108 protein-coding genes, 1 other RNA gene and 1 other annotated feature (2 of these 110 cut by a window edge) are annotated in these 115343 nt (G+C 60.3%); of the genes, 52 read left to right on the plus strand and 57 right to left on the minus strand.

The window, feature by feature from the left end:
- A protein-coding gene (gene hutI, locus CPH57_RS06895; RefSeq protein ID WP_046686929.1) for an imidazolonepropionase crosses the window boundary here: on the minus strand, nt 1–703 show its 5' portion. Its footprint begins 521 nt before the window's first position; 703 of the gene's 1224 nt are visible here — the first part of the coding sequence; its start codon is at nt 701–703; the stop codon falls past the left edge of the window.
- A gap of 157 nt (nt 704–860) precedes the next feature.
- Entirely contained in the window at nt 861–1616 is a 756-nt protein-coding gene (hutC, locus tag CPH57_RS06900) for a histidine utilization repressor (protein ID WP_033652097.1), read from the minus strand.
- A 180-nt stretch (nt 1617–1796) separates the two neighbouring features.
- On the opposite strand from hutC, the gene CPH57_RS06905 reads away from it, so the two are divergent.
- The 3 genes from CPH57_RS06905 (at nt 1797) to CPH57_RS06915 (ending at nt 4801) form a co-directional block, all read left to right on the plus strand.
- On the plus strand, nt 1797–3167 hold the full coding sequence (locus CPH57_RS06905) for a formimidoylglutamate deiminase (protein WP_096242176.1): 1371 nt from the start codon (nt 1797–1799) through the stop codon (nt 3165–3167).
- Entirely contained in the window at nt 3167–3730 is a 564-nt protein-coding gene (locus CPH57_RS06910) for a HutD family protein (RefSeq protein WP_033652099.1), read from the plus strand. The genes CPH57_RS06905 and CPH57_RS06910 overlap by 1 nt, the downstream gene beginning before the upstream one ends.
- 69 nt (nt 3731–3799) lie before the next feature.
- Nucleotides 3800–4801, plus strand: coding sequence for a LacI family DNA-binding transcriptional regulator (locus CPH57_RS06915; protein ID WP_096242177.1), 1002 nt, complete (start codon nt 3800–3802; stop codon nt 4799–4801).
- 41 nt (nt 4802–4842) lie between these two features.
- On the opposite strand, the gene CPH57_RS06920 is transcribed toward CPH57_RS06915, so the two are convergent.
- From CPH57_RS06920 to CPH57_RS06940, 5 genes are all read right to left on the minus strand, one after another.
- Complete coding sequence (locus CPH57_RS06920) at nt 4843–6285, minus strand: glycoside hydrolase family 32 protein (RefSeq protein WP_060660805.1); 1443 nt, start codon at nt 6283–6285, stop codon at nt 4843–4845.
- Nucleotides 6282–7541, minus strand: coding sequence for an MFS transporter (locus tag CPH57_RS06925; protein ID WP_047576088.1), 1260 nt, complete (start codon nt 7539–7541; stop codon nt 6282–6284). The genes CPH57_RS06920 and CPH57_RS06925 overlap by 4 nt, the downstream gene beginning before the upstream one ends.
- A gap of 168 nt (nt 7542–7709) precedes the next feature.
- Nucleotides 7710–9014 (minus strand): MFS transporter, encoded by a 1305-nt coding sequence (locus tag CPH57_RS06930; RefSeq protein WP_042784313.1) that lies wholly within the window; start codon nt 9012–9014, stop codon nt 7710–7712.
- 90 nt (nt 9015–9104) lie between these two features.
- The gene (locus CPH57_RS06935; protein ID WP_096242178.1) at nt 9105–9491 is read right to left on the minus strand and encodes a GFA family protein; all 387 of its coding nucleotides are present in this window, start codon (nt 9489–9491) and stop codon (nt 9105–9107) included.
- 84 nt (nt 9492–9575) lie between these two features.
- Nucleotides 9576–10274, minus strand: a complete 699-nt coding sequence (locus CPH57_RS06940; protein WP_025302572.1) for a DAPG hydrolase family protein — start codon at nt 10272–10274, stop codon at nt 9576–9578.
- Between the two features lie 93 nt (nt 10275–10367).
- Between CPH57_RS06940 and CPH57_RS06945 the strand changes: the two genes are divergently transcribed.
- A complete protein-coding gene (locus tag CPH57_RS06945; protein WP_046686933.1) occupies nt 10368–11012 on the plus strand; it encodes a TetR/AcrR family transcriptional regulator in 645 nt (214 codons plus the stop codon).
- 56 nt (nt 11013–11068) lie between these two features.
- On the opposite strand, the gene pckA is transcribed toward CPH57_RS06945, so the two are convergent.
- A complete protein-coding gene (gene pckA / locus CPH57_RS06950) occupies nt 11069–12688 on the minus strand; it encodes a phosphoenolpyruvate carboxykinase (ATP) (protein ID WP_033642831.1) in 1620 nt (539 codons plus the stop codon).
- Nucleotides 12689–13120: 432 nt separating this feature from the next.
- On the opposite strand from pckA, the gene CPH57_RS06955 reads away from it, so the two are divergent.
- The gene (locus CPH57_RS06955; protein WP_033642832.1) at nt 13121–14464 is read left to right on the plus strand and encodes a 2-hydroxycarboxylate transporter family protein; all 1344 of its coding nucleotides are present in this window, start codon (nt 13121–13123) and stop codon (nt 14462–14464) included.
- A gap of 328 nt (nt 14465–14792) precedes the next feature.
- Complete coding sequence (locus CPH57_RS06965; RefSeq protein ID WP_033642833.1) at nt 14793–16211, plus strand: serralysin family metalloprotease; 1419 nt, start codon at nt 14793–14795, stop codon at nt 16209–16211.
- Between the two features lie 146 nt (nt 16212–16357).
- Here the strand turns inward: CPH57_RS06965 and CPH57_RS06970 are convergent, their stop codons facing one another.
- Nucleotides 16358–16567, minus strand: coding sequence for a hypothetical protein (locus tag CPH57_RS06970; protein ID WP_033642834.1), 210 nt, complete (start codon nt 16565–16567; stop codon nt 16358–16360).
- Between the two features lie 159 nt (nt 16568–16726).
- Here CPH57_RS06970 and CPH57_RS24555 point away from each other — a divergent pair, with 159 nt between their 5' ends.
- Complete coding sequence (locus tag CPH57_RS24555; RefSeq protein ID WP_162882321.1) at nt 16727–16879, plus strand: hypothetical protein; 153 nt, start codon at nt 16727–16729, stop codon at nt 16877–16879.
- A 38-nt stretch (nt 16880–16917) separates the two neighbouring features.
- Here the strand turns inward: CPH57_RS24555 and yniD are convergent, their stop codons facing one another.
- Nucleotides 16918–17010, minus strand: coding sequence for a small membrane protein YniD (yniD, locus tag CPH57_RS24655; RefSeq protein WP_016928013.1), 93 nt, complete (start codon nt 17008–17010; stop codon nt 16918–16920).
- Nucleotides 17011–17346: 336 nt separating this feature from the next.
- Here yniD and CPH57_RS06975 point away from each other — a divergent pair, with 336 nt between their 5' ends.
- On the plus strand, nt 17347–17739 hold the full coding sequence (locus CPH57_RS06975; RefSeq protein ID WP_033638276.1) for an ASCH domain-containing protein: 393 nt from the start codon (nt 17347–17349) through the stop codon (nt 17737–17739).
- 4 nt (nt 17740–17743) lie between these two features.
- On the plus strand, nt 17744–18343 hold the full coding sequence (locus CPH57_RS06980) for a C39 family peptidase (protein WP_033642835.1): 600 nt from the start codon (nt 17744–17746) through the stop codon (nt 18341–18343).
- A gap of 55 nt (nt 18344–18398) precedes the next feature.
- On the opposite strand, the gene CPH57_RS06985 is transcribed toward CPH57_RS06980, so the two are convergent.
- The 11 genes from CPH57_RS06985 to yebS form a co-directional block, all read right to left on the minus strand.
- Complete coding sequence (locus CPH57_RS06985) at nt 18399–18638, minus strand: YebV family protein (protein WP_033642836.1); 240 nt, start codon at nt 18636–18638, stop codon at nt 18399–18401.
- 135 nt (nt 18639–18773) lie between these two features.
- A complete protein-coding gene (locus tag CPH57_RS06990; protein WP_169539546.1) occupies nt 18774–19709 on the minus strand; it encodes a spore coat protein U domain-containing protein in 936 nt (311 codons plus the stop codon).
- A gap of 16 nt (nt 19710–19725) precedes the next feature.
- Nucleotides 19726–22197, minus strand: coding sequence for a fimbria/pilus outer membrane usher protein (locus tag CPH57_RS06995; RefSeq protein WP_369825807.1), 2472 nt, complete (start codon nt 22195–22197; stop codon nt 19726–19728).
- A 22-nt stretch (nt 22198–22219) separates the two neighbouring features.
- Nucleotides 22220–22987 carry a molecular chaperone gene (locus CPH57_RS07000; protein ID WP_046686936.1) on the minus strand — a complete coding sequence of 256 codons (768 nt, stop codon included), beginning with the start codon at nt 22985–22987 and terminating at the stop codon, nt 22220–22222.
- 20 nt (nt 22988–23007) lie between these two features.
- The gene (locus CPH57_RS07005) at nt 23008–23523 is read right to left on the minus strand and encodes a spore coat U domain-containing protein (protein ID WP_049866716.1); all 516 of its coding nucleotides are present in this window, start codon (nt 23521–23523) and stop codon (nt 23008–23010) included.
- Nucleotides 23524–23543: 20 nt separating this feature from the next.
- Complete coding sequence (locus tag CPH57_RS07010) at nt 23544–24047, minus strand: spore coat U domain-containing protein (RefSeq protein WP_033642839.1); 504 nt, start codon at nt 24045–24047, stop codon at nt 23544–23546.
- 2 nt (nt 24048–24049) lie between these two features.
- Nucleotides 24050–24586 (minus strand): spore coat protein U domain-containing protein, encoded by a 537-nt coding sequence (locus tag CPH57_RS07015; RefSeq protein WP_033642840.1) that lies wholly within the window; start codon nt 24584–24586, stop codon nt 24050–24052.
- Nucleotides 24587–24859: 273 nt separating this feature from the next.
- Nucleotides 24860–25396, minus strand: coding sequence for a spore coat protein U domain-containing protein (locus CPH57_RS07020; RefSeq protein ID WP_033642841.1), 537 nt, complete (start codon nt 25394–25396; stop codon nt 24860–24862).
- A 265-nt stretch (nt 25397–25661) separates the two neighbouring features.
- Nucleotides 25662–27098 carry a 16S rRNA (cytosine(1407)-C(5))-methyltransferase RsmF gene (gene rsmF, locus CPH57_RS07025; RefSeq protein WP_096242179.1) on the minus strand — a complete coding sequence of 479 codons (1437 nt, stop codon included), beginning with the start codon at nt 27096–27098 and terminating at the stop codon, nt 25662–25664.
- 102 nt (nt 27099–27200) lie between these two features.
- Nucleotides 27201–29831 (minus strand): PqiB family protein, encoded by a 2631-nt coding sequence (locus CPH57_RS07030; RefSeq protein WP_033644262.1) that lies wholly within the window; start codon nt 29829–29831, stop codon nt 27201–27203.
- Nucleotides 29800–31047, minus strand: coding sequence for a membrane integrity lipid transport subunit YebS (gene yebS, locus CPH57_RS07035; RefSeq protein ID WP_033644263.1), 1248 nt, complete (start codon nt 31045–31047; stop codon nt 29800–29802). The genes CPH57_RS07030 and yebS overlap by 32 nt, the downstream gene beginning before the upstream one ends.
- A 255-nt stretch (nt 31048–31302) precedes the next feature.
- On the opposite strand from yebS, the gene CPH57_RS07040 reads away from it, so the two are divergent.
- From CPH57_RS07040 to prc, 3 genes are all read left to right on the plus strand, one after another.
- Nucleotides 31303–31800, plus strand: a complete 498-nt coding sequence (locus tag CPH57_RS07040) for a GAF domain-containing protein (RefSeq protein WP_033642843.1) — start codon at nt 31303–31305, stop codon at nt 31798–31800.
- Nucleotides 31801–31896: 96 nt separating this feature from the next.
- Complete coding sequence (proQ, locus tag CPH57_RS07045) at nt 31897–32607, plus strand: RNA chaperone ProQ (RefSeq protein ID WP_004931497.1); 711 nt, start codon at nt 31897–31899, stop codon at nt 32605–32607.
- A 19-nt stretch (nt 32608–32626) separates the two neighbouring features.
- Entirely contained in the window at nt 32627–34675 is a 2049-nt protein-coding gene (gene prc, locus CPH57_RS07050) for a carboxy terminal-processing peptidase (protein WP_033642845.1), read from the plus strand.
- Nucleotides 34676–34742: 67 nt separating this feature from the next.
- Here the strand turns inward: prc and CPH57_RS07055 are convergent, their stop codons facing one another.
- From CPH57_RS07055 to CPH57_RS07080, 6 genes are read right to left on the minus strand one after another with little or no spacing between them, the layout of a single operon-like run.
- Nucleotides 34743–35588: a DMT family transporter gene (locus tag CPH57_RS07055; RefSeq protein WP_096242180.1), complete on the minus strand. Its 846-nt coding sequence runs from the start codon at nt 35586–35588 to the stop codon at nt 34743–34745.
- Complete coding sequence (locus CPH57_RS07060; protein ID WP_096242181.1) at nt 35585–36892, minus strand: opine metallophore biosynthesis dehydrogenase; 1308 nt, start codon at nt 36890–36892, stop codon at nt 35585–35587. Before CPH57_RS07060 ends, CPH57_RS07055 begins: the two co-directional genes overlap by 4 nt.
- Nucleotides 36885–37682 (minus strand): nicotianamine synthase family protein, encoded by a 798-nt coding sequence (locus CPH57_RS07065; RefSeq protein ID WP_033642848.1) that lies wholly within the window; start codon nt 37680–37682, stop codon nt 36885–36887. Before CPH57_RS07065 ends, CPH57_RS07060 begins: the two co-directional genes overlap by 8 nt.
- Nucleotides 37670–38455, minus strand: a complete 786-nt coding sequence (locus CPH57_RS07070) for an ABC transporter ATP-binding protein (protein WP_096242182.1) — start codon at nt 38453–38455, stop codon at nt 37670–37672. Before CPH57_RS07070 ends, CPH57_RS07065 begins: the two co-directional genes overlap by 13 nt.
- Nucleotides 38452–39492 carry an iron ABC transporter permease gene (locus CPH57_RS07075; RefSeq protein WP_033652483.1) on the minus strand — a complete coding sequence of 347 codons (1041 nt, stop codon included), beginning with the start codon at nt 39490–39492 and terminating at the stop codon, nt 38452–38454. The genes CPH57_RS07070 and CPH57_RS07075 overlap by 4 nt, the downstream gene beginning before the upstream one ends.
- 2 nt (nt 39493–39494) lie before the next feature.
- A complete protein-coding gene (locus CPH57_RS07080; protein ID WP_096242183.1) occupies nt 39495–40586 on the minus strand; it encodes an ABC transporter substrate-binding protein in 1092 nt (363 codons plus the stop codon).
- A 368-nt stretch (nt 40587–40954) separates the two neighbouring features.
- Between CPH57_RS07080 and htpX the strand changes: the two genes are divergently transcribed.
- Nucleotides 40955–41833, plus strand: a complete 879-nt coding sequence (gene htpX, locus CPH57_RS07085) for a protease HtpX (RefSeq protein WP_033652481.1) — start codon at nt 40955–40957, stop codon at nt 41831–41833.
- 338 nt (nt 41834–42171) lie between these two features.
- Nucleotides 42172–42879, plus strand: a complete 708-nt coding sequence (locus CPH57_RS07090) for a hypothetical protein (RefSeq protein WP_060660797.1) — start codon at nt 42172–42174, stop codon at nt 42877–42879.
- A gap of 104 nt (nt 42880–42983) precedes the next feature.
- On the opposite strand, the gene CPH57_RS07095 is transcribed toward CPH57_RS07090, so the two are convergent.
- On the minus strand, nt 42984–44378 hold the full coding sequence (locus CPH57_RS07095) for an MFS transporter (RefSeq protein WP_033642854.1): 1395 nt from the start codon (nt 44376–44378) through the stop codon (nt 42984–42986).
- A gap of 230 nt (nt 44379–44608) precedes the next feature.
- Here CPH57_RS07095 and kdgR point away from each other — a divergent pair, with 230 nt between their 5' ends.
- Nucleotides 44609–45400: a DNA-binding transcriptional regulator KdgR gene (gene kdgR / locus CPH57_RS07100; protein WP_033642855.1), complete on the plus strand. Its 792-nt coding sequence runs from the start codon at nt 44609–44611 to the stop codon at nt 45398–45400.
- A gap of 45 nt (nt 45401–45445) precedes the next feature.
- On the opposite strand, the gene CPH57_RS07105 is transcribed toward kdgR, so the two are convergent.
- The 5 genes from CPH57_RS07105 to phnR form a co-directional block, all read right to left on the minus strand.
- Nucleotides 45446–46249, minus strand: coding sequence for an ABC transporter permease (locus CPH57_RS07105; RefSeq protein WP_033642856.1), 804 nt, complete (start codon nt 46247–46249; stop codon nt 45446–45448).
- Nucleotides 46250–46251: 2 nt separating this feature from the next.
- Nucleotides 46252–47115: a 2-aminoethylphosphonate ABC transporter permease subunit gene (phnU, locus tag CPH57_RS07110; RefSeq protein ID WP_096242184.1), complete on the minus strand. Its 864-nt coding sequence runs from the start codon at nt 47113–47115 to the stop codon at nt 46252–46254.
- Between the two features lies 1 nt (nt 47116).
- The gene (gene phnT / locus CPH57_RS07115; protein ID WP_231922835.1) at nt 47117–48241 is read right to left on the minus strand and encodes a 2-aminoethylphosphonate ABC transport system ATP-binding subunit PhnT; all 1125 of its coding nucleotides are present in this window, start codon (nt 48239–48241) and stop codon (nt 47117–47119) included.
- Between the two features lie 8 nt (nt 48242–48249).
- The gene (locus CPH57_RS07120; RefSeq protein WP_033640527.1) at nt 48250–49260 is read right to left on the minus strand and encodes a 2-aminoethylphosphonate ABC transporter substrate-binding protein; all 1011 of its coding nucleotides are present in this window, start codon (nt 49258–49260) and stop codon (nt 48250–48252) included.
- A gap of 174 nt (nt 49261–49434) precedes the next feature.
- On the minus strand, nt 49435–50154 hold the full coding sequence (phnR, locus tag CPH57_RS07125) for a phosphonate utilization transcriptional regulator PhnR (RefSeq protein ID WP_033642859.1): 720 nt from the start codon (nt 50152–50154) through the stop codon (nt 49435–49437).
- A 154-nt stretch (nt 50155–50308) separates the two neighbouring features.
- Here phnR and phnW point away from each other — a divergent pair, with 154 nt between their 5' ends.
- Both phnW and phnX read left to right on the plus strand, forming a co-directional pair.
- A complete protein-coding gene (gene phnW / locus CPH57_RS07130) occupies nt 50309–51412 on the plus strand; it encodes a 2-aminoethylphosphonate--pyruvate transaminase (protein ID WP_033640525.1) in 1104 nt (367 codons plus the stop codon).
- Nucleotides 51413–51421: 9 nt separating this feature from the next.
- Complete coding sequence (phnX, locus tag CPH57_RS07135; RefSeq protein WP_033642860.1) at nt 51422–52231, plus strand: phosphonoacetaldehyde hydrolase; 810 nt, start codon at nt 51422–51424, stop codon at nt 52229–52231.
- 63 nt (nt 52232–52294) lie between these two features.
- On the opposite strand, the gene CPH57_RS07140 is transcribed toward phnX, so the two are convergent.
- The 4 genes from CPH57_RS07140 to CPH57_RS07155 form a co-directional block, all read right to left on the minus strand.
- Complete coding sequence (locus CPH57_RS07140; protein WP_172428004.1) at nt 52295–53686, minus strand: L-cystine transporter; 1392 nt, start codon at nt 53684–53686, stop codon at nt 52295–52297.
- A gap of 181 nt (nt 53687–53867) precedes the next feature.
- A complete protein-coding gene (locus tag CPH57_RS07145) occupies nt 53868–54416 on the minus strand; it encodes a metal-dependent hydrolase (protein WP_033642861.1) in 549 nt (182 codons plus the stop codon).
- A gap of 421 nt (nt 54417–54837) precedes the next feature.
- Nucleotides 54838–55503: a hexitol phosphatase HxpB gene (gene hxpB, locus CPH57_RS07150; RefSeq protein ID WP_033642862.1), complete on the minus strand. Its 666-nt coding sequence runs from the start codon at nt 55501–55503 to the stop codon at nt 54838–54840.
- 64 nt (nt 55504–55567) lie between these two features.
- Entirely contained in the window at nt 55568–56848 is a 1281-nt protein-coding gene (locus tag CPH57_RS07155) for an HdeD family acid-resistance protein (protein WP_046686946.1), read from the minus strand.
- Nucleotides 56849–57033: 185 nt separating this feature from the next.
- Between CPH57_RS07155 and CPH57_RS07160 the strand changes: the two genes are divergently transcribed.
- Nucleotides 57034–57594, plus strand: coding sequence for a YniB family protein (locus tag CPH57_RS07160; RefSeq protein WP_025302601.1), 561 nt, complete (start codon nt 57034–57036; stop codon nt 57592–57594).
- A gap of 35 nt (nt 57595–57629) precedes the next feature.
- Here the strand turns inward: CPH57_RS07160 and CPH57_RS07165 are convergent, their stop codons facing one another.
- The 6 genes from CPH57_RS07165 to ghoS all read right to left on the minus strand — a co-directional run bounded on the left by CPH57_RS07165 (nt 57630) and on the right by ghoS (nt 62716).
- Complete coding sequence (locus CPH57_RS07165; protein ID WP_033642864.1) at nt 57630–58499, minus strand: fructosamine kinase family protein; 870 nt, start codon at nt 58497–58499, stop codon at nt 57630–57632.
- Nucleotides 58500–58739: 240 nt separating this feature from the next.
- Nucleotides 58740–59594, minus strand: coding sequence for a metal ABC transporter permease (locus CPH57_RS07170; RefSeq protein WP_033642865.1), 855 nt, complete (start codon nt 59592–59594; stop codon nt 58740–58742).
- The gene (gene yfeC / locus CPH57_RS07175) at nt 59594–60454 is read right to left on the minus strand and encodes an iron/manganese ABC transporter permease subunit YfeC (protein WP_016927980.1); all 861 of its coding nucleotides are present in this window, start codon (nt 60452–60454) and stop codon (nt 59594–59596) included. Before yfeC ends, CPH57_RS07170 begins: the two co-directional genes overlap by 1 nt.
- The gene (locus CPH57_RS07180) at nt 60454–61344 is read right to left on the minus strand and encodes a manganese/iron ABC transporter ATP-binding protein (RefSeq protein WP_033642866.1); all 891 of its coding nucleotides are present in this window, start codon (nt 61342–61344) and stop codon (nt 60454–60456) included. Before CPH57_RS07180 ends, yfeC begins: the two co-directional genes overlap by 1 nt.
- A complete protein-coding gene (locus CPH57_RS07185) occupies nt 61341–62285 on the minus strand; it encodes a metal ABC transporter substrate-binding protein (RefSeq protein WP_033642867.1) in 945 nt (314 codons plus the stop codon). The genes CPH57_RS07180 and CPH57_RS07185 overlap by 4 nt, the downstream gene beginning before the upstream one ends.
- Before the next feature lie 131 nt (nt 62286–62416).
- Entirely contained in the window at nt 62417–62716 is a 300-nt protein-coding gene (gene ghoS / locus CPH57_RS07190; protein ID WP_033642868.1) for a type V toxin-antitoxin system endoribonuclease antitoxin GhoS, read from the minus strand.
- Between the two features lie 109 nt (nt 62717–62825).
- Between ghoS and CPH57_RS07195 the strand changes: the two genes are divergently transcribed.
- From CPH57_RS07195 to CPH57_RS07220, 6 genes are all read left to right on the plus strand, one after another.
- On the plus strand, nt 62826–63491 hold the full coding sequence (locus tag CPH57_RS07195) for a transglycosylase SLT domain-containing protein (RefSeq protein WP_004931439.1): 666 nt from the start codon (nt 62826–62828) through the stop codon (nt 63489–63491).
- Nucleotides 63492–63795: 304 nt separating this feature from the next.
- Nucleotides 63796–64521, plus strand: coding sequence for a gluconate 2-dehydrogenase subunit 3 family protein (locus tag CPH57_RS07200; protein WP_033652465.1), 726 nt, complete (start codon nt 63796–63798; stop codon nt 64519–64521).
- 2 nt (nt 64522–64523) lie between these two features.
- On the plus strand, nt 64524–66305 hold the full coding sequence (locus CPH57_RS07205) for a GMC family oxidoreductase (protein WP_004931432.1): 1782 nt from the start codon (nt 64524–64526) through the stop codon (nt 66303–66305).
- Nucleotides 66306–66317: 12 nt separating this feature from the next.
- Nucleotides 66318–67655 carry a cytochrome c gene (locus tag CPH57_RS07210; protein ID WP_047576030.1) on the plus strand — a complete coding sequence of 446 codons (1338 nt, stop codon included), beginning with the start codon at nt 66318–66320 and terminating at the stop codon, nt 67653–67655.
- 257 nt (nt 67656–67912) lie between these two features.
- A complete protein-coding gene (locus CPH57_RS07215; protein WP_089196981.1) occupies nt 67913–69196 on the plus strand; it encodes an HAAAP family serine/threonine permease in 1284 nt (427 codons plus the stop codon).
- A 150-nt stretch (nt 69197–69346) separates the two neighbouring features.
- The gene (locus tag CPH57_RS07220) at nt 69347–70480 is read left to right on the plus strand and encodes an ABC transporter substrate-binding protein (protein WP_047026214.1); all 1134 of its coding nucleotides are present in this window, start codon (nt 69347–69349) and stop codon (nt 70478–70480) included.
- Nucleotides 70481–70516: 36 nt separating this feature from the next.
- Here the strand turns inward: CPH57_RS07220 and CPH57_RS07225 are convergent, their stop codons facing one another.
- Both CPH57_RS07225 and CPH57_RS07230 read right to left on the minus strand, forming a co-directional pair.
- Nucleotides 70517–71203: a MarC family NAAT transporter gene (locus tag CPH57_RS07225; protein WP_016927970.1), complete on the minus strand. Its 687-nt coding sequence runs from the start codon at nt 71201–71203 to the stop codon at nt 70517–70519.
- Nucleotides 71204–71310: 107 nt separating this feature from the next.
- The gene (locus CPH57_RS07230; RefSeq protein ID WP_150130711.1) at nt 71311–71538 is read right to left on the minus strand and encodes a hypothetical protein; all 228 of its coding nucleotides are present in this window, start codon (nt 71536–71538) and stop codon (nt 71311–71313) included.
- A 223-nt stretch (nt 71539–71761) separates the two neighbouring features.
- Here CPH57_RS07230 and CPH57_RS07235 point away from each other — a divergent pair, with 223 nt between their 5' ends.
- From CPH57_RS07235 to CPH57_RS07350, 25 genes are all read left to right on the plus strand, one after another.
- On the plus strand, nt 71762–72811 hold the full coding sequence (locus CPH57_RS07235) for a YrzE family protein (RefSeq protein WP_096242188.1): 1050 nt from the start codon (nt 71762–71764) through the stop codon (nt 72809–72811).
- Nucleotides 72812–73050: 239 nt separating this feature from the next.
- Nucleotides 73051–73674, plus strand: coding sequence for a hypothetical protein (locus tag CPH57_RS07240; protein WP_069100113.1), 624 nt, complete (start codon nt 73051–73053; stop codon nt 73672–73674).
- A gap of 218 nt (nt 73675–73892) precedes the next feature.
- Nucleotides 73893–75821 carry a threonine--tRNA ligase gene (thrS, locus tag CPH57_RS07245; protein ID WP_025159696.1) on the plus strand — a complete coding sequence of 643 codons (1929 nt, stop codon included), beginning with the start codon at nt 73893–73895 and terminating at the stop codon, nt 75819–75821.
- Nucleotides 75822–75824: 3 nt separating this feature from the next.
- Nucleotides 75825–76376, plus strand: coding sequence for a translation initiation factor IF-3 (gene infC, locus CPH57_RS07250; RefSeq protein ID WP_048233542.1), 552 nt, complete (start codon nt 75825–75827; stop codon nt 76374–76376).
- A 98-nt stretch (nt 76377–76474) separates the two neighbouring features.
- Nucleotides 76475–76672, plus strand: coding sequence for a 50S ribosomal protein L35 (gene rpmI / locus CPH57_RS07255; RefSeq protein ID WP_004931418.1), 198 nt, complete (start codon nt 76475–76477; stop codon nt 76670–76672).
- Between the two features lie 44 nt (nt 76673–76716).
- Nucleotides 76717–77073 (plus strand): 50S ribosomal protein L20, encoded by a 357-nt coding sequence (gene rplT, locus CPH57_RS07260; protein ID WP_004931417.1) that lies wholly within the window; start codon nt 76717–76719, stop codon nt 77071–77073.
- A gap of 113 nt (nt 77074–77186) precedes the next feature.
- Nucleotides 77187–77309, plus strand: a sequence feature (Phe leader region).
- The gene (pheM, locus tag CPH57_RS24620) at nt 77191–77235 is read left to right on the plus strand and encodes a pheST operon leader peptide PheM (RefSeq protein ID WP_121626058.1); all 45 of its coding nucleotides are present in this window, start codon (nt 77191–77193) and stop codon (nt 77233–77235) included. It overlaps the preceding feature by 45 nt.
- Before the next feature lie 187 nt (nt 77310–77496).
- Complete coding sequence (gene pheS / locus CPH57_RS07265; protein ID WP_004931416.1) at nt 77497–78480, plus strand: phenylalanine--tRNA ligase subunit alpha; 984 nt, start codon at nt 77497–77499, stop codon at nt 78478–78480.
- A gap of 14 nt (nt 78481–78494) precedes the next feature.
- Nucleotides 78495–80882, plus strand: coding sequence for a phenylalanine--tRNA ligase subunit beta (gene pheT, locus CPH57_RS07270; RefSeq protein ID WP_033652458.1), 2388 nt, complete (start codon nt 78495–78497; stop codon nt 80880–80882).
- A gap of 4 nt (nt 80883–80886) precedes the next feature.
- On the plus strand, nt 80887–81183 hold the full coding sequence (gene ihfA / locus CPH57_RS07275) for an integration host factor subunit alpha (RefSeq protein ID WP_004931414.1): 297 nt from the start codon (nt 80887–80889) through the stop codon (nt 81181–81183).
- Between the two features lie 551 nt (nt 81184–81734).
- Complete coding sequence (locus CPH57_RS07280) at nt 81735–82151, plus strand: DUF2502 domain-containing protein (RefSeq protein ID WP_047026211.1); 417 nt, start codon at nt 81735–81737, stop codon at nt 82149–82151.
- 179 nt (nt 82152–82330) lie between these two features.
- Nucleotides 82331–83338 carry a vitamin B12 ABC transporter permease BtuC gene (btuC, locus tag CPH57_RS07285; RefSeq protein ID WP_033652456.1) on the plus strand — a complete coding sequence of 336 codons (1008 nt, stop codon included), beginning with the start codon at nt 82331–82333 and terminating at the stop codon, nt 83336–83338.
- Nucleotides 83339–83383: 45 nt separating this feature from the next.
- Nucleotides 83384–83935 (plus strand): glutathione peroxidase, encoded by a 552-nt coding sequence (locus CPH57_RS07290; protein WP_033642881.1) that lies wholly within the window; start codon nt 83384–83386, stop codon nt 83933–83935.
- Nucleotides 83936–83940: 5 nt separating this feature from the next.
- Nucleotides 83941–84696 (plus strand): vitamin B12 ABC transporter ATP-binding protein BtuD, encoded by a 756-nt coding sequence (gene btuD, locus CPH57_RS07295; protein ID WP_096242189.1) that lies wholly within the window; start codon nt 83941–83943, stop codon nt 84694–84696.
- A gap of 401 nt (nt 84697–85097) precedes the next feature.
- Nucleotides 85098–86252, plus strand: coding sequence for a UDP-4-amino-4-deoxy-L-arabinose aminotransferase (gene arnB, locus CPH57_RS07300; RefSeq protein WP_089196986.1), 1155 nt, complete (start codon nt 85098–85100; stop codon nt 86250–86252).
- A complete protein-coding gene (gene arnC / locus CPH57_RS07305; protein ID WP_033642884.1) occupies nt 86239–87219 on the plus strand; it encodes an undecaprenyl-phosphate 4-deoxy-4-formamido-L-arabinose transferase in 981 nt (326 codons plus the stop codon). Before arnB ends, arnC begins: the two co-directional genes overlap by 14 nt.
- Nucleotides 87219–89201: a bifunctional UDP-4-amino-4-deoxy-L-arabinose formyltransferase/UDP-glucuronic acid oxidase ArnA gene (arnA, locus tag CPH57_RS07310; RefSeq protein WP_033644264.1), complete on the plus strand. Its 1983-nt coding sequence runs from the start codon at nt 87219–87221 to the stop codon at nt 89199–89201. The genes arnC and arnA overlap by 1 nt, the downstream gene beginning before the upstream one ends.
- The gene (gene arnD / locus CPH57_RS07315; RefSeq protein WP_033652453.1) at nt 89198–90103 is read left to right on the plus strand and encodes a 4-deoxy-4-formamido-L-arabinose-phosphoundecaprenol deformylase; all 906 of its coding nucleotides are present in this window, start codon (nt 89198–89200) and stop codon (nt 90101–90103) included. The genes arnA and arnD overlap by 4 nt, the downstream gene beginning before the upstream one ends.
- Nucleotides 90100–91764 (plus strand): lipid IV(A) 4-amino-4-deoxy-L-arabinosyltransferase, encoded by a 1665-nt coding sequence (gene arnT, locus CPH57_RS07320; protein WP_033652452.1) that lies wholly within the window; start codon nt 90100–90102, stop codon nt 91762–91764. The genes arnD and arnT overlap by 4 nt, the downstream gene beginning before the upstream one ends.
- On the plus strand, nt 91761–92105 hold the full coding sequence (gene arnE, locus CPH57_RS07325; RefSeq protein WP_033642887.1) for a 4-amino-4-deoxy-L-arabinose-phosphoundecaprenol flippase subunit ArnE: 345 nt from the start codon (nt 91761–91763) through the stop codon (nt 92103–92105). Before arnT ends, arnE begins: the two co-directional genes overlap by 4 nt.
- Entirely contained in the window at nt 92102–92494 is a 393-nt protein-coding gene (arnF, locus tag CPH57_RS07330) for a 4-amino-4-deoxy-L-arabinose-phosphoundecaprenol flippase subunit ArnF (RefSeq protein ID WP_033642888.1), read from the plus strand. The genes arnE and arnF overlap by 4 nt, the downstream gene beginning before the upstream one ends.
- A 176-nt stretch (nt 92495–92670) precedes the next feature.
- The gene (locus CPH57_RS07335; RefSeq protein WP_016927954.1) at nt 92671–93135 is read left to right on the plus strand and encodes an NlpC/P60 family protein; all 465 of its coding nucleotides are present in this window, start codon (nt 92671–92673) and stop codon (nt 93133–93135) included.
- Nucleotides 93136–93194: 59 nt separating this feature from the next.
- Nucleotides 93195–94208: a lipoate--protein ligase A gene (locus tag CPH57_RS07340; protein WP_046898508.1), complete on the plus strand. Its 1014-nt coding sequence runs from the start codon at nt 93195–93197 to the stop codon at nt 94206–94208.
- Between the two features lie 511 nt (nt 94209–94719).
- Entirely contained in the window at nt 94720–95451 is a 732-nt protein-coding gene (locus tag CPH57_RS07345) for an EAL domain-containing protein (RefSeq protein WP_033642891.1), read from the plus strand.
- A 244-nt stretch (nt 95452–95695) separates the two neighbouring features.
- Nucleotides 95696–97138, plus strand: a complete 1443-nt coding sequence (locus CPH57_RS07350; RefSeq protein ID WP_096242190.1) for a protein adenylyltransferase SelO — start codon at nt 95696–95698, stop codon at nt 97136–97138.
- Nucleotides 97139–97878: 740 nt separating this feature from the next.
- Here the strand turns inward: CPH57_RS07350 and CPH57_RS07355 are convergent.
- The 9 genes from CPH57_RS07355 to CPH57_RS07395 form a co-directional block, all read right to left on the minus strand.
- Nucleotides 97879–98664, minus strand: coding sequence for a heme ABC transporter ATP-binding protein (locus tag CPH57_RS07355; RefSeq protein ID WP_033642893.1), 786 nt, complete (start codon nt 98662–98664; stop codon nt 97879–97881).
- On the minus strand, nt 98657–99661 hold the full coding sequence (locus tag CPH57_RS07360; RefSeq protein WP_033642894.1) for an iron ABC transporter permease: 1005 nt from the start codon (nt 99659–99661) through the stop codon (nt 98657–98659). Before CPH57_RS07360 ends, CPH57_RS07355 begins: the two co-directional genes overlap by 8 nt.
- Nucleotides 99661–100491: a hemin ABC transporter substrate-binding protein gene (locus tag CPH57_RS07365; RefSeq protein ID WP_033642895.1), complete on the minus strand. Its 831-nt coding sequence runs from the start codon at nt 100489–100491 to the stop codon at nt 99661–99663. The genes CPH57_RS07360 and CPH57_RS07365 overlap by 1 nt, the downstream gene beginning before the upstream one ends.
- A complete protein-coding gene (locus CPH57_RS07370) occupies nt 100488–101525 on the minus strand; it encodes a hemin-degrading factor (protein WP_033642896.1) in 1038 nt (345 codons plus the stop codon). The genes CPH57_RS07365 and CPH57_RS07370 overlap by 4 nt, the downstream gene beginning before the upstream one ends.
- A 66-nt stretch (nt 101526–101591) precedes the next feature.
- Entirely contained in the window at nt 101592–103676 is a 2085-nt protein-coding gene (locus tag CPH57_RS07375; RefSeq protein WP_033642897.1) for a TonB-dependent hemoglobin/transferrin/lactoferrin family receptor, read from the minus strand.
- A gap of 94 nt (nt 103677–103770) precedes the next feature.
- Entirely contained in the window at nt 103771–103953 is a 183-nt protein-coding gene (gene hemP, locus CPH57_RS07380) for a hemin uptake protein HemP (RefSeq protein ID WP_016927944.1), read from the minus strand.
- Nucleotides 103954–104125: 172 nt separating this feature from the next.
- Complete coding sequence (locus CPH57_RS07385; RefSeq protein ID WP_033642898.1) at nt 104126–104611, minus strand: glutathione peroxidase; 486 nt, start codon at nt 104609–104611, stop codon at nt 104126–104128.
- Nucleotides 104612–104716: 105 nt separating this feature from the next.
- The gene (locus tag CPH57_RS07390; protein WP_047576003.1) at nt 104717–105763 is read right to left on the minus strand and encodes a 3-deoxy-7-phosphoheptulonate synthase; all 1047 of its coding nucleotides are present in this window, start codon (nt 105761–105763) and stop codon (nt 104717–104719) included.
- A gap of 196 nt (nt 105764–105959) precedes the next feature.
- On the minus strand, nt 105960–106820 hold the full coding sequence (locus CPH57_RS07395) for a pyruvate, water dikinase regulatory protein (protein WP_160880175.1): 861 nt from the start codon (nt 106818–106820) through the stop codon (nt 105960–105962).
- 458 nt (nt 106821–107278) lie between these two features.
- Between CPH57_RS07395 and ppsA the strand changes: the two genes are divergently transcribed.
- Nucleotides 107279–109657 (plus strand): phosphoenolpyruvate synthase, encoded by a 2379-nt coding sequence (ppsA, locus tag CPH57_RS07405; protein ID WP_096242191.1) that lies wholly within the window; start codon nt 107279–107281, stop codon nt 109655–109657.
- A 109-nt stretch (nt 109658–109766) separates the two neighbouring features.
- Here ppsA and rprA read toward each other — a convergent pair.
- Together rprA and ydiK are read right to left on the minus strand one after the other, a co-directional pair.
- Nucleotides 109767–109878: antisense sRNA RprA (gene rprA / locus CPH57_RS07410), an RNA gene on the minus strand.
- A 258-nt stretch (nt 109879–110136) separates the two neighbouring features.
- Nucleotides 110137–111237 carry an AI-2E family transporter YdiK gene (ydiK, locus tag CPH57_RS07415; protein WP_096242192.1) on the minus strand — a complete coding sequence of 367 codons (1101 nt, stop codon included), beginning with the start codon at nt 111235–111237 and terminating at the stop codon, nt 110137–110139.
- A 245-nt stretch (nt 111238–111482) separates the two neighbouring features.
- Here ydiK and CPH57_RS07420 point away from each other — a divergent pair, with 245 nt between their 5' ends.
- A complete protein-coding gene (locus tag CPH57_RS07420; protein WP_096242193.1) occupies nt 111483–114539 on the plus strand; it encodes an FAD-binding and (Fe-S)-binding domain-containing protein in 3057 nt (1018 codons plus the stop codon).
- A complete protein-coding gene (gene menI / locus CPH57_RS07425; RefSeq protein WP_016927938.1) occupies nt 114536–114952 on the plus strand; it encodes a 1,4-dihydroxy-2-naphthoyl-CoA hydrolase in 417 nt (138 codons plus the stop codon). Before CPH57_RS07420 ends, menI begins: the two co-directional genes overlap by 4 nt.
- Before the next feature lie 45 nt (nt 114953–114997).
- On the opposite strand, the gene CPH57_RS07430 is transcribed toward menI, so the two are convergent.
- Nucleotides 114998–115343 carry the 3' portion of a hypothetical protein gene (locus CPH57_RS07430; RefSeq protein ID WP_004931369.1) on the minus strand. 59 nt of this gene lie beyond the right edge of the window, so 346 of the gene's 405 nt are visible here — the last part of the coding sequence; the start codon falls outside the window, past its right edge — the gene reads right to left on this strand; the stop codon is at nt 114998–115000.

Here is a 115343-nt window from a genome sequence, read left to right on the forward strand (position 1 = left end):
CTTCGGCGGCGGCGAAGACTCGCTCCACCTGCGCCGGTGAGAACGCCAGATGTTCGCAGAAGGCGTCAACCGCATCCGCCAGGCCGGCGGCGGCGGCCTGCGGGATAATGGTATCGCAGACCAGATTGATGTAGTCGTCGGCGCGGTTGGCGTATTCCGGCGGCAGCGCATGGGCTGCCAGACAGGTGGTTTTCACCTCGACCGGCAGCAGTTCGCCCAACTTGCGCGCCACCCGCAGCATCTTCAGTTCGCTTTCCAGGCTGAGGCCGTAACCGGATTTGATCTCCACGCAGGTGACGCCTTCCGCCAGCAGCGGCCGCAGACGGAACAGCGCCTGTTCCAGCAGCAGCGCTTCGTCGGCCTCGCGGGTGGCTTTCACGGTGGAAATGATACCGCCGCCCTGTGCGGCGATGTCGGCGTAGCTTACGCCGTTCAGTCGCTGTTCGAACTCGCCGCTGCGGTTGCCGCCGAACACCAGGTGCGTGTGGCAATCAACAAAGCCGGGGGTGATGATGCCGCCGTCGAATTTCACCGTTTCGTCCGCCATCAGGCCGGGCGGCAGCGCCGCATGTTCGCCAATCCAGACAATCTTGCCGTCGCGTACGGCGATCGCGCCGTCGGTCAGGGTGTGATATTTGCCGTCGCGCATGGTGACGATATCGGCGCCGCGCCACAGGCTGTCACAGTGAATCTCAGACGTCATTGCTTTCCTCCGCCGGAGCCGCAGCTCCCACATGGTTGTATATACAATTAAAAACAACCTAACGCATTCACCGGGATGTCACAAGAGGCGGGAGAGATTTTGTTATCAGGATGTGATCGACAGCGGAGATGCGGGCGCAGGGCGCGCCCGACGGGGATCAGACTTCGCTGGTGAAGCGTCCGAACAGTTGATAGCGGCTGCCGGGGTACAGCAGCCGGGCCGAGGTCACCACGGTTTTGCCGGACCAGGTGCGACGGTGGATCAGCAGGCCGGGTTCGTGGTCCTCCAGCTGCAGCAGCTCGCGTTCGCGCCGGGTCGGGATCACCGCTTCGACGATGTGTTCGCCGGCGGTCAGCGGCGCGGCCTGCGTCAGATAGGTGTAGGGCGTGACGCGGTCGAAATCCTGCTTCAGGTAATCCGGCGCCACCAGCGGATTGACGCAGCGGTCTTCCACCTGCACCGGCACGTCGTTTTCGTAATGCACGATCTGCGAATAGAACAGCCGTTGGCCGGGCTGAATGCCGAGCGCCGCCGCCTCTTCCTCGCTGGCCGGGCGGGCCTTCAGCTCGAGGATTTTGCTGCTGTGGCGATGACCGCGCGCGGCGATCTCATCGGCGATGTTGTGCACTTCCAGCAGCGCGGTGTGCGCCTTGGCTTCGGCGACGAAGGTGCCGACGCCTTGCATGCGGATCAGAAAACCTTCGCTGGTCAGCTCGCGCAGCGCGCGGTTGATGGTCATGCGGCTGACGCCCAGTTCCGCCACCAGTTCACTTTCGGAGGGCACGCGCTGGTGCGGTTGCCAGTGCCCCGCACGGATTTGATTCACGATCGCCTGTTTGACCCGTTGGTAGATCGGGGCGGGGGCATCGCTCATTGCAGCCGCCAGTTGTAACACGGTCTGTTGTTCAGCCACGACGTTAACCTCGTCAAATAAAAAAATAATAACACCAGTTTACTGTTGATGTCGGCGTATGTATATGTATATACAACTAGTGGCCGTCGCGCCAGAAACTTGCCGGCGACCGCCAAAAATTCCTGAATGCGCGCCATCGCCGCGCCTCATTCGCCGTTACATCAACCGTGGAATACTGCCATGCCTGCTTATTTTGCCCCACGCGCTTTGCTCCCTGAGGGCTGGGCGCATAACGTCCGGCTGGACGTCGATGCGCAAGGTTATCTGACTCAAGTTACCGCCAACGCTGAACCGCAAGGCTGCACCCGGCTGCACGGCGATGCGGTGCCGGGCATGCCGAACCTGCACTCCCACGCCTTTCAGCGCGCGATGGCCGGGTTGGCGGAAGTGGCGGGCAACCCGCAGGACAGCTTCTGGACCTGGCGCGATCTGATGTATCGGCTGGTGCAGCGCCTGACGCCGGAGCAGGTGGAGGTGGTCGCCCGTCAACTGTATATCGAAATGCTCAAGGGCGGATATACCCAGGTGGCCGAATTCCACTACCTGCATCACGACGCCGACGGCAAGCCTTACGCCGATCGCGGTGAAATGACCGGCCGCCTCAGCGCGGCCGCGCATCAGGCCGGCATCGGCATGACGATGCTGCCGGTACTGTACAGCTACGCCGGTTTCGGCGCCCAGCCGGCCCAGCCGGGGCAGAAACGGTTTATCCAGGACACCGAAAGCTATCTGCAACAGCAGCAGGTGATTGCCCGTCAGCTGGCGGATCGCCCGTTGCAGAATCAGGGGCTGTGCTTCCATTCGCTGCGTGCGGTGGAGCTGGGCCAGATGCAGCAGATTTTGGCCGCGTCGGATCGCACTTTGCCGGTGCATATTCATATCGCCGAGCAGCAAAAAGAGGTGAACGACTGCCTGGCGTGGAGCGGGCAGCGCCCGGTGGCCTGGCTGTATGACCATCTGCCGGTCGATCAGCGCTGGTGTCTGGTGCATGCCACCCATCTGGATCGCGATGAGCTGGAAGCGCTGGCGCGCAGCCGCGCGGTGGCCGGCCTGTGCCTGACCACCGAAGCCAACCTCGGCGACGGCATTTTCCCCGGCGACGCTTACCTGCAGCAGCAGGGGCGCTGGGGCATCGGTTCCGACAGCCACGTTTCGCTCAACGTGGTGGAAGAGCTGCGCTGGTTCGAATACGGCCAGCGGCTGCGCGATCAGCGCCGCAACCGTCTGACGACGCCGGAACAGTCGGCGGTGGGCGATGTGCTGTACCTGCAGGCGCTTCAGGGCGGCGCGCAGGCGTGCGGCGCGCCGATCGGCCGCTTGCAGAGCGGCTATCGCGCCGACTGGCTGGTGCTGGACGGCGACGACCCGTATCTGGCGGCGGCGCCGGACGCCTCGATCCTCAACCGCTGGCTGTTCGCCGGCGGCAAAGAGCAAATTCGCGACGTGTTCGTCGGCGGCCGGCAGGTGATCGAGCAGGGGCGGCACGCGCTGCAGCAGCAGAGCAGCGCCGAGTTCCTGCAGGTGTTGAAAACCTTTCAGCAGGAGGCGTAATGAGCCTGACCCGTTTTAATTTCGCTGGGCTGCCGGTCAGCCCGTGGCGCAACGGCGGCGGGGAAACCCGTGAAATCGTCAGTTGGCCGCCGGGCGAGCCGGATTTCGACTGGCGCGCCAGCATCGCCACCATCGCGCAGGACGGGCCGTTTTCCGCCTTTGCGGGCATTGACCGTTCGATCACGCTGCTGGAAGGCGACGGCGTGCGGCTGTTCAGCGCCGGGCATATCGACCATCAGTTGGCGCGTATCGGGGAGCCGTTCGCCTTTTCCGGCGACGTGGCGCTGGAAGCGACGCTGCTGGGCGGCGCCAGTCAGGATTTCAACATCATGACGCGCCGCGGCCGGCTAGCGGCGCAGGTGCAACGCAGCGCCGAGCCGCTAACCTTGCCGCCGGGGCGGGCGGGGGTGCTGTATGTGCTGAGCGGGCTCTGGTCGCTGCCGGGGGGCGGCGAACTGAGCGCGCGCGAGGGCGTCTGGTGGACGGCATCGGCGGCGGGGGGCGACGTGGCGCCGTTAAGGGCCGGCAGCGCTATCCTGTGGGCGGACATCACACCCCGTTAACGCAGAGTAGAGTCCTGCGCTCGGTTATGGGATTATTCACTTTTTCCCATTAATCATAAAGAAGGGCGCATGGCTTCGCTGAAAGACGTCGCAAAACTTGCCGGAGTCTCGTTGATGACGGTGTCCCGCGCCATCAATGATCCCGGCAAGCTGCGGCCGGAAACCTACCGCCGCGTCAAACAAGCTATCGATCGGTTGGACTATGTGCCGGATCTGTCGGCGCGGCGTATTCGCGGTGACGGAAATCGCGTGCAGACGCTCGGCGTGCTGGCGCTGGACACCGCCACGACGCCGTTCTCGGTGGAAATGATCCTGTCGATTGAGAAAACCGCGCGCGAGCGCGGCTGGAACAGCTTCGTCGTCAACCTGTTCGCCGACGACAACGCCGAACAGACCGTCGATCTGCTGCTGGCGCATCGGCCGGATGGGGTGATCTTCACCACGATGGGACTGCGTGAGGTGACGCTGCCGGCCAAACTGCTGGACAAAAAGCTGGTGTTGGCCAACTGCGTCAGCCCGGCGCATTCGATCGCCAGCTACATTCCTGATGATGAGCAAGGGCAGTATGACGCGACGCGCACGCTGATCGCCAAAGGCTATCGCGCGCCTTTGTGCATTCATTTACCGGCGGATACGCTGGCGGCGGGGCTGCGCCGCCGCGGTCTGGAACGCGCCTGGCGCGAAGCGGGGCGCGATGTTGAACAGCTGCGGCAGTATCATCTCGATCTGAGCGCCGGCGATCAAAGCTATCGCGACTGCGTAGCGTTGCTGGAGCGGCATTTTTCCGCCGGCCGGCGCGATTGCGATGTCGTGGTGTGTGGGAACGATCGGATAGCGTTTCTGGCGTATCAGGTATTGCTGGCGCAAGGATGGCAGATACCGCAGCAGGTGGCGGTGCTGGGCTACGACAATATGGTCGGCACCGGCGAGCTGTTCCTGCCGGCATTGACGACGGTGCAGCTGCCGCATTATGAACTGGGTCGTCTTGCGGCGCTGCATGTGATTGAGCGGCGGGAACAGCGTGATACGGTGAAAGTGCCTTGCCCGCTGCTGGAACGTGGTTCGCTGTAAACGCACCGGGGGCGTCGCTGCGCGCCCGGTGCTCATTCCCATTACCCCCAGATGCTTGCCAACTGCCATCCCGTGATGGGCTCGAACAGCGCCTGGCCGCCTTCGGCGAACAGGCTGAGGCGGCGATCGCCCGCCGTCGGATAGATGCGGCTGGTCAGGCAGGCCTGCCCCTGATTAACGAAGATCTCCAGTGAGGAGCGATCGATAAAGATCCGCAGCGACAGAATGTCACCCTCCGGCAGCGGCACACTGCGGCAGGTGCACAGCGCCGGGTGTTCATTAAAACGCTCCAGCACCAATCGGTGTGACTGATTGTCGACGAACAGCCGCGCCGCACTCCCAATGGCCAGACCGTACCGCTCGGCGTCGCTGGCGGCCGGTCTCAACGTCAGGATGAGCTCCTGCATATCGTTCGTCAGCGGCAGATGCTGATTGGTCAGCGTCTGCGCCGACAACGTCTGCGATCCTCGGCGCAACGCCGCCAGTTCACGCGCCGGATTCATGCGGACGCTGCCGTCGGCGGCCAGCGTCAGCTCGCGTGGCAGGGTGAGGGCGCCGGCCCAGCGGTGCGCTTTGCTGGGCATCGGTGATTCCCACATATCCATCCAGGCAAACAGCAGCCGACGGCCGTCGGCGGCGGTGAAGGTCTGCGGCGCATAGAAATCGTGGCCGGCATCCAGCTCGCAGAAGGGCTGCGTTACCGTAAAGTCGCCGTCCGGCCGCCAATGGCCGAGCAGATAGCCGCTCTGGAAGCGATTGCGGTAGCGGTAGCCCTGCGCCGCCAGCCCCTGCGGCGAAAACAGCAGCAGGTGTTGCTCCCCCAGCTGAAAGAAATCCGGGCATTCCCACATATAGCCCTGATGCGCCGTTTGCGCGCCGGCCAGCACCCGATCGAAGCGCCAGGCGCGCAGGTCGGCAGAGCGGTACAGGCGCACCTGGCCCAGGCCGTTTTCTTTGGCGCCGACCACCAGCCACCATTCGCCGTTTTCGCGCCAGACTTTCGGATCGCGAAAATGCTGAATGCCGTCCGGCGGGGCCAGTACCGGCCCGTGCTTGACGAAGCGTATGCCGTCTTCGCTGGTGGCCAGACATTGCACTTCCCGCACCTGGCTGTCGTCACCGGGTTCGCCCAACCACACGTGGCCGGTGTAAAGCAGCGTCAGCACGCTGTTGTCATCCACGGCGCAGCCGGAAAAACAACCGTCTTTGTCATAGGGCGCATCGGGCGCCAGGGCGATGGGTTGGTGCTGCCAGCGTATCAGATCGCGGCTGGTCGCATGCCCCCAGTGCATGGGCCCCCAGTGCTCGCTATGGGGATGATGTTGGAAGAACGCATGATAGACGCCGTCAATACAGATCAGGCCGTTGGGATCGTTGATCCAGCCGGCGGCCGGTGCGAGATGGAACTGCGGATAATAATCGTCTCGGCGCTCTGCGCGCAGGGCTTCGACCGCATGGTCGGCTTGAGCTAAAGCAGTGTTCATTGGACAGACTCACTTGATTTAATGGCGGATGGAAAGGGCGTTGCCGTGGCGGAGCGTTCGCCGCGCAGCAAGAAACAGGAGACAAGCGTGGTGGCGGCGACCGCGCAGCCCATCAGCAGATAGGTGTCGGCAAAGCCGATGCGGTCATAACCGTAGCCCGCCAGCGGCGACAGGAAGCTGGCCATCACCTGGGTGATGAACTGGAAGCCTACCAGGTACAGCGTGGAGGAGAGTCGGCTGTCGAAGCGGCTGGCGATGTATTTGAAGATAGCGATCAGCAGGATTGGCAACTCTACGGCGTGCAGCAGTTTCATGGCGGAGATCATCAGGGCGCCGGTGACCAACCCGGAACCGAACATACGCAGCGCCATCACGCTGCCCGCCAGCAACAGCCCCTGCTTGGCGCCGATACGGTTCACCAGCAGCGGGGCCAGGAACATGCCGCCGGCTTCGAGGAAGACCTGCAGCGAGTTGAGAAAACCGTACATCTCGTTGCCCTGTGCGCGAGAAGCGAACTGTGAAGCGAAGTAGACAGAAAATTGCTGATCGAAAACGTTGTATACGCTGATCCCCAGCACAAACACCACCAGCGCCCAGAAGCCCGGCATGCGCAGCAGCGCCAGCGCGTCCTGCAGCCGCAGGTTCTCCGGTTTGCCGAACGCCAGGCCGGCCATGGCGTTCGGCTTCAGCTCGCGCACCTGGCTGAGCAGCAACAGGAACACCACGGCGGCGGCGGAGGCCAGCCAGAAATTGATGTTCGGATTGATATTGAAGATAAAACCGGCCACAAAGGTGGCGCTGGCCCAGCCGAGCGAGCCCCACATGCGGGCGCGGCCGAACTCAAAACCGCTGATGCGGCTGACGCGCTCGGTATAAGACTCCAGCGCGCCGATGCCGGCGAAGAAGGTCGCGCCGATGAACACCCCGCCGACCAAAGCGCCGAGTGGCAGGCTGCTCGCCAGCAGCGGGGCATAAACGTAGATAAAGAACGGGCCGGTCAGCAGCAGCATCACGCCGAGAAACTGCAGCAGGTGTTTGCGCAGCCCAAGTTTGTCCTGAATAAAGCCGTACAACGGCTGTGCGCACAGCGCCACCAGCGAGATGGCGGAGAAGATCAGGCCGGTCTCGGCGCCTTTCAGCCCGATCTTTTGATTCAGCCACAGCGAGATCAGCGAAAAGCTGGAAGACCAGGTGAAGAAGAAGAAGAACAGCAGGCCGCTGAGCAGCACGTAATATTTTTTAGTTTCGCGGTTCATGGGTAGGGCCCCGGTGAGTGAAGTTAGCTCTATTGTTAACGTTAACTCTCGGATGGATGAAGCTGTCAGTTATCACTCATGCGATGTTAATCACAAAAGTTAACGTTAACATTTTTGCGTTGTGATCATTATCACGAGTTGGAATGGGGGCGATGCGCCCCCGGAGGATTAACGTTCGTTCAGCGAGCGCAGATGATCGTCGCGGCGCAGCGTCATCAGCGCAAACAGGCTGACCACCGACGTGGCGACCACATAGTAGGCGGGAATGTCGATATTGCCGGTCTGTTTGATGAGGCCGGTGATAATCAGCCCGGCCGAGCCGGAAAACACCGCATTGGACAGCGAGTAAGCCAGCCCCAGGCCGGTATAGCGCACCCGGGTCGGGAACATCTCCGCCAGCATCGCCGGGCCGGGACCGGCCAGCAGGCCGACCACGGCGCCGGCGATCATGACTGCCAGCCCTTTGATCCACAGTGAGCTCTGCGCATCCTGCAACAGGTGCAGCAGCGGGAAGGTGAACAGGATCACCGCCGCCACCGCCGTCAGCATCACCGTTTTTCGTCCCAGCCTGTCGCTGATGATGCCCGCCGGCAGGATGGTCAGGGCGAAACCGACGTTGGCCAGCACCGTCGCCACTAGCGCTTGCTGGAAGGTAGCGTGCAGCGAGGTTTGCAAATAGGAAGGCATCACCACCAGGAAGGTATAGCCGGCGGCCGACCAGCCCATCATGCGGCCGATGCCGACCAGAATGGTTTTCACCACGCCGCCCAGCTTCGCTTCCGGCGGCGCGGCGGTGTGCTCCGCGGCGTGCTGCGCCTGGGTAAACGTCGGCGTTTCCTCAAGCTTGAGCCGCAGCCACAGCGCCACGGCGCCCATCGGCAGCGCCAGCAGGAAGGGAATGCGCCAGCCCCAGTCATGCAACTGCTGCACGCTCAGCAGCGCAGCCAGCAGCGCCACCAGCCCGGCGCCGGCCAACAGGCCGAGCGCGACGGTCAGCGATTGCCATGCGCCGAACAGCCCGCGCTTGCCCTTTGGGGCGAACTCGGTCATCAGCGACACGGCGCCGCCGAATTCGCCGCCGGCGAACAGCCCCTGGAACATACGCAGCAGCGTCAGCAGCAGCGGGGCGGCGACGCCGATCGAGGCATAGGTCGGCATGACGCCGATCAACGCCGTCGCCAGCGTCATCAGCAGCAGGACCGCAATCAGCGTCGGACGACGGCCGATGCGATCGCCGATGCGGCCGAAGATCACCGCGCCGATCGGCCGGCAGAAAAACGCCAGCGCGAAGGCGGCGTAGGTGAGGATCAGGCTGGTGATTTCATTTTCACCCTGCAGCGTGAAAAAATTGGCGGCGATAACGGTGGCCAGGAACCCGTACACCCCGAACTCGTACCATTCGATAAAGTTGCCGACCGAGCCGGCCAGCAACGCCTGACGCGAGCGGCGCGCGTCGAGAGTCTGTTGATTCATCCCCGTTCCCATACATTTGAATTATTGTTCGTCAGTTCTAAATTTATACGACAAAACAATCAATTGATTTCAGCGGGAACTGTGAGGCGCTCAGCGCATGCCGTCGATACGCCACCATTCGGGGCAAACATCGGTGAACGCATGTGAGGTCGGGCGCAGCTCCGGCAGATTGGCCCGATCGAAGCTGCCGGTGGCCAGCGCCACCGTCGGCTCGTCGTCGATCGCCCCCAGCGTGCTGCCGCAGCGCGGGCAAAAGGCGCGGCTGGAATAGGGTGAAGAACGGTAGAGTGTGGGCATGCCGCCCGGGCCGTTCCACTCGATGGCCTGACGCGGAAATTCGACCCAGCAGAGCGTCGGCGCGCCGGAGTGGCGGCGGCAAAAATCGCAGGAACAGCTGTGCGGATTGCCAGGCAGGCCGCGTGCCTGAAAGCGAATATATCCGCACAGGCAGCCGCCGCTATAGCAGGGATTTTCCATGATGTCTCCGTCATGAGCGCAGGGGAAAACGATGAAAATCACTATAGCGATATCGCGAAAAATTAACAGGTCCCCGCTGATGCATTACCAGAGCAACGGCGCCGGCTCGCGGCCGTTTTCGGCGTAGTACAGCGACGGCAGGAACTGCGCCAGATAGCTGAACTCGTTGTAGCAGTGGCGCATCAGGTTAAACCCGATGTCGTCCGAGAGTTCGTCGTGGGCGTTGGCGCAGGCTTTACCCAGCAGGAAACGGCTGCGCAGCACGCACCCGTAGGGCGTATCGCGCGCCAGATGCAGCATCTCGCCGTCGCAGGGATCGCCGTTGTCATCCAACGCCACCTGGTCGCCGAAGCCGATGCGCGCGCACACGGCGGCGGAGAGCGCCTGCGCGTCACGCGCCTGGCGCAGCGGTTGCGGCGCGAAGAAGTCCTCGGCGGCGTGGAATTTGAGGCGCGCCGCGACCGGTGGCAGCTCCGCCAGCCATTCGACCGCTTCGATGCTGGCGCCGACGTAGCTTTCCCCTTTTTTCCAATGGCGGTCCCAGCCGCGATGTTCAACGTGATCGTGCGGGTGCCACCAGTTGATGTGCTGCGTGTTCTCAAAGAAGGTGAACCACCAGTCCAGCATGCGCCCCTTGCAGCCGTGCAGATCGGTACGGACCGCGACGGTCAGCAAACCGTCGGCGCTGCGACTCAGCCCCATCTCCAGCCGCAGCGGTTCAGGTTTGAGCAACTCGTTGATATCGTTAACGCCCCACGGCGCCAGCAGGGAAGGATGTGTCATAATGGGTTCCTGTTTTATTTTGGAAACGAATAGTGTTTCCAAAATAAAGTTATGCCGCTATGCTGAGTCTGTCAATGCTTGTGAGGAATAAATATGGCGAACCCGAATGAAGAACCGCTGCGTGCTCGCGGCCGGCCGGCCACGCCGGAAACGGCGCTGCGCGCCGCGCTGGCGCAGGCGACGCTGGCGCTGTTGCTCGACGGCGGCTATGCCGCGGCAACGGTGGATGCGGTGGCGAAACGCGCCGGGGTGGCTAAAAAAACCCTGTATCGCTTTGCGGCCAATCGCGACGAACTGGTGGCGCAGGCGGTGAGCGGCTGGACCGATGCGTTTCAGCCGGCCTTCGCCCAGGATGCCGGGCGGTGGGAGGCGGTGGCGCCGCTGTTGGAAAAAGGGCTGAAGGCGGTGGCGCAGCAGGTATTGAGCGCCGAAGCGGTGGGGATGTTTCGGCTGCTGCAAAGCGAGTTTCCGGGGCGCGAGGCGCTGCTGGACAGCTATCAGCGCAACGGCATTCAGCGCGGACGGGCGACGGTGGCGGACTGGCTGCGGCGCCAGCAGCAGTGCGGGTGGCTGCGTGAGCGCGACTGGGCGCAAACCAGCGATCTGCTGTTGGCGATGACCATCGCCGAACCGCTGCGGCAGATGACGCTGGGGCTGTTGCCGCCCGGCAGCGCGATCGACGAGCGCATCGCGGCGGCGGTGGCGCTGGTGATGCCGGGTTTGCTGGCGGAAGGATGAAAACAAGAAAGGGCCGAAAGTTCGGCCCTTAAACAGCAGGATGCTAAACGTCTGCGTTACAGCTTCGGCCCGGCGTTCACCAGCTTTTCGCCCGCCTGGGTGACGGTATATTTGGCGAAGTTATCGATAAAGCGCTGCGCCAGATCCTGCGCTTTCTCCTGCCACAGCGATTCGTCGGCGTAGGTTTTGCGCGGATCGAGGATCGACGGATCGACACCCGGCAGCGCGGTCGGCACTGCCAGCCCGAAGATCGGCAGCGTGAAGGTGTCGGCCTGCTCAATGTCGCCATTCAAGATGGCGTCGATGATGCCGCGCGTATCTTTGATCGAGATACGCTTGCCGCTGCCGTTCCAGCCGGTGTTGACCAGGTAAGCCTGGGCGCCGGCGGCCTCCATGCGTTTCACCAGCACTTCAGCGTATTGCGTCGGGTGCAGCGTCAGGAACGCGGCACCGAAGCAGGCGGAGAAGGTCGGCGTCGGGGCGGTGATGCCGCGCTCGGTGCCGGCCAGCTTGGCGGTGAAGCCGGACAGGAAGTGGTATTGGGTCTGCTCCGGCGTCAGGCGCGACACCGGCGGCAGCACGCCGAAGGCGTCGGCGGTCAGGAAGATGATCTTGCGCGCGTGGCCGGCTTTGGACACCGGTTTGACGATGTTCTCGATGTGATAAATCGGGTAAGAGACGCGGGTGTTCTCGGTTTTGCTGGCGTCGTCGAAGTCGATGCTGCCGTCGGCCCGCACGGTGACGTTTTCGAGCAGCGCATCGCGGCGGATCGCCTGATAGATTTCCGGCTCCGCCTGCGGCGACAGCTTGATGGTTTTGGCGTAGCAGCCGCCTTCGAAGTTGAACACGCCGTCGTCGTCCCAGCCGTGCTCGTCATCGCCGATCAGCTGGCGTTTCGGATCGGTGGAGAGGGTAGTTTTGCCGGTGCCGGACAGGCCAAAGAACACCGCGACGTCGCCTTGCTCGCCGACGTTGGCCGAGCAGTGCATCGAGGCGATGCCCTTCAGCGGCAGCAGATAGTTCATGATCGAGAACAGGCCTTTCTTCATCTCGCCGCCGTACCAGGTGCCGCCGATCAGCTGCATGCGCTCGGTCAGGTTGAAAGCGACGAAGTTTTCCGAGTGCAGCCCTTGCTGTTGCCAGTCCGGGTTGGTGCATTTGGCGCCGTTCAACACCACGAAGTCCGGCTCAAAGTCCGCCAGCTCGGCGTCGCTTGGGCGGATAAACATGTTTTTCACGAAGTGCGCCTGCCAGGCCACCTCGGTGATGAAGCGCACCTTCAGGCGCGTATCGGCGTTGGCGCCGCAGAAGGCATCCACCACGAACAGACGCTTGCCGGAGAGCTGGTTGCCCACCAGCGTCTTCAGATGCTGCCAGACTTCCGGCGACAGCGGCTGGTTGTCGTTCTTGCCGGTACCGTTGTCGGACCACCAGACGGTGTCGCGCGTGGTGTCGTCGCGCACGATGTATTTGTCTTTCGGCGAACGGCCGGTAAATTCGCCGGTCGCGACGTTGACCGCCCCCAGTTGGGTGAGGGTGCCGCGTTCCAGCGGCGGCAGGTCGGCGCGGGTCTCTTCGGCGAACAGCAATTCATAGCTGGGGTTATAGACGATGTCGGCGGCCTGATGGATGCCGTAGCGAGCGAGGGTTTGTGGGGTAACAGCGCGTGAAGACATATTCTACTTCCTTATGAGTCATATTATGCCTTTTTCCCGTGCGGTGCCGCGCGCAGGATTAAGGTTCGGATCAAGCTGACCGGATTCAGCTAATTGCGTTTCCGGTTCTTTATTAATAAAGCAGGGGGCTTTTTCGCCCTCCTATAGCATAGCAGCGAATTTAAGCCTGATTACTTTAATTACAAAATGCTGACGATAATTAATTAAAACCAACCTTGGCGGAGGGTCACAATATTGAATTCCCTCAGCGTAATTTAGTTTTGCATTTTTATTTTTTATCATATTGTCAGTGCTGTCTACTGTTTTATTTCTTATTAGAAAAAGCGAAATCCGCAATAGGATTTTTGTAATTAGTTGTTTTCACTTGGCTATGGCGGGATTATTGCGCCAGGTGAATCTAACCGTACTGTACGCTTGTCAGCAGGGTGAATAATGAAACAGATAAATGCAGAAATAGCCTGTGATAAAAATACGGCATCGTCCGAATCATCAGGATTAATTAATCAACTTCGTCAAATAGATATCGGTGCGGTGCCGATCGCGTTGTTTATCACGATTTGCGCCATCGTGGCGATTTCCGCCTACGCCAACTTCCTGCCGAAGAATATGATCGGCGGCCTGGCGGTGATAATGACGCTGGGCTTTGCGTTGGCGCAGTTGGGTAAAAGCATTCCCGTGCTGCGCGATATCGGCGGGCCGGCCATTCTGTGTTTGATGGTGCCGTCGGTGCTGGTCTACTTCAACGTGTTCCAGCCCAACGTCATGGGCACCGTCCATCTGCTGATGAAAGACGCCAACCTGCTTTATTTCGTCATCGCCAGTCTGGTGGTCGGCAGCATTCTCGGCATGAACCGGGTGATCCTGATCCAGGGGATGATTCGCATGTTCGTGCCGCTGGTGGTGGGCACGGTCACGGCGGTGATCACCGGGCTGCTGGTGGGGAAACTGTTCGGCTTCACCTTCTATCACACCTTCTTCTTTATCATCGTGCCGATCATCGGCGGCGGCATCGGCGAGGGCATTTTACCGCTGTCGCTGGCCTATTCGGCGATCCTGGGATCGACGCCGGACGTCTACGTCGCGCAGCTGGCGCCGGCGGCGGTGCTGGGTAATATCTTCGCCATCGTGACCGCCGGGGTGCTGGCGCGCATCGGCATGCAGCGCAAGGCGCTGAGCGGCGACGGCATGCTGATCCGTTCGGCGCAGGAGAACGCGATGTTCGCCATCAAGGAACAAAGCGGCAACGTCGATTTCCAACTGATGGGCGGTGGGCTGCTGGTGATCTGCGCCTTCTTTATCGTCGGCGGCCTGTTCGAGCATATCGTGCATATCCCTGGCCCGGTGCTGATGATCCTGTTCGCGGTGCTGTGCAAATACTGCCGGGTGATCCCGGCCTCGATGGAGACCGGCGCGCACAGTTTCTATAAGTTCGTCTCCACCGCGTTGGTGTGGCCGCTGATGATCGGTCTGGGCATGCTGTACGTGCCGCTGGAAAGCGTGGTTGCGGTGTTCTCGGTCGGCTATGTGGTGGTCTGCGGCTCGGTGGTGCTGTCGATGGGGTTGGTCAGTTTCCTGATTGCGCCTTACCTGAAGATGTTCCCGGTGGAAGCGGCGATCGTCACCTGCTGTCACAGCGGCCTGGGCGGCACCGGCGACGTGGCGATCCTGTCGGCGTCCAACCGCATGGGGCTGATGCCGTTCGCCCAAATCGCTACGCGCATCGGCGGCGCTTCCACGGTCATTGGCGCGACGCTGTTGCTCGGTTGGTTAGTCTGAGTCCAGAGTGTGTTATGGATAGCCGGGGTTGGATTGCCCCGGTTTTTTTATACTTTTTTCGACATCGTGATAATGCTGATTATTACCTTGAAAATCATTCGCATGGCGGAAAATCCCTGTCACACTTTTGATAAGAAAAATCTGTTCTCGGTAAAATGTGTCTATTCTCTTCTCTTAAGGGATTATCGTTCTCATTCAGAGTGCCGATGGAAGGCGCCAGCGCATTACCGATATCCCCGTATTGATTCAACACCGGGCCGCTGCCGTTCAGGCAATCCGCCAGTTGGGGCATCACCCCGATTGAATTGACGAATATGGAGATAAGGTTATGTCATCAAGCAATGCTTCCGTTAAGGCCGAAGGCGTATTAGCCCTGCTGGGCGCTTATAAACCCGATGAAGACGACACCATTACCGTGCTTCATCCGTCGAAAACGTTCGAGAATGCCGGCCTGGAACTGGTGCGCGGCGATCGCAGTTGGCACGACAAGGGCGTGACCGAAAAGCCGGTCTCCCTGACCTACAGCTTCTGGGAAAAGGCGCCGGGCAATATGTCGAGCATGAGCATCAGCGGCTTCAGCAGCTTTAACGCGGAACAGCGCGAGCAGGCCAAACTGGCGCTGCAGTCATGGTCCGACGTGGCCAACATCACCTTCACCGAGACCAGCAACACCGCCGCCGCCAACATCAAATTCGGTCTGTTCGATTACAGCTCGCGCGGCTCCTATGCCTTTGCGTATAACCCGGATTCATCGCCTTCGGTCGCCGGTCAAACCTGGTATAACGCCAAGAACCACACCTTCGTCAACAACCAGATCCATGAAAACGAGTACGGCCGCCAGACCTTCACCCATGAGATCGGTCATGCGCTGGGGTTGCAGCACCCGGGCGACTATAACGCCGCGCCGGGCGTCAGCATCACCTACGCTAAAGACGCGACCTACTTCGAAGACAGCCGCGCCCACAGCCTGATGAGCTATTTCAGCGAAAGCAACACCGGGCAGGACTTTAAAGGCGCGTACTCTTCCGGGCCGTTGCTCAATGACATCACGGCGATCCAGCATTTCTACGGCGCCAACATGAACACCCGCACCGGCGACACGGTTTACGGTTTCAATTCCAACACCGATCGCGACTTCCTCAGCGCCACCGGTGCGCAGGACAAGATAATCTTCACCGCCTGGGATGCCGGCGGCAACGACACCTTCGACTTCTCCGGCTTCGGCCAAAATCAGCGCATCAACCTGAATGAAAAGGCGTTCTCGGACGTCGGCGGCCTGAAAGGCAACGTGTCGATCGCGGCGGGCGTAACGATTGAAAACGCCATCGGCGGGTCGGGTAACGATGTGCTGGTCGGGAACGCCGCCGATAACGTGCTCAAGGGCGGCGCGGGCGATGATGTGTTGTACGGCGGCAAAGGGGCGGATCAGCTGTGGGGCGGCGCCGGCAAGGACACCTTCGTCTACTTCGCGGCGGATGAGTCGACGGCGGCGGCGCCGGATTGGATCCGCGACTTCGTGCGCGGCGAGGACAAGATCGATCTGACGCTGTTCAACACAGGCAGCGCCGACGGCATCCGCTTCGTCGATCAGTTCAGCGGCAAGGCGGGCGAGGCGAAGCTGAGCTACGATGCGCAAAATCACGTCAGCGATGTGGCGATCAACCTGGGCGGCGCCTTTGACGGCAACGATTTCCTGGTGAAAGTGGTGGGGCAGCCGCTGGATGCCGGCGATTTCGTGTTGGCGTAATGCAGGCAACAAAAATAGGGCGTTTTGGGCAAAAACCCGACAATTCCTATTAATTACGTCATATTAGCGTGACATAGTAGCGCGCAGAAGGCCGGGCTTGCATACCTCGGGCTTCTGTCGGATCGCCAACCTTTTCGGTTGGCGATTCATTTTCCGCCTTTCAGCATGTTGATGGCGGCGCCGAGCAGGATACGCCGTTCGATGTCGTTGCTCTCGGCCAGCTGCCGCGCCAGATGTTTCTCCAGCGTTTCTACCGACAGCGCCTCGCCGCGATGGCGCAGTTGCATCACGCTGTCGCCGATCAGGCGCGCGACTTCATCCCATACGGGTTTAATCTCCTGTTCCGAGAACGTCATGGCCTACACCTCGGTGGGTTGATTTTCGCCCAATGTAGCAGTTGAACTGCGGCTTCGCTACCGACGGCCAAAAACAGGAAGCATAAAAAACAAGCCATCAGTATTTCTTCTGGTTTTTGCGCTCAATACTTGCGGTGTCGAAAAGCAGGAGATCACAACATGAACTGGGTCGAAACCTTGGCGGAGTACTACCGCCTCAGCCGCACGGGTGAAACGCAACATTGGCTGTGCCGTCGCTGGTTGCCACAGGGGGAAGCGCGTCTTGCCTATTTGCGCGAGTTACTGGAACCGGCCGCGGCGCCGCGGCGGTGAGCAGGGCGCCGGCGGTTGGCCGGCGTCGTTTTATGGGATTAACCGAACGCTATCGCTGCCCAACGCAACAGCAGCAACGCCAGGCAGATCAGCAGCAGCACCACCACCATTTTACTGAGCTTGTTGCCCATGCGTTTTGTCGCCACGTGGCCCTCTCTTAACTGAAATACCATCCGCCGGCGATGGCGATGAGCAACAGCGTCGCCAACGCGACGCTGTTGAGTAAATCGCTGAAGGTATCGTCAGCATCGAAATCGTCTTGCCGCATGTTGCCGCCTGGCGTTGCCATTGAGTGAATACTGTTCACAGTATGCGCCCCGTAGCGCTGAAGGCACAGCGAAGAACGGTAAAAACTCGTAAAGACGGCGCTGGCGTAACGCGCAGTCGTGCTTGTGACGGATGCAGACGGCCGCCAATACGTTGTACTATCCTGTCTGCATTGAGGCATTTTTCCAAAAGGTATAATCATGGCGACGGCAATTCCACAGAAATACGAGCACCTTGAGCGCTGGGCGTTCGGCGATACCGAACAGCAGGCCGATGAAGTGGTGCAATTGATTTTGAACGGCACCAAAACGGCGACCTGCTCCAACCTGGACGGCGAGGGCATCCCACAGGCCGGCGATCGGTTCCTGGTGGTGGACGGCAAGGGAGAGCCGGTCTGCGCGGTTGAGCTGACCGCGGTGGAAATGAAAACGTACGATCAGGTCGATGAAGCGCACGCCTTTGCCGAAGGCGAGGGCGATCGTTCGCTGGCGCATTGGCGCAAAGAGCTACAACGCTTCTTCGAAGAGTACGATCTGTTCTCGCCGGACATGACGCTGGTGCTGATGAATTTCAAAGTCGTCGACAAGTTCTAAACTGATGCGCGCCGTTCCCTACGAGTGCCAGTGGGCGAGCCCGGAGATGGCCGCCGATCTGATCGCCGGCCGCGCGACGCTGGCGCAAGACGAGAATTGGGCGCGCAGCGGCGCCCGCGATCGGGCGGAGTACGTCGAGTGGGCCAACCACGTGTGCGGCATGGCCTGCCTGAAAATGGTGCTGGGCCACCGCGATGGCGAAGCGCCGCCGCTGTTGGAACTGGCGCGCCGCAGCCTGCCTTATGGCGCCTATGTGCGTGAGAACGAGCGGATAAAAGGGCTGATTTACGCGCCGTTCGTCGAGTACGTGCGCGAGCAGTTCGCGCTGCAGGCGGAGGTGAAGGTGGGGCTGGCGGCCGCCGATGTGCCGGCGCTGCTTCATGAATGCCGCTACTTTATCGCCTCGGTGCATCCCGCCATTCGCCGGCCCGAGAGCATACCGCCGCAGCGGGGCGGGCATCTGGTGTTGATCACCGCCGCCGATCCGCAAAGCGTGACCTTCCATAATCCTTCGGGCGACAGCCCGGCGACGCGCGAGCGAGTACAGCTGTCACTCAACCGCTTCGCCCACTTCTTTGCCGGCCGCGGCATCGCCATCGCATAAAAAAACGCGCTGTTTCTGATGAAAGCAGCGCGTCGTCAGCCGACTGGATGCATTTTCATGCCACCCGCATCACCCAGGCGTCCGTGTGTCGATCGTAGTGTTGCTTGTACAGCAGCGACTGCTTGCCGTTGAGGATGGCCGGAATGCTGGTGTGTTCATCCCAGCCGTCGAGCTGCATGCACAGATCCGGATCGGACTTGCAGGGGATGCTCAGGGTGCCTGCACGGTCGGCGGTGGCGTGAAGATGCGCGTCATCGACCTCGAAGCTGCCAATTTTTACGACGGTTTTGCTCATGGGAACTCCTTGCTCAATGATGTGGTAGGAGGTTAGACCAGTCAGGTCATCGGTATGAGCATAGCCAAATGAGCAAAAAATGCCACATAAAAAATACATTCTGGCAACATTCGTGCCGGGCGGCTAGCGGCTGCGCTAGTAAGTCACGACATAGCTGACGTTATCCTGATAGGTGCCGACCGGCACTTCGGTCTGCGCCGGATTGACGGCGGCGGTAAAGGGGATGCTTTGCGCCAGGCCAGTGCCGGTGCCGCTTTGCGCGTTGGTGCTGCTCCACACGGTGCTGGTATTGGGCAAATAGATCTGATACTGCAGGAAGTTGCTGGTGCCGCTGATCATTCGCCGCCAGCCGGTGATCGGATTGTTGCCGTTGGTGAAATAGGAGCTGTAAGACTGGGATTTGGTGCAGGTCAGCGTGATGCTTTGGTTGATCGGATTGAATTGCCCCACTAAGGCCATGCTGCCGAAGTTGACGTTGTTGGCGGTGTTGATCAGGCAACTCTTGGTGATGACCGCGGTGACGGTCACGGTGCTGGGTTGATTGGTGCCGTCCCACCAGATGCAAAGCCCTATCAGGCCCAGGCCGCAGATATGGTAGTTCCAAACCAGGTTGATGGTATCGGTATAGGTGCCGGCGCTGACGTTCGCGCCGACGACGGTTTTGATATACACCGGAAAGTTGACGTTGGAAGAGATCAGGATCAGCGACAGCAGATTCAGCGAGCTGTAATCGATGGTCTGGCCGACGCTATACGGGTACTGGTAGTTCGAATCCGGGTAGATCAAATAAGAAATTTTATCGCCTGAGCCGTTGCCGTTCAGCAGGGCCATGTTGTTGGTGGTGGAAGCGATCTTGACCGTGACGGTGTTTTGCGTCAGCAAATTGAGCCCGAGCCCGGTGCAGTTCAGCCCCGCGGTGCCTTGGGCGCTTATCTGGCCGTTGTAGACGGCGAAGGAGTTGCTGCTGGGCAGGGTAACCGTGCCGTTGGTGGTGGCGCAGTCCGCCAGCGCGCGTTGTCCACACATCAACAGCAGCGCCGCCAAAAAGATTTTCACTTGCCGAGACATCATTCTTCTTCTCCGTGTGTTACTGGCAGACGAGAGGGCCGACGCGTTGCAACCCCTGCGGGTTGGCCAGGCTGAAACTGACCTGGCACGGCGGGCCGCCGTCGGCCGGGATTACGCTTAACCGGTTGTGTTGCTGCACCGGATCGATATAGGTCATGCCATCCCACCCGACGTAGCTTTGTTGATTGCCGCCGAGCACCGCCACCTGGCTGCCGTTGGCCAGCGGTTTGCCTTGCGCATCGACCAGCTCCACGTCGGCGGCGGACATGCGCTGGACGGGGAATTCGACCAGGTAGCCGCTGTGATCGCGGATGGCGACGGTTTTTTCGACCGCCGGCAGGTTAACGTCCGCCGGTAAATTGAGCGGGTCGATTTGGAACTTGGCGTGGTAATACGAGGTGACGGTGGGCACCAGCAGATAACCTTTGTCGTTGGTGACGCCGATGCGCTGGTTCTCGTAGCTGACCGGAATGCCGGCGTAGCCGTCGGTCGATACCAGCGCGAAGGCATCGTTGATGGTGTTGGTGGCATAAACGCCGCCGTTCATCGCCACCAGAGAACCGCTGACTTCGCCCCAGCGGGTGTAGTCGTTACGGTTGCCATACAGCCCGGCGCGGGTTTCCAACAGCGAGGTGCGCCAGGTCACATCCGCCTGACGATAATCGCTGTTGCTGCCCTGGCCGCCGGCATAGGCCAGATTCCAACCGAAACCGCCGTCGGTCGGCGCGGCGCGGCTGTAAGCCACGCGTTCGCTCCAGCGGTTGCCGGCGTCACGGGCGGTGCTGACGTTGGCGGTGCCCCAGGTATCGAACGGAATGCTGATCTGCAGCTGAGAGCTGTAACCGTCACCGCCAATCTCGCGGTTCGCTGAGGCGTACAGGCTGATGTTGCGCCACAGCGTCAGGCTGTACGACAGGTTGACCAGGCGAGTGCGCTGGCCGATGGCGTCGCGCACGTCGAAATAACCGGCGCCCAGGCTGCCGAAGCGGCTCAGGCCGATGCTGCCGGTCAGCTGATCGGTGCGGCGGCTCAGCCGATAGCTGCTCTTGTAGGTGGATAGATCGCCAAAGTCCGCGCTGCGCAGCAGCCGTTGAGCGTTGAGGCTGAAATACTGATTGCTGTAGGTGTAGCTCAGGCTGGTTTGATCGCCGTGTCGGCCGGCGTACTGATAGACCGGCCCGGCATCCGGTTGCTGCACCGGTTGGCCGGTGACCGGATCGTAATACCGCGGCGTGACCGGAGGGGCGTTGAAAGCGTCGCGGCCCGCCTGGCTGTAACTGTAGGAGGCGTTGAGCACCCCTAGCTGCCCGATGCGCACGCCGGCGCCGGCGCCGGTGACCGCCAACTCCGCCGCACCTTCCGCCCGCCCTTCGAGCGTGAGCCAGTCGGTGACGCCGTAACGTCCGCTGCCGCTGGCCACCCACTGGCCGTAGTCCGCGGATCGGTAACCGTAGTTTTGGCGCAGCGCGCCTGCCGACAGGCTGAAATCGCTCAACCCGGCCTGCAGCAGCGAACTGGCGACATAGAACGGCACCGTCGTGCTGATCTGGCGGCCGAGCGCATCGGTCGTCACCACCGTCGCCTGACCGGCGCCGTTGATGTAGGGCACGGTATTCAGGGTGAACGGGCCGGGATTCACGTTGGCGGAGGTGTTTTTATAGCTGTTGATGTACAGATCGACGCTGCTCGGCACGGCGGCCTGGCCGGAGAACTGCGGCAGTGGGTAGGTAATGAGATCCGGCCGCGTGGCGAAATTACGCGCTACCTGCAGACCGCCGACGCGTACCGAACTGGTCCAGGGCAGCGAGCCGGTCGTGAGATCGCCGGCGGTATAGCTGAGCATGGTGTCGTCGTCGCTGTAGCGCCAGCTGCTGTCGTAGCGGATATAGCGATTGTTCTGCTGCGCGGCGGTCTCGCCGTTGAAGCTGCTGCGGAAAATGCCGGTGTTGGCGATAACGCCGAAGCCGTCGAACAGGCGCTGTTCGCTCCAGGCGGAAAAATAGCCCGGATTGCCGCGCCCGCCGCTTTGGCTGACGTAGGCGTCGTAATTCAGCAAGAAGCCCAGGCTGCTTTGCGCCGGCAGCCGCTGCTCCGGGTTGGCGTCGCCGAGGGTTTGCCTGGGGAGCCAATCGTTGGGCACCGAGATCAGCAACTGCTGCGTTTCGCCGCTGTAGGTGACGTCGACCTTATCCAGTTGATCGACGGCGATCTCTTTCACCTGTTTGTCCGTCACCGGCAGGCCGGCATCGATCAGCTGCTGAGGCGTTAAATAGTAATGGCCGCCGCGGTAGGCGACCGGCACGACTTTGCCGGTCGGGCGGCCGTTCACCACCGGCTCCAGATACAGCGTGGTATCCGGCATGCTGACGGCGCGGGGCGGCGGTGGCAAATCGTCGGCGGCGGCAGGCGGCGGGCACAGTTCTACCGCCATACAGAGTACGGCCAGGGCCAGCGGCTTGAGCTGCATGCCGCGTGAGGGCGATGGCGACATCCGCATCACCTGCGCCTCGGGCTCAGTAAGACGGGAGGGTTACGGGCTGTTTATTGTCGTTGACCATCGCCTGCAGCTTGCCGGCGGCAAAACTGCCCGACGGCGGCAGGGCGAAACGCATTTGCGAACCCGGCAGCACATAGCCCAGCAGCCCGTTGTTGAGCGGCTTGCCCTGAATGCTGACCTGCGACAGGCGAGCATGCACGATGCCGTCATTGCGCACGTCGAGCCAGCGCTGGCTGTTTTGTTGCAGCAGCCGGTAGCTGAGCTTCGGCTGGTTGGCGGTGGCGTAGTCGCGCGGGTGTTCGAAGTCTTGCTTGGTCCAGACGCCTTTGCCGCTGACGAACAGCGGCACCGAATAACGCATCTGGAATTTCAGCCCCATCTGCGCGCCTTTGTCGGGCGCTGCGCCATCTTTATCTTTGATCGGCACTTCATCGACCAGGATGCGGTAAGCCCGCTCTTGTCCGGCGGCGGCCGGCGTCTGCTTGATCAGGCGAATCAGTTGGCGTTTGCCGGGGAGAATGGTGGCGACCGGCGGGCTGGCGAGCACCTCGCTCTGGTTGCGGTAATCGTCCTTACCGCCGGTTTGTTGCCAGCCCAGCACGCGAATTTGCATGTAAACCGGCTTGCTGTCGCGGTTTTCCAGCCACAGGGCCGTCGCCTGCTGGTTGTCTTCAATAACCGGATCGATGGGCCAAATCAGAATGGAGGCGGCGGCGAAGGCCTGCGGCTGGCCGGCTAACAACAATCCTGCCAGCAGAGGCAGGCGAAGCAGAGTAGTACGCATAATGTGATCCTTTTAAAAGCTCAATAACTCACCGTCACTAAGACCGTATCGTTGTAGGTGCCGCTGGTGGGCAAGGTGCTGCTCGCCATTAAACTGGCGTAGATTTTTATTTCCTGCGTACTGCCGGTGGAGGAGACGGTTTGGGCGGCGCCGCCGTTGCCGCCGTCTCCCCACAAAACGGCGTAGTTGGCATCCTGGTAGAGCTGGTAAATCAGCGTTTCCGAGGTGACCGAGTTCAACAGCTTGCGTCCGCCGGCGATGGAGCCGGTCACGTTATTGCCGACGTTCAATCCCAGGGTGACGCTGAGCCCGGGGTTGCAGCGGATAAGGATTGAGCCGGCGCCGGCGCTTGAGACAATTTTTATCGGGCTGCTTAAAGACGCCACCTGGCCGAAGCTCATGCTGCCGAACGAGGTAACGTTGGTGACGCCGCTGCCGAGCACGCAGCCTTTGATGATCGAAGCATTGACCGTGAAGCCCTGGCTGACGGTATCGGCATGTGCCGCCGGAGCGCCAAGCAGCGCCGTCAGCAGCAGGGTGCGCAGCGTTCCGTTAATCACCAATTTATCGTCACCTGTACCGTGTCCGTATAAGTGCCTGTTGCCGGCGTCGCCTGCACCGGGATCATGCCGTACACCGGCAGCCAGACGCTTTGACCGGTGGCGGTCTGCGTCACGCCGGTGACGTTATCCCAGACGGTGGCGTAGCTGGCGCTGGTATACAGGTTGTAGTTCACGCGGGCGCCCGCCGCGCTTTGCAGATAGCGCGAAGCGGTATTGCCGCTCTGTCCGCCGCTGAGTAGCACCGTGTAACTGGTGCCGTTGTTGCAGTTGATCTGCAGTGCACCGGCGTTCGCCTGGCCGGTCACTTTTATCGCCGTATTGAGGAAGTAAACCGTGCCGAAGTTAAAGGTGCCGAACGTGGTGTTGCCGCCGCTGGTGGTGCCTGCGACACAGGATTTGACCAAGGTGGCGCTGACGCCGACCGTCGCAGTGCTGACGTCGGCGCGGCAAGCGCCTGCCAACGACAGCAGCATGCAGGTGACGGCCAGGCGCGTCATGCTTACCAGGTGACGGTCATGGTGACGGTATCGCTGTACGCGCCTGCCGCCGGGGTGGTGCCCGCGGCGGGCACCAGACCATAGACGATCAACGGGACCGCCGAGCCGGTGCCGGTGCCGGTCAGCACGCCGGTGGTGCTGTTCCACGGCACGGCGTGGGCGCTGTCCTGATAGAGGTTATAGCTGATGTAAGCGGGCACGCTGCTGGCCATGCGTCGCTGGCTGCCGGAGGCGTTGAGGCCGTTGTCCAGCGCCACGGTGTAGTTGGTGCCGGTGGTGCAGTTCAGCCCCAAGGTGCCGGTGCCGCCGCTGCCGGTGGCGCTGGCGGTGATGACGTTAGCCAGCGACGAGTAGGTGCCGAAGCTGATGGAGCCGAAGTTGTTGGTGGTGCCGGAGCTGTTGCCGCCGGTAACGACGCAGCCGGCGCCGATGGTTAAAGTGACGCCCAGCGTGCCCTGAATGGTGCCCGCCGCAAAGGCGGCGCCAGAGGTGCACAGCAGAACCGCTGCCGAGGTTAATGCCGCCAGAGTCTTTTTCATCATGGTTCCTTGCCGTAGTAGAGAAGCCTGCCAAAAAGCCCGAAAAATGAGTCAAATGCATTAATCTATTTACAGATTAATTAATAGAATAAGAACGGGGGAATGTCTTGCCGAAAGATTAAAAACTTTATTTATTTTTAAGCGAGATCGCAGGTTGAGTGCAGCGTAAACACATCAGGGGGAATCGTGTTTGAGATAATGAGATGGCGGATGGGAATATTATTATATTAATGAATGACGGAGCGCCGTGGTGGCGCCCCGTGTCGGCAGGCATCACCAGGTCACGGTCATGGTGACGGTATCGTTGTACACGCCGGCGGCCGGGGTGGTGCCCGCGGCGGGCACCAGACCGTAGACGATCAGCGGGACCGCCGAGCCGGTGCCGGTGCCGGTCAGCACGCCGGTGGTGCTGTTCCACGGCACGGCGTGGGCGCTGTCCTGGTAGAGGTTATAGCTGATGTAGGCGGGCACGCCGCTGGCCATGCGCCGCTGGCTGCCGGAGGCGTTGAGGCCGTTGTCCAGCGCCACGGTGTAGTTGGTGCCGGTGGTGCAGTTCAGCCCCAAGGTGCCGGTGCCGCCGCTGCCGGTGGCGCTGGCGGTGATGACGTTAGCCAGCGACGAGTAGGTGCCGAAACTGATGGAACCAAAGTCGTTGGTGGTGCCGGAACTGTTGCCGCCGGTGACCACGCACCCGGCGCCGATGGTCATTGTCACGCCCAGCGTGCCCTGAATGGTGCCCGCTGCGTTGGCTGCGCCACTGATGCACAGCAGAGGTGTTAACGAGAGCAAAACCAGCAGAGTTTTTTTCATCATGATTCCTTGCCATGTCAGAGAAAGTCCGCAAAAACGCCACCCAGAGCTGAGTTGCACGCATTTATTTACTTACATTTAAATTAATAGGATAAGAACGTGAAATTGTCTTTATCAAAGGTCAAAACTTTTTAATTGGCACAGGGCAAGCGTGCGCGGGTGAAATAACGTGATGGTGAAATGATTAGAATAATAACGAATGGCGATGGGAATATTGTTATCTTTATTTATCGCCGGGGAAAGCGGCTCCCCGGCGCCAGGGCGATTACAGGTGAAAATCCAGCGCGCCGTCGCGCACCAGCTCGCGCGGCAGGTTGTTCTTGATGCGGCTGCCGATGCGTTTGGCGATGCCCAGCGGTTGCCCCTGATAGGTGACGATGCACTCGTCGCCCGCCGGCGGCTGCTCAGGGTAGAGATCGCGGCCGTGATACCACTCTTGGGCCAGCGTGGCGTCCAGCTCGAAATGCTGTTTGCCGTCGGCGCACGCGAGGGCGATCGCCGCTTCGTGCTGCCAACGGAAACCTTTCGGGAAGCGCTCCGCCAGCTTGAGGCCGATACGCGAGAAGCGCACTTTGCCGAACAGCGGCTCCAGCTCGGCCGGGAAGAGCCAGATTTCCTTGTCGCGCTCCCACAGCCGGCTGTCATCGCCCCAGGTTAAGCCGGATGCCGCGGCGGCTTGGGCGACCAGCGCCGCCTCTTTGCCGGACAGCGGGCTGAATGGGAATTTACCGACTTTATAGGTCGGCTTTGCTAACGGCGCCACGGCGTGTTTTTTACGCAGGCGGGCGACGAAAAACCCTTCGCTGTCGTAAATCTGCGGGAAGACGTGCAGGAAGCCCTCGGCGGTCAACGCCTTGTCGGCGCCGGGGAACAGCTCACCCAGCGGCTCGACGCTGACCGCGTCGCCATAGGTGTCCAGCAGCCAGCGCACCACCTGCTGATTTTCCTGCGCATTGAGGGTGCAGGTGGAATAAACCATCACGCCGCCCGGCGCCAGCGCATGAAACGCGCTGTCGATCAGCTCGCGCTGGGTGGCGGCGATCTCGGCGACGCTTTCCGGCGACCAGTTGCTCATGGCGTCCGGATCTTTGCGCACCACGCCTTCGCCGGAGCAGGGGGCGTCGAGCAGAATGGCGTCAAAACTCTCCGGCAGCGCGGCGCCGAACACCCGGCCATCGAAGTGGGTCAGCGCCGTATTCTTCACGCCGCAGCGGCTGATATTGGCGTGCAGCACTTTCACCCGGCTGGCGGAGTATTCGTTGGCGACGATGCCGCCCTGATTATCCATCAACGCGGCTATCTGGGTGGTTTTGGAGCCCGGCGCGGCCGCCACGTCCAGCACCCGATGGGGCGCTGCACCGCCGGCGAACAGCGCGCTGACCGGCAGCATCGAGCTGGCCTCCTGAATGTAGAACAGGCCGCTCAAATGTTCGGCGGCGCTGCCCAATCGCAGCTCTTCATCGTCGCGCTCGATCCAGAAACCTTCCGCGCACCAGGGAATGGGTTCCAATCGCCAGTCGTAGTCCCGCACCAGCGCCAGGAAGTCGGCGACGCCGATCTTCAGCGTGTTGACGCGCAGGCTACGGCGCAGCGGGCGCTGGCAGGCGGCGATAAAATCGTCCATCGCCAGTTCGGCGGGCATGATGGCGCGGGTGGCGTCAAGGAAAGCGGGGGGCAGAAAAACGGCGGTGGATTTGGCCACGGGGCGAACTCTCAGGGTGCAATAAAGACAAGGGCGAGAGTTTATCACAAAGCGGAAAAAAACAGGGCCCGGCATTGCCGGGCCCTGAGGAAAACGCGAAAGTTAATCGCGAGGAATGGCGGTGCCCCAGGTTTTCCAGTCCTTCGGCTCTTCCGGATTCAGCAGGAAGTGCTTGTTCGGCGTCGCTTTCGGCGCCAGCGGAATGGTTGGCGGCGTGGCGAAGGCGATGCCGCCGCGGATGAACTGCTGGAAGGTGCCACTCTTGATCACGCCGCCGGTCAGGCCGAACTGCAGGTTGTAACCCGACGCCAGCCAGAACACGCTGTTGTTGCGCACCAGATGCTGGTACTTCTTGCTGATGCGCAGCGCGACGTGCACCCGATCGGACATGGCGCCGAGGTAGAAACCGGTGATAGTGCCGACCTCTACGCCGCGGAACAGCACCGGCGTGCCGATCTGCAGCGAGCCGGTTTCGGCCGCGTCGAGCACGACGCTCAGGCCGTCCAGATAGCGCGAGTCGGTGATGCTGGCCTGCTGCAGTTCGAAGGTGCGCAGCTCGCGCCCGCGGCCCGGCTCCACGTTGATATAAGGCTGGAGCAGGGTATCGAGGTTGCTGACGCCGGCGGCGGAGATCTCCGGCGACACGATCGAGAAGCGGCTGCCGAGGCGCGCGAAGGTCTGCACGTATTCCGGATACAGCACCGCTTTGGCCAACACTTCGTTGCGCTCCGGCGCCAGCTGCAGCGACTCCACCTGGCCGACGTCGATGCCGAGGTAACGCAGCGGCATGCCCGCCGACAGCTTGCTGGCGTCATAGGTTTTCAGCGTGATTTGGCTGCCCACCGCGCGGGCGGCGGTTTCGCTGGCGTACAGTACGCGGTTGGCGCCTTTGTTCAGCGTCACGCCCTGCAGGTTGTCGAAGCTGATGGCGCCTTTCAGCGCGCGGTTGAGCGGCGAAGCCTGCACCGTCAGGCCGCTGCCGTTGAGCTGCACCTTGGCGCCGCCTTCGGCCCAGAAGATGCTTTCACGGGTCAGCAACTTACGGTATTCCGGGCTGATGTAGACATCCACCTCAAACTCGTTGGCCTTCGGCCGAACGTTAACGATCTCGCCCACCTGGAATTTACGATACAGCACCACTGAGCCGGCCTGCACGTCCGGCAGGCTGGTGGCGCTGAGGGTCAGGGTGGTGGAAGGGGCGTTGCCGACGATGCCTTCCTCGGCTTTTTCGCTGTTGGCGTACAGCGGATACTGGCCGCCAGGCTCCCCTTTGCTGCCGGGGATAATGCGCACGCCGCCGTCTACCCACTCCTGCGCGCTGGCGCCGAGCACTTCCATGCCGTCTATTCCCAGCTTGACGTCGAGGCGGCTGTTGACCACGAATTTGCTGTCTTTGTGCAGCAGGCCGCGATATTGCGCATCAACGGCGGCGGTGAACACCACGCCGCCGGCGGTCAAGGTGCGGCTCAGGATTTGGCCGACTTTCACGCCGTGCACCACCAGCGGTTGCCCGACGTCGATGCCGTAGCTTTGCGGCGCCGTCAGCGTGACGGTCAACACGCCCGGCTGTTGCAACAGCGTTTCGCTGCTGTCCAGCACGTTGAAACGCTGCTGCGGTTCGCCTTCACCCGGCACCAGTTCCAGCGTGGTGCCGGTCAGCAGTTGGCTGAGCTTGGCGTCGTTGAGGCTGATGCGCGGGCTGCGCATCACGATGCGGGTGCCGCTGCGCATCAGATCGACCACCGAAGGATCGATGGTCAGTTCACCGATGACTTTGCTGTCCTGTTGCAACGTCAGCTTGGTCAGGGTGCCGACCTGCAGCCCCTGGTACATCAGCGGCGTGCGGTTTTCACTCAAATTGTTGCCGCTCGGCAGATCCAGCAGAATATTGACGCCGCGCTGGCTGTGGGCCAGGTCCGGGTAAAGGGTATAGTTCTGATCGCCCTTGGCCTGCTGGCCATCGGCCGGCGAATCGAAGGCGATGGCGCCGTTGACCAGCGCCGCCAGGCTCTCCATCTGCACCGTGGCGCCGGACAGGCTGAAATCGCCCTTGAAGCCGGAGACATTCCAGAAGCGGCTGTTGCTCTTCACCAGGTTGGCGAAGCGGCGGTCGATCAGCACGTCGATGGTTACGCCCTTGTTGCCTTCGCTGATGGTGTAGTCATACACCTTGCCGACCGGGATTTTACGGTAATAGACCAGCGAGCCGCTGTTGAGCGAACCCAGATCGTCGGCATGCAGGTGAATCATCAGCTCGCCGGTGTTCAGGCGGTACTTCGGCTGGGTATCGAGCGCGGTGAAGTGGGTTTGCTCCTTGCCGCTGCCGGGCATCATGCCGATATAGTTGCCGCCGACCAGCGCATCGAGCCCGGAAACCCCGGCCAGCGAGGCCTTGGGCGTCACCAGCCAGAACTGGGTGCCTTCGCGCAGCGAGTCTTCCAGATCGCTTTTGATGCTGGCTTCCACCACGATGCTGCGCAGATCTTTGCTCAGGCTGATTTTTTGCACCGTGCCGACCTCAACGCCCTGGTAGCGCACCGGCGTGCGGCCGGCGACGATGCCCGCCGCCGATTGGAAATCGATGGTGACGGTGGTGCCGCGCTCCTGGAAATTGTTATAGACCAGCCACCCGGCGATCAGCAGGGCGATGAACGGCAGTAACCAGAACGGTGAAATGCGGCGTTTGTTCTTGACCCGCGCTTCAGTCGGTGTAGTCGGCGTTTCCTGTTGCATGTGCATCCCAAATCAATCGGCTATCCAGCCACTCAACGGCAAGAATAGTCAAAATGACCGCCGAGCCAAAGTAAAACGCGGCCGGTCCCATAGTAAAAGATAACAGTTGATCGCGATTTACCAGCGACATCATCAAGGCGATAACGAACAGATCGAGCATCGACCAACGGCCGATCCAGGTGACCAGGCGCAGCAGACGAATGCGCGTCTTCAGGCTGTGCGAGGTTTTGAAGTGGATGCTCAGTAACAGCACGATCAGCACGATCACCTTGGTGAAGGGCACCAGCACGCTGGCGATGAACACGATGGCGGCGATCGGCACGTTGCCGGAGGTGGCCAATGAGACCACGCCGGAGAAAATGGTGTCTTCCAGCCGCGTGCCGTTGGCGTAAATGATGGAAATCGGCAGCAGGTTGGCCGGTATCAGCAGGATCATCGCCGCGATCAGCGCCGCCCAGGTTTTCTGCAGGCTGTAGGGCTGGCGATGGCACATCGGCACATGGCAACGCGGGCAGCGGCCGCGCGCGTCGGGATAGCCGGTATAGTGGCAGGACAGACAAATGTGCAGCGCCGTCGGCGGGCCTTCCGGCTGTTCCTGCGGATAGTAGCGCTCCCACAGCTGCTCCAGATTGACGTGTATCAGCGTCAGGATGCTTAGCACCGTGAGCGAAAGGTAAGCGATCAGCGCGCTGCCGGGCTGGATGTCGGCGTAATCCTGCACTTTGATCGCCGCCACCGCCATGCCGATCAGATAAATGTCCAGCATCACCCACTCTTTGAGCCGCTCCAGCATCAGCAGCACCGGGCGCAGGTTCATGCCGAGCGCATGGCCGAAACGCAGGTACAGCAGCGACAGCACCAGCGTCAGTGGGGCGCCGATGGTGCAAAACGCCACCATGCTGGCGGTGAGCGGATCGCCCTGGCGGCTCATCTGCCAGATGCCCTCCAGCAAACTGGCGTCGATGCGCGTGCCGAGCAGACGAATGCTGATCAGCGGTTCGGTGAAGGCGAACGGCATCAGCAGCAGCATGGCGATCGCCATGGCGGTCAGGCGCGTCATCGACCAGTCGCGGCCGCTCACCACCTTGGCGTTACAGCGCGGACAATAAGCGGCCTGATTGCCGCTGAGCGGCGGCAGCACGAACAGCAGGTCGCACTCGCAACAGCGTTGGTGGCGCGCTTTGGAAAGGGGGGCGGTGATCGCGTGTATTTTCATTTTTGACAAGTAGCTGCCCTTGAGCCCGCCGGAACTGTCAGCGTAGCTGAAAAATAAACCGGCCGCGTCACCGGCGATCGGGCGCCGGACGGTAAAACGAGGTAAACCGGGATTCTGAGCGGCAAACATACCCCGAGCGACGGGGTTTTGTGAAGCAACAGATGATTAACCTTGTGGCTATACGCATTTAATGCTTATTTTATAGGGCCTAAGCTTTGGGCTTCTGGCCATCTTCACTGTTTCAATGGTTAACACATGACAAAAGAACAATTCTACGCGGAATTAAAACGTGACCTGAGCGCGTTGCTCGGCGGGGAAACCAACTTTATCGCGGCGCTGTCCAACGCCAGCGCGTTGCTCAACGAGCGTCTGGATGACGTGAACTGGGTCGGTTTCTATCTGATGGATGGCGACCAACTGGTGCTGGGGCCGTTCCAGGGCAAGATCGCCTGCGTGCGCATTCCGGTGGGCAAGGGCGTGTGCGGCACGGCGGTGGCGGAAAATCGCGTGCAGCGCGTCGGCGACGTGCATGCGTTTCCGGGCCATATCGCCTGCGATGCGGCCAGCAACGCGGAAATCGTGCTGCCGCTGGCGGTTGGCGGCCGAGCGATCGGCGTTTTGGATATCGATAGCACGGTTTATCAACGCTTCGACGAACAGGACGAAGTGGGCCTGAAAGCAGTGGTGGCGGGGCTTTGTGAGCAACTGGAACAGTGTGACAGTGCGAAATATGTGACTGTGGCGGCAAGTTGATCGACGGTTAACGTGGCAATTACCGATGGCGTCATTATAATGACGCCTGTTCATGCCTGTGGCTTGTTGGCAATACCGTTGTAATCAGGAAATTTCATGGAAAATCAACCTAAGTTGAACTCTAGTAAAGAAGTCATTGCTTTTCTTGCCGAGCGTTTTCCGCTCTGCTTTAGCGCCGAAGGCGAAGCTCGTCCGCTGAAAATCGGTATTTTTCAGGATTTGGTAGAGCGCGTGCAGGGGGAAGAGAATCTCAGCAAAACGCAATTGCGTTCTGCCCTGCGCCTATACACCTCAAGCTGGCGTTACCTGTACGGCGTCAAGGTTGGCGCGCAGCGCGTCGATCTGGACGGCAATCCGTGCGGTGAACTGGAGCAGCAGCATGTCGATCATGCTCGCCAGCAGCTTGAAGAAGCCAAAGCGCGCGTTCAGGCACAGCGTGCCGAACAAAACGCCAAAAAACGTGAAGCCGCCGGCGAATCCGCCGATGCCGCTCCGCGCCGTCCGCGTCCAGCCGGTAAAAAGCCCGCTGCGCGTCGCGAAGGCGGAGCCGCGCCGGAAAACCGCAAGCCGCGCCCACAAACTCGCCCACAGCCCGCTCGCCAACCTCGTGCAGCCAAAGAGGAAAGCCAGCCGCGTTATGCGCCAGTCACGGATATCTCTAAACTGCAAATTGGCCAGGAAATCAAAGTCAGAGCAGGCAAGAGCGCGATGGATGCTACCGTACTCGAAATCGCTAAAGATGGCGTACGTGTGCAGCTCTCTTCCGGTCTGGCGATGATTGTGCGCGCAGAACACTTGCAGTTCTGATACGGAGGCCAACCCAGGCATGAACAAATTCGTCAGATTAACAGCGATTGCAGGGCTGCTGTGGGCGGGTGTCAGTTACGGCGCGGAAACAGCCAACATCCGCATCGGCCAACTGCCCCAACTGCAACAGGAACCCCAGCACGCTACGGTGAGTGAGCGCGTCACCTCGCGCTTCACTCGCTCTCATTACCGCCAGTTCGCCCTCGATGCGGAATTTTCAGGCAAGATCTTCGATCGCTACCTGAACATGCTGGACTACAATCATAACGTGTTGCTGGCCTCCGACGTGGCGCAGTTCGCCGGCAAACGCAATCAGGTTGGCGAAGAGCTGAAAACCGGCAAGCTGGACACCTTCTACGCGCTGTTCAATCTGGCGCAGAAACGCCGCTTTGAGCGTTACACCTATGCGTTGTCGTTGCTGGACAAGCCGATGAACTTCACCGGCAACGGCACTATCGATCTCGACCGCAGCAAAGCGCCGTGGCCGAAAGACAAGGCCGAGCTGGATAGCCTGTGGGATGCGAAAGTCACGTATGACGAGCTGAACCTCAAGCTGACCGGCAAGACCGACAAAGAAATCCGCGACACGCTGACCAAGCGCTATCAGTTCGCCATCAAGCGCCTGACGCAAAGCAACAGCGAAGACGTCTTCCAGCTGGCGATGAATGCCTTTGCGCATGAAATCGACCCGCACACCAACTATCTGTCTCCGCGCAACACCGAGCAGTTCAACACCGAGATGAGCCTGTCGCTGGAAGGCATCGGCGCGGTGCTGCAGATGGATGACGACTACACCCTGATCAACTCGATGGTGCCGGGCGGTCCGGCGGCGAAGAGCAAAGCGATCACCGTGGGCGATCGCATCGTCGGCGTCGGCCAGGCCGGCAAACCGATGGTGGACGTGATCGGCTGGCGCCTGGACGACGTGGTGTCGTTGATCAAAGGGCCGAAGGGCAGCAAGGTGCGCCTTGAGATCCTGCCGGCCGGCAAGGGCACCAAAACCCGCGTGGTCACCTTGACCCGCGAGCGCATCCGTCTGGAAGACCGCGCGGTGAAAATGACCATCAAGACCGTCGGCAAAGAGAAGGTGGCGGTGTTCGACATCCCCGGCTTCTATGTCGGTCTGACCGATGACGTGAAAGTGCAGCTGCAGAAGATGGCCAAGCAGAACGTCAAGAGCGTGATCATCGATCTGCGCACCAACGGCGGCGGCGCGCTGACCGAAGCGGTGTCGCTGTCCGGCCTGTTCATTCCTAGCGGCCCGGTGGTGCAGGTGCGCGACAACAACGGTAAAGTGCGCGAAGACGCCGACACCGACGGCGTGACTTACTATAAAGGCCCGCTGGTGGTGCTGGTCGATCGCTTCAGCGCCTCCGCCTCCGAAATTTTCGCGGCGGCGATGCAGGATTACGGCCGCGCGCTGATTGTCGGCGAGCCGACCTTCGGTAAAGGTACCGTGCAGCAGTACCGTTCGCTGAACCGTATCTACGATCAGATGCTGCGCCCTGAGTGGCCGGCGCTCGGTTCCGTGCAGTACACCATACAGAAGTTCTACCGCGTCAATGGCGGCAGCACCCAGCGCAAGGGCGTGACGCCGGACATTCTGATGCCGACCGGCGTCGATCCGGCGGAAACCGGCGAAGCGTTTGAAGACAACGCCATGCCGTGGGACAGCATCAATGCGGCGACCTACAGCAAGACCGGCGATATGGCGCCGTTCGAGCCGGAGCTGCTGAAAGATCACCAGCAGCGCATCGCGCAAAATCCGGAGTTCCAGTACATCGCGCAGGATATCGCGCATTACAAGGCGCTGAAGGATAAACGCAACATCGTGTCCCTCAATCTGGCGGTGCGCGAGAAAGAGAATCACGATGACGACGCGACCCGTCTGAAACGCATCAACGAGCGTCTGGAACGTGCGGGCAAGAAGCCGCTGAAATCGCTCGACGATCTGCCGAAGGATTACCAGGAGCCGGATCCGTACCTGGATGAAACCGTGCATATCGCGCTGGACCTGGCTCATCTGGAAAAGGATCAGCCCGCTCAGCAGCCGACGCCGGCCAAATAAGGCCACGGCTTTGCCTGTGAAAAACGCACCCTTGGGTGCGTTTTTTTTTGGTTGCGGCAAGCCCGGCTTAAGCCGGTTTCTTACGGTGACGCAGCCCGAGCTGAATGCAGGAAACCACCACCAGCAGACAGCCTAACAGCGACAGCAGCAGCGGGATCTCATGCCAGAACAGCCAACCCCAGGCGATGTTGAACACGATGCCGATATAGCGCACCACCGAGACCACGATCAGGTTATCGGAAGAGAAGGCCTGGGTTAAAACGACCTGCCCCAACAGCGACACCAGGGCGATGGCGAGCAGAATGGCGAACTGATAGGCGTTGGGCCAAACGAACGCGTTCCACATCAGCGGCAGCGAGATCAGCGTTGCGATGAACAGGAAGTAGAACACGATCTCGTAGTTGTGGTGGCGCTTGCTGAGTTTGTTGACCGACAGATAGGCGATCGAGGCGAACACCGCGCTCATCACGCCGACCAGCGACGCCAGGGTATAGGCCGAGAAGTGCCACGGCCGCACCAGCAGCACGGCGCCGATGATGACCATCGCCAGCCAAAACGCGGTGCAGGCGCTGACCCGTTCACGCAGCACCAGCAAGGAGAGCAAAATGGAGAAAAACGGCGACAGATAGGCCAGCATGCTGGCGTCGGCCAGCGTCAGATGGGCGATGCTGTAAAAATAACAAATGAGATACAGCCCGCCCATGGTGCCGCGCAACACCAGCAGCGGCCGGTCTACGCGGCTGAAGGCGATGCGGTGGCGGTACATCAGCAGCAGAACCAGCACACAGCCGATGCTGCTGCGAAAGAACACGATTTCACCGGTGGGAATAGCATCGGAGATGGTTTTAACCAGCGCGTTCATGACGCTGAAAATCAATGAGGCAAAAATGGCCAGTAGCGCACCCTGATTCATGCTTGCCTCCGCCATTGTCGGTAAATGATGTCCGCCTGCTCGTCGCAGGTATCGTCCAGCAACGAATGATGGCAATGCTCGGCGCCGATCCGGGTGACGAAGTGCTGCAGCGCCTGCTGAAAGCGGGCCAACAGACGCTGGGCGGCGGGCATCTCGACGTCAAGCCGCTGCGCCAGCAAGACCAGGACGCGCAGTTTGCGCACGTCCTCTTGCGGCACGCGCGGCAGGCGCCAGCGCCCCTGGGCATCCTGGAAGATGCGGGCGACCCTGACGGCGGAAAAATCATAGTAGCGGCCCTGCGCGTCCGGCTCGGAATAGGGGTCGACCAGCAGCGCGGTATAACGCGTAAACAGCGCATAGCATTGCTCCGTCGGCGCGAGCTGCGGGAATTGGTCAATCCAGCGGCGGCTCACCATACGGGGCGGAACCGGGTAGTTGTCGTCATTCAAAAAGCGCAGCAGGTTAATGGCCTCGATGCCGAGCCGGTTGAGCAACTGCTGGTAATCCTGCGAGAGCGCCAGCATGTCGGCGATCGCCTCGGGGCAGATGGGGCCCTCGGGGTGGGTTTTATACAGGTACTGGATCGGCGCCAGCGGCTCGAATATCGCCTGCAGCGTGGTTTCGGCCAGCGCCAGCGGAGGATGAACATAATTGGTGATGCTGAAGCGCTCGGCGGCGAGCAGGCTGTTGCAGCGTTGGGCGTCAATGCCGTGACGCGCCAGCAGCGAGCAAAGCCAGTCGAGTTCGGCGCAGTCTGACCTTGCGCCTGCGCCGGCCAGATAAATCCGCTGCTTGAACGCCTTGGTGTAGGCGCGGTAAGGCTGTTCGGCGTTCTGGTATTTGGTGTCGGCGTAGTAGCTCGACAGGCTGATGACCTCGACGTGGGATTGCCCGGCCTCCTGCAGCAGGCTTTGCGCCATCAAGCCGGAGCCGATGGAGGGAGAGAGCAGGATCAGTGAGCGCAGTTGGGGCAACGCCGCCCATGGCACCTGTCGCAGCACGTCATGGTATTGATCGGCGGGGACGGCAAGGATCAGTCTGCGCCAGTCGCCGCCGACGAGCGCCAGATCATCGCAATAGCGGTCAATCGTCACCTGCGCATCGTCTTGGGTGCGCTGCGCCTTACCGGCGCCCGTCAGCCACAGGCTGGGCGTGTGCGCCAGATGTTGCTTCAGGCGGCGCCCTTTTTCGCTGGGGCGGTTGTACAGGCCGATGCGCGCATTGCCCGCGGCCTTGATGTCCTCCGCCAGTTGGATCGCCGCCGGGCCGGCGCCGAGGATCAGGGTGGGAAAGGCATTATTCATGGCGGTGAGGCTCCAAAATCAAGAGATCGTACAGCGGGGTGGTGAGCGGTTTACCGCTGACGCGCCAGGGCGAGCCGGCGGCCTGGTGGTGGTAAGGGCAGTTGAAGATCGACTTGAGGCCATTGCCATAGCGCACCAGCAATTTGCCGCACTGGGGCAGCAAAGGCCGCAGCGCCTTCAGCAAACCCTGCTTGTCCGCCACCAGGGAGGCGATGATGATGTGATCGATATCGTTGCGCGTCAGGCCGTTCAGCTTGTCGATGCAGGGCATCTGCTGCACCAGCCCCAGGTGGCGAGTGAGCCGGCGGGCAAAACGCTGGGCCGCCGGGTCGCAATCGTAGCAAATGACGGTGGCGGAGAGCCTGGCGACCAGCGCCAGCGCCGTGGTGGGCAATGCGCCGCTGCCCACCAGCAGCACCCGTTCGCCGGGTTTAATGTCGGCGGCCGCGATCTCCAGCTGCAGCGCGCGGTCGAAACTGTTCAGGTAGGCATTGGTTTGCGCCGGTTCCCGGCACAGCGCCGAGACGCGATGCTTCTCGTAGTCGCACAACGCGGCGTTGGCCGTCGCCCGCAGTTGGGTGATCTGCGCCGTTATCAAACGGTCGTTTTCCAGCTTTTGACGATAGGCCTGCAGCTGCGGTTCGTCGTTAAAGGCCTGCAGGCGGCTGAAACGACGTTCCAGCAGGGAAAAATGGCGCCGATCTTGCCGGGCGGAACGGTGAAGCTGGTGAATTTCCTGTTGCAAGCCGGCGAGTTGCGCCAGCATGTCCGCCTTGGTCAGAGTGTACATGGGGATTCTCCGTGTGCGTGTAACAGCTGTGTCGGCAGCAGATAGGGGTAGCCCTGCGGGCTGACGCCGTTTTCGATGCCGACGCCAAATACGCGAGACACCATCGGATGTCCCATCATCTGATGGGTATCGCCGTGGCAAACGACGCGTCCGTGCGCGAGCAGCGTGAGTGAGTGGCAATAGCGCAGCGCCAATCCCAGATCGTGGATCACCAGCAGCGTGATGCAGCGGTGGCGCCGGCCGTAGTCGGCGATCTGATTGAGCACGCGCAGCTGGTGGTGGATATCCAGCGCGCTGGTGGGTTCGTCGAGCAAAATGATCTGCGGCTGAGAGACGAAGGCCTGAGCCAGCATCACCAACTGCCGCTGGCCGCCGCTGAGACGGTTGAAGGGGCGATCGGCGAGCGCGGAAATGCCGCATTCCGTAAGCGCCTGCTCGACCGCATCGGCCTGGGCGGCGCTGATGCGCCAGCTCAACTGGCGTACCTTGCCCAGCAGCACCATGTCAAAAGCGGTCAATGCCGAATCGCAGCGATTAAGCTGCGGCACATAGGCGATACGGCTGGTTTTCGGATCGAGAAGGCGCTCGCGGTAAGCGATCTCGCCGCTGCACGGCACCATGCGGTTAATCGCTTTGAGCAGCGTCGATTTGCCTGCGCCGTTGGGGCCGATGATGCCGCCGAGCTGCGCCTCCGGCCAGCTCAATGAAACGTCTGCCAATAGCGAGCGGCGATGCAGCGAGACGCCGACGCGGGTGAGGGTCAGTTGAGTCATGGGCGTTTAACCTGTCGAGTGACGAAGTAAAACAGCACCGGCACGCCGATCAGGGCGATAACGATGCCGATGGGCACCACGCCGTTCGGCATCACCAGCTTGGCGACGATCGAGGCGCACAGCAGCAGCAGGCTGCCGCAGAGGGCGGAAATGCAGATCAGGTAGCGCTGATCCTCACCCACCAGAAAGCGGGCGAAATGCGGGGCGATCAGCCCGACGAACCCGATGGTGCCGACAAACGAGACCGAGGCGGCCGTCAGCAAAGTCGCCAGGAGAAAGGCCAGCTTGCGCAAGGCGCTGACATTGATGCCCAGCCCCTGGGCCTGCTCTTCGCCGGCGGACAGCGCCGTCAGCCGCCAGGCGAGCCGCAGACTGACGAATAGCGCGCACAGCAACACGACGCCGGTGATCGCCACGCCGTGCATATTGGCTTTGAGCAGGCTGCCGAACAGCCAAAAGACAATTTGCTGCATGGCTTCCGGTGAGGCCAGAAACAGCAGCAGCGATTGCAGCGACTGAAAGAAAAACAGCACCACGATGCCGCTCAACACTAATATTTGCGGCGTCATGCCGCGGCGTTGTCCCAGCAGATAGACAGGCACGCAAGCCAACAGCGCCATCAGCGAAGCCAGCAACGGCGTGCCCAGCGCCAACGCGCCGCCCAGGCTGAAGCCGGTGAGGATCGCCAGCGCCGCGCCGAACCCCGCCGCGGCAGAGATCCCCAGCGTATAGGGGCTGGCGAGGGGATTGGCCAGCACGGTCTGCATCAGCAGGCCCGCCAGCGCCAGGCTGGCGCCGACCACCAAGGCGGTGAGCGTCATCGGCAAGCGAATCGACCAAAAAACCGCCTGATGCAGTGCGTTGCCGGGGGCAGAGCCGGGCCAAAGCATCCGCACGATATCCGTGAGGCCAAGTTGCGCGGCGCCGACGGTGAGATCGATGGCGGTCGCCGCCAGCAGCGCGCCGAGCAGCGCCAGCGTCAATAGCCCGCGGCGCAGCCTGCGCCGTCGCAAAAACGCACGTCCTGTGTGGGCCACGGTTATTCTCCTTGCCAGCGTTGCAAGAAGACGCCGTCCGCCTCTATCGGCAAATATTGATGGTAGAACTGCGCCAGATTGCGCGCGGGATCAACATCGGCAAACGCGGCGGGATAGAGCGCTTTTGCCAGATACTGGACAAAGATAAAATCGTAAATCGTGCGCGCGCCGCCATGGTAAAGCGCATAAAGACGCTGATTTTTTACCGCCGGCAGTTGCGGCCATCCCGCCCGCCGGGCGTATTGCGTCAGGCGCGTCTGTAGGGGGGCTGCCTGCGTGCCGTAGCCCATCGGCACGGCGTTCGGCATGTTTTCCCAGTCGCCACCGGCGAGAAAAATCACCTCGGGCCGTCGGGTCAGGACATAGTCGGCGCGCAAGGGGGAAGGGCTGCCGACGACGCCGGCGGCGATATTGTCGGCGGCGGCCAGCTGCAGCAGCGGCCCCCAGATCGATGCGCCATAGCTGCTGCCGTACTCGCTGGGGCCCTTGTCCCCCAGCTCAATGTAGGTGACCGGCGGCGGCAGCTGCGCCTGGCGGATGCGCCGCCGGGTATCCTCGAGACTTTGGCGATATTCGTCGGCCAGCCGTTCCGCTCGCTCGGCGTGGCCCATCGCCTGGCCCATTAACCGGATGCTGGCGAGCTTGACTTCAACGCCCTGATTGAAGTCGACGACGATGTAAGGAATGTTGAGCTGTTGCAGCACCGGCAGGTAGTTGGCGAAGCCGTCGAGCTGCCACTTCGCCAGGATCAGCAGGTCTGGTCGCGTGGTCAGCAGGCGTTCAAAATCGAAGCTCTGGTTATAGAGCGAACCGACATCGACCAGTTGAGCGAGCCGTGGCAGCGCCGCCTGATAGCGCGTCCATTGGCTGGCGCGCAACGCCCAGTCGCTTTTGGAGAAGGCGACGACCTGTTGATAACTCTCCGGGCCGTTCACCGCCAGAAAATCTTCGTAGTAAAAGCCGATATAGGCGCGCTGTGCGGGGGCGGCCAGGGTAACCTGGCGTCCTTCAACGTCGGTGAGGTGAATTTCAGCGTGCGCGACCTGGCAGAAAAGCAGCCACGTCGCCAGCATCCAGACGATACGCGATAACATGATTGACATCCCTTTACGATTAATTGTGATGTTATAATGTAACAATTAATCGCGAGATTCAAACTTTCATCGCCGCTGAATCAGGCGGGGTATGATGAAACGCGCTGAGCGGATATTGGCCTATAAAGCGTGAGGATAACGGTTCTCGTTGTCATGGCGTGCGGGCAAAGAAATTTTTCTGCAAAATCCCTCCGCCTTGCGCAACAATCGTTTACAATTTGCCAAATCCCGGTCGCGCGTCGTTTTTGTAAAGTTTCGTATTTTTAGTAGGTTAATGGCGCGCAACTCTTGAAACTGTGACGAATGCCCATACGATCCAGGGTATCTGGACAGTGTTTTGTTAACATTTATGAGGAAGTAAACATTTTATGATGCGTATAGCTCTGTTCCTGCTCACCAACCTGGCGGTGATGTTGGTTTTCGGGCTGGTGCTCAGCCTGACAGGAATCCAATCCAGTAGCGTTCAGGGCCTGATGATCATGGCCGGTCTGTTCGGCTTCGGCGGCGCTTTCGTGTCGTTGCTGATGTCCAAATGGATGGCGCTGCGCTCCGTGGGCGGGGAAGTGATTGAACAGCCGCGTAACGAAACCGAAAACTGGCTGCTGGAAACGGTGCGCCGTCAATCGCAGCAGGCGGGCATCGCCATGCCGCAGGTCGCTATCTACCACGCGCCGGACATCAACGCCTTCGCCACCGGCGCACGGCGCGACGCTTCGCTGGTCGCCGTCAGCACCGGCCTGCTGCAGAGCATGAGCCGCGACGAAGCGGAAGCGGTTATCGCGCACGAAATCAGCCACGTCGCCAACGGCGATATGGTGACCATGACCCTGATCCAGGGGATCGTGAACACCTTCGTCATCTTCATTTCGCGCCTGATCGCACAGGTTGCCGCCGGCTTCCTGGGCAACCGCGACGGTGAAGGGGAAGGCAACGGCAACCCGATGATTTACTTCGCCGTGTCGATGGTGCTGGAACTGGTGTTCGGCATCCTGGCGAGCATCATCACCATGTGGTTCTCGCGTCACCGCGAATTCTATGCCGACGCCGGTTCCGCCAAACTGGTGGGCCGCGAGAAGATGATCGCCGCCTTGCAGCGTCTGAAAACCAGCTATGAACCGCAGGAAGCGGGCAGCATGATGGCGTTCTGCATCAACGGCAAATCCAAGTCGTTCAGCGAGCTGTTCATGTCGCACCCGCCGCTCGACAAGCGCATCGAAGCGCTGCGCACCGGTCAGTACCTGAAGTAATCGGCTGAATGAAATGAAAAACCCCGGCTTGCCGGGGTTTTTTTATGGCATGACTGAACCGCTATTTCAGTGGCGGCGACGGATTCAGCAATGAAATTCGGCAATGAATGGGATGAGCGCTTCAGCGAAGTTTGCGGGCGTTAATGCCGTGCAGCAGCGCCCGAAGTCGCTGAAGCCCACCTGCAAACCGCGTCTTTCGGCCTCTCAGCCTGGGCTGGCGCGGTGCCAGATCACCCGGTGAGAGGGCAAGCCGCATCGGGCCCGGTCACGACCGCCTGTTTGGCTTTGGAAGCGCATGTTATATGCTTTGGCACAATGACATTTGTCCCTGAGGCCCTATGAAAATCAACCACCTTCCCTTACTCAACGGTGATGAGGTGTCGGCGCGCCTGGCCGCATTGGCTGGCGGTGTCGCCGATGCGGTTGCGGAATTGTTGAACCGGCATGATGACGATGATGAGCCACCGGTTATTCGCTGGCATTCAGGCGATCTGCGCCAGCCGGCGTTTTTCCCCGACGAGCACGACGGCCACGATTACGATTACCTGATCGTGGACGGCGATGTGATCGTGGAGAGATGCCTGGCGGTGTCACCGCAGCGAGAGGACGGCGGCATTGTCGTGCTGGGGCGGCTGCAGGCGGATACGCTGATTTGCTGGGGCGGGCTGGTCGTGCGTGACGATGTCCGCATACGCCATGCCTATTGCAGCTCAGGAAACGACGGCGCGTTCGTGGTGGGGGGAGACCTGACCGCGCTCACCCTGGTAGAAACGGGGGAGTTTATCCATGTTCATGGCGATCTCGACGCGCGATGTCTCGCTTCGTTGCAGAACTTCGTTCAGGTTGACGGAGAAACGCGCTGCGACTGCCGCATCGACAGCGCGCAGTCCGAAGATCTGATAAAGCGCATGTTCGCCCCCGGCCTGCTCAAGGCCTTCGAGGGGATGGATAACGACGGCCAACGCCTTGTTGGCTGGTATCCGGATGACGACGCCTATTTAGCCTGTTTACGACAAGGCCGCAGCCCGTTGAGGTGCGGCGACTGACGCCTGGCCTGCCATGCTCCCGGCACCGCACCCGACGCGGCCCGGCCGCCAGTGCTGGCCCCGTCGGTTTTACAATCGATGAGGGCTCGGCTCTTTTATGTGCGCTATTTCACCTCGCGGCTGGGCTGCGCCGTTTGCGTCGTCGGTTGAGTGATGCGCAGGCTGCTGACGGCCGCCGCCAGGGTGGCGAACACCCCAGCCAGGATCAGTGAAGCGTGGGTGCCGGAGGCCGGGAACAGGTTGAACATCAGCGCCACCAGGGCGGCTCCCGAGGTTTGTCCCAGCAGACGGGCAGTGCCCAGCATGCCGCTGGCGCCGCCGCTGCGGTTGCGCGGTGCGGCGGAGATGATGGTGTGGTTGTTGGGCGACTGGAACAGGCCGAAACCGGCGCCGCACAGCACCATGCGCCAGATGATGTCCATATTCGACGGCGCCGCGGGCAGCAGCGCCAGCGAGAACAGCCCGAGCGCGAACACCGCCAGCCCGATGCAGCCCAGCAGGCCGGCATGCACGCGTTCCACCAACCGGCCGGCGATCGGGGCCATCACCACGATCGCCAGCGGCCACGGCGTCAGCAGCAGCCCGGTCGCCACCTCGTCGCGGCCCAATGCGCTTTGCAAGAAGAACGGCAGCGACACCATCGCCAGCATTTGCGCGGCAAACGAGCAGATTGAGGTGCCCATCGACAGGGCGAAGATCGGAATGCGCAGCAGATCGACCGGCAGCAACGGAAATTCCTGGCGCAGCTGGCGGCGCACGAACAGCGCGCCAATCGCCAGCAGCGCGGCGATCTCGCTGAAGATCAGCGTCAGGCTCTGGCCCTGGGCGAAGCCGCTGATGGCGGTGATCAGCAGGCCGAAGGTCAGCGCATTCAGCACGGCGCTGGTGGGATCGAAACGGCGGTTATCGCTTTTTTGGCCGTTGGCCGGCAGGAATTTCATCCCCAGCAGCAGCGCGACGATGCCGATCGGCAGGTTGATGGCGAACAGCCATTGCCAGGACGCGACCGACAGGATAGCGGCCGCCACCGTCGGCCCGGCCGCCGAGGAGCAGGCGACGATCAGCGAGTTGATGCCCATGCCGCGGCCGAGAAAACGCTGCGGGTAGATGATGCGGATCAGCGCGGTGTTGACGCTCATGATGGCGGCGGCGCCAAAGCCCTGCAGCACGCGGGCGATGGTCAGGGTGAGCAGCGAGTCGGACAGGGCGCAGAACAGTGAGGTGATGCTGAACACCAGCAATCCAGCCTGATAGATGCGGCGATAGCCGACCAGATCGCCGAGCGACGCCAGCGACAGCAAAGAGACGGTGATCGCCAGTTGATAGGCGTTAACCACCCAGATGGAACTGGCCGGACTGGCGTTGAGATCGCGCGCGATGGTGGGCAGCGCCACGTTGGCTATCGCGCCGTCGAGCACGGATACGGTAATGCCGAGGGCGATGGCGAGGATCGCCCCATAGCGTTGCGGGACGGGGAGGCCGTCGGAACAAGGACGCATGCAGGTCTCAGCGGTATTTATTCAGGAGAGTATTATCATGCTAATCATATTCGCCTGCGATTGCATGCCCCTTGTCCGCTTAATTGTAAACGGCGGTGAGCGGCAGGCGGTTATTCATTTGGCTTCAATCGCTTAGCCTTCAGCTGCGTTGCGCGTCGCGATCTGTTCCGATTATACTGAAACCCTTGTTTAAATTTCCTGAAACAAAACCGTTAAGTAGGGTATTCGCCATGGCTAACGCAGATTCAGACAAGCAACCGGATGCCGTCTCATCCGTGATGAAAGTGTTCGGCATTTTGCAGGCGCTCGGCGATGAGCGCGAGATAGGCATTACCGAACTGTCCCAGCGGGTGATGATGTCTAAAAGCACCGTCTACCGGTTTCTGCAGACCATGAAAGCGCTGGGTTACGTTTCACAGGAGGGCGAGACGGAAAAGTATGCGCTGACGCTCAAGCTGTTCGAACTGGGCGCCAAATCGTTGCAGAACGTCGATCTGATCCGTAGCGCCGACGTGCAGATGCGCGAGCTGTCGAATCATACCCGTGAAACCATCCACCTCGGCGCCCTGGACGAGGATGGCATCGTCTACATCCATAAGATCGACGCGATGTACAACCTGCGCATGTATTCGCGCATCGGCCGCCGCAACCCGCTGCACAGCACCGCCATCGGCAAGGTGCTGCTGGCCTGGCGCGAGCGGGATGAGGTGGCGCAGATCCTGTCGCAGATTGAATTTACCCGCAGCACCGAGCATACCCTGACCAGCGCCGCCGAACTGTTGCCGGTGCTGGATCGGGTGCGTGCGCAGGGATACGGCGAAGATGCCGAAGAGCAAGAAGCGGGGATCCGCTGCATCGCGGTACCGGTTTTTGACAGGTTCGGGGTGGCGATCGCCGGGCTGAGCATCTCTTTCCCGACGCTGCGCTTTTCCGAAGCGGCGCGGGAGGAGTATGTGGCGTTGCTGCACGTCGCCGCCCGACGCATTTCCGAACAGCAGGGCTATCACGACTACCCGTTCTGACCTGCGTTTCGATGAGCAAGGCGCCGCCATGACGGCGCCTTGCTGTTATTTTGCGCCGGGCGTCAGCCGCTGAGAAATCCGCTCCAGCACCAACATCAGCAACAGCGTGGCCGCCACCAGGATCATGGTCAGCGTTGCGCCATTGGCGATGCTGCCGCGATCGGTCAGGCTGAAGATCGTGACTGGCAGCGTCGCCCAGCTCGGCGGGTAGATCATCATGGTCGCGCCCAGCTCCCCCATCGACAGCGACAGGCTGAGCGCGAAGGCGGAGATCATGTAGGGGGCGATCATCGGCAGGGTGACGTGGCGCAGGCGAAACAGCGGCGAAGCGCCCAGGCTGGCGGCGACGTTCTCGTAGTCGTCAGGCAGCCGGGTCAGCCCGGCCATGACGTTGCCGAAGGTAAAGGCGGAAATCAGCACGAAGTGGGCGGCGGGCACGATCAGGAAGGTGCCGTTCATCTGCAGCGGCCCCTGGCTGAACGCCACCAGCATCCCCAAACCGATAGAGACCGAAGGCACCGCGCTGGGAATGAAAAACAGCGTGCCCAGCAGCCGTCGGCCGCGTTCAGGCACGTGGCGCAGCGCCAACGCCGCCCAGGTGCCGCACAACAACGCGAACAGGCTGGCGCTGAAACCGATAGCCAGACTGGCGATCAGTGCGTCCCAGGAGGCGCCGCTGAACGCCTGGCGGAAGTGGTTGAGGGTGAAACCGCTCGGCAGCACGCCGTTCCACTGCTCACTGAGGCTGGACATCAGGATCACCGCCAGCGGCAGGCAGAAGAACAGGGCGAACAGCGTGATCGTCAACGTGCAGGTCAGGGTGCGTCCGGTGCGGGACCAAATCAACATTGTCAGTTCCTCAGCCCGGCGCGCGCCGCGGCGTAGCGGTAAAGGGAGAACAGCCCGAGCGATAGCGCGATATTCACGACGGCGATCGTGCAGGCGACGGCGTAATCCGACTCCAGAATCGCTTTGGAGTAGACCATCATCGGCAGCGTGGTGACGCCCTTGGCGCCGATAAACAGCACGATGCCGAACTCATTGGTGGTCAACAGCAAACACAGGCTGCCGCCGGCCAGCAAGGCCGGCAGCGCGGCGGGCAAAATCACCTGGCGCACCACGCGCCCCGGCCGGGCGCCGAGGATGCTGGCGGCCTCGAGCTGGCTGCGGTCGATCTGCGACAGCGCCGCCATCAGCGGGCGCATCACCAGCGGGGTAAACACGGTGATTTCCGCCAGGATCACCCCCCAAATGGAGTAAAGAAAATCCACCGGCGGCAGGGTAAAGCCGAAGGCCGCCATCAGCGTGCCGTTCAGCAGGCCAGCGGATCCATAGATAAAGGTGAAGGCCAGCGTGATCAGGAAGGTTGGCAAGGCGATAAAGGTATCGATCACCCGGGCGATCGGTCGGCTGCCGGGGAAAGGCGTGAACACCAGCAGCAGCGACAGCAGGGTGCCGAGCACCAGGCAACCCAGCGTCGCCAGCAGCGCAATCTGCAGCGTGGTGAGCAGGGCGCCGACAAAGCGTCGGGATTCGAACACCTGTTGCAGCGCGGCGACGCTGAACAGCCCTTGCTCGTCGGTGAACGCCTGTTTGACGATCAGCGCCAGCGGGTAGAAAAACAGCGTCGCCAGCACCAGCAGCGGCAACAGGATCCACAGACGGCGCGGCAAGCGCAGCCGCTGGGCCGGGCGAGTAAGCGTAGAGTCGGTCATGTCAGTCCTCGATCAGTACCGCATCGTCGGGGGCGAAATAGAGCGGCACCCGTTCGCCGATCTGCGGCATCCGGCTGCGATGGGTGGTGACCACGCGCAGCGGGTGGCCTTGCGCGTCGAACTGCAGGTGCGTCAGTTCACCCTGCCAATGAATATCGCGCAGCGTGCCGATAAGGCAGTTGCTGCGCTGAGCGTCGGCATCGAGCGCAATATGCTGCGGCCGGATGCACAGCAGCTTGTCGAAGCCGCGTTGTGCGCCGTAGGTGAAACAGCCGATCACTTTGCCGGCGCAGCTGACGGTGGTCATGCCTTGCCCGGTGGTGGTCTCCAGCGCGGTGGCCGGCAGCAGGTTGGCGCGGCCGAGAAACTCGGCGGCGAAGCGGTTCGTCGGATGGTGGTACAACGCGCGGGTCTCGCCGTGGGCGATCAGGTGGCCGTCGCGCATGATGCCGATCTTGTCCGCCAGCGTCAGCGCTTCCCCCTGATCGTGGGTGACGTACAGGATGGTCAGATCCGGCAGCTCGCGGTGCAGGCGGGCGATCTCTTCCACCATGCTGTGGCGGATTTGCGCGTCCAGCGCCGACAGCGGTTCATCCAGCAACAGCACTTTGGGGCGCACCGCAATGGCGCGGGCGATCGCCACCCGCTGTTGCTGGCCGCCGGAAAGCTGGCTGGGATAGCGCTTGGCGTAGGCGGACATGCCGACGATGGCCAGCGCTTCTTCGACGCGCTCGGCGGTGAGGCCGCGTGGCTTGCCTTGCGCGCGCAGGCCGAACGCCACATTGTCTTCGACACGCATATGCGGAAACAGCGCGTAGTTCTGTACCACCATGCCCAGGCCGCGCTCATAAGGCGGCACGTCGGTGACATCGATGTCACCGATGGCGATGCGTCCGGCGGAGGGCTGCACGAATCCGGCGATCGCCCGCAGCACGGTGGTTTTGCCCGAGCCGGAGGGGCCGATCAGCGCCAGCACTTCGCCGGGGGCGATGGTGAGCGTGAGGGGTTTCAGCACCTCGGTGCCGCGATACGACACGCTGACGCGGTTGAGCTGAATGCCCGACGGCCCGGCGATGTCGAGGCTGCTATCCCGCGCCTCGGCGCGGGAAGAGAGGGTAGAAGGCATCGTCAGCGTCATTCGGTCACCTGGCGCCAGCGGGAGATATCGGCGGACAGGCTGCTCACCACCTGGTCCCAGTCCGGCGCCCAGATGTCCACGCCTTTCAGCGCCGCCTGCGACTGCCTGAAGTTATCGTCGGTCGGGGTGACGTCCTTGCGCACCGGCATACCGTAGGAAATGGCGCTGACGCTGCTCTGCGCTTCTTTGCTCAGCAGGAAGTCGATCAGTTTTTTGCCGTTGGCGCTTTGCGGCGCGCCTTGCACCAGGCCGATGTAGTAAGGCAGCACCAGCGTGCTGCGTTTGCCGTCCGGCCCGGCTGGCCAGAACACCTTCACGTTCGGGTTGCTGCGCATCTGCGCCAGATTCATCTGCAGATCGCCGTTGGCCACCAGCAACTCGCCTTTATTGACCAGCGCGGTCAGCTTGCCGGTGGAGGCCGAAGGGCCGACGTTGTTGTTTTGCAGCTTGCCGAGGTAGTCGAAACCGGCATCTTTGCTGCCGAAGCTGTGAAACGCCTGCAGCATCACCGCGGTGCCGTCACCCGCCTGACCCGGCGTGGAGTACTGCAGCTTATTGCGGAATTGCGCGTCCAGCAGTTGTTGATAGCTGGCGGGCGCCTGCGGCAGCAGTTTGGCGTTATAGATGAAGCTCAGGTAGTTATTCACCAGCGGCACGAACTGCGGCTGGGCGTCGGCGATCTGCGCCGCATCCTGCGGGGTGAAATCCTGCAGCAGTTTTTCCGCGGCGGCGCGCTGGATGAACGGCGGCAGCGTCACCAGCACGTCGGCCTGCGGGTTGCTGCGCTCCTTCGACAGGCGTTCCACGATGGCGCCGGAGCCGCCTTCGACGTACTGCACCTTGACGCCGGTCGCCTTGGTGAAGGCGTCGAACTGGGTTTGATACCAGCTGTGATCGCCGTCGTGCAGACCATCGGCGGAGTAGACGGTCACCACCGCGTCGGCGGCCCAGGCCGGCGCGGCGCCGAGTGCGATGGCGGTCATCACGACCAGACGAGAGAATTTCATAGCTTCAGCCTCACTGTGCGGGTTTATGCGAAACTGGTATACACCAGATATGCGGCCAAGCTAATCGGCAAATATGACAAACAAATGAAAGCGGCAAAATATAGTTGCCGGAGACGGGGATTAGGCGTGGGAGAGAAAGGCGGAGCGGCAGGCGCAGCCCCGGCATGCAGGGGGTTAAAGCGTATCGACTTCGATGCGCAGGCTGTCGTGGCGCCAGTATTCGATATCGAAATCGAGAATGCGGCCGTGCTGATCGTAATTCAACCGGCGCAGCAGCAACGCGGGCAGGCCGACCATGGCGCCGAGCGCGTTGGCGGCGCGATAAGGCAGGGCGGTCGGGTAGAACGACAGGTGCATGTTGCTGTAAATCAAATCGTAATGCTGTTGATAAACCTCGGTCAGGCTGCCGTTGAGATCGTGACTGAGCAGTGCCGGCACCCGCTGCGGCAGGCAGTGGTTCTCGCAATAGCAGATGGCGCGGCCGTCGGCATACCGCACGCGGCGCAGCAGATACACCTGATCGAACGGTTCGAGCGCCAGCGGCTGCATCACGTCGAGCGGCACCGTGGTTTTTTCGCCGGACAGCAGTGCGGTGCGCGGCGTGCGCCCTTGCTCCTGACAGAGACGGTGGAAGTTGGTGTTCTGCGTCGGATCCAGCCACAGCCGTTCCGGCGTGACGAACCAGCCGCGGCGATCGGCGCGGTAGATGGCGCCGGTGGCTTCCAATTGCGCCAGGCTTTCGCGAATGGTGACGCGGGTGGTGGAGAAGATGGCGCACAGCTCGCGCTCCGAAGGCAGCTTATCGCCGGCCTGTAGCGCGCCGCGGGTGATGCGCGCCTGAAGCTGATCCTTGATCTGCAGGTAGTGAGGCATATCGCCCTGATGTTCTTTCATTTCGTCTCGCTATGGCATCGGCCCGACATTCCGGCACGCGCTTATTATACATAGCCAGATGAATTTTTTGTTTCACCGCGCTTTGTCGTTTGACCGAGGCAGGAATTTGCCGCCACAATGCGCACAATCTGGTATAGACCAATAGGTGAATAACATGTCCGATCGTAACTACCTGCTGTTGACCCCCGGCCCGTTGACCACGTCGAAAACGGTGAAAGAGGCGATGCTGTATGACAGCTGCACCTGGGATGAAGATTACAACCTCGGCGTGGTGCAGCGCATTCGCCAACGGTTGGTGGCGCTGGCGACGCCGTCCGCCGGTTATACCTCGGTGCTGCTGCAAGGCAGCGGCAGCTTCGCGGTAGAGGGCGTGCTGGGCACGGTCATCGGCCCGCAGGACAAGCTGCTGATCGTCAATAACGGCGCCTACGGGGCGCGGATGATCGAAATGGCGCGGCTGATGGATATCGACCACCACGCTTTCGACTGCGGTGAGGTGAATGAACCGGATGTGACGGCGATGGAGGCGGTGCTGAAAAGCGATGCGCGCATCAGCCATATCGCCATGGTGCACTGTGAAACCACCACCGGCATGCTCAACCCGCTGCAGAAGGTTGCCGGTCTGGCGGCGCGCAACGGCAAGACCTTTATCGTCGACGCCATGAGCAGCTTCGGCGGCATTCCGTTGGATGTGGACGCGCTGGGCATCGATTTTCTGATCAGCTCCGCCAACAAATGCATTCAAGGCGTGCCGGGCTTCGCTTTTGTCATCGCCCGCCGCAGCGAGCTGGAGAAATGCGCCGGCCGCTCACGCTCGCTGTCGCTGGATCTGTATGCCCAGTGGCGTTGTATGGAGGATCAGGCCGGCAAATGGCGCTTTACGTCGCCGACCCACACCGTGCTGGCCTTCGCGCAGGCGCTGAAAGAGCTGGAACAAGAGGGCGGCATTGCCGCGCGCCACCACCGCTATCAGACTAATCAGCGTCGGCTGGTGGCGGGCATGCGCGAGCTGGGCTTTGAAACCCTGCTGGACGATGCGTTGCATTCGCCGATCATCACCGCGTTCTATTCGCCGAAGGCCGACACTTACCGCTTCGCCGAGTTTTATCAGCGCCTGAAGCAGCAAGGTTTCGTGATTTATCCCGGCAAAGTGTCGCAGAGCGACTGCTTCCGCATCGGCAACATCGGGGAAATTTATCCGCAGGATATCGAACGTTTGCTGGCGGCCGTCGGGCAGGCGATGTACTGGAATCAATAAGGATTGACCATGAAACAGATCAACGCAGTGATCCTCGACTGGGCCGGCACCACGGTGGACTTTGGCTCCTTTGCGCCGACGCAGATTTTCGTCGAGGCGTTCAAACACACCTTCGATATCGATATTAGCCTGGCGGAAGCGCGCATTCCGATGGGCCTCGGCAAATGGCAGCACATCGAGGCGCTGGGCAAGTTGCCGGCGGTTGACGCGCGTTGGCGACAGAAGCTGGGCCGCTCGATGAGCCATCAAGACATCGACGCGCTGTATCAGGCGTTTATGCCGCTGCAAATCGCCAAAGTGATCGACTTCGCCGATCCCATTGAGGGCGTGCCGCAGGTGATTGCCGGGCTGCGCGAACAGGGCATTAAAATCGGCTCCTGCTCCGGTTATCCGCGCGCGGTGATGGAGGTGCTGGCGCCGGCCGCCGCGCAGCGCGGTTACGCGCCGGATTACTGGGTCGCCACTGACGATCTCGCGGCCGGCGGGCGGCCGGGGCCGTGGATGGCGTTGCAGAACGTCATCGTGCTGGGCATCGATGCGGTGGCGCACTGCGTGAAGGTGGATGACGCGGTGCCGGGCATTGCCGAAGGGCTGAACGCCGGGATGTGGAGCGTCGGGCTGGCGCTGTCCGGCAACGAGTTCGGCGCTACCTGGTCGGAGTATCGCCAAATGCCGCAAGGGGAGATCGAGCGCCGCCGCACGGCCGCCGCCGATAAGCTGTACGCGGCGGGCGCGCACTATGTGATAGACACGCTGGCGCAATTGCCGGGTGTGATCGCCGATATCAACCGGCGGCTGGCGAACGGCGAGCGGCCGTAACGACCGAAAGCGGGGCATAAAAAAACCGGGGATAATCCCCGGTTTTTTTGTTCTGAGACGGCGTTAGCGGTGAGCCAGTTCGACTTCGTCTTCGCTGTCCATCACGGCTTTGTCGGTTTGCTTCATCAGCTGGCTGGTGATGGTGCCTGCCGCCATCGAGCCGTTGACATTCAGCGCGGTGCGGCCCATGTCGATCAACGGTTCGACCGAGATCAGCAGCGCGACCAGCGTCACCGGCAGGCCCATCGCCGGCAGCACGATCAGCGCGGCGAAGGTGGCGCCGCCGCCCACGCCCGCCACACCGGCGGAGCTGATGGTGACGATGCCGACCAGGGTGGCGATCCACACCGGATCCAGCGGGTTGATGCCGACGGTCGGCGCAACCATCACCGCCAGCATCGCCGGGTAGAGGCCCGCACAGCCGTTCTGGCCGATGGTGGCACCGAACGACGCCGAGAAGCTGGCGATGGATTCCGGCACGCCCAGGCGGCGAGTCTGCGCTTCCACGTTCAATGGAATGCTGGCGGCGCTGGAGCGGCTGGTGAAGGCGAAGGTGATTACCGGCCACACCTTGCGGAAGAACTTCATCGGGTTCACGCCGGTGAAGGCCAGCAGGATGGCGTGTACCACGAACATGATGGCGAGACCGATATAGGAGGCCACCACGAAGCTGCCGAGCTTGACGATGTCATGAATGTTGGAGCCGGCGACCACTTTGGTCATCAGCGCCAGCACGCCGTACGGCGTCAGCTTCATGACCAGACGCACCAGCTTCATCACCCAGGCCTGCAGGGTATCGATAGCCACCAGCACGCGCTCGCCTTTCGGCTTGTCGTCTTTCAGCAGCTGCAGCGCCGCCACGCCGAGGAAGGTGGCGAAAATCACCACGCTGATGATTGAGGTCGGGCTGGCGCCGGTCAGATCGGCGAACGGGTTTTTCGGGATGAACGACAGCACCATCTGCGGCACGGTCAGATCGGCCAGTTTGCCTACGTAGTTGGTCTGGATCGCCGTCAGGCGCGCGCTTTCCTGCGCCCCCTGCACCAGGCCTTCGGCGGTCAGGCCGAACAGGTTGGTGACCAGCACGCCCACCAGCGCCGAGATCAGCGTGGTGAACAGCAATGTGCCGATAGTCAGTACGCTGATTTTGCCCAGAGAAGAGGCGTTATGCAGCTTGGCCACCGCGCTCAGGATCGAGGCGAACACCAGCGGCATGACGATCATTTGCAGCAGTTGCACATAGCCGTTGCCGACGATGTTGAACCAGCTGATGGATTCTTTCAGTACCGGGTTGTCGGAGCCGTACACCAGCTGCAGGCCCAGACCGAACACCACGCCGACCACCAGGCCGACCAGCACTTTTTTCGCCAGGCTCCATTGCTTGTGGCGGGTTTGCGCCAGCAGCAAAAGGAGCGCGACAAACACCAGCACGTTAATCACGAGCGGAAGATTCATCCCCAATGTCTCCAATAATCTTTCTTATAAAAACGACAACGCATCACGTATGTCGCGATGTAAATATCGTAACAGTTTGCCGAGGGGCCTACTTATATCCAAATGGAATTTAATATAGCTTTTTGTGTGATTTTGTTCGTTTTATATACACATGGGTGATGGGTTAAGCGTTTTTTTGTGATCAGAGTCTGATATTTCTGATTTGCTCGACATAGGATTGCACCGGCAGGGTGAAATCACCTTGCCAGCAGATGGCAAACGCCACCAGGCACAGACACAGCACCCGCTCCAGCTGGTTGCCTTTTTGCGAGTTGAGCAGCGGCAGGCGAAAACGCCAGCGGCATGGCCACAGCAGCGGTACGCCGGCGGGCGTGAGCATGTCGGCCAGCAGATGGCTGAAGTAACCGATGATCATGGCGTGCAGCGCGTCGGCCGGGATCGGCCAACTGCGCGGCACATCAAGCTGAAACAGCGCCATGCCGCCGGCGATCGCCAGCAGGCTGTGGGTGAAACCGCGGTGGCCGAAGGCGCGGGCGATGGGAATGGCGATCCAGCGCAGACGCTGGCCCAGCACCGACTTGGGGTGATCGATGTCCGGCAGCAGTGAGGTCAGCAGCGCGGCGGGTATGATGTGCCACCAGTCGCCGGTAGCCAGCTCTGGCGTCACTTCCGCCTTCTTGGCGAAGATCGCGCAAGCGACAGAGAATATAAGGTGTCCTTCCGCAGTCATGCTGTTGCGATTCCGACTGGTAAACTGTTAATTTATCCAGTATATGGGAAAATTCCCAGTAGTGGAAGCAGTTACCCTGTAACCAATTGTTTATTTTCCCCTGTTTTACAACGGCTTGTTACGGCAATGGGTAACAAAGCATCGATTTTGACGCGCGAGAACAAAAAGCGGGCGATGGGGGGCGTATGGCGGTGAGAAAAAAGACGGTTGCTCGGCGTGTGGCGGGAGGAAGCGGCGGCCTTGAACCGCGCTGCGTGGCAGTGACAACGCGCCGCGGGCCGTCGCTTTCCCTGCCATGCAGCATAATGAGAACGTCATGCCAATTCAATAAAATGAAACGGTGTTTCGTTTATTTTGCGGTGCGGATCCCTTTTATGACGCAGAGCGGCAAACCCAGGGCGCCGATGGCCGGCGCCGCAGGTCAGGCAAAGTGGGCGGGGGTGAGCTGTTCCAGGGTGTCCAGCTTGTGGTCCGCCAGCGTCCAGCGCGGATCGTGACGGTATTCGGCTGCCGGGATCACGATGGAACGCATGCGTGCGGCCTTGGTGGCGATCATGCCGTTAAACGAGTCTTCCAGCGTGATGCAGCGCAGCGGATCGCTGCCCAGGCGTTCGGCGGCGATCAGGTAGACCTCCGGGTGCGGCTTGCTGTACGGCAGGTATTCGGCGGAAACCAGCTGATCGAAGTAATCCTCAAGCTCGAACATCTTCAGCACCTGCCGTTGCATGTGCAGCGGCGAGGCGGAGGCGAGACCGATGTTCAGCCCCTGGCTGCGACACAGCTCCAGCGCCTGCTGAACGCCCGGCAGCAGCGGACGCGTCTCGTGCACCAGCTCGATGGCGCGCTCGATAATCCGCGCCGACACCTCATCAAGCGAAACCCCTTGCCACGGCATCGCCTGATACCACATTTTCACCACCAGATCGATGCGCAGCCCCAGCGTGTCCGGCAGCTTGTGACGGTCGGACAGATCCAAACCCAGCGCGCCGAAGATATCCAACTCAGCCTGCAGCCACAGCGGTTCCGAGTCGATCAACAAGCCGTCCATATCAAAAATTGCGGTTTCAATGCGTTGCGAATAAGCCATTAACGGTTAACTCCTGCCGGCGCGGGTGAATGTGCCCGACACTTTATCATCGCCGGTGACGAGACTAAAACCTTTGCCTGCGCGTTTGGCTTTTGCCAAAACGCAGGATATTCCACACCTCGCGCAATTTCAGCCACCAGCGCTGGTGTTGACGCTCGGTGACCTGTTGCAACATGCGTGCGTAGTCCAGCACCAAACCCGGCGTCCAGGTCATGCTTTCGCCGCGGCTGCGCAGTACCGCCAGCATCCACAGGTTGGGATCGAGCACCAGCAACAGAAAGCGGCGCCACAGATGTTTATCGCCCAGCACGCCTTCCAACGCGCTGTCGAGCGCGCCGATGACCGTGGTGGAGCAGTTGCGCCGGGTCAGATTGTAGGTGGCGTCCTGCCGATAACGCAGCCAGAATGCGCGCAGCGCCGCCGGGTTATAGCGGTAGAATTGAATTTTCTTGTCCGGGGGGCACCAGGCGGCGATCTCGCCCGCCAGGTCGGGCAGGAAACGCCCGTCGACGTTGTTCTGTTCGCCGGCATGCAACAACTGGCGGAAATCCTGAACGGAATGGCTGATGTCGTTGAGCGGGTAGTGACTGATATACACATCCGGCGCGAGCGCCAGGGCGGCGTGACCGGTGGAGATATTGCCGCCGCCGTCGACCGCCGCGATGTATCGGTCGACGATGTAACGCCGGCGCGGATCTTTAGCCGCACCAATCGGTGTCCAGACATACACCGTGAGCGGCGCAGTCTCATCCTCCGGGTGCGGTGGCTGCCGCGCGGGGTGCTGATTCAGAGAGAAGCTTGTCAGTCTCCGGGCGATACGCAATAAGGCCCAACCGGAAAGCACCATCATCACGCCGAGGCAAAAGGGCACCGTCATCCGATGCGGCGCCGGCCAGCCGACAAAAATCATCAACGAAAGCAGGATCTCGCCGCTGCCCGCCAGCGCCACGCCTTTCCATCGACTGTGTTGAATCACCGTGGAGGAGGCGATGCGCACGGCGCCGTCAAGCAGCAGCGCGCTGCCAAACACCACGGTGGCGACGATGTTATCGTCTGCGGGCACGTCCAGCATTAAAAAGGCCATAAAGACAAAACCCAATCCTTTCAGCAGCACCGGCCTGCTGGCCGAAGAGCCGATCACCAGCGCGGCGGATACCGCCACCAACCCCTCCAGCGCCAGGATGACCGCCAGGGCATCCAGCGCCAGCACCGACCGGCCATCCTGCAGGATGTCGAACAGCATCAGCGCCCCTGCGGCTATCCACAGCCAACCGAACAGCACCAGCAGACGGCGCTGACCGTGCAGCGCCTGCGCGCCCAGCAATAAGATAATCAGTCGAATCATGGCGGCCTCTGCCCGAATGGATAACGTTATCTCTTCAATGATAGTGTGCCGGCGCGGTTAAGTTTTTGATTTCGACTAATTCGGCTAAGCTTGTAGCACAGCGGGAGTGAAGAAAACGGTGGGCGAGTTTCGCCAACAGCAGGTAGACTTAGCCGATTCGGTTACGTCGCTAACAAGGGGAACACATGACGTATCAACAGGCCGGGCGTCTCGCCATTTTGAAACGCATTCTCGGATGGGTGGTTTTTATCCCGGCGTTGCTGTCGACGCTGATTTCCGTGCTGGGTTTTATCTATCAGCACAGTGAAAAAACCAAGGGCATCAACGCGGTGATGCTGGATTTCGTCCACGTGATGGTGGACATGGTGCGTTTCAACACGCCGTTCCTGAACCTTTTCTGGTACAACTCACCGGTGCCCGACGTGGATAAAAGCCTGTTCAGCGGCGCCAATCTGATGTTCATCATCATCTATATTCTGATCTTCGTCGGGCTGGCGCTGCAGGCTTCCGGCGCGCGCATGTCGCGTCAGGTCAAGTTCATCCGCGAAGGGTTGGAAGACCAGATGATCCTGGAGCAGGCCAAGGGCAGCGAAGGGCACACGCGCCAACAGCTTGAGGAGCGCATTACGCTGCCGCACCACACCATCTTCCTGCAGTACTTCCCGCTGTACATCCTGCCGATCGTGATTGCGGTGATCGCCTGGTTCGTGATCCGCCTGTTGGGGCAGTTGGCCGGCGCGGCCTGAACCATGAACGGGGCGCCGCTCGGCGCCCCGGAACGTTATGACGCTTCGGGCTGCAACAGCGCCTCCACCGCGCGTTGGGCAGCCACCAAATGCTGGCCGCCGAACAGATTGCTGCGGTTGAGCAGGTAGTACAGCTGATACAGCGGCTGGCGTTCGATAAATCCGGCCCCCAGCGGCCACACGCTCTGATAGCCGTCGTAGATCTGCGGCGGCAGCTCCGGATACAGCGGCAGCATCGCCAAATCGCACTCTCTGTCGCCCCAGTAGCTGGCCGGATCGAACAGTATCGGCCCGTTGGCGGTCATCGCGCAGTTGCCCGGCCACAGGTTGCCGTGCAGCAGGGAAGGCTGCGGCTGGTGGTGCTGCAAGCGCAGATACACCCGATCGACGATGTCGTCGATGTCGCCGAAGGTCATGCCTTTTTCCGCCGCCAGCTGCAGCTGCCAGCCGATGCGCTGCTCGGCGAAGAATTCCGACCAGCGGCGTTGCCAGGCGTTGGGTTGCGGGGTGGTGGTCAGATCGCTGTCGAAGTCGAGACCGAACTGCGGTTGCTCGCTCCACTGGTGCAGATGCGCCAGTTGTTGCCCCAGGCAGTAGGCGCCATGGGCGTCGAGGGGTTTCAACTGCTGATACTCCAGCAGCAGGAAGCTGTAGTCGCGATCGCTGCCGACGCCGTACACTTCCGGCACCCGCACGCTTTTGCTGCGCGCCAGCAGCGCCAGCTGATCGGCCTCGGCGGTGAATATCGGCAGTTGTTCACGGGCGTCGCATTTCACGAACACCTCGTTGTCACCGTAACTCACGCGCCACGCCGGGTGAATGTCGCCCCCGGGCAGTTCAATCCTTTCGCGTATCTCTGCGCTGCCAAGATGTTCACTTAACAGACGGCTAACGGCTTGCCACATGGTATTTCCCCCTCTGTGCTGCCTGATAATTCATTAGGTTAGCGTCTTTCCCGTGGTGAAAACACGACGCGGCGCACAGCCGGCGTCAAAGGCGGCGATTTTTTCAGCATCCCGCCAGCTCACAGTATATACCCTATTGATTAATTTAAGCGCAATACCGGTTGCAACTTGATGACAACGGATAAGGGGGCAGAGGAAACAGGATGCGGCGGAGAGCGCCGCCGCATCAGAGGAGGGCGTTTAACTGTCGCCCAGGGCGGTTTGGTTACGCTGTAACGGACGCAGTTTACCGTACAGTAAGGCGATAACGAACAGCACGGCCTGTACAATGACGATGCAGGGCCCGGTTGCGCCGTCGATGTGGAAACTGATCAGCGTGCCGAGCACGCAAGAGAACACCGACACCACCGTCGCCACCATCAGCATGCGATCGAAGCGGCGGCACAGCATAAAGGCGATGATGCCGGGGGCGATCAGCATGGCGATCACCAGGATCACCCCCACAGCCTGCAGCGAGGCGACGATGGTCATCGCCAGCAGACACAGCAGCCCGTAGTGCAGCAGCTTGACCGGCAGGCCAATCACCCGCGCATGGTGCGGATCGAAACAGTAGAGCATGAAGTCTTTGCGTTTAAGCAACACCACCGCCAGGGTGAAGCCGGCGATCAGCAGGGTTTGCTTCAGCTCGCCGTCGGTGATGCCCAGCATGTTGCCGAACAGAATGTGGCTCAGGTGCTGGTCGGTGTCGATGCGCGAGAACAGCACCAGGCCGAAGGCGAACATGCCGGAGAAAACGATGCCCATCACCGTGTCTTCTTTCACCCGGCTGTTCTCTTTCAGGTAGCCGGTGGCCACCGCGCAGAAGATGCCGGAGAGGAAGGCGCCGATCGCCAGCGGAATGCCGATGACGAACGCCACTACGATGCCGGGCAAGACGGCGTGCGAGATGGCGTCGCCCATCAGCGACCAGCCCTTGAGCACCAGATAGCAGGAGAGCACGGCGCATACCACGCCGGTGACGATGGCGGCGACGATCGCCCGCTGCATGAACGGGTAGGCGAAGGGTTCGCTGAGCAGTTGGTAGAGCGTGTCCATCAGCGGCCTCCGGTTGGTGACTGTGCTACGCGACGTTTTGCCGCCAGCAGGCCGTGTTTCGGCGCGAAGCAGAACGCCGCCAGGAACACCAGCGTTTGCAGGGTGACGATCACCCCGCCGGTGGCGCCGTCGAGGAAGAAACTCAGGTAGGCGCCGATGCCGCTGGTCAATGCGCCGATGATGATGGCGATGATCACCAGCCGGCTGAAGCGGTCGGTCAGCAGATAGGCGGTGGCGCCCGGCGTGATCACCATGGCGATCACCAAAATGGCGCCGACGGTTTGCAGTGCGGCGACGGTGCAGGCGCTGAGCAGGGTGAAGAACAGGATCTTCAGCTTCAGCGGCGACAGGCCGATCGACACCGCGTGGCTTTCGTCAAAGAACACCGCCAGCAGATCTTTCCACACCAGGCACAGGATCAGCAGCGAAACGCCGATGATGATTTCCACCTGCAGCACGTCTTCGTCGGCGATGCCGAGGATATTGCCGAAGATGATCGACTGTACGTTGACCGAGGTGGGGTTGAGCGACACGATCAGCAGGCCGACGGCAAAGAAGGTGGAGAAGATAAAGCCGATGATGGCGTCTTCGCGCAGCCGGGTGATGTGGCGCACCAGCGTCATCGCCAGCGCCGCCAGCATGCCGGTGAAGAAGGCGCCGGCGGCGTAGGGCAGGCCGAGGGCATAGGCGCCGGCCACGCCGGGCACCACCGAGTGCGACAGCGCATCGCCCATCAGCGACCACCCTTTCAGCATCAGGTAGGCGGACAGAAACGCGCAGGCGGCGCCGACGATGGCGCTGACCCAGATGGCCTTCACCATGTAGTTATAACTGAAAGGTTGCAGCAGAAGGTCCAGCATCAGGATTGTTTCTCCCTGGCCTGACTGTTGGCAGGCGGATCGCTCTTGGTGTGGCCATAGAACACCGCCGGGCGTTCATCGTCGGTCAACACCGTGACGGTGCGCGGATCGTTGTCGTCGTGCAGATCCGGGCCGGAGAGGTTGATATGGCGCAGCACGCCGCCGAACGCCAGCTCCAGATTGCTCTGGGTGAAGGTGGTTTCGGTCGGGCCGGCGGCCAACACCGTGCGGTTGATGAGGATCACCCGATCGCAGAACTCCGGCACGCTGCCGAGGTTATGGGTGGAAACCAGGATCAGATGCCCCTCGTCGCGCAGCGAGCGCAGTAGATCGATAATGGCATTCTCGGTTTTCACATCCACGCCGGTGAAAGGCTCATCCAGCAGCAGCACCGTGCCCTGCTGCGCCAGGGCGCGCGCCAGAAACACGCGCTTTTTCTGACCGCCGGAGAGTTCGCCGATCTGCCGGCCGCGCAGCTCGCTGAGGCCGACGCGCTCCAGCGCCTTGTCGACCCGCAAGCGATCCTCGCGCGACGGAATGCGCAGGAAATTCATCTTGCCGTAGCGGCCCATCATCACCACGTCTTCCACCAGCACCGGGAAGTTCCAGTCGACGTCTTCGGTTTGCGGCACGTAGGCGATCAGGTTCTTTTTCAGCGCGTCCGCTACCGGTTTGTCGCTCAGCGACACCCGGCCGCTGGTGGGCTTGACCAGCCCCATGATGCTTTTGAACAGCGTCGATTTACCGCTGCCGTTAACGCCCACCAGCGCGCAGATAGAACCGCCGCTCAGGGTAAAACTGGCGTTATGAATGGCGGTGTGCCCGTTGTTGTAGGTCACGGTGACGTCGTCCACGCTCAATTCAGGGCGGACAAACAGCTCATGGGTCATTGATCGAATCCTTTGGCGATGGTTTGCACGGTGGTGTTAAGCAGATCGATATAGGTCGGCACCGGGCCATCGCGGGTGGACAGCGAGTCCACGTACAACACGCCGCCGTATTTGGCGCCGGTCTCTTTCGCCACCTGTCTGGCCGGCTTGTCGGAAATGGTGCTCTCGCTGAACACCACCGGAATATGATGGGCGCGCACCGCGTCGATCACCCGGCGGACCTGTTGCGGCGAGCCTTGCTCATCGGCGTTGATCGGCCACAGATAGACTTCTTTCAGCTGATAGTCCTGCGCCAGGTAGCTGAAGGCGCCTTCACTGGTCACCAGCCAACGCTGCGCGGCCGGAATGCGCGCCAGGCGTTCGCGCAGCGGGGCGTCCAGCGCGCCGATTTTCTCTGCGTAGGCCTTGGCGTTGCGGTTGTAGGTTTCCGCATTGGCCGGATCGTGCGCCACCAGCGCTTTGCGGATGTTTTCGATATATACCAGCGCGTTGCTCGGTGACATCCAGGCATGCGGGTTCGGGTTGCCGTTATAGGGCCCTTCACGGATCGGCAGCGGGGTGATGCCTTCGGTCACGACCGCCGCCGGCACCTGCTTGATGTTCTCGAAGAAGCGCTGGAACCAGCGTTCCAGGTTCATGCCGTTCCACAGGATCAGGTCGGCGTGCTGCGCTTTGACGATATCGCGCGGGGTGGGTTGGTAATCGTGGATCTCGGCGCCCGGTTTGGTGATGGATTCCACGACGGCGGCGTCACCCGCCACGTTCTGGGCGATATCCTGAATGATGGTGAAAGTGGTCACCACGCGCAGCTTTTTTTCTGCCAGCGCGGGTTGGCTGACCAGAGCGGCGCCGAGCAGCAAACAGGCGAGCGTGAAGGGGCGTAACAGTGCGGCAGCGCGGGGAGGGCGACTGCGACGAAAAGCGCAAGTTATCAATGGCATGATGACGTCTCCTGGTTCAAATGAAAATGATTATCAATATCAATTGAAGCGAAGTCAAGCGTCACTTGCCCACCGCCGGCGGGGCTATTTCTCCAACTGAAAAATAATACCGTCCGGGGAGTTATAGCATTTTATGTATCAGTATGTAACCGCTGAAGGTAGTCCTTACAGGTGCAGATCGCCACCTCCGGCTGTTTTCCCAATGCCAACTGCCCGAACCCTTGCGCCAGACGCTGCACATCCTCTTGATCCAGAACGGTTATGAACGCAAAACTGTTGCTGCCGAGCTCATGATGAACGCCATTTTCATCTGTCACCGACGTGACAAAACCTTCACGGGTCAATTGCCCGGTCAGCTTGGCCAGGTCGGTCAGTCCCGCTTCCTGATAGCGAAAAGTCACCACAAAGCAGCTTGTTGCAGATTGACTCATAAATCACCTCTTGGTATATGGATAGCTTGAGATTAGTCCAAAAAATTACTGCAGGTGTCCTTACAAGTTGTATATGCTACGCAACTCATTGAAAGGAGTGAGGGATTCTGTGAAAACAAAAATAGGTTGCCTTACGGCAATTTTGCTTTTGTCGGGGTGCGCCAAAGACCCGCAAACGGCGAGCAATATTTCAGGCAGTGGCACAACGCGCGGCGGTTGGTTAAAACCCCCTCCGCAGGCACCGGTAAACCGCACAGGCACCCCGGTTGCTTATAACGATTACATTCGTCAGGCCGCCAGCAACTACGGCGTCGACGAAACGCTGATTAAAGCGATTATTCAGGTGGAGTCCGGGTTTAACCCGAACGTGGTCAGCACCTCGAACGCAGTGGGATTGATGCAGCTGAAGGCTTCTACCGCCGGCCGCGACGCCTATCGCATGAAAGGACGAAGCGGGCAACCCAGCTCGCGTGAGCTGAAGGATCCGGCGGTCAATATTGATCTGGGAACGGCCTATATCAATATTCTTCAAAGCCAGCAGCTAGCCGGGATCAACAACCCACAGACTTTGCGTTACGCCACCATCGTTTCGTATGTGAACGGGGCGGGCGCCATGTTGCGCACTTTCTCCTCGGACAAGCGCGTGGCGGTTAATCGCATCAATCAGATGAGTCCGGATGAGTTTTATCAGCACATCCAGAAAAAGCACCCGGCACCGCAGGCGCCGCGCTATTTATGGAAAGTGACCACCGCTTATCAGGCGATGTCGCAGTAATCCCATCCTTTGAATCGGCCGCCGAACGCGGCCGATTTTGTTTTCGGCGTCAGTTTTTAGCGCGACCCGCCTCTCATTTTTCGTTATTTCCTCATCGCTTATCAGAAAAACCGCACAAAAAGTTAAATTTACGTTAGCAGATAAATCTTTACGTTCATTCAATAAGTTACCGGTAACATTTTTGCTTTTGCTCGCATTCTGACCTTCAATAAATAGACAAATAAGTAACAAATTATTTTAAAAACCCGTATCGATCGCAAGGTTGCGGTTAAATAGTTGTGACTATCTTTGGATGGAATGTGACATGTCGAATCATAAAACCAACAATTCGCGGCGCGATTTCTTGTTGAAATCGATGACCTTAATTCCTGCGGCGGTAATTGGTGGCAGCGGCGTTGGCGCGCTGACGGCCCCGGCACCAGCGGTCGCTGCCTCGAACACTTCAACGCAGAACGATTACCAACCGACCTTTTTCACCCCGGAAGAGTGGGCCTTCATCAAGGCCGCCGTCGCGCGCCTGATCCCGGCCGACGAGCGCGGCCCTGGCGCGCTGGAAGCCGGCGTGCCGGAGTTTATCGATCGCCAGATGAACACGCCGTACGCCACCGGTTCCATCTGGTACATGCAGGGGCCGTTCAACCCCGATGTGCCGAAGGAAATGGGCTACCAGCTGCCGCTGGTGCCCAAGCAAATCTACAACCTCGGCATCGCAGACGCCGACGCCTACAGCAAGAAAACCGCCGGCAAGCCTTTCGCCGAACTGGATGGCGCGCAGCAAGACGCCCTGCTGCAAAAGTTTGAGTCCGGCGAGGCGGAGTTCCAGCAACTGCCGTCGAAACTGTTCTTCTCCTATCTGCTGCAAAACACCCGTGAAGGTTTCTTCAGCGATCCGATCCATGGCGGCAACAAAGACATGGTTGGCTGGAAGCTGATTAATTTTCCGGGCGCGCGCGCCGATTTTATGGACTGGGTTGAGCGAGGGGAGCGTTATCCCTTCCCGCCGGTCTCGATTCGTGGGGAGAGGGGCTAACCATGGCAACGGTAATGAAAAAAGTAGACGCGGTGATCGTCGGCTTCGGCTGGGTGGGCGCAATCATGGCCAAAGAGCTGACCGAGGCCGGCCTCAACGTGGTGGCGCTGGAGCGCGGCCCGATGCGCGACACCTACCCGGACGGGTCTTATCCGCAGGTGATCGACGAGCTGACCTATAACATTCGACGCAAGCTGTTCCAGGATCTGTCGAAAAGCACCGTCACCATTCGCCACAACAGCAGCCAGACCGCGGTGCCTTACCGCCAGCTGGCGGCGTTCCTGCCGGGCACCGGCGTCGGCGGCGCCGGTCTGCACTGGTCGGGCGTACATTTCCGCGTCGATCCGATCGAACTGCGCATGCGCAGCCATTATGAAGAGCGCTACGGCAAAAACTTCATTCCGAAGGACATGACCATCCAGGACTTCGGCGTGACCTACGACGAGCTGGAACCGTTCTTCGACAAAGCGGAGAAAGTGTTCGGCACTTCCGGCACCGCCTGGACCATCAAAGGGCAGAAAGTGGCGCAGAAGGGCGGTAACCGCTTTGCGCCGGATCGCTCCGACGACTTCCCGCTGCCGGCGCAGAAAAACACCTACTCCGCCCAGCTGTTCGAGAAAGCGGCGCTGGAGGTGGGTTACCACCCTTACAACCTGCCGTCCGCCAACACCTCGGACTCTTACACCAACCCGTACGGCGCGCAGATGGGCCCATGCAACTTCTGCGGTTTCTGCAGCGGCTACGCCTGCTACATGTATTCCAAAGCCTCGCCGAACGTCAACATCTTGCCGGCGCTGCGCATGGAGAAACGCTTCGAGCTGCGCACCAACGCCAACGTGCTGAAGGTCAACCTGACCGATGATAAGTCCCGCGCCACCGGCGTGAACTACGTCGATGCGCAGGGCCGTGAGATTGAACAGCCGGCCGACCTGGTGATCCTGGGCGCGTTCCAGTTCCACAATGTGCACCTGATGCTGCTGTCCGGCATCGGCAAGCCTTACGATCCGGTGACCGGCGAAGGCGTGGTCGGGCGCAACTTCGCCTACCAGAACATGACCACCATCAAGGCGTTCTTTGATAAAGACGTCTTCACCAACCCGTTCATCGGCGCCGGCGGCAACGGCGTGGGCGTGGATGACTTCAACGCCGACAACTTCGATCACGCCAAAGAAGGCTTCGTCGGCGGTTCGCCGTTCTGGGTCAACCAGGCGGGCACCAAGCCGATCTCCGGCCTGCCGACCCCGCCGGGTACCCCGGCCTGGGGCAGCAAGTGGAAAGCGGCGGTGGCGGATGCCTACACCCACCACGTCTCGATGGATGCCCACGGCGCGCACCAGTCGTACCGCAACAACTATCTGGATCTCGATCCCAACTACAAGAACGTGTTCGGCCAGCCGCTGCTGCGCATGACGTTCGACTGGCAGGAAAACGACATCAAGATGGCGCAGTTCATGTACGACAAGATGGCGCCGATCGCCAAGGCGATGAACCCGAAACTGATCGCCGGCAGCCCGAAAAACGCCAACAGCCACTTCGATACCACCAGCTACCAGACCACCCACATGAACGGCGGTGCGGTGATGGGGGAAGATCCGAAGACCAGCGCGGTCAACCGCTATCTGCAGAGCTGGGATGTGCACAACGTGTTCTCGATCGGCGCATCGGCCTTCCCGCAAGGGCTGGGCTACAACCCGACCGGCACCGTGGCGGCGCTGGCTTACTGGTCTGCCCGCGCCATTCGCGAGCAGTATCTGAAAAACCCAGGCCCATTGGTGCAGGCATAAGGACGGCGAACGATGAAAGCATTTGTACCGGCACTGGTTCTCAGTGCAGTGAGTTTCTCCGTTTGGGCGCAGGACGCCACCGTCAGCAGCGAGCTGATCAAGCGCGGCGAGTACCTGGCGCGCGCCGGTGACTGCGTGGCCTGCCATACCGATGGCAAGAACGGCAAGACCTTCGCCGGCGGCCTGGCGATGGAGACGCCAATCGGCACCATCTACTCGACCAACATTACGCCGGACAAGAAAACCGGCATCGGCGATTACAGCTTCGAGGATTTCGACAACGCGGTGCGTAAGGGCGTAGCCAAAAACGGCAGCACCCTGTACCCGGCGATGCCGTACCCGTCGTTCGCGCTGGTGAAAGAGGACGACATGCGCGCCATGTATGCCTATTTCATGCACGGCGTGCAGCCGGTGGAGCAGGCCAACAAGGACTCCGACATCCCGTGGCCGCTGTCGATGCGCTGGCCGCTGAGCATCTGGCGCGGCATGTTTGCGCCGTCGCCGGCGGATTTTGTCGCCGACGCCAAGGCCGATCCGGTGATTGAGCGCGGCCGCTACCTGGTGGAAGGCCTGGGCCACTGCGGCGCCTGCCATACCCCGCGCAGCATCACCATGCAGGAGAAAGCGTTGAGCAACAGCGAAAGCGACGACTACCTGTCCGGGAGCAACGCACCGATCGACGGGTGGGTGGCTTCCAGCCTGCGCGGTGACCGCAAGGACGGCCTGGGCAGCTGGAGCGAAGCCGAGCTGACCGAGTTCCTGAAAACCGGCCGTAACGACAAAGCCATCGTGTTCGGCGGCATGAGCGACGTCGTGGAGCACAGCCTGCAATACCTGAGCGACGACGATCTGACCGCCATCGCGCGCTACCTGAAATCGCTGCCGCCGAAAGACGGCAAGCAGCAGGCGGCGCCGGTCGAAGACAGCGTGGCCAAGGATCTGTGGCGCGGGAATGACAGCAAGCCCGGCGCGGCCCTGTATGTCGATAACTGCGCGGCCTGCCACCGCACCGACGGCGTGGGCTACAAGCGCGCCTTCCCGTCGCTGAAGGGCAATCCGGTAGTGCAGACCGAGGACGCGACCTCGCTGATCCACATCGTGCTGACCGGCAACACCACGCCGGCGGTGCAGGGCGCGGTGTCCAACATCACCATGCCGCCGTTTGGCTGGCGTTTGAACGATCAGCAGGTGGCGGACGTGGTGAACTTCATCCGCACTAGTTGGGGCAACAGCGCCAAACCGGTGAGTGCCTCCGACGTGGCCGACGTGCGTAAAGACCGCTCGATGATCCGCGACGAGAAGGAGATGGGCAGCGCCGAGGTGCCGGACCATCCGGACGCGAAGAAGTAAACCGCTTAAGGGCTCCGCAAGGGGCCCTTAGTTTTTCCTGCCTGCGCCGTTTTTTTCAGCATTTCCTGTTCGCAAATCGTTCGTTCGGCCGATAAAACATAGACCCGCAGCGGATTTTTCATTATCCTTTGCCGTCCTTTCATCAGGCGTAAGTATGAAATATCGCTTTAATTCACTGATTACTATTAAAAAATTCGCGGAGAAGGATATCCCGTTAGGCGCAATCGTTGGCGCCGCAGATTAAGGTAGACTGTCTCATGAGTACGATTTCTCCCGATTCAGGCACGCTGACGGCCGCTCAGCCTGCCAAATGGAACAAAACCGACACCGTCTGGATGTTCGGTCTTTATGCCACCGCGGTGGGCGCCGGCACGTTGTTCTTGCCGATCAACGCCGGCCTGAACGGCCCGTTGGTGTTGCTGCTGATGGCGCTGTTCGCTTTCCCGCTGACCTATTTGCCGCACCGCGCGCTCAGCCGCTTCGTGCTTTCCGGCTCCAGCCGCGACGGCAATATTCACGATGTGGTGGTGGAACATTTCGGCGTATTGGCCGGAAAAATCATCATGGTGCTGTATCTGATGGCGTTCTTCCCGATCGTGCTGGTGTACAGCATTTCGATCACTAACGCGCTGGACAGCTTCCTGATCCATCAGTTCCACGTGGCGCCGCTGCCGCGCATCTGGCTGAGCCTGGCGGTGGTGGTGGTGCTCAATCTGGTGCTGCTGCGCGGCAAAGACAGCATCGTGGCGGCAATGGGCATGCTGGTGTTCCCGCTGCTGGTGTTCCTGATGGGCATTTCGCTGTACCTGATGCCGAGCTGGAATACCGCCAACTTCGTTAATGGCCTGGCCGCCACCCGCTTCGACACGCCGGGGCTGTGGCATTCGCTGTGGCTGGCGGTGCCGGTGATGGTGTTCTCCTTCAGCCATGCGCCAATCATCTCCTCCTTCGCCTCGACGCAGAAGAGCCTGTATGGCGACAAGGCGGAACGCCGCTGCGCGCGCATCATGCGCTACAGCTATGTGCTGATCTGCGTTACCGTGCTGTTCTTCGTGTTCAGCTGCGTGCTGAGCCTGTCCCATGAAGACATGCAGCAGGCCAAAGATCAGAACATCACGGTGCTGACCACCCTGGCCAACAAGTTTTCCAACCCGCTGATCGCCTATCTCGGCCCGGTGATGGCGATGCTGGCAATGGCCAAATCCTATCTCGGCACCTCGCTGGGGGTGACGGAAGGGGCGACCAGCCTGATCGACGGCGTCACGCGCGCGGTCGGCAAGCCGCTCAGCTCGCGCATGACGCACCGCATTTCGGCGGTGTCGCTGTTCCTGCTCACCTGGGCGGCGACGGTGTGGAACCCCAGCGCGCTGCATATCATCGAAACCATCAGCGGCCCGCTGATTGCGGCGATCCTGTTCATCCTGCCGATGTACGCCGTGCGTGCGGTGCCGGCCATGCGCCAATATCGCGCGGCGAGCAACGTCTTCGTGCTGGTGATGGGCCTGATCGCGCTCTCGGCGCTGATCTACGGCCTGATGTGATCCCCTGGGCGCGCCGGCTCCGGCGCGCCTCTTATCCTTCCTTTACACATCCCTTTGCAATTAATCGCCGGCATGCCGGGCGTTATCTTTGATAATGCAAGCCATTCTCATTAGTATTTCCTGAATGTATTCATGACTAAGGAGTCTTTCGTGCACCGTCGAATCACTTTGCCGGCGCTGGTTTGCGCCGCCTTACTCGCCTCTCCGGCGATGGCCACTACCTATCCGTTGACCCTGACCGACACCTCCGGCCAGACGGTCACCCTCCAGCAGGAGCCGAAACGCATCGTGGTGCAGGACGGGCGCGACATTCTCACGCTGGCGCTGCTCGATCGCGCCAACCCGTTCGGCCGGCTGGTGGCCTGGAATAACCTGCTGAAGAAAAGCGACGCGGCGACCTGGGAAATCTTGCAGAGCAAATGGCCGGCGGCGAAAAACATCATCGACATGGGATTCAGCGATAAAGGCGAAGTGAATCTGGAGAGCGTGATCGCCAAGCGGCCCGATCTGATGATCGCCCAGCTGCGCTCCAAACCTTCCCTGAGCCAAACCGGCGTGCTGGATAAGCTGAAGGCGCTGAACGTGCCGGTGTTGTTTATCGATACCATGCTCAAGCCGGTGGAAAACACGCCGAAAAGCGTGACGCTGCTGGGGGAAACCCTCAACCGCGAAAGCGAAGCCAAGCAATATACCGATTATTATCAGCAGCATTATCAGGCCATTCTGGCCAAAACGCAGGCGGTGGCACCCAAACCGTTGGTGTTCTTCGAAGCCAAGGCCGGCCTGAACGGACTGGAATCCTGCTGCTTCACCCATGCGCACGTCGGCTGGGGCGCGTTGGTCGAAGCGGTCGGCGCGCGCAACATCGGTTCTGCGCTGCTGCCGGGTGCGACCGGCGACGTGGCGCTGGAAAAAGTGATCAGCATGAAACCGGATGCGTATATCGTTTCCGGCTCGCAGTGGGCCAGCAAGACCAATGCCGCGGTGCCGTTCGGCTATGGCGTGACGCAGCAGCAGGTGGATGAGGCCTTCAACCGCATGAAGCAGCGCCCAGGGTTCTCGCAGGTGTCGGCGGTGAAGGAAGGGCGGTTCTACGGCATCTACCATAACTTCTACAACCACCCGTACAACATCGTCGGGCTGGAGTATCTGGCGAAGTTTATCTATCCGGCGCAGTTCCCGGATTTGGATCCGGCCAAGACCTACAGCGAGATCCTCAGTCGCTTTACCGAAGTGCCGGAAGGCAAGGGCATTTTGGGCGCGCAGGCGCCGGCGGGGAAATAACGGCAACGGGCGCGGTGTCGCGCCCGTTTTTTATCGTCAGGCGGCCGGTGTATAGGTGGAGATGATCTCCAGCACGCCGTTGATGATGAACTGCACGCCCATGCACACCAGCAGGAAGCCCATCAGGCGCGAGATCGCCTCGATGCCGCTTTTTCCCACCAACCGCATGATGGCGCCGGAACTGAGCAGGCAGGCCCACAGGATCACCGCGACCGTCAGGAAGATGGCGACCGGCGCCACGGCCAACACCCAGGGTTCAAAACCCAGCGAGTTCGCTTTGACGCTCGATGCCGAGCTGATGATCATCGCGATGGTGCCCGGCCCGGCGGTGCTCGGCATGGCCAGCGGCACGAAGGCGATGTTGGCCGACGTCTTGTGGCGCAGCTCGTGCGACTTGCTCTCCACCTCCGGCGCGTCTTCGGGGCTCTGCTGCGGGAACAGCATGCGAAAACCGATGAAGGCGACGATCAGGCCGCCGGCGATGCGCAGGCCGGGGATCGAAATGCCGAAGGTGTTCATCACCACCTGCCCGGCGTAAAACGCCACCGTCATGATGCAGAACACATAAACCGAGGCCATCAGCGACTGCTGATTACGCTCTTCGCGCGTCATATTGCCGGACAACCCGAGCAGCAACGCCACCGTGGTCAGCGGGTTGGCCAGCGGCAACAGCAGCACCAAACCCAGTCCGATGGCCTGGAATAACTGCAAAATACCCGTCATAAAATAGACTCCCTGTGCAACGTTCAAGCCGCCAAACGGCGGCCCATGAGCTGAACAGCCTAGCCTGCCGTACGCCTGGCGGCAATGGGGATAGCTCGTAACGTTAATTAACCGTCGGCCCGGGCGTTCAGCGTCGCCGGCCGGCGAAATTCGTCGGCGGGAGACTCATCGTCATCGCTGCACTCGCCGGCGAGCTCAGGTTCATCCTCACACCCCAGCGGCGCCTCGTTGACCGCAATCGCGCGCGGCACCGAACGTGCGCCAAAATGCACCAGCCCATATAACGTCGCCAATGCTGCGCACGCCACGATGAGGGCTGCGAGTAACCGGTTCATGTTGTGCGCTAAGACCTTGTTCATTGGTGGATAGCGTAAGAATAGTGACGCTAAGGCGGCCTGTCAGCGTAGCTCCGCTGAAAGTAAACGCACGTCTGAAGTCATTATCATTAATTATTTTTAACTGTTTTCACCCTTTAACCGCCTGATCGATGAAGCGAGTCTATAATGGTAAGGCTTTCTGGCATTTCTTTATAATCGAAAACTTAAAAGGAGTTTTACTATGGAAGTGGCAAAAGAATGGGTAGCGGCGAAAAAAATCTCCTGGGGCAGCGTCATCGGCGGCGTGATCACCGTATTGGCTGTTTCACTGTTGCTGTCGACGTTAGGCACCAGTCTTGGATTCTCCATCGTGGATCCGACATCAGACGATCCGATAAACGGCGCCGGTACCACTGTAGTGATTTGGTCCGCTGTTTCAATCATTATTAGTTTGGCCGCCGGCGCTTTTATTGCCGGGCGTTTGGCTGCTAATGACGGACTTATTCATGGCTTCCTGGTATGGGCGACCTCACTGATTGTGGCGGCGGTGCTGGGTGGGATGCTGGTCGGGTCTGCCGTGAAGGCGACCGGCAATGCGCTGGGCGCTATCGCTTCGACCTCCGGCAGCTTGCTCTCCGGCGCCGGTTCAGCGATTGGCAAAGGGGCATCCGGATTGGCGGACGCCGGCGGTAAAGTGTTTGACAAGTTGGGCATTGACACAACCTTGGAACCTGAACAGCTGCAAGGCGATGTGGTTACGGCGCTTAAAAAAAGCGGTATCCCGTCATTGCAGCCTGAATTCATGCAACAGCAGTTGAATGCGGCCAAAACTGATTTGGCGGACGCAGTAAAAGCTCTGGCACTTCAGCCTGACAATAGCGACGACATTATTAATCAACTGCTCGCCAAGCTTAAAAAACAGGGTGAGGCCATCTCGCAAGATGTGGATCAAGACGCCCTGAAAAAGGCCTTGGCGGAAAATACCGATATGACGCCGCAGGAAGTGGACCAGACGGTGACGAATTTGGTCGAAGCCAAAAATAAAACTGCGCAGCTGGTTAATCAGCGTTTGGATGACGCCGAAGCAAAAATCAATCAGGCAAAACAGGAGTATGTGGAGCTGAAACAGAAGGCGCGCGAACAGGCTGCCGCTGCTGCGGACGAATTGTCGCGGGCCGCATTGTGGTCGTTCTTTGCGCTGTTGATTGGCGCAGTGGTCAGTGCGTTGGCCGGCTTGTGGGGCGTTAACACCAATGTCCGCCGTATCGCGGTATCACCTGCGCAGGCGTAATCTTCAGGCTCCTTTGCGCGTCTCGATGATATAGGGATGAGAGCCTGGAATACTGACGACGATGAAGTGACTGCCAGGAAAGACTGGCCTCACCCCGGCCCAGGTGCCGGGGTTTTTTATTGTTTCGGCGTAATTAACGACCACCTTTCGCGCGGCGCAGGGCATTAGGCATCAATTGCCACGATCCCTGAGAACAGGTGGATACCATAGATGCGCTGTAAATAATAATGAGTGTGATTATGAAACAAGAACTGCATATTTTACTGGGGAAAATCGGCGCATTCGCGCTTTCCGCCGCCTTCATGGCGGCATTGGTCGGCCTGGTGTTTATCGATGTGCACTGGCTGCATAACTTCGTGCATGAAACTTCGTTGACCGAAGCGGCGCAGGAGCTGTTGCTGCTCGCCATCTCCGGCGGTTTCTTTGCCGCGGCTCGGCGACAGGCCGAGCGTCGTTCCGCCTGGCTGCTGGTTGGCGGCTTCTTTCTCTGCATGCTGATCCGCGAGATGGACTTCGCTTTCGATGCGTTGTGGCACGGCGCCTGGGTGTGGTTCGCGCTGGCGGTCGCCTTGGCCTGTCTGTGGCATGCCGCAAGGCATATTGCGGCTACGGCGCGCGGCCTGGTCTATGTCGTGTCGCACCCCGGCTACGGCATGATGTGCGCCGGCCTGCTGTGCATCCTGGTGTTTTCACGCCTGTTCGGCATGAGCGCGCTGTGGCAAACGCTGATGCTGGACGGTTACAACCGGGTGGTGAAAAACATGGTGGAAGAGGGATGCGAACTGCTGGGCTACGGCCTGTGCCTGCTGGCCACCCTTAGCTATCTGAAAGGCGTGTTTGCGCCGGATAGAGCGAAAGTGTGAGGGCGGCGGCGCTTTATTTATCCGGAACAATTTTAGTGATACTATTCGCTTAGCCGAATGCGGCTGAGAAGGTATGCGTTCCATTCTGTATACCCAGTGAGGTTTCAATCTGGCAATTGTGGGCGAGATCTGAAACCTGGCTGACCAAACCCAAAATCCAATTTTCGTACTGCATGTGATCTGTCGTGTGGGTCACCACTGTAGATAAGGAATTATTAATGCCTGTTATTACCCTTCCTGACGGAAGTCAGCGTCATTTCGACCACCCCGTTTCCCCGATGGATGTCGCGCGCGATATTGGCCCTGGCCTGGCGAAAGCCTGTATCGCCGGCCGTGTCAACGGCGAGCTGGTCGACGCCGGCGATCTGATCGAATCAGATGCGCAGCTGGCCATCATCACCATCAAAGACGAAGACGGTCTGGAAATCATGCGCCACTCCTGCGCGCACCTGCTGGGTCATGCGATCAAGCAGCTGTGGCCGGATACCAAAATGGCGATCGGTCCGGTGATCGACAACGGTTTCTATTATGACGTGGACATCGATCGCACCCTGACGCAGGAAGACCTGGATCTGCTGGAAAAGCGGATGCACGAGTTGGCCGATAAGGATTACGACGTCATCAAGAAGAAGGTCAGCTGGCAAGAAGCCCGCGACACCTTCGCTGAGCGCGGCGAAATCTATAAAGTGGCGATCCTGGATGAGAACATCAGCCATGACGATCGTCCGGGCCTGTATCACCACGAAGAATACGTCGACATGTGCCGCGGTCCGCACGTGCCGAACATGCGTTTCTGCCACCATTTCAAACTGCAGAAAACCTCCGGCGCTTACTGGCGCGGCGACAGCAAAAACAAAATGCTGCAGCGTATCTACGGTACCGCCTGGGCAGACAAGAAGCAGCTGAACGCCTACCTGCAACGCCTGGAAGAAGCGGCCAAGCGCGATCACCGCAAGATCGGCAAACAGCTCGACCTGTATCATATGCAGGAAGAAGCGCCGGGCATGGTGTTCTGGCACAACGACGGTTGGACTATCTTCCGCGAGCTGGAAGCCTTCGTGCGCATGAAGCTCAAAGAGTACCAGTACCAGGAAGTGAAAGGTCCGTTCATGATGGACCGCGTGCTGTGGGAAAAAACCGGCCACTGGGAAAACTACAAAGACGCCATGTTCACCACCGCGTCGGAAAACCGCGAATACTGCATCAAGCCGATGAACTGCCCGGGTCACGTGCAGATCTTCAACCAGGGCCTGAAGTCGTACCGCGATTTGCCGCTGCGCATGGGCGAATTCGGCAGCTGCCACCGCAACGAGCCTTCGGGTTCCCTGCACGGCCTGATGCGCGTGCGTGGCTTCACGCAGGATGACGCCCACATCTTCTGTACCGAAGAGCAGGTGCGCGCCGAAGTGAACGAATGCATTCGCATGGTCTATGACGTGTACGGCACTTTCGGCTTCGACAAGATCGCCGTCAAGCTGTCCACGCGCCCGGAAAAACGCATCGGCACCGACGACATGTGGACCCGTGCGGAAGAAGACCTGGCCGCCGCGCTGACCGAGAACGGCATTCCGTTTGAATATCAGCCGGGTGAGGGCGCCTTCTACGGACCGAAAATTGAATTTACCCTGCATGATTGTTTGGATCGCGCATGGCAATGTGGTACCGTGCAGCTCGATTTCTTCTTGCCGGGCCGTTTGGGCGCATCGTACGTTGGCGAAAACAACGATCGCGTCGTGCCGGTAATGATTCACCGCGCCATTTTGGGCTCCATGGAACGCTTCATCGGTATCCTTACCGAAGAATATGCCGGGTTCTACCCGACCTGGATCGCTCCGGTGCAGGTGGTGGTGATGAATATCACCGACAGCCAGTCTGATTACGTCCAGCAATTGACCAAAAAACTGCAGGATGCAGGTATTCGCGTGAAAGCGGACTTGAGAAATGAGAAGATTGGCTTTAAAATTCGCGAACATACTTTACGTCGAGTCCCTTACATGTTGGTGTGCGGTGACAAAGAGGTCGAAGCAGGCAAAGTTGCCGTTCGTACCCGCCGTGGCAAAGACTTGGGAAGCCTGGACGTAAACGAAGTCGTAGACAAGCTGCTGAAAGAGATTCGCAGCCGTAGTCTTCATCAACTGGAGGAATAAAGTATTAAAGGCGGAAAACGAGTTCAACCGGCGCGTCCTAATCGCATTAACAGAGAAATTCGCGCGCAAGAAGTTCGCCTAACCGGCGTCGATGGCGAGCAGATTGGTATTGTCAGTCTGAATGAAGCTCTTGAAAAAGCTGAGGAAGCGGGCGTTGATTTAGTAGAAATCAGCCCAAATGCCGAACCGCCAGTTTGCCGAATCATGGATTACGGCAAATTCCTCTACGAGAAGAGCAAGTCGACGAAAGAACAGAAGAAGAAGCAAAAAGTTATCCAGGTTAAGGAAATCAAATTCCGTCCTGGCACCGATGATGGCGACTATCAGGTCAAACTACGCAACCTGATTCGCTTTCTGGAAGATGGCGATAAAGCCAAAATCACCCTGCGTTTCCGCGGGCGTGAGATGGCGCACCAGCAGATCGGCATGGAAGTGCTTAACCGCGTCCGTAAAGACCTGTGTGAAGATATGGATCTGGCAGTGGTCGAGTCCTTCCCTACGAAGATCGAAGGCCGCCAGATGATTATGGTGCTCGCTCCTAAGAAGAAACAGTAAGGCTTACAAGTAATGGAACCCGCGCGGCGCTTGCGCTGTGTGGGTTTTATTCGCCCAACTGATTCGTTGTTTAACAATGCGAAGTGGATTTAATTAAAATGCCAAAGATTAAAACTGTACGTGGTGCAGCCAAGCGCTTCAAAAAAACCGGCAGCGGTGGTTTTAAGCGTAAACATGCCAACCTGCGTCATATTCTGACCAAAAAAGCAACCAAGCGTAAACGTCACCTGCGTCCGAAAGGCATGGTGTCTAAAAACGATCTGGTCCTGGTTACCGCGTGCCTGCCGTACGCATAAGCCATTTTTTTTTGAATTTAGAATAAGACTTTAGGAGAGAGCATATGGCTCGCGTAAAACGTGGTGTAATTGCACGCGCACGTCACAAGAAAATCATGAAGCAGGCGAAAGGTTACTACGGTGCCCGTTCGCGCGTATATCGTGTTGCCTTCCAGGCAGTAATCAAAGCAGGTCAGTATGCTTACCGTGACCGTCGTCAACGTAAGCGTCAGTTCCGTCAGCTGTGGATTGCACGTATCAACGCAGCTGCTCGTCAGAACGGTCTGTCTTACAGCAAGTTCATCAACGGCCTGAAAAAAGCCTCGATCGAAATTGACCGTAAGATCCTGGCTGACATCGCAGTCTTCGACAAAGTGGCCTTCGGCGCACTGGTTGAGAAAGCGAAAGCAGCTCTGGCGTAAGTCAGTAGAAGAGGGAGCTTGCTCCCTCTTTTAATCTTTGTTTTCAGCGACAAATATTGACTTTCATTGCCCGCCGCTATATCACTGGTGGACAATCATCGACAAGGTACCGCAATCATGCACGCAGCTATTTTTCGTTTCTTTTTTTACTTTAGCGCCTGACTTCAGGAGGCTTTGCGCGTAAGAAAAGAAACGAAAAGTAGCGCCTAAGCCTCCCTCGTGGAGGCTTTTTTGTTTTTGGCCATCGTCCCGCCTTGCAAAGCGTTGCGGTGAGAACGGCGGGTACTCAGCCGGCCCTGCGCCGCGCAGGCGAGCCGCCTGGCCAGCAACGCATTGAAAAGTCTTTGAAGATTGCTCAAAGGCGTGTTCGAATAATAGATAACAATTACTTAGGGCCATCCCGGCCAGAGGAAGAGGAAAGCAATGCCACATCTCGCAGAGCTGGTTGCCAATGCCAAGGCAGCCGTAGAAGATGCCCAGGATGTTGCCGCGTTAGATTTGGTGCGCGTCGAATATTTTGGCAAGAAAGGTCATTTCACCTTGCAGATGCAGTCTCTGCGCGACGTACCGGCGGAAGACCGTCCGGCGGCCGGCGCGGTGATCAACCAGGCCAAGCAAGAGGTGCAAGACGCCCTGAACGCGCGCAAGAACGCGCTGGAAAGCGCCGCGCTGAACGCGCGCCTGGCGGCTGAAACCATCGACGTCTCCCTGCCGGGCCGTCGCATGGAAAACGGCGGCCTGCACCCGGTGACCCGCACCATCGACCGCATCGAAACCTTCTTCGGCGAGCTGGGCTTCTCCGTCGCTACCGGCCCGGAGATTGAAGACGATTACCATAACTTCGACGCGCTGAACATTCCAGGGCATCACCCGGCGCGCGCCGACCACGATACTTTCTGGTTCGACGCTACGCGCCTGCTGCGCACTCAGACCTCCGGCGTGCAGATCCGCACCATGAAGAACCAGCAACCGCCGATCCGCATCATTGCGCCGGGCCGCGTTTATCGTAACGACTACGATCAGACTCACACCCCGATGTTCCACCAGATGGAAGGGCTGATCGTCGATAAAGACATCAGTTTCACCAACCTGAAGGGCACGCTGCACGATTTCCTGAATAACTTCTTTGAAGAAGACCTGCAGGTTCGTTTCCGTCCGTCCTACTTCCCGTTCACCGAGCCGTCCGCCGAAGTGGACGTGATGGGTAAAAACGGTAAATGGCTGGAAGTGCTGGGCTGCGGCATGGTGCATCCGAACGTGCTGCGCAACGTGGGCATCGATCCGGAAGTTTACTCCGGCTTCGCCTTCGGTATGGGCATGGAGCGCCTGACGATGCTGCGTTACGGCGTCACCGACCTGCGCGCATTCTTCGAAAACGATCTGCGTTTCCTCAAACAGTTTAAGTAAGGCGGGAATATCACATGAAATTCAGTGAACTCTGGTTGCGCGAGTGGGTAAACCCGGCCATCAGCAGCGAAGCATTATCCGATCAAATCACCATGGCCGGTTTGGAAGTGGACGGCGTGGATCCGGTTGCCGGCGCGTTTAATGGCGTCGTGGTGGGTGAGGTTGTCGAGTGCGGTCAGCACCCGAACGCCGATAAACTGCGCGTCACTAAAGTTAACGTGGGCGGCGATCGCTTGCTCGACATCGTCTGCGGCGCGCCGAACTGCCGCACCGGCCTGAAAGTGGCGGTTGCCACCGTGGGCGCGGTGCTGCCGGGCGATTTCAAAATCAAGGCCGCCAAACTGCGCGGCGAACCTTCGGAAGGCATGCTGTGTTCGTTCTCCGAGCTGGGCATTTCTGACGATCATGACGGCATTATCGAACTGCCGCTGGATGCGCCGATCGGCACCGACATCCGTGACTATCTGAAACTGAACGACAACACCATCGAGATCAGCGTCACCCCGAACCGCGCCGACTGCCTGGGCATCATCGGCGTCGCGCGTGACGTGGGCGTACTGAACCAGGTTGCGCTGACCGAGCCGGACATGAGCCCGGTGCCCGCGACGATTGACGCCACGCTGCCGATCCGCGTTGACGCGCCGCAGGCGTGCCCGCGTTATCTGGGCCGCGTGGTGAAAGGCATCGACGTCAAGGCGCCAAGCCCGCTGTGGATGCGTGAAAAACTGCGTCGTTGCGGTATCCGTTCTATCGATGCCGTCGTCGACGTCACCAACTATGTGCTGTTGGAACTTGGCCAGCCGATGCACGCTTTCGATCTGAGCCGCATCGACGGCGGCATCGTGGTACGCATGGCGGAAGAAGGGGAAACCTTGACGCTGCTGGACGGCAACGAAGCCAAACTGAACGCCGACACCTTAGTGATCGCCGATCACCAAAAAGCATTGGCGATGGGCGGCATCTTCGGCGGCGAGCATTCCGGCGTCAACGGCGAAACCCAGGACGTGCTGCTGGAGTGCGCTTTCTTCAGCCCGCTGTCGATCACCGGCCGCGCGCGCCGTCACGGCCTGCACACCGATGCTTCTCACCGCTATGAGCGCGGCGTCGATCCGGCGCTGCAGTACAAAGCCATGGAGCGCGCCACGCGCCTGCTGCTCGACATCTGCGGCGGCCAGGCCGGCCCGATTATCGACGTGACTCACGAGAATGAACTGCCGAAACGCGCCACCATCACGCTGCGCCGCGAGAAGCTGGATCGCCTGATCGGCCACGTGGTGCCGAGCGAGCAGGTCAGCGACATTCTGCGCCGCCTGGGTTGCCAGGTGACCGAACAGGGCGACAGCTGGCAAGCGGTCGCGCCGAGCTGGCGTTTCGATATGGAGATCGAAGAGGATCTGGTGGAAGAAGTGGCGCGCGTTTACGGCTACGACAACATTCCGGATGTGCCGGTGCGCGCCGATTTGGTGATGACCCAGCATCGCGAAGCCGATCTGACGCTCAAGCGCGTGAAGACCATGCTGGTCGATCACGGTTATCAGGAAGCGATCACCTACAGCTTCGTCGATCCGAAAGTGCAGGCGCTGCTGCACCCGAATGAAGAAGCGCTGATCCTGCCGAGCCCGATTTCGGTCGAAATGTCGGCGATGCGTCTGTCGCTGTGGACCGGTTTGCTGTCCGCGGTGGTGTACAACCAGAACCGCCAGCAGACGCGCCTGCGCCTGTTCGAAAGCGGCCTGCGCTTTGTGCCTGATAGTGCGGCAGATCTGGGTATCCGTCAGGACGTCATGCTGGCGGGCGTGATCGCCGGCCATACGCACGATGAACACTGGGATCTGGCGCGCAAGCCCGTCGACTTCTATGATTTAAAAGGGGATCTGGAGTCTGTCCTCGAGCTGACCGGTAAATTATCCGAAATTCAGTTCCGGGCGGAAGCCAATCCGGCCCTGCATCCAGGGCAAAGTGCGGCGATTTATTTGCACGGCGAACGCGTTGGTTTCATCGGTGTGGTTCACCCGGAACTTGAACGTAAACTGGATCTTAACGGCCGCACCGTGGTGTTTGAACTGGAGTGGAACAAGCTTGCGAGCCGCGCCGTGCCTCAGGCGCGGGAGATTTCGCGCTTCCCGGCAAACCGCCGTGATATCGCCATTGTGGTGGCTGAAAACGTCCCCGCAGAAGATATTTTGGCCGAGTGTAAGAAAGTTGGCGCAAATCAGGTAGTTGGCGTAAACTTGTTTGACGTGTACCGTGGCAAGGGCGTGGCAGAAGGTGACAAGAGCCTGGCTATCAGTCTGGTATTGCAGGATACCGCTCGTACACTGGAAGAAGAGGAGATAGCCGCTACCGTTGCAAAATGCGTAGAGGCTCTAAAACAGCGATTCCAAGCATCCTTGAGGGATTGAACCTATGGCGCTTACTAAAGCTGAAATGTCAGAACACCTGTTTGAGAAGCTTGGGCTTAGCAAACGGGACGCCAAAGACCTGGTGGAACTGTTCTTTGAAGAGGTCCGTCGGGCCCTTGAGAATGGCGAACAGGTAAAACTGTCGGGTTTTGGCAACTTTGATCTGCGTGACAAGAACCAACGTCCGGGGCGTAACCCGAAGACCGGCGAAGACATTCCGATTACGGCGCGCCGCGTGGTGACCTTCCGTCCGGGGCAGAAGCTGAAAAGCCGGGTAGAAAACGCCAGCCCGAAAGGGTGAGTGACGTGACATCAAAAAAGGCCGCTTGCGCGGCCTTTTTCTTTTCTGGGACAAAATTCAGTTTATTCCTAATCGATAAGACATGACTCCATTGAGCCGTTAAGTCGGCACGGCGAAAATTATTGCCCTTAATTACGGAATATTCTTATATATTATTTCATGTAATGCGTGGCTTTTATTTCTCACTTCAATAACGGCCGTAATAATGGCCAGGGCCATCGCCACGGTGGCCGCCGCCTCCGTGAGGGCCCCAGCAACAGGCGCTAAGGGTTGAGGCCAGGGCGACCACGGCCAGCAGCATACCGAGTCGTTTAATCATCTTATTATCCTCCGGTGGGGATCCGTTTAATTATCATTGTCGCGCCGCTTAAGCGATGTCAGTTATTCGTTAAGCCTTGGCAGAGGCAATAATAATTAAAGACGTCGGCAAACAGTGTCGGGATTGTGTAAGGCCGTCGAAAACGATCTGAAAATAGGCATCGGTGAGATAGTCGCTAAATAAGCGCACTGATATAACCACTGCAGCAAGAAAAATAGAGTGAGAAGGCAAAATGAAAAAGATCCTGTTGCTGGTGTGTTTTCCGCTGTTGCTGCCGCTGGCGGCACAGGCCGATGTCTCTGTCGATATCAACGTGCCGGGCGTTTCCCTGCATTTGGGGGATCAGGACCGCCGTGGTTACTACTGGGATGGCTACGACTGGCGTCCCCCGCAATGGTGGCATGCACACCAGGGCCGCGGTTTGGGGGAGCGCAATGCGCGCGGCCTGTACTGGGACGGCGGGCGCTGGCAGCCTTCGCCGCCGCGCGGCTATGAGCATCGCGAGCCGGCGCGCAGCGGCAATCCTTTCCACGGCGATCGCGATAATCGTGATCATGATGGCCGCCATGACGATCGCGGCGACCATGACCGGCGCGATGACGGCCGCGGCCGGCCTTATCCGCAGGGCAACCCCGGTCAGCATCGTTAATCCCTGAGTTTATCGGCGGCTGGTTTTGCCATCATCCTGGCGATGACGGGCAGGGCCAGCCGCTGCTTTCCTGCGCCATCGTTTACGCAAGGCTTCCCCTTGCGGCGTTAACCCCCTAATATTTGACTCAGACGTCAATTATCCGGCCACGACAGCGGCCGGCAGGGAATCGCCGCGCCATGCCAACCAGCCGTACCTTCACCTTACTGTTGCAACATCAACGTTACCGCGATAAACGCCAGGTCATTCTGTTGGCGCTGGGTGTGGTGCTGGCATTGCTGTTTAGCCTTTGCGCCGGCGATCGATGGATATGGCCGTCAGAATGGTTCAGCGATCGGGCGCAGCTGTTCGTCTGGCAACTGCGATTGCCGCGTGCGCTGGCGGTGATGTTGGTCGGCGCAGCCCTGGCGGTAGCCGGGGCGGTGATGCAGGCGCTGTTTGAAAACCCGTTGGCGGAACCTGGCCTGCTGGGGGTGGCGAACGGCGCCGGCGTTGCGCTGGTGCTGACGGTGCTGCTGGGTCACGGTCTGCTGCCGGTAGCGCTGATGAGCGCCGCCGCGATAGCAGGCGCGCTGGCGATGACGTTCTTGCTGCTGGGCTTCGCTCGCCGGCGCCGCCTGACCAATGCGCGGCTGTTGCTGGTGGGAGTGGCGCTGGGCATCGTGTGCAGCGCGCTGATGACCTGGGCGGTCTATTTCAGCACCAGTCTCGATCTGCGGCAGTTGATGTACTGGATGATGGGGGGCTTCGGCGGCGTCGACTGGCGCCAAAAGTGGCTGGTGTTGGCGCTGCTGCCGGTGCTGCTGTGGCTGTGCGGCCAAGGGCGAGCGCTTAACCTGATGGCGCTGGGCGAGGTGCAGGCGCGGCAGCTCGGGCTGTCGCTGCATCTGTGGCGCAACCTGCTGGTGCTGGCGATCGGCTGGCTGGTGGGCGTCAGCGTGGCGCTCGCCGGGGTGATCGGCTTCGTCGGGCTGGTGATCCCGCATATTTTGCGGCTCACCGGCCTGACCGACCAACGCTATCTGTTGCCTGCCTGCGCTCTGGCGGGGGCCGGCGTGTTGCTGGTGGCCGATGTGATTGCCCGCGTTGCGCTGCTGGCGGCCGAACTGCCGATCGGCGTGGTGACCGCTACGCTGGGAGCGCCGCTATTTATCTGGTTACTGACCCGGGCAAAAGGCGTAAGGTAGTTTTCTTCATTCACCTGCCATTAAAAAACTACAGGATGACAACCGATGAGCAATCCAATTTATAACCTGCCGTTACAGACCATCGAAAATCAGGCTACCACGCTGGGAGCCTATCAGGGCAAGGTGCTGCTGGTGGTCAACGTGGCCTCGGAGTGCGGCCTGACAAAGCAATATGAAGGGCTGGAAGCGCTGTACGAAACCTATCGCGATCGGGGGCTGGAAGTGCTGGGGTTCCCGTCCAATGAATTCCTGGGGCAGGAGCCGGGCAGCAACGAAGAGATCCTGGCGTTTTGCCGCGGCACTTTCGGCGTGCAATTCCCGATGTTCGCCAAGATTGAGGTGAACGGCGAACACCGTCATCCGCTGTATCAGGCGCTGATTGCCGCGCAGCCGGCTGCTGTCGCGCCGCAGGGCAGCGAATTCCTGGCGCGGATGACCAGCAAAGGGCGTGCGCCGAAGCACGCCGGCGATATTTTGTGGAACTTCGAGAAATTCCTCATCGCGCGCGACGGCACGGTGATCCAGCGCTTCTCGCCTGACACCACGCCGGAAGATCCGGCGCTGGTGGCGGCGGTGAAACAAGCGCTGGCAGGGTAAGACGGATGCTGCAACTCGTTGAGGTTGGGGTGGCGGGGCGCCTGGCGCCTTTTTCGGCACAGATTGACGGCGGGTTGCAGGTTCACCTGATCGGCCCAAACGGCGCCGGGAAGAGCACTCTGCTGGCGCGGGTGGCGGGCATGCTGCCGGGGCTGGGCGAGGTTCGTCTGGACGGACGCGCGCTCTCCGATTATCCGGGGAGCGAACTGGCATCCCGGCGCGGTTACCTCAGCCAGCAACAGCCGCCGGTGTCGCTGATGCCGGTGTTTCAGTATTTGGCGCTGCACCGGCCTGCGGCGGCAACGCAAACCGATGTGGAGCACGCCATCCTCTATCTGTGCCGGCGGTTGAAGCTGGTGGATAAGCTGTCACGCATGCTGACGCAGCTTTCTGGAGGCGAATGGCAACGGGTGCGGCTGGCGGCGGTCTTGCTGCAGGTGTGGCCCAGCGTCAATCCGCACAGCCGCCTGTTGTTGCTGGATGAGCCGACCAACAGCCTGGATGTGGCGCAGAAAGTCGCGCTGGATCGCCTGCTGCGCGAATTCTGCCAGAGCGGGCGCAGCGCGCTGGTATGCGCGCACGATCTGAATCACACCCTACAGCAGGCCGATCGGGTTTGGTTGCTGCATGCCGGCCGGCTTGTGGCGCAGGGCGTCACGCGTGATGTGATGGCGCCCGCACTGCTGTCGCAGATTTATGAAGTGGATTTCCAGCTGCAATGGGTAGGGGACCAGCGTTGGATCATGACCCGCACGGCTTAATTAACCCAGTGGGCGGGGCGCAACGTAAACGGAAACTAAACACAGTGAATATAAATAGTCAGATAAGCATCAGCGAATATTGTGCGGTCTCTCATTTTTATACCGATTTTCTTGAAAAACGTCGATGACGTGCTACGCTTGATTCGGCAAAAATAAAATACGTAAGTAATTATTAAAAAATATAAGAAATTGATTTACATAATAAAATTATATTAATGATGACGGCACCTTCCTATCAGTTCTCCCACTGATGACAAGTCTCGTCTTAAGGTTTAGTTAAGCTTGCGGCCTTACATTGGCAGTTAATCCACGGAAACGATTCTTCTCTGGCGTTTAATATTCGTTAAACGAAAGGGATTTACAGTGTCATCAAAAGCAGTCCGATACGTTTGGGGTTAACTATGGATCAATTTTTACCTTTCTCTCGTCCAGCCATCGGCGACGAAGAAATCGCCGCGGTAGAGAAAGTGTTGCGTTCCGGTTGGATCACCACCGGCCCGCAAAATCAGCAACTGGAAAGCGACTTCTGTTCCACCTTCGGCTGTAAGCACGCCATCGCCGTCAGTTCCGCCACAGCAGGCATGCACATCACTTTGATGGCGCTGGGCGTGGGGCCCGGCGATGAAGTCATCACCCCTTCCCAAACCTGGGTTTCCACCCTCAACATGATCGAACTGCTGGGCGCTACGCCGGTGATGATCGACGTTGACCGTGAGACCTTGATGGTCAGTGCCGCCGACGTCGAGGCTGCCATCACCCCGAAAACCAAAGCGATTGTTCCGGTGCATTATGCCGGCGCCCCCCTGCAGATGGACGCTTTGCGCGCCGTGGCCGAACGCCATGGTCTGCCGTTAATCGAAGACGCCGCCCATGCGGTCGGCACGCGTTACAACGGCGAATGGGTCGGCGCGCGCGGCACGGCGATTTTCTCGTTCCACGCGATTAAGAACGTGACCTGCGCCGAAGGCGGCCTGATCGCCACCGACGACAATGCGCTGGCGGATCGCCTGCGTTGCCTGAAGTTCCACGGCCTGGCCGTCGATGCCTTCGATCGCCAGCAGCTTGGCCGCAAACCGCAGGCCGAAGTGGTGGAGCCGGGGTACAAATACAACTTGTCCGACATTCACGCGGCGATCGCCGTGGTGCAACTGTCGCGCTTCGCCGAGCTGAACGCGCGCCGTAAGGCGCTGGCGCAGCGCTACCTGAGCGCGCTGGAAGGCTCGCCGTTCCAGCCGTTGGGCGTGCCGGATTATCCGCATGACCACGCCTGGCACCTGTTTATGGTGCGCGTCGATGCCGAGCGCTGCGGCCTCGATCGCGACCAGCTGATGGAGCGCCTGAAAGAGGTTGGCATCGGCACCGGGCTGCATTTCCGTGCGGCGCACACCCAGAAATTCTACCGTGAGCGCTATCCGCAGCTGTCGTTGCCGAATACCGAATGGAACTCGGCGCGGCTGTGCACCTTACCGCTATTCCCTGATATGACCGACGCCGATGTGGATCGCGTGGTCAATGCCTTGTCTTCTGTTGTGGAGTCTTTACGTGTCTCGCGTTGAACCGATCAAAAAAGTGTCGATAGTCATCCCGGTATACAACGAGCAGGAAAGCCTGCCTGCGTTGCTGGAGCGCACTACCGCCGCCTGTAAGCAGTTATCCCAACCTTATGAAATCATTCTCGTCGACGATGGCAGCAGCGACAACTCCGCTGACATGCTGACCGCGGCGGCCGAAAAGCCGGACAGTCACGTGATTGCCGTCCTGCTTAACCGCAACTATGGCCAACATTCGGCGATCATGGCCGGTTTCAATCAGGTGACCGGCGATCTGGTGATTACCCTTGACGCCGATCTGCAGAACCCGCCGGAGGAAATCCCTCGGCTGGTCAGCGTGGCGGAAGAGGGCTATGACGTGGTGGGCACCGTGCGCGCCAACCGTCAGGACTCCTGGTTCCGCAAAAGCGCTTCGCGCGTAATCAACATGATGATTCAACGCGCCACCGGTAAATCGATGGGGGACTACGGCTGCATGCTGCGCGCCTACCGTCGTCATATCGTTGAGGCGATGCTGCACTGTCATGAGCGCAGCACCTTCATCCCGATCCTGGCGAATACCTTCGCCCGTCGCACGACCGAGATCGACGTGCGTCACGCCGAGCGCGAGTTCGGCGACTCCAAATACAGCCTGATGAAGCTGATCAACCTGATGTATGACCTGATCACCTGTCTGACCACTACGCCGCTGCGTTTGCTCAGCGTGGTCGGCAGCATCGTGGCGCTGTCCGGGTTCGTGTTGGCGCTGGTGCTGATCGCGCTGCGTCTGCTGCTCGGTCCTGAATGGGCCGCCGGCGGCGTGTTCACGCTTTTCGCCGTCCTGTTCACCTTTATCGGCGCCCAGTTTGTCGGCATGGGGCTGCTGGGTGAATACATCGGCCGCATCTATACCGACGTGCGCGCACGTCCTCGCTATTTTGTTCAGAAAGTGGTCGGCGTACAGCAAGACCACAATACTCAGGAAGAAGAATGATGAAAGCTATTGTATTTGCTTACCATGATATTGGCTGCGCAGGTCTGAAAGCGCTGACTGAGGCGGGTTATGACGTGCAGGCTGTGTTCACGCACACCGACGACCCAGGTGAGAACAACTTCTTCTCCTCCGTGGCCCGTTTGGGCGCCGAATTGGATCTGCCGGTCTATGCGCCGGAAGACGTGAACCACCCGCTGTGGGTTGATCGCATTCGCGAACTGCAGCCGGACGTGATCTTCTCGTTCTACTACCGTCACATGCTGAGCGACGAGATCTTGTCGCTGGCCCCGTTGGGCGGTTTCAACCTGCATGGTTCGCTGCTGCCGCGCTACCGTGGCCGCGCGCCGGTGAACTGGGCGTTGGTGAATGGCGAAACCGAAACCGGCGCCACCCTGCACAAAATGGTGAAACGCCCTGACGCCGGCGACATTGTGGGCCAGCAGAAAGTGGCTATCGCCGACAACGACACCGCGCTGACGCTGCACAAAAAAGTGCTGGAAGCCGCGCAGGCCGTGTTGAAAGAGCAGTTGCCGAAGCTGAAGAACGGCACCGCCACCTTCACCAAGCAGGATGAGTCTCAGGCCAGCTACTTCGGGCGCCGCACCGCGGCGGACGGCGAGATCTTGTGGCACAAATCCGCCAAAGAGATTAACAACCTGGTGCGCGCCGTCACTGAACCGTACCCGGGGGCATTCAGCTACCTCGGCCAGCGCAAGCTGATCGTCTGGCGTTCCCGCGTGCTGGATACCCAACACGATAAACAACCGGGCACCGTGCTGAGCACCGCCCCGCTGGTCATCGCCTGTGGCGAAGGCGCGCTGGAAATCGTCGCCGGGCAGAACGAAAGTGGCCTGTACGTGCAGGGCAGCCGCCTGGCGCAGGAAATGGGCATCGTCACCGACGTGCGTCTGGCCGCCAAGCCCAACGCCGTGATGAAACGCCGCACCCGCGTGCTGATCCTCGGGGTCAACGGTTTCATCGGCAACCACCTGACCGAGCGTCTGCTGCGCGACGATCGTTACGACATCTACGGTCTGGATATCGGCTCTGACGCCATCAGCCGCTTCCTCGACAACCCGCGCTTCCACTTCGTGGAAGGCGACATCAGCATCCACTCCGAGTGGATCGAGTATCACATCAAGAAATGCGACGTGGTGCTGCCGCTGGTGGCGATCGCGACGCCGATCGAATACACCCGTAACCCGCTGCGTGTGTTCGAGCTGGACTTCGAAGAGAACCTGAAGATCGTTCGCGACTGCGTGAAATACAACAAGCGCATCATCTTCCCGTCCACCTCAGAAGTGTACGGCATGTGCGACGACAAAGAGTTCGATGAAGACCATTCGCGTCTGATCGTCGGGCCAATCAACAAACAACGCTGGATCTACTCGGTCTCCAAACAGCTGCTGGATCGGGTGATCTGGGCTTACGGCGCCAAAGAAGGCCTGAAGTTCACGCTGTTCCGTCCGTTCAACTGGATGGGGCCGCGTCTGGATAACCTGGACGCCGCGCGCATCGGTTCTTCCCGCGCCATCACCCAGCTGATCCTCAACCTGGTAGAAGGTTCGCCGATCAAACTGATGGACGGCGGCGCACAGAAGCGTTGCTTCACCGACATCAACGACGGCATCGAAGCGCTGTTCCGCATCATTGAGAACCGCGACGGCCTGTGCGACGGTCAGATCGTCAACATCGGCAACCCGACCAACGAAGCGAGCATTCGCGAGCTGGCGGAAATGCTGCTGGAAAGCTTCAACAACCACCCGCTGCGCGACCGCTTCCCGCCGTTTGCCGGCTTCAAGGACGTGGAGAGCAGCAGCTACTACGGTAAAGGTTACCAGGACGTCGAGCACCGCACGCCGAGCATCAAGAACGCGCGCCGCCTGCTGGGCTGGCAGCCGACCATCGAGATGAAGCAAACCGTCGCCGATACGCTGGACTACTTCCTGCGCACTACCGTTCAGGAAGGGAACGATGCATGAAGAAAGTCGGTCTGCGGGTTGATGTAGATACCTTCAGCGGCACCCGTGAAGGGGTGCCGCAGTTGCTGGACCTGTTCGAAAAGTACGACATTCAGGCCAGCTTCTTCTTCAGCGTGGGACCGGACAACATGGGGCGCCATCTTTGGCGCCTTTTGCGTCCGAAATTTCTGTGGAAAATGCTGCGCTCGAACGCCGCTTCGCTGTACGGCCTGGATATTCTGCTGGCCGGCACCGCGTGGCCGGGGCGCAACATTTCACGCGCGCTGGGGCCGCTGATGAAGCGCACCGCCGAAGCCGGCCATGAAGTCGGGCTGCACGCCTGGGATCACCAGGGATGGCAGGCCAACGTCGGCAAATGGAGCGAGGCGCAGCTGACCGAACAGGTGCAGCGGGGCGTCGATGCCCTGAGCGCCAGCACCGGCCAGCCGGTGAAATGCTCCGCCGTAGCAGGGTGGCGTGCCGACACGCGCGTGCTGGAGGTCAAGCAGCGCTTCGGCTTCCATTACAACAGCGATTGCCGCGGCACCCATCCGTTCCGTCCGGTGCTGAGCGACGGGCGTCACGGTACGGTGCAGATCCCGGTGACGTTGCCGACCTTCGACGAAGTGATCGGCAGCGAAGTCAGCATGGCCGACTTTAACGACTACATTCTGCGCGCCATCGAGAACGATCGCGGCGTACCGGTGTACACCATTCACACCGAAGTGGAAGGCATGTCGCAAGCGGCGATGTTCGAACAGTTATTGCAACGCGCACGGCAGCAGGGCATCGAATTCTGCCCGCTGAGCGCGCTGTTACCGCAAGATTTGGCGTCACTGCCGTTGGGCCGCATCAAGCGCGCTCCTTTCCCCGGCCGCGAAGGTTGGCTGGGCTGTCAAACCGATGTGAAGGACGTTACATGAAGGCGCTAAAAGGATCCTGGGCCATTCTGCTGGCCGTTTTTTTTGCTCTGGTCTATCTGATCCCGCTTAACGGTCGCCTGTTGTGGCAGCCGGATGAAACGCGTTATGCCGAGATCAGCCGTGAAATGCTGCAACGCGGCGATTGGGTGGTGCCGCACCTGCTGGGGCTGCGCTATTTCGAGAAGCCGGTAGCGGGATACTGGTTCAATAACATCAGCCAGTGGCTGTTCGGAGAAAACAACTTTGCGGTGCGGTTCGGCTCGGTGTTCAGCACCGGCATGACCGCGCTGCTGGTGTTCGCGCTGGCGATGCTGATGTGGCGCAATGCGCGCCGCGCCAGCCTGGCGATGCTGATGTTCCTGTCGATGGTGCTGGTTTTCAGCATCGGCACCTACAGCGTGCTGGATCCGATGATTTCGCTGTGGCTGGCGGCGGCGATGGTCAGCTATTACCTGACGCTGAAAGCCACCTCGGTCAAAGGCAAGCTGGGCGCCTACGCCTTGCTGGGCTTGGCCTGCGGCATGGGCTTTATGACCAAGGGCTTCCTGGCGCTGGCGGTGCCGGTGATCGCGGTGATCCCGATTGTCATTCAGCAACGTCGCATCAAGGATCTGCTGTGCTACGGCCCGGTGGCGATCGTGACCGCCACATTGCTCAGCCTGCCGTGGGCGCTGGCGATCGCGCAACGTGAGCCCGATTTCTGGAATTACTTCTTCTGGGTCGAACACATTCAGCGCTTCGCCGAAGATAACGCCCAGCACAAGGCGCCATTCTGGTATTACCTGCCGATCCTGCTGGCGGCGGTGTTGCCGTGGCTGGCGCTGCTGCCCGGCGCGCTGCTCAAAGGTTGGCGCGAACGCGTGCAGCGCCCGGAGCTGTTCTTCCTGCTGAGCTGGGCGATGATGCCGCTGATCTTCTTCAGCATCGCCAAAGGCAAGCTGCCGACCTATATTCTGCCGTGCATGGCGCCGCTGGCGCTGCTGATGACCGCCTATGCGGAAGACTATGCCGCCACGCTGCGCGCCAGGCTGTTTAAGGCCAACGCCTGGCTGAACGGCCTGTTCGGGCTGATTGGCATCGTGGCGCTGGTGGTGTTGAGCTCCGGTTTGCTGCCGAAAGCGCATCTGTTTACTCCGCAGGAGTGGCCGAAAGTGGTACTCGGCCTGATCGCGTTCGGCGGTTGGCTGCTGTTCGCGCTGGTCTCCGCGCGCGATAACGGCCGCCAATGGCGTTGGGCGGCCGCTTGCCCGGTGCTGCTGTGCCTGGTGATCGGTTACGCGATTCCGCAGCAGGTGACCGATTCCAAACTGCCGCAGAACTTCGCCCGCGCCACGATGGCCGAACTGGGCGACAGCCGTTACGTGCTGACCGACAGCGTCGGGGTGGCGGCCGGCCTGGCCTGGGAACTCAAGCGCAGCGACGTGCTGATGTACAGCCAGAAAGGCGAGGTGGCCTATGGTCTGGAGTATCCGGACGCCAAAGGGCACCTGATCAGCGACGCCGACTTCCCGCAGTGGCTGGCGCAGGCGCGCAAGCAGGGGAATGTGTCGCTGGTGTTGCAGCTCTCCCGCGGCGAAGCGCTGCCGCAGGAACTGCCTGCCGCAGATAAGGTGGATCGCATGAACCGTCTGGTGCTGATGTGGTATAAACAGCAACCATGATCGGTTTTCTGTTGGTGATAGTGGTCAGTCTGCTCACCTGTGGTGGGCAGCTGTGCCAGAAGCAGGCGGCGCACTGCTGGGAACGGGCGGACGAGGCGCGGCTCAAGCAGACGCTGCGTTGGCTGGCGCTGGCGGTGCTGTTGCTGGGGCTGGGCATGGCGGTGTGGCTCAATGTGCTGCAACGCCTGCCGCTCAGCCTGGCTTACCCGATGCTCAGCCTTAACTTCGTGATGGTGACGCTGGCCGCGCGCTGGCTGTTTCACGAGCCGACGACCGCGCGCCATTGGTGTGGCGTGGCGTCGATTATGCTGGGGATCCTGCTGATGAGCGTGCATTCATGAAGGGCTATGCCTGGGGCGCCGCCAGCGTACTGCTGGTGACGCTGGCGCAGTTGCTGATGAAGTGGGGCATGGTTCAGATCCCGCTGATGTCGTTCGCCGACGTCTCGCTGACGCTGATCGGCGACTACTGGCTGCCGCTGCTGGCGGTGGGCGGCGGCATCTTTGGCTATGCGCTGTCGATGCTGTGTTGGTTCTTTGCGCTGCGCCATCTGCCGTTAAACCGCGCTTATCCTCTGCTGAGCGTCAGCTATGCGCTGGTTTACCTGGCGGCGGTGATCCTGCCGTGGTTTAACGAATCCGCTACGCTGCTGAAAACGTTGGGCACGCTGTTTATTCTGTTCGGCGTCTGGCTGATTAACAGCAAATCCGAGACCAAATCGCCGCAATAGGGCCAAAACCGGCGATCCTGCTATTATCTCCCTCATGGCGCTTGCCTTTTTCCCCGTGCGGGAGATAAATTAACGCGAAATAGCGCTTTCCTTACGTGGTGCCGGCTTTGCCTCGCAGGCAGTGTAGTGGTGTACCGAATGGCATAATGCGGCAACGTGTTCAATGAAGGGATATTATGCGGATGCGTGTGTGGTTTTTATTAGCCAGTTTAATCCTCGCCGGTTGCAGCAGCCATGCGCCGCCACCCAGCGGCCGCCTGGCGGATTCTATCGTGGTGGTGGCTCAGCTCAATGAACAACTGCGCCAGTGGTACGGCACGCCATACCGTTACGGTGGCCTGGATCGCGGCGGCGTGGATTGCTCCGGCTTTGTTTACCGCACGTTCCGCGATCGCTTCGATATGCAGCTGCCCCGTTCGACCGAAGAGCAAACCTCGCTGGGCACCAAGGTCTCGCGCGACGAACTGATGCCGGGCGATCTGGTGTTTTTCAAAACCGGCGGCGGTGAGAACGGTCTGCACGTCGGCATTTACGATACCAACGACCAATTTATCCACGCTTCGACCAGCCGCGGGGTGATCCGCTCCTCGCTCGATAACGTTTACTGGAAACGGGTGTACTGGCAGGCGCGGCGCATTTAGCCTTAACCCGTTGATTTGGTGTATCATGGCGGCATCACGTGTTTTGAACGGTGCCTGCCATGAACAGTTTGCGTTTACTGATCTCCGACTCCTACGATCCCTGGTTCAACCTGGCGGTGGAAGAGTGCATCTTCCGCGAAATGACCACGCAAAAAATCCTCTTCCTGTGGCGCAATGCCGAAACGGTGGTGATCGGCCAGTCGCAGAACCCCTGGAAAGAGTGCAACACCCGGCGTATGGAACAGGATGGCATTCGGCTGGCGCGGCGCAGCAGCGGCGGCGGGGCGGTATTCCACGATTTGGGCAACACCTGTTTCACCTTTATGGCCGGCAAGCCGGGGTACGATAAAAGCGTCTCCACGAACATCATTCTGCAAGCGCTGCGGCAGTTGGGCGTAACGGCCGGCGCATCGGGTCGCAATGACCTGGTGATGGAAACTGCCGATGGGCCGCGCAAAATATCCGGCTCCGCCTATCGCGAAACGCAGGATCGCGGTTTCCACCACGGCACGCTGTTGCTGAATGCCGATCTGGAGCGGCTGGCGGACTACCTCAATCCGGATCCCAAAAAACTGCAGGCCAAGGGCATCACCTCGGTGCGTTCACGCGTCGCCAACCTGGCGGAGTTTTTGCCGGGCATCAGCCATGAGCAGGTGTGTGAGGCGATCGTGCAGGCCTTCTTCGCCCACTATGGCGAGACGGCCGAGCCGGAGATCATTTCGCCGGATGTATTCCCCGATCTGCCCGATTTTGCCGCGCAGTTCGCCAAACAGAGCAGTTGGGAATGGAATTTCGGCAAGGCGCCGGCGTTCAGCCATCTGCTAAATGAACGCTTCGTCTGGGGCGGCGTGGACCTGTTCTTCGATGTGGAGAAGGGGACAATTGTTCGTGCGCAGGTATTCACCGACAGCCTGAATCCGGCTCCGCTACAGCGGTTGGCGGACATGCTGGTGGGCTGCGCGTACCGCAGTGAGCCCGTCGCCGCCTGCTGCGACCGCCTGGTGGCGGCCTATCCGCAACAGGCGGCTGAATTGACCGAGCTGCGGCAATGGCTGAGCGATACCATCCGCTAGCCGGGCGGTCTGGCTGCGAGGGGATGAGCGTGCTCATCCCTTTTTTTATCGCTGAAAGCGACGTTTCGCTGGGCGTAGCGCAGATTTTCTGAAAATCAAGGTGGGCATTTTTTCAGGTTTTCAATGCTGCGAATAACGGGCGGAATTGATGCGTTATTAAATTTAATCAGTCATCGTTAACGGCCGGAAAAATTGGCGTTAAGTCAGAAAGATTATTTTACTTTATTTAGGATTTTTCTTAATTAAAACAAAGGAGATAAGTCAAATTTGACCTCAAATCCATTCCACTTAAGCCAAATATCTTTTCGCATCACGCGCCGAACGAGAAAACTGGCATAAGTGCGGCTGCTTTTCTTTGCGCCGTTCGCGATTGTCGTATAGCTTTAATCTATCAATTAAATGATATTTTACGAGCATTTGCATTGATATTTCCGATTAATCCCAGAAGGATTGATCGATAAAATATATTGATATACGATGATACGCTAGCCATTCATCCTGTGGCATTAAAATGAACATCCAACTCGAAGCTGACTTTATTAGTAGCTATGTTTTTCAACCTGTTTACTCAATGGAGGGCGGGCTGTTGGCGGTGGAAATGTTGAGCCGTTTCAACAGTCTCGACGGTGATTTAGCCATGCCGGCCGAAATTGGGATTAATTTATTGGCGCCTGAACAAAGGATTGAGTTATTTAATGAGCAATTGAGACTGGCGGAGCAGCATGCTGCCTGGTTTACCGGTAACAGCGTGCAGTTGACCATCAATATCGAAGAAACCATCGTCGAGCTTATTCTTTCCGATCCGGCCTTGTGCCAGAGGATCCGGCAATATCCTTTTATTGCATTTGAAATGAGTGAGAGTTTTCCGAATCTTTCTGCCGGAAAGAACAATACGAGCGTGCGGCGATTAAGCGAATTGTTTACGCTGTGGCTCGATGATTTCGGTTCCGGTAAAGCCACGCTGACCGCGTTGTACGATGGTTTGTTTGACTACGTAAAGATAGACAAGCGTTTTTACTGGCAGCTGTTTACCCATCAGGGGTATGACGTGGTCATCGACTCGTTGTTAAAGAATATCAACCTGTTGTGTAAAGGCGTGATCGTCGGAGGAATAGAGAAAAAAGAGTACTTTAATAAACTCAGATACGCCGGTGTTTTAGGCCTGCAAGGTTTTTTATGGCCCAGCGTTGGTGTGGATAATCTGCAAGCTTTGCTGGCGATGCCCAGCGAGTTCAATAATTAAGAAGTGATACAAAAAAACTACACACAATGAGGTAAATAAGCGACGGGGTGATGTTTAGCGTGATTCAGTCGCCGTTATTCCCCCACGTTTTGCTGATAACCGCGTTTGTCAGCCGACGTTCAGCGCGTTTCCTCACGCGAAACCTCCCGCATCCGTTCTGGCGACAGGCGGATGCGTTCTCCCTGCATTCCTTCGGTGTTAATCCTCCCGTTCAGGCTCTACACTACGCTGAAACGGAGGGCCTATGCCGCAATTCGATAACGCTTACTACCAACAATTACCCGGTTTCTACACCGCCCTGAACCCGACGCCGCTCAAGGATGCGCGCCTGCTGTACCACAGTGAGCCGCTGGCGCGCGAGCTGGGGCTGGATGAAAGTTGGTTTACTCAGGATAAAACCCCGATTTGGGCGGGGGAAACGCTGCTGCCGGGCATGCAGCCGTTGGCGCAGGTGTACAGTGGCCACCAGTTCGGCGTCTGGGCCGGGCAACTGGGCGATGGGCGCGGCATTTTGCTGGGCGAACAAGTCCTGGCGGACGGCAGTCACCGCGACTGGCACCTGAAGGGCGCCGGGCTGACGCCGTATTCACGCATGGGGGATGGCCGCGCGGTGCTGCGTTCGGTTGTCCGCGAGTTTCTGGCCTCTGAGGCGTTGCACCATCTGGGGATCCCCACCACGCGTGCGTTAACTATTGTCACCAGTCAACAACCGGTATACCGCGAGCAGCCGGAACGCGGCGCGATGCTGCTGCGGGTGGCGGAAAGCCATGTGCGCTTCGGTCACTTCGAACACTTTTATTACCGCAAACAGCCGGAGCAGGTGCGGCAGCTGGCGGATTTCGTCATCGCCCGTCACTGGCCGCAGTGGCAGGATCAGGCCGATCGTTACCTGTTGTGGTTTACCGACGTGGTCGAACGCACGGCGCGCCTGATCGCCCATTGGCAAACCGTCGGATTCGCCCACGGCGTGATGAACACCGACAACATGTCGATTCTCGGCATCACCATCGATTACGGCCCTTACGGCTTCCTCGATGACTATCAGCCCGGCTATATCTGTAACCATTCCGACCATCAAGGGCGTTACGCCTTTGATAATCAGCCGGCGGTGGCGCTATGGAACCTGCATCGCCTGGCGCAAACCTTGTCGGGGCTGATGACTGCCGAACAGTTGCAGCAGGCGTTGGCGGCGTATGAACCGGCGTTGATGCGCGCCTATGGCGAACAGATGCGCGCCAAACTGGGCTTCTTCACGCCGACGGCGCAGGATAACGACGTGCTGACCGGCCTGTTGAGCCTGATGGCCCAGGAAGGGCGGGACTATACCCGCACGTTCCGCCTGTTGAGCGAAACCGAACAGCAACAGGCGCAGTCGCCGCTGCGCGATGAGTTTATTGACCGCGCGGCCTTCGACGCCTGGTATCAGCAATATCGTCAGCGTTTGCAGCAGGAGCAGGTCAGCGACGCGGAGCGGCAACGGGCGATGAAGGCGGTGAACCCGCGGCTGATCCTGCGCAACTACCTGGCCCAGCAAGCGATTGAGGATGCGGAGAAAGACGACGTCGGCCGTTTGCAGCGGTTGCATCAGGCCTTGCTGCGGCCGTTCGACGATGCGCCGGAGTATGACGATCTCGCCGCGCTGCCGCCGGACTGGGGCAAACATCTGGAGATTTCCTGCTCCAGCTGAGATGAAAAAAGGGCGCCTCATGGCGTAATGCTGGTCAGTTAGCGTTTTTATGCAGGCGTTCGTGAAATTTTCGGTCGATAAAAGTGAGATGCCTCATGTGGCTCACGCACCTCGACCGAGCCAGGGGCCGAAGGCGCGGCCCCTGGCAACCCGCGCCTTTGCCCTGTCAGACGGTTGGCTTTGCCAACTGCCCTCTCTCCGCCATAGCGCATTGAGGCCGGTTGCGACAGGCGTCCCTGCCTGTCTCACCTGAAACCGCCGTCCATGGCGGTTTCTCCTAATGCGCTATGCCTGCGTTCGGCGTCTTCAAGGGCGCCCAACACCGCGCTCATCTCCAACTTCTCTACCACAACCTCATAAGCGACAGATTTCCCGATAGCAGCCAGCTCAGGTGTTGACCTTGGGCGCGCATCACCGGCTGCCGAGCAAGACGGCGTTGTCAGGGGCAACCGGCCAGGGAAGGCCGGTTGAGGCGAGACTAACAGGGACGTTTGTCGCAGCCGACCCGCCCGACAACGCAGACGCGGCGAGGGTATCCGCATAGCGGACAGACGGTGTTAAGCAAAGGCGCGGGTGGAGGGGCCGCGCCATCGGCCCCTCCAATTGCCGTTCATGTTGGCCACAGAGAAATGCGGGACATTTACGGCAATTCCCCTGCACAGAACGCCCAGAGGCTGGATAAAAAAATGCCACTCAGGATTAACTGAGCGGCAGTACGCCTCATGGCGCCCTTGAACGTTTCATTGGCGCAGATAGACCTGCGGCAACGACACTTCGGGATGATGAATCACGCCGAGATCGGCCTGGTACCAGCGGGTGAGGATTTCCGTCTGCAACACTTCCTGCGGTGTGCCGCTCGCCACCAGGCGCCCCTGATGCAGCAGCAGGATGCGGTCGGCGTACAGCGCCGCCAGATTGAGATCGTGCAGCACACAGCAGACGCCCAGCGGCTGTTGGCGCGTCAACGAGCGCAGCAGGCGCAGGGTATGCTGCTGGTGGTAAAGATCCAACGCCGAAGTCGGCTCGTCGAGGAACAGCCAGGCGGGGGACGGCTGCGGCTGCCACAGCTGTGCCAATACCCGCGCCAGTTGCACCCGCTGCTGTTCGCCGCCGGACAGCTGACGATAGTCGCGCTGCGCCAGCGCCAGGCAATCGGTCTGCGCCATAACCTGTTGGATCGCCTGGTGCTCGTCGCGTTTGCCGTGCGGCGCGCGTCCCATGCTGACCACTTCTTCCACGCTGAAGGGGAACGCCAGATCGCTGTATTGACGCATCACGGCTCGGACTTTGGCCAACTGCTGCGGCGCCCAGTGTTCCAGCGGGCGGCCAAGCAGCCGGCATTCGCCACAGTCCGGCGTCAAATAGCCGGTCAGCAAACGCAGCAGCGTCGATTTGCCGGCGCCGTTAGGGCCGATAATCGCCACCATTTCACCGCCGGCGAGGCTGAGCGAAACATCGTTGATCAAGCGGCGCGTACCGAGGCTGTAGCGCAACTCCCGGGCCGTGAGGTTGGCGGCGTTATCCACTGGTTCGCTCCCGCTGGCGCATCACCAGCCACAAGAAGTAAGGGCCGCCGATCAGGCTGGTCATCAATCCCACCGGCATTTCGGCCGGCGCCACCAGCGTGCGCGCCAGCGTGTCGCTGACCAGTAGCAGGCAGGCGCCGCCCAGAGCAGAGCAGGGCAGCAGCCAGCGGTGATCCCCGCCGAGGCGCATACGCACCAGATGCGGCACCACCAGACCGACGAAGCCGATCACGCCGCTCATCGCCACCGCCGCGCCGATCAACAGGGCGCTCAACAGCAGCAGCTGCAGCTTGGCGCGCTGAACGTTCACCCCGAGGTAGTGTGCCTCTTCGTCCCCCAGCTGTAACAGGTTCAGACGACGCGCCTGCAGCAGCGTCAGCAGTGCCGTGGGCAGGATCAGCGAGGCGGAAACGGCCAGCGTCGGCCATTGCGACTGGCTGAGGCTGCCCATCATCCACAGCGAGAATTGGCGCAGCTGTTGATCGCTGCTGATGTAGGAGAGCACGCCGATGGCAGCCATACACAGGGCGTTGATCGCGATGCCCGCCAGCAGCAGCCGCGACAGATTGCCGTGCCCGCTGCGGCTGATGCCGTAGATCAACAGCGATACCAGCAGGCTGCCGAGGAACGCCGCCAGCATGTGGCCATACAACGCGATCGTCACCGGCAACGCCAGCGGCATCACGATGAACAGCGCGACAAACAGCGCGCCGCCGCTGCTGATGCCCAGCAGGCTCGGATCCGCCAGCGGATTGCGGAACAGCCCCTGCATGACCGCGCCGGATACCGCCAGCGCACAGCCGATCACCACCGCCAACAGCACGCGCGGCAGGCGGATGTTCAGCCAGATGTGCCAGGCGGCGTCGCTGAAGGGTTCGCGCCACAGGGTGCCAAACGACAGCGTCAGCGCGCCCAGGTTAGCGGCGACCAGCGCCAGCAGCGTCAGCAGCACCAGCAGGCCGATGATGGCTAACTGAGGCGAGGTGCGGCAGCGCATTACTTTTGCTCCGCCGCGTGGCGCAGTTTGGCCAGCGCCGCCGGCGTTTCCAGACCGAAGCCCAGCAGCGCCATGTCATCGACGATCAGCACGCGACGCTGCTTACCTGCCGGCGTCAACGCCAGACCCGGCAACGTCCACAGTTGCTGTTCGCCGCCGAGAGTGCGCACGCCGTCGGTGGTGACCAGCAACAGGTCCGGCGCGCTGGCGATGACGCCTTCCTGCGACAGCGGACGGTAGCGGTCAAAACCCTGCATGGCGTTTTTCAGTCCGGCGGCGGCGATCACCGCGTCGGCGGCGGTGTGTTGCCCGGCCGCCATCGGTGTAATGCCGCCGTGGCTCATCACAAACAGCACCTTGACCGGCAGCGGAGTGGTATCGACCGCCGCCAGCTGCTGTTGATAGCGCTCGCTCAACTGCTTGCCTTGCTCATCACGCTGCAGCGCGGCGGCGATCGCGGCGATTTTTTGCGGCACCGCCTGCAGGGTGGTGTCACCCGGCACGCTGACGACCTTGACGCCGCTGTCCGCCAGTTGTTTGAGCACCAGCGCCGGCTGCGCCAGCTCGGTCGTCAGCACCAGCGTCGGTTTCAGCGCCAGAATGCCTTCGGCGTTCAGCTGGCGCATGTAGCCGACGTCCGGCAGCTTTTTCACCGCTTCCGGATGCAGGCTGGTGCTGTCGCGGGCGATCACGTCGTCGCCAGCGCCGAGCGCAAAGGCGATTTCCGTCACGTCGCCGCCGATCGAGACGATGCGCTGCGCGGCGGCGGCGGTGAGCGGCAGCGTCAGCGTCACCATCAACGCCAGGCGGCGGATCAAGGAGGATTTCATGCGGCGATGTCCTTGGCGGCGAGCGCGGCGACCTGCTCGCGCCACTGGGTTTGTTCCGGTTGGCCTTCGGTGCGCTGGCCATACAGCTGCGCGATCTGCGTGCCATCTGCGGCGAACAGCTCCAGGCTGGTGACGATGCCGTCTTTGGTCGGTTTGCGGGTGATCCAGCTTTCGGCGATGGCGTTTTCAATCAGGTGCAGCGTGAAGCGGCGGTTGAACACGTTGATCCAGCCTTCCTGCGGCATCAACCGTTCGATCTGGCCGGTGAAAATCTGCACGCAGCCACGGTTGCCGACGAAGATCATGATCTCATTTTGCTGTTGCTGCGCCGCCTCCAGCAGTTGCGACAGCGCGCTGTTGTCCACCTGATAGGCCAGATCGTCGCCGACGGCGCGGAAGGCCTGCTGGCGCGTCAGCTTATTGCGGCTCAGCAGCTGGAAGAACTGGTGCACGTCGGTCATCGCGCGCCATTCAGCGTCGATTTTGGCCTGATCCTGCGTGGCTTCATCGGAGGTGGCCGCCTCGGCGGGCTGCAGCGCCAGCGCCGGGTTTTCTTCGCTCAGGTGGCGTTCCACCAGCGCCATCCAGGCCGGCAGATCGGTTTCCTCGGTGGTGTAGACCTTGTGCAGCGCATCGCCCTGCGGGTCAAAGAACTGAATGCTGTGGCGCACGCCGCGCTTGTTGGTTTCGCTCATGGCGAAGACGCTGGTCCAGTGGTTGAGGAACAGGCGCAGATCCAGCTCGCGCGGGTTGAGGATCAGCCCGGCGTGGCCGTTGAGGTGCTGGTTGCGGTAGCGGCCCATCTGCTCATGCACCGCATAGCTGTTGCGGGTGATGGACTTGGTGACGCCCACTTGCTCGAGTTCGGTCAGCAATGTGCGGGCGTCGGCCTGCAGGCGGCGTGCGTCGTGGCCAACGCGGGCGTGCGTCAGCTCCGCTTCGCTGACGCCAAGGATCGCCGCCAGATCGCGGGCGTATTTGCCGGGATGGTCGATTTTAGCCTGTTGGTAACGTTCGTACAGGGTGTTGCTCATGCGGGATTCTCCTGCGCTGTGATGCGAATGGCGGACACACCGGATGTCCGCCAGATAGTCAAATGATCACCACTGGTAGCTGACCAGCAGTTTGGCGTTGCGGCCATCCTGCGGGACGCCCTGCGGCGAGTAATATTCTTTGTCGAAGGCGTTGCCCAGCACCACGGTGGTGGTGACGCCCTGCAGACGGTCGCGGCCTTTGTAGCTCAGATAGAAGTCGTTAACCCCGTAGCCGCCTTGCTCCGGCGTCCCCGTCTGTACGCGGGTGGCGCGTTCGGCGAAGGTGGCGACCCAACCGGCGGACAGACCGGTTTCGCCCAGCGGCACATCCAGCGAGCTGGTGACGGTGTCCGGATTGATGCTGCTCAACCAGTCACCGGTCGCTTCATTTTTGCCGCGGGTGCGGTTATAAGCCAAATCCCAGCCGAACCAAGAGGTTTTATAGCTGAGCGTAGCGTCCCATCCCCAGATTTTTGCGCGATCGATATTGGTCGAAAAGGTGGTGCAACTGATGCAGTAAGGGCCGCGCGGGCCGCGTCCCAGCTCCATGGTGACGTCGGTTGTGATGTAATCCTTGGCTTTGGTATCGAAATAGCTCGCTTTGAACTGCAAGCTATCATCGGCGAGCAGCAGATCGTCGAAACGCAGGCCAAATCCGTACTCTTGAGTTTCATTGGTTTCCGGTTTCAAATTAGGGTTCGGCACCCAATAGTTGGTGATGGTGGTAGGCCCCATTGGGATGGAGAAGTGTTTGGAGTCGTTGTACATCTCACCCATCGTCGGTGCGCGGAACGCCTGAGAATAGGAGCCGAACAGCATCAGCCAGTCGGTGGGGGTAATGCTGACTGCGCCGCGTGAGGACCATTTGTTCGCATCCACATCGGCATAGCCGTCACTTGAGCCCTTGTAATTGTCATAGCGGGTGCCGGCGAGCAGGGTGACGGGCAGATCGCGCAGCGTGATTTCGTCCTGCAGCCAGCCTGAAGCGAAGTTGATTTTTGCGTGCGGGAAACTTTCGGTCGCTCCGCCCGGCGTTTGCTCCTGTTTGTAAGCCTCGGTGCCGTAGGTCAACAGGTGCGAAGCGAAAGTATCTGCAAACAGGCGTGTGCGGTTTTCGAGTTTGGCGCCTTTAGTGGTTTGTTTGCGCGCTTCATCTTCGCTGCCGCTGGCGTGCGCGTTAATTTTCACGTCCGAGTAATACACTTTCGCTTCAGCATCCAGCCAATCCTGGCCGACCGGCTTCAGTTTGTAACTCAGAGCCGCGTCGCGTTGGATCGTCGAACGATCGGTCATTAAGTTTCCAGCGGAGCTGGCTGGCGTTTGTGGGTTTTTCGGCTCTTGGGCGCTGTTGTTGTAGTAACGAAGGTTGCCGCCCAGCGACTGGTTGTCGTCGATCTTCCAGGTGCCTTTGGCCAGCACGTTGTTGATGGTTTCGTCGTTGGGGGCATCGAAGCCATTGCCCTGGCGCAGATTGCCGACGTCGCGGGTGCCGAACGACAGCAGGCCGTCGAGGTTATCGGTCTTGCCGTAGGCGCTGGCGCCCATGCCCAAGCTGTGATCGCCGCTGCCGGCGGTGCCGTAGACGCGGAACCCGCTGTCGTGGCCTGGCAACAGCAGGTCGGCGGCGTCGACAGTTTCATAAGACACTACGCCACCCAACGCGCCGCTGCCGTACAGCAGGGCAGAAGGGCCGCGCACGATTTCGATGCGCTTCACCAACGCAGGATCTAAAAATGTGCCGTTAATATGGCCGGTATCGGTGCCCTGGCGGATGCCGTCGACCAGCGTCAGCACGCCGCGTCGGTCGTAACCGCGCATCATGAGATCCTGCCCATTGCTGCGGCCGGAGCCCGTGACGGTAATACCCGGCACGCGGCGCAGCATATCGGCAGCGGTCCCCGCAGTTTGGCTTTCCGGCGAACTGCCTTCGATGACCGTCACCATCATCGGCGCTTCAAAGCTGCTGCGCTGATTGCCGGTGGCGACCACGGTCATGGTTTCGTCAGCGGCTTTGGCTTTTTTGGCCGGCGTCGCGGGGGAAGAAGAGGGTGTCGTGCTGGTGTTTTGTGCCAAGGCCACCGTAGGCAGAGCGCAGGCAATCGCCAGACTCAACGCGGAAAAACGCAGCCGGGTGGAAAATGTCAGAGGCATGGTGCAACTCTCCGTATGTAATGAAACATATCAATAGATTTGCTGGCTGCCTGGATCACAAGATCGGGGTGGCTGGCGTTTGAGGATTCTGTGGTTATTTGGTCAGGATCAATTTCCCTGCCTTGGTCTGCCGCAGTTGATAGCGCTGGCCCTGATGGGTAATGAACGCGATGCCGTCGGCGCCGAGCAGCTGTGCGCTGTCGTAGCTGGGCGGCGCGTTTGCGCTGTGCTCGGTCGGGGCCGCGGCGGCGGGAGTTGGCGTGTTGGCAGTATCCATCATCTTTGTGCTTATAAAACAGACCATTAAATGGTAATTAATATCAAATTGAGAATCATTATCATGTGATGGAAAGGTTACATCAAGGAAAATTTTCTTACCGATGGAACCTTTTTGCCGAACGGACATCCGGCGACGGGCCGAACGCGCTCGGCCCGTAAAAAAGAGGGGATTATTTCAGCAGGGTTTCGATGCGGTCGAACAGACGCTCAGGTTTGGTGATCGGCGCAAAGCGTGTGACACGTTGGCCATCGGCGGTGAGCAGGAATTTGGTGAAATTCCATTTGATGCGGCGGCTGCCCAGAATGCCGGGCGCCAGGCGTTTCAGTTCGTTGAACAGCGGATGGGCGCCGGGGCCGTTGACCTCTATTTTGTTGAACAGCGGGAAACTGACGCCGTAGTTGAGGCTGCAAAAATTGGCGATCTCAAGCGGACTGCCCGGCTCCTGAGAACCAAACTGGTTGCAAGGGAAGCCGAGCACCATCAACCCGCGTTCGCGATAGTATTGCCACAAATTTTCCAGCCCGCGGTATTGCGGGGTGAAGCCGCACTTGCTGGCGGTGTTGACCACCAGGTAAGCGCGCGCCGGGAAATCGCCCAGCGTTTTTTGCTCGCCCTGCAGCGTGACGCAGGGGATGGATAACAGAGAGTGAATCATGCCGGGGCTCCCAGTGCGTTGCGGCGGGTGTTAAAGGATTGCGATCAGTATAGATGAGCGAAACAGGGGAGATAAAGCCGGGGCGTGGCCCCGGCCTGCGATAGGCTAGAAGCGGCTATCGATGGCATCCGCCAGCATCGCCAGCAGCTGTTCGCTGTCGGACCAGCTCAGGCAAGGATCGGTGATCGACTGGCCATAGGTCAGCGGCTGGCCGGCGACGATTTTCTGCGTGCCTTCCACCAGGAAGCTTTCCGCCATCACGCCGGTGATGGCGGCAGAGCCGGCGCGGATCTGCTGGCAGACATTGTCGGCCACTTCCAACTGACGGCGATGCATCTTCTGGCAGTTGCCGTGGCTGAAGTCGATCACCAGGTGCTCCGGCAGATCGAATTCACGCAGGCTGTCACAGGCGGCGGCGATATCGCTGGCGTGGTAGTTCGGCGTTTTGCCGCCGCGCATGATGATGTGGCCGTACGGGTTGCCGCTGGTCTGGTAGATGGTCATCTGACCATGTTTGTCCGGCGACAGGAACATGTGCCCGGCGCGCGCCGCGCGAATGGCGTCGATGGCGATGCGGGTGTTGCCGTCGGTGCCGTTTTTGAAGCCGACCGGGCAGGAGAGCGCCGAGGCCATTTCACGGTGGATCTGGCTTTCGGTGGTGCGCGCACCGATGGCGCCCCAGCTGATCAGATCGGCGATGTATTGGCCGACGACCATGTCCAGAAATTCGGTGGCGGTCGGCAGGCCGAGCTGGTTCACCTCCAGCAGCAGGCGGCGCGCCATTTCGATGCCGCGGTTGACCTGGAAGGTGCCGTCCAGTGCCGGATCGGAGATCAGGCCTTTCCAGCCGACAACGGTGCGCGGTTTTTCGAAGTAGGTGCGCATCACGATCTCCAGGCGATCCTGGTAGCGTTCGCGCAGGGTGTTCAGCCGGCCGGCGTAATCGACGGCGGCGTCGAGATCGTGGATGGAGCAGGGGCCGATCACCACCAGCAGGCGGCGGTCTTCGCCGGTAAGGATTTTTTCAATGCGTTTACGTGACGCTGTCACGTTATCGGCGACGGCCGCCGAGATCGGCAGCTTATCCGCCAACGCTTGCGGCGTGACGAGGCTGTCGATGCGCGCGGTCCGCAGTTCATCTGTTTTGTGCATGTTGTTCCCTGGAAACTGTTCTTCTCTGCGGCAGGAGCGCCGGGAAGTGATGGCGATCACAATAACGCAAAAAGCGCTGAATTCAACCGTAGAGATTGCGTTCTGTTGATCAAAGCCGCGAAAAAAAGCACAAAAAAATCAGCTGCTGCTGAAATAAACGGCAGGCGGCGGGGCGCGATGGCCCCGCGGGGAAAGATCAGAACATGCGGCGGCTCATGCCGAGGATATCGAGGATTTTGGTGGAGATCTCTTCGACCGAATAGTTGGTGGTGTTGAGGTAGCGGATCTGGTTTTTGCGGAACAGCGCCTCGACCTCGGCGATTTCCATGCGGCACTGGCGCAAGGAGGCGTAACGGCTGTTTTCGCGCCGCTCTTCACGGATCGCCGCCAGGCGCTCCGGATCGATGGTCAGGCCGAATAATTTATGCTGAAACGGTTTCAGCGAGGCCGGCAGATGCAAATTGTCCATATCGTCGGCGATAAACGGGTAGTTGGCGGCGCGGATGCCGAACTGCATCGCCAGATAGAGGCTGGTGGGGGTTTTGCCGCAGCGCGAGACGCCGAGCAGGATCACCTGCGCCTGATCGAGGTTGCGCAGCGAAATGCCATCATCGTGCGCCAGGGTATAGTCGATGGCGGCGATGCGGGCGTCGTACTTGCCGAGATTGCTGGCGGTCAGGCCGTGGGTGCGGTTCGGCACCGGCGTCGGTTCCACATCCAGCTCGCCCTGCAGCGGGCCGACCAGCGCCTGCACGATATCCTGGCAGAAGCCCTGGCTCTGGACGATCACATCGCGCACTTCCGGCGAGATGATGGAGTAAAACACCAACGGGCGCACGCCGGTTTCATGGTAAATATCATCGATTTGCTGGCGAACTGCGCGTGCGCGGGCCTCGGTTTCGACAAACGGCAGGGTATAGGTGGTCGCCGTGACCGGGAACTGCGACAGCACCGCGTGTCCCAGCACTTCGGCGGTGATCGCCGTACCATCCGAAATATAAAAAACGCTTCTTTCCACCCGAGGCTCCTTACCTGAAAACGGTGTTCCTGCTGTCATCACTGTCAATATCATGGGCCGCAGACGATCCGTCGGTAAAGGGGCGAGAGAAAAAATTGTGACGGCGGGGCGATAAACCGCCATGCGGCGGCGCTGGCGGAAAGCGCGATTAGCGGCCATAAAAAGTGCGGCCCAGCGGCGCTTTTCCACCTGAAGCGCGAGTTTGCCGTTATTTTCACCAAAAACGGTAGCGTTTGCGCGGTCATTAAAACAGAAGTTTAAAAAGAACGTAATTTGTTGAGAACTAAGCTTTTCGTGCGTTTGGGAACGGTTCCCAGGCAAATCAGCCGGTTAGGACATTCTCTTAAAAACCACTTTCTTCAGTGGGTTGATCGATTCACCTTTCCATTTTCCCCGGATCAGTGTGCTAGTCTGATTCGGCTCCGCGTTTAGCGGCGCCGTAAAGCAAGCGAATTAAATCCGTCTTTACCCTACTGATAGCAATAAGGATTGTCTCGATGTCCAACAATGGCCCAGACTTGCGTAATGTGCTTTGGTACAACCAGCTTGGCATGCACGACGTTGACCGTGTCGGCGGCAAAAACGCTTCCCTCGGTGAAATGATCACCAATCTTTCCGATTTGGGCGTGGCCGTGCCGAACGGTTTTGCCACCACCGCGCAGGCGTTTAACGATTTCCTCGAACAAAGCGGTGTTAACCAGCGCATCTATCAGTTACTGGATCAGACTGACGTTGACGACGTTGCACAACTGGCCAAGGCCGGTGCCCAGATCCGCCAATGGGTGATCGACACGCCGTTCCACGCCGAGTTCGAGCGTGAAATTCATCAGGCTTACCAACAGCTCGCCGACGGCGAACCGGAAGCCTCCTTTGCGGTGCGCTCCTCCGCCACGGCGGAAGACATGCCGGACGCTTCCTTCGCCGGCCAGCAGGAAACCTTCCTCAACGTGCAGGGCATCGACGCCGTGATGGTGGCGATCAAGCACGTGTTCGCGTCGCTGTTCAATGACCGCGCCATCTCTTATCGCGTGCACCAGGGTTACGACCACCGCGGCGTCGCGCTGTCGGCGGGCGTACAGCGCATGGTGCGCTCCGATCTGGCCTCCTCGGGCGTGATGTTCACCATCGACACCGAGTCCGGCTTTGATCAGGTGGTGTTCATCACCTCCGCCTTCGGTCTGGGTGAGATGGTGGTGCAGGGCGCGGTGAACCCGGATGAGTTCTATGTGCACAAGCCGACGTTGCAAAAAGGCAAGCCGGCGATCGTGCGCCGCAACCTGGGCTCGAAAAAAATCCGCATGGTGTACGCGCCGTCGCAGGATCACGGCAAGCAGGTGCGCATCGAAGACGTGCCGGAAGCGCAGCGCAGCCGGTTCTCGCTGACCGATGACGAAGTGCAGGCGCTGGCGCATCAAGCGATCCTGATCGAAAAACATTACGGCCGCCCGATGGATATCGAGTGGGCGAAAGACGGCCACACCGGCAAACTGCTGATCGTGCAGGCGCGCCCGGAGACCGTTCGCTCCAACGAACAGACCATGGAACGCTATCAGCTGAACGGCTCCAGCCCGGTGCTGGTGGAAGGCCGCGCCATCGGTCATCGCATCGGCGCCGGTCCGGTGAAGGTGATTCACGATATCAGCGAAATGGATCGCATCCAGCCGGGCGACGTGCTGGTGACCGACATGACCGATCCGGACTGGGAGCCGATCATGAAGAAGGCCGCTGCGATCGTCACCAACCGCGGCGGGCGCACCTGCCACGCGGCGATCATCGCCCGTGAGCTGGGCATTCCGGCGGTAGTGGGCTGTGGCCACGCCACCGACGTGCTGAAAGACGGCCAGAAAGTCACCGTATCCTGTGCGGAAGGCGACACCGGCTTCGTTTACAGCGACATGCTGGACTTCAGCGTGCAGAGCTCCGAAGTGACCGAACTGCCGGATCTGCCGCTGAAGATCATGATGAACGTCGGCAACCCGGATCGCGCTTTCGACTTCGCGCGTTTGCCGAACGAAGGCGTGGGCCTGGCGCGGCTGGAATTCATCATCAACCGCATGATTGGCGTGCACCCGCGCGCGCTGCTGGAGTTCGATCAGCAAACGCCGGCGTTGCAAAACGAAATTCGCGCGTTGATGCAGGGCTATGACCACCCGGTCGAGTTCTACGTCGGTCGTTTGACCGAAGGGATCGCGACGCTGGGCGCCGCCTTCTGGCCGAAGCGCGTGATCGTGCGTCTGTCCGACTTCAAATCCAACGAGTACGCCAACCTGGTGGGCGGCGACAAGTATGAACCGCACGAAGAGAACCCGATGCTGGGCTTCCGCGGGGCCGGCCGCTACGTGGCCGACAGCTTCCGCGATTGCTTCGCGCTGGAGTGCGAAGCGGTGAAACGCGTGCGTAACGAAATGGGGCTGACCAACGTCGAAATCATGGTGCCGTTCGTGCGCACCGTGGCGCAGGCGGAAGCGGTGGTGGCCGAGCTGGCGCGTCAGGGGCTGAAGCGCGGCGAAAACGGGCTGAAAGTGATCATGATGTGCGAGATCCCGTCCAATGCGCTGCTCGCGGATCAGTTCCTTGAGCACTTCGACGGCTTCTCCATCGGCTCCAACGACATGACCCAGCTGGCGCTGGGGCTGGATCGCGACTCCGGCGTGGTGTCGGAACTGTTCGACGAACGCAACGACGCGGTGAAAGCGCTGCTGTCGATGGCGATCCATGCGGCCAAACGCCACGGCAAATACGTCGGTATCTGCGGCCAGGGGCCGTCCGACCATGAAGACTTCGCCGAGTGGTTGATGGAGCAGGGCATCGATAGCCTGTCGCTCAATCCGGATACCGTAGTGCAGACCTGGATCAACTTGTCGAAAAAGAAATAAGGCTTCGGCGTTGCTAAGGCATTAATACCCGGCCGCAGTTTACGCTGCGGCCTTTTTATTTCTGAATGTAAATAACGGCGCGTTAAATAATCAATTTGGCGAAAAAAGAATAAAAAAAAGCCCATCGTAGGAGATGGGCAAAGACTACACACAGCAATTCACATGTATGGCATTACATTGTTCAGAAAGGTTGCTTTAAAATCAGTGATTTGAAGCAATAGATGGCCATAATACTAGATATTTGAACGCGACTAGTCATTAAGAATCATCCTAATCGATAGCGGTATCACCATTTATTTGCGGGCGTTATCTCTTTTTGCATTTTGCAGCAAACACGGATTTACATTGCACCTTTCCATTTGCCGCGCCTTAATCAATAAACAACGGCATTATATTTGGCGAAGATATTACCCGAATGAGGTAGGCGTAGTGAGAGGGGAAACTCTTCCGCCCGGCGATGCGGGCGGAAGGGAGGGCGATTAACGTTTTTCCAGTTCTTCGATCACATGCTCCGGCGCGGTGGTCGGCTCCGGCGCTTCATCCATCCAGGCGGTCAGCAGGCGATAAGACACCGCCAACACCACCGGGCCGATGAACAGGCCGATCATGCCGAAGGCCAGCAAACCGCCGATAACGCCGGACAGGATCAGCAGCAGCGGCAGATCGGCGCCCATGCGGATCAGCACCGGGCGCAGCACGTTATCCAGCGTGGCCACCACGCAGCTCCAGACCAGCAGCACGGTGCCCCAGGTGGTGTCGCCGTGCCAGTACAGCCAAATGATGGCCGGCACCAGCACCAACAGCGGCCCCAATTGCGCCACACAGCAGATGAAGATCAGCATCGTCAACAGGGTGGCGGCCGGAATGCCGCTTACCGCCAGACCGATGCCGCCCAGCACCGACTGCACCAGCGCCGTCACTACCACGCCCAGCGCGACCGCGCGGATCGCCTGGCCGCCCAGCAGCACCGCCGCATCGCCGCGCGCGGAACCGAGGCGTACCGCAAAGTGGCGGATACCCAGCGCGACCTGTTCGCCGCGCGCGTACAACAAGGCGCTGAACAGCAGCATCAGCGCGCAGTGCAGCAGCAGGCGGCCGATATGCGCCGCCTGCGCCACGAACCAGGTGGCGGTCTGGCCGAAGTATGGCTGTACCTTCGCCAGCAGCGCGGCGCCGCCGGCGTTAACCAGCGTATGGTAGCTGGTATAGAGCTTGTCGCCGATCATCGGGACGGATTGCAGCCAAGCGAGGTCGGGAATATGCAGCTTGCCTGGCGAGCTGGCCCAGGCGATCAACGGCGCGCTGTTATCCACCACGCTGCTGATCAGCAGGGAGATGGGCAGAATGAACAGCAGGATCAACAGCAGGGTCATGACCAGCACCGCCAGCGAGCGGCGGCCCCACAGCAGCTTTTGCAGTTTGAGCAGCAGCGGCCAGGTGGCGATGACCACCATGCCCGCCCAGGCGAAGCCGAGAATAAACGGTTGGATCACCCAGAAACAGGCGACGATCATGATGGCGATAAACAGCACGCCGAAAATAATTCGCGGTAAGTCGTAACGCGATTGCGGGAGTGGCATCAGTGGCTTCTCATCCTGGTCAATTAAATCCCTGGCACCGGCGAATCGGGGTGCCTGTCGGTCGGTTTATCACCGCCGGGCGGCCGCCTGTGGCGGCGCTCGCAGGGCGGTAATAATGTGAATGCCTTCACTAAACGAGTATGTTAGTTTTTAGTGTCACTAAAAAATAGGGTGGGTCTGAATTAAAGGCCCGATTCAGCGTACATCAGCGCATAAAAAATAGACGGACAGGGTCAAAAAAGCGAATGATCCCACAGATTTCTCAGGCGCCCGGCCTCGTTCAACGGGTGCTCGACTTTTTGGAAGCACTGAAGCAAAACGGATTCAACGGCGATACCGCCACCAGCTACGCCGACCGGCTGACGATGGCCACCGACAACAGCATTTACCAGCTGTTGCCCGATGCGGTGGTGTTTCCCCGTTCCACCGCCGACGTGGCGCTGATCGCCCGCCTGGCGGGGGAAGAGCGTTTCAATACGCTGACCTTCAGCCCGCGCGGCGGCGGCACCGGCACCAACGGTCAGTCGCTAAATACCGGCATCGTGGTCGATATGTCGCGTCATATGAACCGCATTCTGGAGATCAACGTCGAACAGGGCTGGGTGAAAGTCGAAGCCGGGGTCATCAAGGATCAGCTGAATCAATATTTGCGGCCGTTCGGCTACTTCTTCTCGCCGGAACTGTCCACCAGCAACCGCGCCACCTTGGGCGGCATGATCAACACCGACGCCTCCGGCCAGGGCTCGCTGGTATACGGCAAAACCTCCGATCACGTGTTGGGCCTGCGGGCGGTGCTGCTGGGCGGCGAGATGATCGACACCCGCGCCATGCCGACGGCGCTGGCGGAAACGATTGCCCTGGAAGAGACCGCCGAAGGGCGCATTTACCGCACGGTGCTGAATCGCTGCCGCGAGCAGCGCGCGCTGATCCTGGAAAAATTCCCCAAACTCAACCGCTTCCTCACCGGCTACGACCTGCGCCACGTGCTGAGCGACGATCTGCAAACCTTCGATCTGACGCGCATCCTCACCGGTGCGGAAGGCACGCTGGCCTTTATCACCGAAGCGCGGCTGGACATTACGCCGCTGCCGAAGGTGCGTCGTCTGGTTAACGTGAAATACGACTCCTTCGACTCGGCGCTGCGCAATGCGCCCTTTATGGTCGAGGCCAAGGCGCTGTCGGTGGAAACCATCGACTCCAAGGTGCTGAATCTGGCGCGTGAAGATATCGTTTGGCATTCGGTAAGCGAACTGATCGCCGACGTGCCGGATAAAGAGATGCTTGGGCTGAACATCGTCGAATTCGCCGGCGACGACCGCGCGCTGATCGACGGCCAGATGGAGACCCTGTGCCAACGGCTGGATGAACTGATCGCCCAGCGGCAGGCCGGCGTGATCGGGTACCAGATCTGCGGCGACCTGGCGGGCATCGAGCGCATTTACAACATGCGCAAGAAGGCGGTCGGGCTGCTGGGCAACGCCAAAGGGCGCGCCAAGCCGATCCCGTTCGCCGAGGATACTTGCGTGCCGCCGCAGCACCTGGCGGACTATATCGTCGAGTTCCGCCAGCTGCTCGACGACCACAAGCTGAGCTATGGCATGTTCGGCCACGTCGATGCCGGGGTGCTGCACGTGCGTCCGGCGCTCGACATGTGCGACCCGCAGCAGGAGGTGCTGATGAAGCAAATCTCCGATCGGGTGGTGGCGCTGACCGCCAAATACGGCGGCCTGCTGTGGGGCGAGCATGGCAAGGGGTTCCGCGCGGAATACAGCCCTGAGTTCTTCGGCGAAACGTTGTATGAAGAGCTGCGCCGCATCAAGGCGGCATTCGACCCGGATAACCGCCTGAACCCGGGCAAGATCTGTTCGCCGCTGGCGGTGGATGCGCCGATGATGCAGGTGGATGCGGTCAAACGCGGCACCTTCGATCGCCAGATACCGGTCGAGGTGCGCACCTCGTTCCGCGGCGCGCTGGAGTGTAACGGCAACGGTCTGTGCTTCAACTTCGACGTGCGCAGCCCGATGTGCCCGTCGATGAAGATCAGCGGCAACCGCATTCATTCGCCGAAAGGGCGGGCGACGCTGGTGCGCGAGTGGCTGCGTCTGTTGGCCGAGCAGGGCGTCGATCCGTTGGCGCTGGAGAAACAGCTGCCGCAGCAGCGCCTCAGCTTGCGCGGTCTAATCGAGAAAACCCGCAACAGCTGGCATGCCGGCAAGGGCGAGTACGACTTTTCGCACGAAGTGAAAGAGGCGATGTCCGGCTGTCTGGCCTGCAAGGCCTGTTCCACCCAGTGCCCGATCAAAATTGACGTGCCGGGGTTCCGTTCGCGCTTCCTGCAGCTTTACCATACCCGCTACCTGCGCCCGGTGAGCGACTACATGGTCGCCGGCGTAGAGAGCTATACCCCGTTGATGGCCCGCGCGCCGAAGGTGTTCAACTTCTTCTTCCGCCAGCCGTGGCTGCGGGAGATGAGCCGCAACGCCGTCGGCATGGTCGATCTGCCGCTGTTGTCCAGCCCGACGCTGCGTCAGCAGCTGTCAGGCCACCGGGCGACCACGCTGACGCTGGAACAGTTGGAAGGGTTGAACGCCGAGCAACGCGAAGAACACGTGCTGATTGTTCAGGATCCGTTCACCAGCTATTACGACGCCAAAGTGGTGGCGGATTTCGTCCGGCTGGTGGAAAAGCTTGGTTATAAACCGGTGCTGCTGCCGTTCTCGCCGAACGGCAAGGCGCAGCATGTGAAGGGCTTCCTGACGCGGTTCGCCCGCACCGCGCGCAAAACCGCCGATTTCCTCAACCGCGTGGCGCAGCTCGGCATGCCGCTGGTGGGCGTCGATCCGGCGCTGGTGCTGTGCTATCGCGACGAATACCGCGAGATCCTCGGCGCCGAGCGCGGCGATTTTCAGGTGCAGCTGGTGCATGAATGGTTGCAACAGCGGATCGCGGATCGCGCCGAACAGCCGGCGACCGGCGAACCCTGGTATCTGTTCGGTCACTGCACTGAAACCACCGCGCTGCCGGCCAGCGGCCAACAGTGGGCGGCGATCTTCGCCCGCTTCGGCGCCAAACTGGAGAACGTCAGCGTCGGCTGCTGCGGCATGGCCGGCACTTACGGCCATGAAGCCAAGAACCTGCAAAACTCGCTCGGCATTTATGAGCTATCATGGCATCCGACGCTGCAGCGTTTGCCGCGTCAGCGCTGCCTGGCGACCGGCTATTCCTGCCGCAGCCAGGTGAAACGCATTGAGGGCAATGGCGTGCGCCACCCATTACAGGCACTTCTGGAGATGATTGAGTGAAATTGTGGAAACGTGAAACATCGCTGGAGCAGCTGAACCGCGCCGGCGACGGCTGCATGGTCAGCCATGTGGGCATCGAGTTTACTCAGCTGGGCGAGGATTTCCTGGAGGCCACCATGCCGGTGGACGGCCGCACCCGGCAGCCGTTCGGGCTGTTGCACGGCGGGGCGTCGGTGGTGCTGGCGGAATCGATGGGATCGATGGCCGGCTACCTGTGCAGCGAAGGCGAACAGAAGGTGGTGGGGCTGGAGATCAACGCCAACCACCTGCGGGCGGTGTTCGATGGCCAGGTGCGCGGGGTGTGCCGCGCGCTGCACGTTGGCCGCCGTCATCAGGTGTGGCAGATAGAGATCTTCGACGCGCGCGATCGGCTGTGCTGCACCTCGCGTCTGACCACGGCGGTCATCGACTGATCCCCGCCGGTTTCCGCAGGCGATCGGCCTGCGGAGCGCTTCGTTTTACAGCTGAAACGGCACGCGTTTGACGAAGTCCTTCTGAAACGCGTTCGCCTTCTCCCAGGTGCCTTCCATCGCATATTTTTGGCAGATCAGCGTCAGCGTGTGGCGGGCGAAGTGGTAGCTTTGCACCCGAAACAGCTGGCAGCGCTGCGGATTGTTGATCTCGACGATCAGCCGGTTGTGCAGCTTGCTGAGCGCGTGCAGATAGCTGTCATCATCGCCGTTCTCCAGGCACAGATTGGCCATGGTGAGGCTGACGCTGTTGTACCGCTTCAGATGATCAATATTGCATTCCGGGCGGCGCAGCGCCGCTTCGGCCATATAAAAGTCCACCGTGGCGTCGCGC

The organism is Serratia sp. JKS000199 (assembly GCF_900215455.1).
GTDB classification, from domain to species: domain Bacteria; phylum Pseudomonadota; class Gammaproteobacteria; order Enterobacterales; family Enterobacteriaceae; genus Serratia; species Serratia ureilytica.

Bases quoted from the DNA above. Each gene is read 5' to 3' on its own strand.
- CPH57_RS06925 (WP_047576088.1), bottom strand. From the start codon at position 7,541: ATGAACCGCGAAACTAAAAAATATTACGTGCTGCTCAGCGGCCTGCTG.
- hxpB (WP_033642862.1), bottom strand. From the start codon at position 55,503: ATGGCTTATTCGCAACGCATTGAAACCGCAATTTTTGATATGGACGGC.
- CPH57_RS06980 (WP_033642835.1), top strand. From the start codon at position 17,744: ATGCGCGCCGTTCCCTACGAGTGCCAGTGGGCGAGCCCGGAGATGGCC.
- rplT (WP_004931417.1), top strand. From the start codon at position 76,717: ATGGCTCGCGTAAAACGTGGTGTAATTGCACGCGCACGTCACAAGAAA.
- CPH57_RS24555 (WP_162882321.1), top strand. From the start codon at position 16,727: ATGAACTGGGTCGAAACCTTGGCGGAGTACTACCGCCTCAGCCGCACG.
- CPH57_RS07095 (WP_033642854.1), bottom strand. From the start codon at position 44,378: ATGCGTCCTTGTTCCGACGGCCTCCCCGTCCCGCAACGCTATGGGGCG.
- CPH57_RS07235 (WP_096242188.1), top strand. From the start codon at position 71,762: ATGGAAGTGGCAAAAGAATGGGTAGCGGCGAAAAAAATCTCCTGGGGC.
- CPH57_RS07155 (WP_046686946.1), bottom strand. From the start codon at position 56,848: ATGATTCGACTGATTATCTTATTGCTGGGCGCGCAGGCGCTGCACGGT.
- CPH57_RS07010 (WP_033642839.1), bottom strand. From the start codon at position 24,047: ATGACGCGCCTGGCCGTCACCTGCATGCTGCTGTCGTTGGCAGGCGCT.
- CPH57_RS07205 (WP_004931432.1), top strand. From the start codon at position 64,524: ATGGCAACGGTAATGAAAAAAGTAGACGCGGTGATCGTCGGCTTCGGC.
- phnR (WP_033642859.1), bottom strand. From the start codon at position 50,154: ATGAAAGAACATCAGGGCGATATGCCTCACTACCTGCAGATCAAGGAT.
- CPH57_RS07065 (WP_033642848.1), bottom strand. From the start codon at position 37,682: ATGTACACTCTGACCAAGGCGGACATGCTGGCGCAACTCGCCGGCTTG.
- prc (WP_033642845.1), top strand. From the start codon at position 32,627: ATGAACAAATTCGTCAGATTAACAGCGATTGCAGGGCTGCTGTGGGCG.
- yfeC (WP_016927980.1), bottom strand. From the start codon at position 60,454: ATGCTGGACCTTCTGCTGCAACCTTTCAGTTATAACTACATGGTGAAG.
- CPH57_RS06985 (WP_033642836.1), bottom strand. From the start codon at position 18,638: ATGAGCAAAACCGTCGTAAAAATTGGCAGCTTCGAGGTCGATGACGCG.
- CPH57_RS06955 (WP_033642832.1), top strand. From the start codon at position 13,121: ATGAAACAGATAAATGCAGAAATAGCCTGTGATAAAAATACGGCATCG.
- ydiK (WP_096242192.1), bottom strand. From the start codon at position 111,237: ATGCCACTCCCGCAATCGCGTTACGACTTACCGCGAATTATTTTCGGC.
- CPH57_RS07365 (WP_033642895.1), bottom strand. From the start codon at position 100,491: ATGAAATCCTCCTTGATCCGCCGCCTGGCGTTGATGGTGACGCTGACG.
- CPH57_RS07390 (WP_047576003.1), bottom strand. From the start codon at position 105,763: ATGCACAAAACAGATGAACTGCGGACCGCGCGCATCGACAGCCTCGTC.
- CPH57_RS07090 (WP_060660797.1), top strand. From the start codon at position 42,172: ATGAAAATCAACCACCTTCCCTTACTCAACGGTGATGAGGTGTCGGCG.
- CPH57_RS07000 (WP_046686936.1), bottom strand. From the start codon at position 22,987: ATGCGTACTACTCTGCTTCGCCTGCCTCTGCTGGCAGGATTGTTGTTA.
- CPH57_RS06970 (WP_033642834.1), bottom strand. From the start codon at position 16,567: ATGACGTTCTCGGAACAGGAGATTAAACCCGTATGGGATGAAGTCGCG.
- CPH57_RS07375 (WP_033642897.1), bottom strand. From the start codon at position 103,676: ATGCCTCTGACATTTTCCACCCGGCTGCGTTTTTCCGCGTTGAGTCTG.
- CPH57_RS07370 (WP_033642896.1), bottom strand. From the start codon at position 101,525: ATGAGCAACACCCTGTACGAACGTTACCAACAGGCTAAAATCGACCAT.
- CPH57_RS06940 (WP_025302572.1), bottom strand. From the start codon at position 10,274: ATGACACATCCTTCCCTGCTGGCGCCGTGGGGCGTTAACGATATCAAC.
- CPH57_RS07225 (WP_016927970.1), bottom strand. From the start codon at position 71,203: ATGACGGGTATTTTGCAGTTATTCCAGGCCATCGGACTGGGTTTGGTG.
- CPH57_RS06990 (WP_169539546.1), bottom strand. From the start codon at position 19,709: ATGATGTCTCGGCAAGTGAAAATCTTTTTGGCGGCGCTGCTGTTGATG.
- pheT (WP_033652458.1), top strand. From the start codon at position 78,495: ATGAAATTCAGTGAACTCTGGTTGCGCGAGTGGGTAAACCCGGCCATC.
- arnD (WP_033652453.1), top strand. From the start codon at position 89,198: ATGAAGAAAGTCGGTCTGCGGGTTGATGTAGATACCTTCAGCGGCACC.
- ppsA (WP_096242191.1), top strand. From the start codon at position 107,279: ATGTCCAACAATGGCCCAGACTTGCGTAATGTGCTTTGGTACAACCAG.
- pheS (WP_004931416.1), top strand. From the start codon at position 77,497: ATGCCACATCTCGCAGAGCTGGTTGCCAATGCCAAGGCAGCCGTAGAA.
- CPH57_RS06945 (WP_046686933.1), top strand. From the start codon at position 10,368: ATGGCGAACCCGAATGAAGAACCGCTGCGTGCTCGCGGCCGGCCGGCC.
- pckA (WP_033642831.1), bottom strand. From the start codon at position 12,688: ATGTCTTCACGCGCTGTTACCCCACAAACCCTCGCTCGCTACGGCATC.
- phnW (WP_033640525.1), top strand. From the start codon at position 50,309: ATGTCCGATCGTAACTACCTGCTGTTGACCCCCGGCCCGTTGACCACG.
- arnA (WP_033644264.1), top strand. From the start codon at position 87,219: ATGAAAGCTATTGTATTTGCTTACCATGATATTGGCTGCGCAGGTCTG.
- CPH57_RS07080 (WP_096242183.1), bottom strand. From the start codon at position 40,586: ATGTTATCGCGTATCGTCTGGATGCTGGCGACGTGGCTGCTTTTCTGC.
- ihfA (WP_004931414.1), top strand. From the start codon at position 80,887: ATGGCGCTTACTAAAGCTGAAATGTCAGAACACCTGTTTGAGAAGCTT.
- CPH57_RS06965 (WP_033642833.1), top strand. From the start codon at position 14,793: ATGTCATCAAGCAATGCTTCCGTTAAGGCCGAAGGCGTATTAGCCCTG.
- CPH57_RS06905 (WP_096242176.1), top strand. From the start codon at position 1,797: ATGCCTGCTTATTTTGCCCCACGCGCTTTGCTCCCTGAGGGCTGGGCG.
- rpmI (WP_004931418.1), top strand. From the start codon at position 76,475: ATGCCAAAGATTAAAACTGTACGTGGTGCAGCCAAGCGCTTCAAAAAA.
- CPH57_RS07060 (WP_096242181.1), bottom strand. From the start codon at position 36,892: ATGAATAATGCCTTTCCCACCCTGATCCTCGGCGCCGGCCCGGCGGCG.
- CPH57_RS07215 (WP_089196981.1), top strand. From the start codon at position 67,913: ATGAGTACGATTTCTCCCGATTCAGGCACGCTGACGGCCGCTCAGCCT.
- CPH57_RS07070 (WP_096242182.1), bottom strand. From the start codon at position 38,455: ATGACTCAACTGACCCTCACCCGCGTCGGCGTCTCGCTGCATCGCCGC.
- CPH57_RS07180 (WP_033642866.1), bottom strand. From the start codon at position 61,344: ATGACCCATGAGCTGTTTGTCCGCCCTGAATTGAGCGTGGACGACGTC.
- btuD (WP_096242189.1), top strand. From the start codon at position 83,941: ATGCTGCAACTCGTTGAGGTTGGGGTGGCGGGGCGCCTGGCGCCTTTT.
- arnB (WP_089196986.1), top strand. From the start codon at position 85,098: ATGGATCAATTTTTACCTTTCTCTCGTCCAGCCATCGGCGACGAAGAA.
- hemP (WP_016927944.1), bottom strand. From the start codon at position 103,953: ATGGATACTGCCAACACGCCAACTCCCGCCGCCGCGGCCCCGACCGAG.
- CPH57_RS06915 (WP_096242177.1), top strand. From the start codon at position 3,800: ATGGCTTCGCTGAAAGACGTCGCAAAACTTGCCGGAGTCTCGTTGATG.
- CPH57_RS07240 (WP_069100113.1), top strand. From the start codon at position 73,051: ATGAAACAAGAACTGCATATTTTACTGGGGAAAATCGGCGCATTCGCG.
- CPH57_RS07340 (WP_046898508.1), top strand. From the start codon at position 93,195: ATGAACAGTTTGCGTTTACTGATCTCCGACTCCTACGATCCCTGGTTC.
- CPH57_RS07165 (WP_033642864.1), bottom strand. From the start codon at position 58,499: ATGTGGCAAGCCGTTAGCCGTCTGTTAAGTGAACATCTTGGCAGCGCA.
- kdgR (WP_033642855.1), top strand. From the start codon at position 44,609: ATGGCTAACGCAGATTCAGACAAGCAACCGGATGCCGTCTCATCCGTG.
- CPH57_RS07360 (WP_033642894.1), bottom strand. From the start codon at position 99,661: ATGCGCTGCCGCACCTCGCCTCAGTTAGCCATCATCGGCCTGCTGGTG.
- CPH57_RS07015 (WP_033642840.1), bottom strand. From the start codon at position 24,586: ATGAAAAAGACTCTGGCGGCATTAACCTCGGCAGCGGTTCTGCTGTGC.
- CPH57_RS06995 (WP_369825807.1), bottom strand. From the start codon at position 22,197: ATGTCGCCATCGCCCTCACGCGGCATGCAGCTCAAGCCGCTGGCCCTG.
- btuC (WP_033652456.1), top strand. From the start codon at position 82,331: ATGCCAACCAGCCGTACCTTCACCTTACTGTTGCAACATCAACGTTAC.
- CPH57_RS07200 (WP_033652465.1), top strand. From the start codon at position 63,796: ATGTCGAATCATAAAACCAACAATTCGCGGCGCGATTTCTTGTTGAAA.
- CPH57_RS07170 (WP_033642865.1), bottom strand. From the start codon at position 59,594: ATGGACACGCTCTACCAACTGCTCAGCGAACCCTTCGCCTACCCGTTC.
- ghoS (WP_033642868.1), bottom strand. From the start codon at position 62,716: ATGAGTCAATCTGCAACAAGCTGCTTTGTGGTGACTTTTCGCTATCAG.
- CPH57_RS07230 (WP_150130711.1), bottom strand. From the start codon at position 71,538: ATGAACCGGTTACTCGCAGCCCTCATCGTGGCGTGCGCAGCATTGGCG.
- CPH57_RS07395 (WP_160880175.1), bottom strand. From the start codon at position 106,820: ATGACAGCAGGAACACCGTTTTCAGGTAAGGAGCCTCGGGTGGAAAGA.
- CPH57_RS06910 (WP_033652099.1), top strand. From the start codon at position 3,167: ATGAGCCTGACCCGTTTTAATTTCGCTGGGCTGCCGGTCAGCCCGTGG.
- htpX (WP_033652481.1), top strand. From the start codon at position 40,955: ATGATGCGTATAGCTCTGTTCCTGCTCACCAACCTGGCGGTGATGTTG.
- arnE (WP_033642887.1), top strand. From the start codon at position 91,761: ATGATCGGTTTTCTGTTGGTGATAGTGGTCAGTCTGCTCACCTGTGGT.
- CPH57_RS07185 (WP_033642867.1), bottom strand. From the start codon at position 62,285: ATGCCATTGATAACTTGCGCTTTTCGTCGCAGTCGCCCTCCCCGCGCT.
- yebS (WP_033644263.1), bottom strand. From the start codon at position 31,047: ATGAAAATACACGCGATCACCGCCCCCCTTTCCAAAGCGCGCCACCAA.
- CPH57_RS07140 (WP_172428004.1), bottom strand. From the start codon at position 53,686: ATGAATCTTCCGCTCGTGATTAACGTGCTGGTGTTTGTCGCGCTCCTT.
- CPH57_RS07120 (WP_033640527.1), bottom strand. From the start codon at position 49,260: ATGAAATTCTCTCGTCTGGTCGTGATGACCGCCATCGCACTCGGCGCC.
- CPH57_RS07055 (WP_096242180.1), bottom strand. From the start codon at position 35,588: ATGAATCAGGGTGCGCTACTGGCCATTTTTGCCTCATTGATTTTCAGC.
- yniD (WP_016928013.1), bottom strand. From the start codon at position 17,010: ATGGGCAACAAGCTCAGTAAAATGGTGGTGGTGCTGCTGCTGATCTGC.
- CPH57_RS07030 (WP_033644262.1), bottom strand. From the start codon at position 29,831: ATGCAACAGGAAACGCCGACTACACCGACTGAAGCGCGGGTCAAGAAC.
- phnT (WP_231922835.1), bottom strand. From the start codon at position 48,241: ATGCCTTCTACCCTCTCTTCCCGCGCCGAGGCGCGGGATAGCAGCCTC.
- CPH57_RS07290 (WP_033642881.1), top strand. From the start codon at position 83,384: ATGAGCAATCCAATTTATAACCTGCCGTTACAGACCATCGAAAATCAG.
- CPH57_RS07040 (WP_033642843.1), top strand. From the start codon at position 31,303: ATGACAAAAGAACAATTCTACGCGGAATTAAAACGTGACCTGAGCGCG.
- phnX (WP_033642860.1), top strand. From the start codon at position 51,422: ATGAAACAGATCAACGCAGTGATCCTCGACTGGGCCGGCACCACGGTG.
- CPH57_RS07350 (WP_096242190.1), top strand. From the start codon at position 95,696: ATGCCGCAATTCGATAACGCTTACTACCAACAATTACCCGGTTTCTAC.
- CPH57_RS06975 (WP_033638276.1), top strand. From the start codon at position 17,347: ATGGCGACGGCAATTCCACAGAAATACGAGCACCTTGAGCGCTGGGCG.
- CPH57_RS07280 (WP_047026211.1), top strand. From the start codon at position 81,735: ATGAAAAAGATCCTGTTGCTGGTGTGTTTTCCGCTGTTGCTGCCGCTG.
- CPH57_RS07020 (WP_033642841.1), bottom strand. From the start codon at position 25,396: ATGAAAAAAACTCTGCTGGTTTTGCTCTCGTTAACACCTCTGCTGTGC.
- CPH57_RS07160 (WP_025302601.1), top strand. From the start codon at position 57,034: ATGACGTATCAACAGGCCGGGCGTCTCGCCATTTTGAAACGCATTCTC.
- CPH57_RS07420 (WP_096242193.1), top strand. From the start codon at position 111,483: ATGATCCCACAGATTTCTCAGGCGCCCGGCCTCGTTCAACGGGTGCTC.
- CPH57_RS07335 (WP_016927954.1), top strand. From the start codon at position 92,671: ATGCGGATGCGTGTGTGGTTTTTATTAGCCAGTTTAATCCTCGCCGGT.
- thrS (WP_025159696.1), top strand. From the start codon at position 73,893: ATGCCTGTTATTACCCTTCCTGACGGAAGTCAGCGTCATTTCGACCAC.
- arnF (WP_033642888.1), top strand. From the start codon at position 92,102: ATGAAGGGCTATGCCTGGGGCGCCGCCAGCGTACTGCTGGTGACGCTG.
- CPH57_RS07105 (WP_033642856.1), bottom strand. From the start codon at position 46,249: ATGTTGATTTGGTCCCGCACCGGACGCACCCTGACCTGCACGTTGACG.
- arnT (WP_033652452.1), top strand. From the start codon at position 90,100: ATGAAGGCGCTAAAAGGATCCTGGGCCATTCTGCTGGCCGTTTTTTTT.
- CPH57_RS06930 (WP_042784313.1), bottom strand. From the start codon at position 9,014: ATGAATCAACAGACTCTCGACGCGCGCCGCTCGCGTCAGGCGTTGCTG.
- CPH57_RS07385 (WP_033642898.1), bottom strand. From the start codon at position 104,611: ATGATTCACTCTCTGTTATCCATCCCCTGCGTCACGCTGCAGGGCGAG.
- CPH57_RS07210 (WP_047576030.1), top strand. From the start codon at position 66,318: ATGAAAGCATTTGTACCGGCACTGGTTCTCAGTGCAGTGAGTTTCTCC.
- CPH57_RS06920 (WP_060660805.1), bottom strand. From the start codon at position 6,285: ATGAACACTGCTTTAGCTCAAGCCGACCATGCGGTCGAAGCCCTGCGC.
- CPH57_RS06935 (WP_096242178.1), bottom strand. From the start codon at position 9,491: ATGGAAAATCCCTGCTATAGCGGCGGCTGCCTGTGCGGATATATTCGC.
- phnU (WP_096242184.1), bottom strand. From the start codon at position 47,115: ATGACCGACTCTACGCTTACTCGCCCGGCCCAGCGGCTGCGCTTGCCG.
- CPH57_RS07145 (WP_033642861.1), bottom strand. From the start codon at position 54,416: ATGACTGCGGAAGGACACCTTATATTCTCTGTCGCTTGCGCGATCTTC.
- proQ (WP_004931497.1), top strand. From the start codon at position 31,897: ATGGAAAATCAACCTAAGTTGAACTCTAGTAAAGAAGTCATTGCTTTT.
- CPH57_RS07345 (WP_033642891.1), top strand. From the start codon at position 94,720: ATGAACATCCAACTCGAAGCTGACTTTATTAGTAGCTATGTTTTTCAA.